The sequence below is a fragment of the Peribacillus simplex genome (assembly GCF_900156045.1).
Lineage (GTDB): Bacteria > Bacillota > Bacilli > Bacillales > DSM-1321 > Peribacillus > Peribacillus simplex_D.
Map to the genome: position 1 here is coordinate 1 of NZ_FTMX01000005.1, position 115343 is coordinate 115343.

The 115343-nt window shown below is 37.7% G+C and carries 98 protein-coding genes, 1 other RNA gene, 2 pseudogenes and 1 riboswitch; of the genes and pseudogenes, 69 read left to right on the forward strand and 32 right to left on the reverse strand.

The window, feature by feature from the left end; all coding sequences use genetic code 11:
* The 4 genes from BW986_RS17050 to BW986_RS17065 form a co-directional block, all read left to right on the forward strand.
* On the forward strand, positions 1-1977 hold a 1977-nt coding region (locus BW986_RS17050), incomplete at its 5' end, for a DNA/RNA non-specific endonuclease (protein ID WP_076369077.1).
* A gap of 2 nt (positions 1978-1979) precedes the next feature.
* Positions 1980-2447: an antitoxin YezG family protein gene (locus BW986_RS17055; RefSeq protein WP_076369078.1), complete on the forward strand. Its 468-nt coding sequence runs from the start codon at positions 1980-1982 to the stop codon at positions 2445-2447.
* A 318-nt stretch (positions 2448-2765) separates the two neighbouring features.
* A complete protein-coding gene (locus tag BW986_RS17060; RefSeq protein ID WP_260320884.1) occupies positions 2766-3467 on the forward strand; it encodes an AHH domain-containing protein in 702 nt (233 codons plus the stop codon).
* A gap of 6 nt (positions 3468-3473) precedes the next feature.
* Positions 3474-3962 carry a hypothetical protein gene (locus BW986_RS17065; protein WP_076369079.1) on the forward strand — a complete coding sequence of 163 codons (489 nt, stop codon included), beginning with the start codon at positions 3474-3476 and terminating at the stop codon, positions 3960-3962.
* Positions 3963-4202: 240 nt separating this feature from the next.
* Here the strand turns inward: BW986_RS17065 and BW986_RS17070 are convergent, their stop codons facing one another.
* Positions 4203-5117, reverse strand: a complete 915-nt coding sequence (locus BW986_RS17070; RefSeq protein WP_076369080.1) for an iron-hydroxamate ABC transporter substrate-binding protein — start codon at positions 5115-5117, stop codon at positions 4203-4205.
* Positions 5118-5482: 365 nt separating this feature from the next.
* Between BW986_RS17070 and BW986_RS30290 the strand changes: the two genes are divergently transcribed.
* Positions 5483-5641: a hypothetical protein gene (locus BW986_RS30290; RefSeq protein ID WP_179086105.1), complete on the forward strand. Its 159-nt coding sequence runs from the start codon at positions 5483-5485 to the stop codon at positions 5639-5641.
* A gap of 1528 nt (positions 5642-7169) precedes the next feature.
* Here the strand turns inward: BW986_RS30290 and BW986_RS17075 are convergent.
* From BW986_RS17075 to BW986_RS17085, 3 genes are read right to left on the reverse strand one after another with little or no spacing between them, the layout of a single operon-like run.
* Complete coding sequence (locus tag BW986_RS17075; protein ID WP_076369081.1) at positions 7170-7451, reverse strand: hypothetical protein; 282 nt, start codon at positions 7449-7451, stop codon at positions 7170-7172.
* A gap of 10 nt (positions 7452-7461) precedes the next feature.
* Positions 7462-7851 carry an SHOCT-like domain-containing protein gene (locus tag BW986_RS17080; RefSeq protein ID WP_076369082.1) on the reverse strand — a complete coding sequence of 130 codons (390 nt, stop codon included), beginning with the start codon at positions 7849-7851 and terminating at the stop codon, positions 7462-7464.
* Positions 7852-7864: 13 nt separating this feature from the next.
* Complete coding sequence (locus tag BW986_RS17085) at positions 7865-8230, reverse strand: DUF2089 domain-containing protein (protein WP_076369083.1); 366 nt, start codon at positions 8228-8230, stop codon at positions 7865-7867.
* A 529-nt stretch (positions 8231-8759) separates the two neighbouring features.
* Here BW986_RS17085 and BW986_RS17090 point away from each other — a divergent pair.
* Together BW986_RS17090 and BW986_RS17095 are read left to right on the forward strand one after the other, a co-directional pair.
* Positions 8760-8975, forward strand: a complete 216-nt coding sequence (locus tag BW986_RS17090; RefSeq protein ID WP_076369084.1) for a hypothetical protein — start codon at positions 8760-8762, stop codon at positions 8973-8975.
* Positions 8976-9140: 165 nt separating this feature from the next.
* Positions 9141-10103, forward strand: a complete 963-nt coding sequence (locus tag BW986_RS17095) for a peptidoglycan-binding protein (protein ID WP_081395674.1) — start codon at positions 9141-9143, stop codon at positions 10101-10103.
* Between the two features lie 110 nt (positions 10104-10213).
* Here the strand turns inward: BW986_RS17095 and BW986_RS17100 are convergent, their stop codons facing one another.
* Positions 10214-10528, reverse strand: a complete 315-nt coding sequence (locus tag BW986_RS17100; RefSeq protein ID WP_076369085.1) for a hypothetical protein — start codon at positions 10526-10528, stop codon at positions 10214-10216.
* A 285-nt stretch (positions 10529-10813) separates the two neighbouring features.
* On the opposite strand from BW986_RS17100, the gene BW986_RS17105 reads away from it, so the two are divergent.
* Positions 10814-12418: a phosphodiester glycosidase family protein gene (locus tag BW986_RS17105; protein ID WP_076369086.1), complete on the forward strand. Its 1605-nt coding sequence runs from the start codon at positions 10814-10816 to the stop codon at positions 12416-12418.
* A gap of 330 nt (positions 12419-12748) precedes the next feature.
* Here the strand turns inward: BW986_RS17105 and BW986_RS17110 are convergent, their stop codons facing one another.
* Both BW986_RS17110 and BW986_RS17115 read right to left on the reverse strand, forming a co-directional pair.
* Positions 12749-13333, reverse strand: a complete 585-nt coding sequence (locus tag BW986_RS17110) for a TetR/AcrR family transcriptional regulator (protein WP_076369087.1) — start codon at positions 13331-13333, stop codon at positions 12749-12751.
* 7 nt (positions 13334-13340) lie between these two features.
* On the reverse strand, positions 13341-14093 hold the full coding sequence (locus tag BW986_RS17115; RefSeq protein WP_076369088.1) for an alpha/beta fold hydrolase: 753 nt from the start codon (positions 14091-14093) through the stop codon (positions 13341-13343).
* Positions 14094-14329: 236 nt separating this feature from the next.
* Between BW986_RS17115 and BW986_RS17120 the strand changes: the two genes are divergently transcribed.
* A complete protein-coding gene (locus tag BW986_RS17120; protein WP_076369089.1) occupies positions 14330-15208 on the forward strand; it encodes an acyltransferase in 879 nt (292 codons plus the stop codon).
* Positions 15209-15624: 416 nt separating this feature from the next.
* On the opposite strand, the gene BW986_RS17125 is transcribed toward BW986_RS17120, so the two are convergent.
* On the reverse strand, positions 15625-15894 hold the full coding sequence (locus tag BW986_RS17125) for a hypothetical protein (protein WP_076369090.1): 270 nt from the start codon (positions 15892-15894) through the stop codon (positions 15625-15627).
* 154 nt (positions 15895-16048) lie between these two features.
* Here BW986_RS17125 and BW986_RS17130 point away from each other — a divergent pair, with 154 nt between their 5' ends.
* A complete protein-coding gene (locus tag BW986_RS17130; RefSeq protein WP_081395675.1) occupies positions 16049-16495 on the forward strand; it encodes a YkvA family protein in 447 nt (148 codons plus the stop codon).
* 1017 nt (positions 16496-17512) lie between these two features.
* On the opposite strand, the gene BW986_RS17135 is transcribed toward BW986_RS17130, so the two are convergent.
* Positions 17513-18052, reverse strand: coding sequence for an ECF transporter S component (locus tag BW986_RS17135; protein ID WP_048681565.1), 540 nt, complete (start codon positions 18050-18052; stop codon positions 17513-17515).
* A 208-nt stretch (positions 18053-18260) separates the two neighbouring features.
* On the opposite strand from BW986_RS17135, the gene BW986_RS17140 reads away from it, so the two are divergent.
* Positions 18261-19109 (forward strand): pyridoxamine kinase, encoded by an 849-nt coding sequence (locus BW986_RS17140; protein WP_076369091.1) that lies wholly within the window; start codon positions 18261-18263, stop codon positions 19107-19109.
* Between the two features lie 304 nt (positions 19110-19413).
* Here the strand turns inward: BW986_RS17140 and BW986_RS17145 are convergent.
* Positions 19414-19941 (reverse strand): annotated as a pseudogene (locus tag BW986_RS17145) (DUF3898 domain-containing protein); the annotation flags it as partial.
* 56 nt (positions 19942-19997) lie between these two features.
* A complete protein-coding gene (locus BW986_RS17150; RefSeq protein WP_076369092.1) occupies positions 19998-21128 on the reverse strand; it encodes a site-specific integrase in 1131 nt (376 codons plus the stop codon).
* 287 nt (positions 21129-21415) lie between these two features.
* Here BW986_RS17150 and BW986_RS17155 point away from each other — a divergent pair, with 287 nt between their 5' ends.
* Entirely contained in the window at positions 21416-22246 is an 831-nt protein-coding gene (locus tag BW986_RS17155) for a hypothetical protein (protein ID WP_076369093.1), read from the forward strand.
* 193 nt (positions 22247-22439) lie between these two features.
* Positions 22440-22841 carry a hypothetical protein gene (locus BW986_RS17160; RefSeq protein ID WP_076369094.1) on the forward strand — a complete coding sequence of 134 codons (402 nt, stop codon included), beginning with the start codon at positions 22440-22442 and terminating at the stop codon, positions 22839-22841.
* 118 nt (positions 22842-22959) lie between these two features.
* Here the strand turns inward: BW986_RS17160 and BW986_RS17165 are convergent, their stop codons facing one another.
* Positions 22960-23775, reverse strand: coding sequence for a hypothetical protein (locus tag BW986_RS17165; RefSeq protein ID WP_076369095.1), 816 nt, complete (start codon positions 23773-23775; stop codon positions 22960-22962).
* 768 nt (positions 23776-24543) lie between these two features.
* On the opposite strand from BW986_RS17165, the gene BW986_RS17170 reads away from it, so the two are divergent.
* From BW986_RS17170 to BW986_RS17185, 4 genes are all read left to right on the forward strand, one after another.
* Positions 24544-26022: a DEAD/DEAH box helicase family protein gene (locus BW986_RS17170; protein ID WP_076369096.1), complete on the forward strand. Its 1479-nt coding sequence runs from the start codon at positions 24544-24546 to the stop codon at positions 26020-26022.
* Positions 26023-26516: 494 nt separating this feature from the next.
* Positions 26517-28043, forward strand: coding sequence for a phage major capsid protein (locus BW986_RS17175; protein ID WP_076369097.1), 1527 nt, complete (start codon positions 26517-26519; stop codon positions 28041-28043).
* An 85-nt stretch (positions 28044-28128) separates the two neighbouring features.
* Positions 28129-28332: a hypothetical protein gene (locus BW986_RS17180; RefSeq protein ID WP_260320885.1), complete on the forward strand. Its 204-nt coding sequence runs from the start codon at positions 28129-28131 to the stop codon at positions 28330-28332.
* 132 nt (positions 28333-28464) lie between these two features.
* The gene (locus tag BW986_RS17185; protein WP_076369098.1) at positions 28465-28827 is read left to right on the forward strand and encodes a P27 family phage terminase small subunit; all 363 of its coding nucleotides are present in this window, start codon (positions 28465-28467) and stop codon (positions 28825-28827) included.
* A gap of 360 nt (positions 28828-29187) precedes the next feature.
* Here BW986_RS17185 and BW986_RS17190 read toward each other — a convergent pair whose 3' ends face one another.
* From BW986_RS17190 to BW986_RS17200, 3 genes are all read right to left on the reverse strand, one after another.
* Complete coding sequence (locus BW986_RS17190; RefSeq protein WP_076369099.1) at positions 29188-31680, reverse strand: SIR2 family protein; 2493 nt, start codon at positions 31678-31680, stop codon at positions 29188-29190.
* 556 nt (positions 31681-32236) lie between these two features.
* A complete protein-coding gene (locus BW986_RS17195) occupies positions 32237-32659 on the reverse strand; it encodes a hypothetical protein (protein WP_076369100.1) in 423 nt (140 codons plus the stop codon).
* Positions 32660-32670: 11 nt separating this feature from the next.
* Positions 32671-33993 (reverse strand): metallophosphoesterase family protein, encoded by a 1323-nt coding sequence (locus BW986_RS17200; RefSeq protein WP_076369101.1) that lies wholly within the window; start codon positions 33991-33993, stop codon positions 32671-32673.
* Positions 33994-34240: 247 nt separating this feature from the next.
* Between BW986_RS17200 and BW986_RS17205 the strand changes: the two genes are divergently transcribed.
* Complete coding sequence (locus BW986_RS17205; protein ID WP_076369102.1) at positions 34241-34639, forward strand: hypothetical protein; 399 nt, start codon at positions 34241-34243, stop codon at positions 34637-34639.
* A gap of 215 nt (positions 34640-34854) precedes the next feature.
* Here BW986_RS17205 and BW986_RS17210 read toward each other — a convergent pair whose 3' ends face one another.
* A complete protein-coding gene (locus BW986_RS17210; RefSeq protein ID WP_076369103.1) occupies positions 34855-35916 on the reverse strand; it encodes a DUF3900 domain-containing protein in 1062 nt (353 codons plus the stop codon).
* A gap of 502 nt (positions 35917-36418) precedes the next feature.
* On the opposite strand from BW986_RS17210, the gene BW986_RS17215 reads away from it, so the two are divergent.
* A complete protein-coding gene (locus BW986_RS17215; RefSeq protein ID WP_076369104.1) occupies positions 36419-37831 on the forward strand; it encodes a branched-chain amino acid transporter BcaP in 1413 nt (470 codons plus the stop codon).
* A gap of 407 nt (positions 37832-38238) precedes the next feature.
* Positions 38239-39537: a globin-coupled sensor protein gene (locus BW986_RS17225; RefSeq protein ID WP_076369106.1), complete on the forward strand. Its 1299-nt coding sequence runs from the start codon at positions 38239-38241 to the stop codon at positions 39535-39537.
* 323 nt (positions 39538-39860) lie between these two features.
* Here BW986_RS17225 and tatA read toward each other — a convergent pair whose 3' ends face one another.
* Positions 39861-40067 (reverse strand): twin-arginine translocase TatA/TatE family subunit, encoded by a 207-nt coding sequence (gene tatA / locus BW986_RS17230; RefSeq protein ID WP_048686086.1) that lies wholly within the window; start codon positions 40065-40067, stop codon positions 39861-39863.
* 366 nt (positions 40068-40433) lie between these two features.
* Between tatA and ssrS the strand changes: the two genes are divergently transcribed.
* The 4 genes from ssrS (at position 40434) to BW986_RS17255 (ending at position 44366) form a co-directional block, all read left to right on the forward strand.
* A non-coding RNA gene (gene ssrS / locus BW986_RS17235) (6S RNA) lies at positions 40434-40621 on the forward strand.
* 290 nt (positions 40622-40911) lie between these two features.
* Positions 40912-42279 (forward strand): MFS transporter, encoded by a 1368-nt coding sequence (locus BW986_RS17240; RefSeq protein ID WP_076369107.1) that lies wholly within the window; start codon positions 40912-40914, stop codon positions 42277-42279.
* A gap of 314 nt (positions 42280-42593) precedes the next feature.
* The gene (locus tag BW986_RS17250) at positions 42594-42782 is read left to right on the forward strand and encodes a hypothetical protein (RefSeq protein WP_063233876.1); all 189 of its coding nucleotides are present in this window, start codon (positions 42594-42596) and stop codon (positions 42780-42782) included.
* A gap of 240 nt (positions 42783-43022) precedes the next feature.
* A complete protein-coding gene (locus BW986_RS17255) occupies positions 43023-44366 on the forward strand; it encodes an MFS transporter (RefSeq protein ID WP_076369109.1) in 1344 nt (447 codons plus the stop codon).
* A 297-nt stretch (positions 44367-44663) separates the two neighbouring features.
* On the opposite strand, the gene BW986_RS17260 is transcribed toward BW986_RS17255, so the two are convergent.
* Positions 44664-44990 carry a YnfA family protein gene (locus BW986_RS17260; protein WP_076369110.1) on the reverse strand — a complete coding sequence of 109 codons (327 nt, stop codon included), beginning with the start codon at positions 44988-44990 and terminating at the stop codon, positions 44664-44666.
* A 531-nt stretch (positions 44991-45521) separates the two neighbouring features.
* Here BW986_RS17260 and BW986_RS17265 point away from each other — a divergent pair.
* From BW986_RS17265 to BW986_RS17280, 4 genes are all read left to right on the forward strand, one after another.
* Positions 45522-47186, forward strand: coding sequence for an amidohydrolase (locus BW986_RS17265; protein ID WP_076369111.1), 1665 nt, complete (start codon positions 45522-45524; stop codon positions 47184-47186).
* Positions 47187-47275: 89 nt separating this feature from the next.
* Positions 47276-47497, forward strand: coding sequence for a DUF3311 domain-containing protein (locus tag BW986_RS17270; protein ID WP_076369112.1), 222 nt, complete (start codon positions 47276-47278; stop codon positions 47495-47497).
* Positions 47498-47514: 17 nt separating this feature from the next.
* Positions 47515-48981: a sodium:solute symporter family protein gene (locus BW986_RS17275; RefSeq protein ID WP_076369113.1), complete on the forward strand. Its 1467-nt coding sequence runs from the start codon at positions 47515-47517 to the stop codon at positions 48979-48981.
* 365 nt (positions 48982-49346) lie between these two features.
* Entirely contained in the window at positions 49347-50294 is a 948-nt protein-coding gene (locus BW986_RS17280) for a DMT family transporter (RefSeq protein ID WP_076369114.1), read from the forward strand.
* A gap of 332 nt (positions 50295-50626) precedes the next feature.
* On the opposite strand, the gene BW986_RS17285 is transcribed toward BW986_RS17280, so the two are convergent.
* Positions 50627-51712, reverse strand: a complete 1086-nt coding sequence (locus tag BW986_RS17285) for an MBL fold metallo-hydrolase (RefSeq protein ID WP_260320886.1) — start codon at positions 51710-51712, stop codon at positions 50627-50629.
* Positions 51713-52033: 321 nt separating this feature from the next.
* On the opposite strand from BW986_RS17285, the gene BW986_RS17290 reads away from it, so the two are divergent.
* Together BW986_RS17290 and BW986_RS17295 are read left to right on the forward strand one after the other, a co-directional pair.
* Complete coding sequence (locus BW986_RS17290) at positions 52034-52777, forward strand: type II toxin-antitoxin system SpoIISA family toxin (protein WP_260320903.1); 744 nt, start codon at positions 52034-52036, stop codon at positions 52775-52777.
* Entirely contained in the window at positions 52778-52957 is a 180-nt protein-coding gene (locus tag BW986_RS17295; protein ID WP_076369116.1) for a hypothetical protein, read from the forward strand.
* Between the two features lie 278 nt (positions 52958-53235).
* On the opposite strand, the gene BW986_RS17305 is transcribed toward BW986_RS17295, so the two are convergent.
* A complete protein-coding gene (locus BW986_RS17305) occupies positions 53236-54195 on the reverse strand; it encodes a sensor domain-containing diguanylate cyclase (RefSeq protein ID WP_076369118.1) in 960 nt (319 codons plus the stop codon).
* A 557-nt stretch (positions 54196-54752) separates the two neighbouring features.
* Here BW986_RS17305 and BW986_RS17310 point away from each other — a divergent pair.
* The gene (locus tag BW986_RS17310) at positions 54753-57323 is read left to right on the forward strand and encodes a helicase-related protein (protein ID WP_076369119.1); all 2571 of its coding nucleotides are present in this window, start codon (positions 54753-54755) and stop codon (positions 57321-57323) included.
* 75 nt (positions 57324-57398) lie between these two features.
* Here the strand turns inward: BW986_RS17310 and BW986_RS17315 are convergent, their stop codons facing one another.
* A complete protein-coding gene (locus tag BW986_RS17315; RefSeq protein WP_076369880.1) occupies positions 57399-57608 on the reverse strand; it encodes a YqaE/Pmp3 family membrane protein in 210 nt (69 codons plus the stop codon).
* Between the two features lie 571 nt (positions 57609-58179).
* Here BW986_RS17315 and BW986_RS17325 point away from each other — a divergent pair.
* Positions 58180-58851 carry a hypothetical protein gene (locus BW986_RS17325; RefSeq protein WP_076369121.1) on the forward strand — a complete coding sequence of 224 codons (672 nt, stop codon included), beginning with the start codon at positions 58180-58182 and terminating at the stop codon, positions 58849-58851.
* A 111-nt stretch (positions 58852-58962) separates the two neighbouring features.
* Here the strand turns inward: BW986_RS17325 and BW986_RS17330 are convergent, their stop codons facing one another.
* Entirely contained in the window at positions 58963-59274 is a 312-nt protein-coding gene (locus tag BW986_RS17330; protein WP_142244672.1) for a hypothetical protein, read from the reverse strand.
* A 232-nt stretch (positions 59275-59506) separates the two neighbouring features.
* The gene (locus BW986_RS17335; protein WP_076369122.1) at positions 59507-59836 is read right to left on the reverse strand and encodes a four-helix bundle copper-binding protein; all 330 of its coding nucleotides are present in this window, start codon (positions 59834-59836) and stop codon (positions 59507-59509) included.
* Between the two features lie 176 nt (positions 59837-60012).
* Between BW986_RS17335 and BW986_RS17340 the strand changes: the two genes are divergently transcribed.
* The gene (locus BW986_RS17340) at positions 60013-60402 is read left to right on the forward strand and encodes a DUF948 domain-containing protein (protein WP_076369123.1); all 390 of its coding nucleotides are present in this window, start codon (positions 60013-60015) and stop codon (positions 60400-60402) included.
* 95 nt (positions 60403-60497) lie between these two features.
* Positions 60498-60863 carry a DUF948 domain-containing protein gene (locus BW986_RS17345; protein WP_076369124.1) on the forward strand — a complete coding sequence of 122 codons (366 nt, stop codon included), beginning with the start codon at positions 60498-60500 and terminating at the stop codon, positions 60861-60863.
* A 206-nt stretch (positions 60864-61069) separates the two neighbouring features.
* Here the strand turns inward: BW986_RS17345 and BW986_RS17350 are convergent, their stop codons facing one another.
* Both BW986_RS17350 and BW986_RS17355 read right to left on the reverse strand, forming a co-directional pair.
* Complete coding sequence (locus BW986_RS17350) at positions 61070-61261, reverse strand: DUF3934 family protein (RefSeq protein WP_076369125.1); 192 nt, start codon at positions 61259-61261, stop codon at positions 61070-61072.
* A gap of 160 nt (positions 61262-61421) precedes the next feature.
* A complete protein-coding gene (locus BW986_RS17355) occupies positions 61422-62753 on the reverse strand; it encodes a polysaccharide biosynthesis protein (protein ID WP_076369126.1) in 1332 nt (443 codons plus the stop codon).
* A 360-nt stretch (positions 62754-63113) separates the two neighbouring features.
* Between BW986_RS17355 and BW986_RS17365 the strand changes: the two genes are divergently transcribed.
* A complete protein-coding gene (locus BW986_RS17365; RefSeq protein WP_142244673.1) occupies positions 63114-63392 on the forward strand; it encodes a hypothetical protein in 279 nt (92 codons plus the stop codon).
* 491 nt (positions 63393-63883) lie between these two features.
* Here BW986_RS17365 and BW986_RS17370 read toward each other — a convergent pair whose 3' ends face one another.
* From BW986_RS17370 to BW986_RS17380, 3 genes are all read right to left on the reverse strand, one after another.
* On the reverse strand, positions 63884-65320 hold the full coding sequence (locus BW986_RS17370) for an amino acid permease (protein WP_076369129.1): 1437 nt from the start codon (positions 65318-65320) through the stop codon (positions 63884-63886).
* A gap of 365 nt (positions 65321-65685) precedes the next feature.
* Positions 65686-66636 (reverse strand): arginase, encoded by a 951-nt coding sequence (gene rocF, locus BW986_RS17375; protein WP_076369130.1) that lies wholly within the window; start codon positions 66634-66636, stop codon positions 65686-65688.
* 617 nt (positions 66637-67253) lie between these two features.
* The gene (locus tag BW986_RS17380; protein ID WP_260320887.1) at positions 67254-67985 is read right to left on the reverse strand and encodes a hypothetical protein; all 732 of its coding nucleotides are present in this window, start codon (positions 67983-67985) and stop codon (positions 67254-67256) included.
* A 191-nt stretch (positions 67986-68176) separates the two neighbouring features.
* Here BW986_RS17380 and BW986_RS17385 point away from each other — a divergent pair, with 191 nt between their 5' ends.
* The 7 genes from BW986_RS17385 to BW986_RS17415 all read left to right on the forward strand — a co-directional run bounded on the left by BW986_RS17385 (position 68177) and on the right by BW986_RS17415 (position 76145).
* Positions 68177-69058, forward strand: coding sequence for a hypothetical protein (locus BW986_RS17385; protein WP_076369131.1), 882 nt, complete (start codon positions 68177-68179; stop codon positions 69056-69058).
* A gap of 325 nt (positions 69059-69383) precedes the next feature.
* Positions 69384-71003 carry an amidohydrolase gene (locus BW986_RS17390; protein WP_076369132.1) on the forward strand — a complete coding sequence of 540 codons (1620 nt, stop codon included), beginning with the start codon at positions 69384-69386 and terminating at the stop codon, positions 71001-71003.
* Between the two features lie 104 nt (positions 71004-71107).
* Complete coding sequence (locus BW986_RS17395; protein ID WP_076369133.1) at positions 71108-72340, forward strand: Zn-dependent hydrolase; 1233 nt, start codon at positions 71108-71110, stop codon at positions 72338-72340.
* A gap of 133 nt (positions 72341-72473) precedes the next feature.
* Positions 72474-72674 (forward strand): DUF3311 domain-containing protein, encoded by a 201-nt coding sequence (locus BW986_RS17400; RefSeq protein ID WP_076369134.1) that lies wholly within the window; start codon positions 72474-72476, stop codon positions 72672-72674.
* Positions 72671-74155: a sodium:solute symporter family protein gene (locus BW986_RS17405; RefSeq protein WP_076369135.1), complete on the forward strand. Its 1485-nt coding sequence runs from the start codon at positions 72671-72673 to the stop codon at positions 74153-74155. The genes BW986_RS17400 and BW986_RS17405 overlap by 4 nt, the downstream gene beginning before the upstream one ends.
* A 51-nt stretch (positions 74156-74206) precedes the next feature.
* Positions 74207-75073 carry a carbon-nitrogen hydrolase family protein gene (locus BW986_RS17410; RefSeq protein WP_076369136.1) on the forward strand — a complete coding sequence of 289 codons (867 nt, stop codon included), beginning with the start codon at positions 74207-74209 and terminating at the stop codon, positions 75071-75073.
* Positions 75074-75140: 67 nt separating this feature from the next.
* Positions 75141-76145 (forward strand): C40 family peptidase, encoded by a 1005-nt coding sequence (locus BW986_RS17415; protein WP_076369137.1) that lies wholly within the window; start codon positions 75141-75143, stop codon positions 76143-76145.
* A 792-nt stretch (positions 76146-76937) separates the two neighbouring features.
* Here the strand turns inward: BW986_RS17415 and BW986_RS17425 are convergent.
* Complete coding sequence (locus BW986_RS17425; protein WP_179086106.1) at positions 76938-77312, reverse strand: Na-translocating system protein MpsC family protein; 375 nt, start codon at positions 77310-77312, stop codon at positions 76938-76940.
* A 241-nt stretch (positions 77313-77553) separates the two neighbouring features.
* A riboswitch (cyclic di-AMP (ydaO/yuaA leader) is annotated at positions 77554-77695 on the forward strand.
* Between the two features lie 720 nt (positions 77696-78415).
* On the opposite strand from BW986_RS17425, the gene kdpA reads away from it, so the two are divergent.
* The 6 genes from kdpA to BW986_RS17460 all read left to right on the forward strand — a co-directional run bounded on the left by kdpA (position 78416) and on the right by BW986_RS17460 (position 88835).
* Positions 78416-80089: a potassium-transporting ATPase subunit KdpA gene (kdpA, locus tag BW986_RS17435; protein ID WP_076369141.1), complete on the forward strand. Its 1674-nt coding sequence runs from the start codon at positions 78416-78418 to the stop codon at positions 80087-80089.
* Between the two features lie 21 nt (positions 80090-80110).
* Complete coding sequence (kdpB, locus tag BW986_RS17440; protein ID WP_076369142.1) at positions 80111-82150, forward strand: potassium-transporting ATPase subunit KdpB; 2040 nt, start codon at positions 80111-80113, stop codon at positions 82148-82150.
* A 25-nt stretch (positions 82151-82175) separates the two neighbouring features.
* The gene (gene kdpC / locus BW986_RS17445) at positions 82176-82733 is read left to right on the forward strand and encodes a potassium-transporting ATPase subunit KdpC (RefSeq protein ID WP_076369143.1); all 558 of its coding nucleotides are present in this window, start codon (positions 82176-82178) and stop codon (positions 82731-82733) included.
* 58 nt (positions 82734-82791) lie between these two features.
* Entirely contained in the window at positions 82792-85107 is a 2316-nt protein-coding gene (locus BW986_RS17450) for a universal stress protein (protein ID WP_076369144.1), read from the forward strand.
* A 139-nt stretch (positions 85108-85246) separates the two neighbouring features.
* On the forward strand, positions 85247-87046 hold the full coding sequence (locus tag BW986_RS17455; protein WP_076369145.1) for a S9 family peptidase: 1800 nt from the start codon (positions 85247-85249) through the stop codon (positions 87044-87046).
* 238 nt (positions 87047-87284) lie between these two features.
* Complete coding sequence (locus BW986_RS17460; protein ID WP_076369146.1) at positions 87285-88835, forward strand: histidine kinase N-terminal 7TM domain-containing diguanylate cyclase; 1551 nt, start codon at positions 87285-87287, stop codon at positions 88833-88835.
* A gap of 85 nt (positions 88836-88920) precedes the next feature.
* On the opposite strand, the gene BW986_RS17465 is transcribed toward BW986_RS17460, so the two are convergent.
* A complete protein-coding gene (locus BW986_RS17465) occupies positions 88921-89652 on the reverse strand; it encodes a class I SAM-dependent methyltransferase (RefSeq protein ID WP_076369147.1) in 732 nt (243 codons plus the stop codon).
* 176 nt (positions 89653-89828) lie between these two features.
* Between BW986_RS17465 and BW986_RS17470 the strand changes: the two genes are divergently transcribed.
* Positions 89829-90089, forward strand: coding sequence for a hypothetical protein (locus tag BW986_RS17470; RefSeq protein ID WP_076369148.1), 261 nt, complete (start codon positions 89829-89831; stop codon positions 90087-90089).
* A 189-nt stretch (positions 90090-90278) separates the two neighbouring features.
* Here BW986_RS17470 and BW986_RS17475 read toward each other — a convergent pair whose 3' ends face one another.
* A complete protein-coding gene (locus tag BW986_RS17475; RefSeq protein ID WP_179086116.1) occupies positions 90279-90917 on the reverse strand; it encodes a formylglycine-generating enzyme family protein in 639 nt (212 codons plus the stop codon).
* Between the two features lie 414 nt (positions 90918-91331).
* On the opposite strand from BW986_RS17475, the gene BW986_RS17480 reads away from it, so the two are divergent.
* From BW986_RS17480 to BW986_RS17550, 15 genes and pseudogenes are all read left to right on the forward strand, one after another.
* Positions 91332-93173 carry a sigma 54-interacting transcriptional regulator gene (locus tag BW986_RS17480; RefSeq protein WP_081395678.1) on the forward strand — a complete coding sequence of 614 codons (1842 nt, stop codon included), beginning with the start codon at positions 91332-91334 and terminating at the stop codon, positions 93171-93173.
* Positions 93174-93350: 177 nt separating this feature from the next.
* Positions 93351-94454 carry a tartrate dehydrogenase gene (locus tag BW986_RS17485; protein ID WP_260320888.1) on the forward strand — a complete coding sequence of 368 codons (1104 nt, stop codon included), beginning with the start codon at positions 93351-93353 and terminating at the stop codon, positions 94452-94454.
* Positions 94451-95872, forward strand: a complete 1422-nt coding sequence (locus BW986_RS17490) for an aldehyde dehydrogenase family protein (protein WP_076369151.1) — start codon at positions 94451-94453, stop codon at positions 95870-95872. Before BW986_RS17485 ends, BW986_RS17490 begins: the two co-directional genes overlap by 4 nt.
* Positions 95869-96639 (forward strand): SDR family NAD(P)-dependent oxidoreductase, encoded by a 771-nt coding sequence (locus BW986_RS17495; RefSeq protein ID WP_076369152.1) that lies wholly within the window; start codon positions 95869-95871, stop codon positions 96637-96639. The genes BW986_RS17490 and BW986_RS17495 overlap by 4 nt, the downstream gene beginning before the upstream one ends.
* 440 nt (positions 96640-97079) lie before the next feature.
* On the forward strand, positions 97080-98402 hold the full coding sequence (locus BW986_RS17500) for an MFS transporter (protein ID WP_076369153.1): 1323 nt from the start codon (positions 97080-97082) through the stop codon (positions 98400-98402).
* A 470-nt stretch (positions 98403-98872) separates the two neighbouring features.
* The gene (locus tag BW986_RS17505; RefSeq protein WP_076369889.1) at positions 98873-100261 is read left to right on the forward strand and encodes an amidohydrolase; all 1389 of its coding nucleotides are present in this window, start codon (positions 98873-98875) and stop codon (positions 100259-100261) included.
* Positions 100262-100311: 50 nt separating this feature from the next.
* Positions 100312-101886 carry an ABC transporter substrate-binding protein gene (locus tag BW986_RS17510; protein WP_076369154.1) on the forward strand — a complete coding sequence of 525 codons (1575 nt, stop codon included), beginning with the start codon at positions 100312-100314 and terminating at the stop codon, positions 101884-101886.
* Between the two features lie 72 nt (positions 101887-101958).
* Positions 101959-102909, forward strand: coding sequence for an ABC transporter permease (locus BW986_RS17515; protein ID WP_076369155.1), 951 nt, complete (start codon positions 101959-101961; stop codon positions 102907-102909).
* Between the two features lie 27 nt (positions 102910-102936).
* Positions 102937-103842, forward strand: a complete 906-nt coding sequence (locus BW986_RS17520) for an ABC transporter permease (protein WP_076369156.1) — start codon at positions 102937-102939, stop codon at positions 103840-103842.
* Positions 103843-103873: 31 nt separating this feature from the next.
* Positions 103874-104893, forward strand: coding sequence for an ABC transporter ATP-binding protein (locus BW986_RS17525; protein ID WP_076369157.1), 1020 nt, complete (start codon positions 103874-103876; stop codon positions 104891-104893).
* Positions 104871-105857 carry an ABC transporter ATP-binding protein gene (locus BW986_RS17530; RefSeq protein ID WP_397222678.1) on the forward strand — a complete coding sequence of 329 codons (987 nt, stop codon included), beginning with the start codon at positions 104871-104873 and terminating at the stop codon, positions 105855-105857. The genes BW986_RS17525 and BW986_RS17530 overlap by 23 nt, the downstream gene beginning before the upstream one ends.
* Before the next feature lie 90 nt (positions 105858-105947).
* Positions 105948-106136, forward strand: coding sequence for a hypothetical protein (locus BW986_RS17535; RefSeq protein ID WP_076369159.1), 189 nt, complete (start codon positions 105948-105950; stop codon positions 106134-106136).
* A gap of 60 nt (positions 106137-106196) precedes the next feature.
* Positions 106197-106658: pseudogene (locus BW986_RS17540) on the forward strand (amidohydrolase family protein); the annotation flags it as partial.
* The gene (locus BW986_RS17545; RefSeq protein WP_076369163.1) at positions 106655-106927 is read left to right on the forward strand and encodes an amidohydrolase family protein; all 273 of its coding nucleotides are present in this window, start codon (positions 106655-106657) and stop codon (positions 106925-106927) included. The pseudogene BW986_RS17540 and the gene BW986_RS17545, both read left to right, overlap by 4 nt.
* A gap of 112 nt (positions 106928-107039) precedes the next feature.
* Entirely contained in the window at positions 107040-108272 is a 1233-nt protein-coding gene (locus BW986_RS17550) for a M20 family metallopeptidase (protein ID WP_076369165.1), read from the forward strand.
* A 316-nt stretch (positions 108273-108588) separates the two neighbouring features.
* Here the strand turns inward: BW986_RS17550 and BW986_RS17555 are convergent, their stop codons facing one another.
* The gene (locus BW986_RS17555; protein ID WP_076369167.1) at positions 108589-109254 is read right to left on the reverse strand and encodes a GntR family transcriptional regulator; all 666 of its coding nucleotides are present in this window, start codon (positions 109252-109254) and stop codon (positions 108589-108591) included.
* Between the two features lie 298 nt (positions 109255-109552).
* On the opposite strand from BW986_RS17555, the gene BW986_RS17560 reads away from it, so the two are divergent.
* The 5 genes from BW986_RS17560 to BW986_RS17580 all read left to right on the forward strand — a co-directional run bounded on the left by BW986_RS17560 (position 109553) and on the right by BW986_RS17580 (position 115334).
* Positions 109553-110791 (forward strand): CaiB/BaiF CoA transferase family protein, encoded by a 1239-nt coding sequence (locus BW986_RS17560; RefSeq protein ID WP_081395679.1) that lies wholly within the window; start codon positions 109553-109555, stop codon positions 110789-110791.
* A 28-nt stretch (positions 110792-110819) separates the two neighbouring features.
* Positions 110820-111749: a hydroxymethylglutaryl-CoA lyase gene (locus BW986_RS17565; protein ID WP_076369171.1), complete on the forward strand. Its 930-nt coding sequence runs from the start codon at positions 110820-110822 to the stop codon at positions 111747-111749.
* 182 nt (positions 111750-111931) lie between these two features.
* Positions 111932-113233, forward strand: coding sequence for a CitMHS family transporter (locus BW986_RS17570; protein WP_076369173.1), 1302 nt, complete (start codon positions 111932-111934; stop codon positions 113231-113233).
* 32 nt (positions 113234-113265) lie between these two features.
* Positions 113266-114426: a CaiB/BaiF CoA transferase family protein gene (locus BW986_RS17575; protein ID WP_076369175.1), complete on the forward strand. Its 1161-nt coding sequence runs from the start codon at positions 113266-113268 to the stop codon at positions 114424-114426.
* A 44-nt stretch (positions 114427-114470) separates the two neighbouring features.
* The gene (locus BW986_RS17580) at positions 114471-115334 is read left to right on the forward strand and encodes an HpcH/HpaI aldolase/citrate lyase family protein (RefSeq protein WP_179086107.1); all 864 of its coding nucleotides are present in this window, start codon (positions 114471-114473) and stop codon (positions 115332-115334) included.
* The last annotated feature ends 9 nt before the right edge of the window (positions 115335-115343 follow it).

A 115343-nucleotide genomic window follows, 5' to 3' on the forward strand; every position in this document is an offset into this window, starting at 1 on the left:
GCGATGAAAATATATGAAGCCAAGACATTGACGGCCGCAACCAAGTCGCGCGCCAAGCAATATGAAGAACTAAAGAAGGAAGTCACAGCCCTGAAAAAGGAATTTCAGGGCATCGTCGGCCTGGATAACGAGTTTCAAGGAGCCGGTGCCACTGCCATCAAAAGCTTCTATGAAGCGCAAATCGAGGTGGCGGATGCCTGGATGGAGCTATTCACGACCCAAATCAGCTTTTTGGAAGGCATTCCAGCCAGTCTGGAAGAGGCGGACCTCTCCGGAAATACGGTGGTCGAGGTTCCCTTTTTAGATGGCGAAGTCTCGAACGGCATCAACCAAGCGAAGTCGCTTGTCGATCAACAAGCAAACGATCTTCAAAGGATCCTCGACAGCATTGACGATATTCTGCCTCTTGATAGGTTCGACCAAAAGGGTTTTAATGAAAAAATCACGCTGGCCGGACAAAGGCTGGATGACACCGTGACAAAGGTCGAGAATGTCGACCGGCAATTGGTCGAGGAATATGATGTATCCGTCGGGCAGGAAAACGTGGCCGTTGGCCTCTTCCGCGCCTTGCTTGATGCCACCAAACAGGACGGCAACGTTTCGCCGGTGACGTTCAACCAATCGGCATTCAAGAACAGTGACGTCTATCAAGTGAAGGATGAAGTCGCCGGTCAGATGAAAGACTATCAGACCTTCAAAAAGCAGCAAGCAGAAGCCCGGAAAATCGAACGGGAAATGGAAGAACTCGAAAACCGCCCATGGTACGAAAAGGCCTGGGATACGACAAAAACCTTTACAGGGGAATTCACGGGATATTATGATTCTATCAGGGCCTCAACCGGAGTCGATCCAGTAACCGGCCGCAAGCTGTCCGATGCCGAACGAATCGCCGCCGGCGCCATGGCAGCCGCTGGATTCATCCCCGTCGTCGGCTGGGCCGGCCGTGCCATCAAAGGCGGCAGCGCCATCTACAAAACCGCCAAAGGACTCAACGCGGCGAACCACGCGCTCGATGCCTATAAAACGACAAAAGGCTTTAGCCTCCTCCAGAAAACCGAGTACGGGATATACGGACTCCTCGCAGCCAATGGCCTCGGCGAAGCGGCCACCGGCAAAGACATGTTCGGCAACCAGCTGACCGAGGAACAGCGCCAGAACGGCCTGTTGATGGCACTCGGAATCGGCGGTGTGGCAGGTGCGGCGAAGGTCGTTGATAAAGTGGCGAGTGGTACAAAGTTCGTCCCTTACAGCAAGGAATTTGCGCAAAGGCAGGTTCAGAAGGCTCAAGCATTCGGCCGGCAAATCGGCAATGTGGAAGTACCTCTTCGTATCAGAGTCGAAGAGTTAGCCACGGCGTATGGAAACAACTACAAGCATGTGACTTTTGATAAAACGGCTATTAAGGATATAGTACAGAAGTTTGCGGTAAAGAGTGATGGTGGTAAGGGTACAGGCAAAGTAGTGCTAGCAAAAGGATCGAATGAAATTACAAAAGTGGCGTATGGAAAGCACTATACAAGAGAACGAATGAAGAAAGTTTTAAAACCGAATATTGAATATACATCCCCTGGAGGTCATGTATATAAAACGGACGAAAAGGGTCGGATAACAAGTGTAGAAGGTTCTCTCGACTTAGGCAGTGGCAAACGAAACAATTATGCACAGCGGATTGCTGGAAGAGAAGACCGCTTGCCAGATGATCAAGGGGGCCACTTAATCGCCAGCATATTTAAAGGGTCTGGTCATTTAGACAACCTTGTTCCTATGAATGCAAACCTGAATATGGGAGAATGGAAAAAACTCGAAATATCTTGGGCAAAAGCTTTAGACAGTAATCCTCCTAAAACAGTTGAAGTGAAAATTACTCCAGTTTATAAAGGAGACTCTAAGCGGCCCGCTAGTTTTAGAATAAATTATAAGATTGATAATAGTCGTTGGGAGAGAAGAATGTTTGAAAATAAATCAGGAGGTAGGTAAGTATGAATGAAATTAAACTTAATAGTATTTATCAACAAATAGCTCAAACTATTAATGAAACTATACCAGAGGAATGGTCAAAGGTATTAATGTACGGTGAAATTGCTGAAGGTACCGGTACTGCATTCTTTTTTTATTATACCTCTAAAAGTGAAGTGCCTATTTATAGTCATGATATACCTGAAATATATAGTTTTAATGAAGAAGAATACGATAAATTATGGTATCAATTATTAGATGAATTAAAACTATTGTCAGATGAATTTAAAAATAATAATCAAGAACAATGGACCAATTTAACTTTCACTTTAGAAAATACAGGGAAATTTAAGGTTGACTATGATTATGAAGATCTATCAGATGCAGATGATCATGAAAGAAGGGTTATTTGGGAATATACTCGTTTGGGCCTTTTACCTGAATCTGAATATGATAAGAGTATTTTAGAAGAATACCTTAAGAAAGAATGATGTAGGGCAAAAAAAGCCTGTTCGAATGACCTTAACGTAAAAGTTAAGGTCTTTTCATTGTATAGAATATGTATCATCTATCGGTTCCTCAAATAATAGGCTGTGAGGACTTAAAATCATATAGAATTACTTCAGGCAAGGTGGCTAAGGGAAATATTAGCAAGTGGTACAAAGTTCGTCCCTTACAGCAAGGAATTTGCGCAAAGGCAGGTTCAGAAGGCTCAAGATACAATAACAGACATAGCGAGATCAGGAAAAACCACGTTAAAAAATATAGGTGAAGCAATCGGTAAAAAAGAAATCCCTAAACGGATAAGTATGGAACAAGTATCCCTCGCAGGAGGACCAACCCTTCGCCAAGTTATGATGGAAAAGCAGACAATTAAGGAAGCCTATCAGAAATTCACGGTGAAGGATAGAAAAGTAGAGGGTGTTTCAGGGGAGAGTGTTCCTAAGGGTACGGGTAAAGTTAAAAGGCTTATTCCTGGTAGTCCTGGAAAGGTGACAGGAGGTAGTTCTACAAAATTAGGGAAAAATATGTTTGAAGAAATGGGTCTACCTAAAACTACAAAAAGAACGCCCTATCAAGCACAACATATTATTCCAAAGGAATTTAGAAGTCATCCTGTATTAATAAAAATAGGAATGGATATGGACGATGCCTCAAATGGATTTTTTCTTCGAGTACCTGATGCTGATATTAGTACTACTTCTAGACATAAAGGATATCACTCAGTTTATAGTAATTTTGTTAGAAAAAAATTAGACGAAATAGATGTTAGTCAAGATATATCTAAAATAGAAATGCAAGTTTTTGAATTGCAACAAAAGTTAAGAACACTTCAAGAAAAGGGATTACCATTATACATGAAAGATGCTTATCTTGAAACTGAGCTTAAGAGGATAAAAGAAATTGGGTTGGAACAGTATAAAATTGAAAGAATGGAAAAGGAGATTGGAACCCCTGTATGGAAAAGAGGAGGGGGGGGCAACAGTCGACCTATGGGAAAGGTGGTATAATAAGTAATGAATTATGGTATATATAATCATTTTGTTGAAGAAGTGATACAGTTTTCGAAAAACTTTCAAGGAAAACTTTCTAATAATATTTCAGATAAAATTGTTTTTATTAATGATATAAAAACAGCAGAGCACTTAGCTTATGATGAAATATTTGGTGAAGACGAATATAATTGGAAAGATATCAGGGAATTAGAAATGAGTGAAGTTTGGGGTAGTTATTATGCAATGCCAGAAGATGAAAAGCCGGAGGGATTGGAAGCATTATTAGAAATAATCTCTAAGAATGTAAGAGAAAGCCCATTTGAATATAATTTATTTTATAACGATGTTGTGGCTGATCTTACTAATTGTGCTATCAATAGAGCAATAAATGGAAAGAATAGTTCCTTTTTTGAAGAATTATTTGACATATATCAATTCGGTGCTTTTCCTTGCGGTTGGAATGGTGATTATCCAGATGGGAAAATTGTTGCGTATAAATTGAAAAAATGAATTGAGTATTTTAGAAGAATACCTTAAGAAAGAATAACGGTGGACAAGAAAAGCTTGTTTTTTTGTATGACCTTAACGCCAAAGGTAAGGTCTTTTCATTGTTGATATGAATATCAGCTAGAGCTAGATTTAACACTGATTGTCTTTTGGCACAGGTGCTTTTTGTTTTTCTAAGAAGAAGTTCAAGTATAAACCACATTAAAGCAGGAATTCTTATTTAAAGAATTCCTGCTTTGCATACTATTTGTTAAGAAATGATTTTTCGAAAAATTCCAGAAGGTGTTCTAGAGTGATTGGGTCACTGTATGTGGATGCTTTACTATTTATTTCAAATATACGATCGTTCTTAACGGCAGGTATATTTTTCCACGTGTCAGTCTCCACAAATGAATTAACCACATCCGGGTTTTTACTAAAGATAATATAATCTCCAGTATACTCAGGAAGCACTTCCGATGAGAGGACATAAATGCCGGATTTAAGTGCTTTTTCTTTTACTTTTTCAGGCATTTTCAAGTCCATTGCTTGATACAATATTTCTGTTCCACGTGCATAATTATTTCCGAATACATAAAACTCTTTGGCATCATTTTCAATCACAGAAACGGTTGCATCTTCACCAATTTTTGCACGTATCTCTTTTCCTGCGGATTCGGCACGCGTTTTGAAATCATTAACCCATTCTTTTGCTTCCTTTTCTTTATTTAATAGTTTTCCGATTTCAATTTGCTGTGATAAATAATCTAATTTCCCCCAAGTGAATACTACAGTTGGAGCAATTTCATTTAGCTTTGCAATATTTTTCATCTCGGATCCCGCTATGATTAGGTCCGGTTCCAGTTCAATGATTTTCTCCAGGTTATCTTCTGATACGACTTCGACACCCTTTAGTCTTTCTTGAAAAAGGGGATTCATATTAGTCCATTGATCGATCCCGACCACATTACCTTCTAAAGCCAATACATTAGGTCCATTAGAGAGAGCAATTATTCTTTTTGGATTTTTAGGAATCTCAACAGGACCAGTTTCTGATTGATACGTAACTGTTGCTTTTTTTGTCTTGGATTCATTATCTTCGTTCGCTGTCTCTTTGTTCCCACAAGCACTGAGAATAAGTACGAACAAGAGCAGGAAGGGTATGTATAGCTTTTTCATTCTGATTTTCTCCTTATTAATTATAGTGTAGGTGAAAAATATACCAAAAAATACCTAATTAATAATGATATTCATTTTCAATGACTACATCAACATATTAATAGGAATGATAATCATTGTCAATAACTTTCGAAAGTTTGCTAAACTCCTTGAATCGAGCTGTCATCCCTACTTGTAGAAACATGTTTAAGGCTGGTTGGAGAAAAGCTATGACACTGCTTGGAGGAATAGGGTACTCATATATTAATGAAGGAAATAAACTATCCGGTAGTTGGTCTTAATGTAGCCAAGGAGAAGAGGCAAGATAAGGTCAGGGATCTTTGATAGATCAGAACCATTTTCAATTGGCATACTAGAAGGAAACGATGGCTACGCTAATTTGGAAATCCCAGCTTATCCAAGCGACAAAGACCGAACAAGCCTTTTTCGAAGAAATGCTAAAAAAATTGGCTTATTATCTCATTCTTTCGTTAGTGCAAACCTTTGTGTCTCATTTACATGATGATATTCTTCACCTTTCTTAAAACGGTTTCTTCACTTTTTAATATAGCGAAATTGTTTATCAAGGATCATCCAACACAACCTTTAAAACTTACTGATGCAGCGAGTCATTTTCATATGTTTGGTAGGCACTTGTCTCGGATATTAGTCTTGGAATCAGGTGTAAGTTACTCAGAGTTTGTTCAAAATGAGAGAATACAGAGAGCTGCGACCTTAATAAAAACAACAGATTTATCCATTAAAGATATTTCGGAAGAGAGCAGTACTTACCGTTTATTATTTTTTGAGCCACTAATGCCTGTATAAGCCTGTATCGAAATGTAATGAACGTCATAAACCAGCTAACAAGATTAAAAATCCTTTTTTTAACTTTTTTCGTATATTGCTACCTTCCTGTATTATAGTTATACTTCCAAATTTGAGTTCAAATAAATATGACCTCTCTTTTAATATCTCATAATATAATTATGTAAACAGATAGGAACTGGAAAATTGGCAAAAGAGTTCAACTATTATAACTCCTGATCCTTCACAGGAATCAATAGCAACACCGTTAACAGTTGGAAATATGAAAATCGAAGCATACCTCCCCGGAGAAACCCAACATGGCTGCCAAAGTATAATTTATTATTTGTTGACATGATTTTCTTGCTGGAACAAAAGAATTCAGGAATCATCGATGAAGCGAACATGGAAGCAGGGACAAATACGATGAAGAAAGAATTTAATATATGTATCTAAAGATGCGAAAAACGCCAACAAATTGGGGAGATTTCAGTTTGCTTTAAATACATTGGAAATCGTCTAGAATCATGGAAATGAATTAATTTGCATTCACTTCTAAACTTTTAGCAACTTGTCCACACATTCCAACAGTCCATGCATATACAATAGTAAGGAGGTTGTTAGGATGGAGATAAATTGTTGTTATGAGGAAAAATGTTATGAGGAAAATGATCCCAGTACAGTATGGTTTCCTGGGAAACATTGTAAATGTAAATGTAAATGCAAATGCAAAAAGGACAAGCGCCGTAACCATTAATCACTAAAAGAATGAAGCAACGTAAAAAGTTGTTCAACAGAGGCAGTCCTTGTGGCTGCCTTTTTTATTTGGACATGCAGTTGTAGATTAGGATGTATTAGTGCAAATATAAAGATGAAAAAACATTCAACCGTGATGACTGAATGTTTATAAGACAGTTTTTCTTAAGGTTGGAGGTTGAAAATACGCAACAATACGAATGAAAAATAATCGAAAGCTGGTTGAGGATTGGCGAAGTGTGCTGGAGGCTGGATGATTTTTGGAACTGACGCTGTGACTTTAGGAGATTATTTGCATCTGTTTTAGTATATGTTGCACGATAAGTAAATTTCATAAGAACAATTTTGTAGCTTTAAAATAAAGATCGGCCAAATGGAAAAACCCCATTTTGGATCGATTCAAAAATGGAGTTATTTTATTTCGCTAAGTATGAGCTTTTTATAAGTTGATTAAATGTCACTCCTCTTTAAATGGAAGGATATTTTAATCAAGGTGTTTCCTACATAAAATTATAGTCTAACCTTAACCTCAGTGCCGTCCTTAGCTTTGACATCTACTAGCACGATCCCTTTATAATTTTTCAGTTCCTTGACGATAGGCTTTAGCGTTTTTTTGTCTATTAGTGGAAAGGTAAAGTCCAGTTTTTTTCTTTCGAACTGCTCTTTTGTCCATTTGTTTGCATTTTGCTGAAAAAATTTTGAAGTCAAAATTGAAATAACGATGTTTAAAATAGCATATGGAATTGGGATGGAAAACCGAACGTCTTTTGCTTTTACTTTTACATGCATCATAAGCAAATCACTAATCAATGATGACCGAAACGGTATCCCCGTTTGCCGATTTAATATCAACAATTTGGCCATCTAATTCGTTTTCGATTGCTTCAATAATAAGGTTTATGTTTATATCTTTAACGTACTTTTCCGATTGAGGAATACTAGCTGCGATGCTGTGTCCAGCCATTAATACAACCTTGACGAGTTTTATAGGCAAATTGACCGTGACGTTATCATTTTCGGCTGATACAACACGAATTTTTAATGTTTTATCCAAATATTTAGTCGGTTTTTCAAAAAGCTTATTCCCTGTTTCTTCTTTCTCTTTTAGTACTTGAATCAGTTCTGATCCCTTATCTGCATCAATCTTCCCTTCTTGAACCATTGTTAACACTCTTGTAATTTCCTCTTTCATGATAAATTCCTCCTTATTCCTCTTTTAAGAGCTTTATAGCTTCTTCTGGTGTGATTTCACCATTTTCCAACATGGTGACAACTTTTTTCTCGTCTACTTCATTTTTCTTCTTCTGTACATATCCAAGGGATGAAATGATGTCTGTTAGCTTGCCTCGAACCGTTGGATACGAAATCCCCAGTTCCTTTTCAACTTCTTTGATATTCCCTCTGCATGTTAAAAATACTTCTACAAAATGAAGCTGATCATTTGATAAGGATGCCAGCTTAGATAATTCAAACTCATTTTCAATCGTAGTATGACAATGAGAGCACTGCAACTTTGTAATTTTCAATGTTTCACTGCAGACAGGACAATTTGTGATTACTTTATAAGCCATAATGAAATTCCTTTCTTTTATTTGATTCGATTATATAACAAAGTATTGAAAATATAAATAATAACATTTAAAATTTTAACAAAATAAATCAATAATATTAATTTGTTGTTTAATATTATTGATTATCTGTTTCCGTTATTCATTCAAGTATTATATTTACCATAGTGTAAATATACATAATGAGGACGATTACTTAGACTAAGAGATGCTGAATAATAATCTCTGGATATTTGATATTAATATTCCACCTGAGGATAATTCAACAGTCGTAGAATTGATGTATTATTTAATGATAGAACTTGAAAATTACTTAGTCTATATTTTAGTTATTCCAGAATAGGGTGCGATTGTTGAATAAAACTTAGATTTTTAAAAGACTTTATTGTTATATTTTTTTAGGACAGTGAAAGATACTATATCGAAAATTAAACGACTATATTTTAACCCCGTCCTAAATTTAGAACGGGGTCTACTTAGCCTGTTTTTCCTGTATAATAATACTATATTTTACATTCAGGAGGGATTATTTATGGACCAAGCCAGCAGTTTAATAGGGCTTCTTGCAATCATACCGATTTTGTTTTATCTAGGACTTATTGTTTTAAGTGTTTATTTCATTATTAAGATAATAAAATTCATCAATGCAAAGACAAGATTAGATCAAGAAAGAAATGAAAAGCTGGATGAATTGATAAAGGTTATTGGCAAAGGTAAAGATAAAGAAAATCAAAATAAGCCTTTATAAAATAAAAGCACAATCCCATTAAGGGTTGTGCTTTTGTTATTTTACCAGAATTGTATGGTGATGAACCCATCCTAAATCCACATAAAAGGACGTTTTTTGTAACGTCAAGGTAGGTGTACAAGCATTTCCTAATAAGTACCATAACATATTTAGGAGGTGATAAAATTGGCAGTTAAATTAGAAACTTTATTGGCTCGTTCGGAAAAGAATATGGGCAGCGGAATTCATCCAGTCGTAAAAGAATCAGCATTGGAAATGGTTAAACGGGCATACGAAGAAGGCATTTTTGTCCAAATCAGCGCAGGTTATCGGTCTATGGAAGATCAAGCAAAGCTATATGGTCAAGGTCGCCTAGGTTATATCTACGATGGTAAAAACTATAGTGATTTATCGAAGCCGAGAGTGACCAATGCGATGCCAGGTCAATCTTACCATAACTATGGACTAGCCATTGATTACTTCATAGTCAGCGATAATGGAAAGAACGCCATATGGACTGTTGATGCAAAATGGAAACGGGTAGCGGCCATTGGTAAAACCTTGGGCTTTGCATGGGGCGGGGATTGGTCAAGCTTGAAAGATTATCCACACTTGGATATGACGGGCGGACTAACTTATTCCCAGCTAAAAGCGGGAACAAAGCCTAGACTGATATCAAAAGTGAATGGAACCACGCCACCAGCTACACAAGTCGAATCGGATGTCATTATAAAAGATACGCCTGCAAAGGACAGCGGCAATCCAGCTATCAAGTCCATCCAAAGTACATTAAATAGCCGGTATAATGCAAAAATAGATGTTGATGGTTATTATGGTCCTAATACTAAAAAAGCGCTGATCAAGGGTTTTCAAACCGAATTAAATAAACAATACGGTGCAAAGATCAATGTTGATGGAATATGGGGACCCCAAACAAAAGCGGCATCACCTAATGTTAGGGAAGGGGCGAAAGGGAATATCACCTATATTCTTCAGGCTGCACTTTATTTGGAAGGGCAAAATCCACATGGCATGGATGGTATCTTTGGAAGCGGAACGGAAATAGCGGTTAAGGCATTTCAAAGGGCCAAGGGAATACCTGCAGACGGTATTGCAGGTGAAAATACCTTTGCAAAACTATTTGAATAATATATGAGAATAAAACTATAATGCTTAAATGCAATTGGCTTAGAAAAAAAGCCCTAAAAATGAGGGCTTTTTTTGTTTGAATAAAAAATGGTTTTATAATAGCAGTTTTTTTAAAAGTAAATATCCCAATCGTTCAAGAAACGTAGTATAAGAAAAGTAAGAATACATACTGGGACAAGAAATGTGACCGCATTTACGATATGGAAGTACTTTAATGTGGAATGCTTTATACCCTTGACTTTAATCACTAAATAAAAGAATGATAAGGTTGCGATAATTGGGCATAGCAAACCAAGATCTGTTAAAATGCTTGAAATTGGATAGTTCAAGGTACTAAGTCCAATAAGGAATGAAGCAAGGCAGATAATATTGATAACCGACAAAACGGTTAGTATTAATAATAAGTTCTTTTTTACTGTCTCCATAAATTTCACCTCCAAAGTGATAATCCCACTCGATATCTTATGATATCCAATGATTAGGAAGCAAGGCAAGGTTAAGGCTTTGTTAAAATTAAAGGTTGATTTACTGAGTACAAAGAAAAAATATCCAAAAGTTGTCCTTTCACAAAAATGAATTGTAATATTTATCGAGTATTTATACTCATTTTCGTTCACTTAAAATTGACTGAAATATAATGGTCTTTTTAATTTTCCAACACATTTAGACAATAAAGTTAAAGGATGACATAACTTTATTGGAGGAAAAAGATGAAAAACATATGGAAAAAGCCAATTTTGCCTATCGCCTCTATTAGTCTAGCGTCAGTGATGATTGTTAATGCGATTCCGGAAACTCCAGTTCAAGCAGAATTGAATGTTCAATCACAAGTGCAAATGAATAATCATGTGCTTCCGCTGGGAACGTCTAATTTGCATGAGCAAAGAACTTCCATGAATCCAGCACCAGGAGTGACGTATACCAAAATCAATCGTGGTGAAACATCTTCTAAAGACTATTTCACAGTGGATGTGGCATTTGTGGAAACACAAAAGCAGGCAAAGATATTGTTGGGAAATTTAAAGAGGGACGGTTTCAAAAATGCTCGCATTATAAAGGAACCGGATCGGGCCTTGGATGACCGAGGAAAAGGTCCACTTGGATACATTGTTCGCATCGGCCAATATCAGCAGGAAGCAGATGCAGCCGAAATGAGAAACAAGTTATCGGAAAAGGGATATTCGGGTCTACGGACTGTGTATACGGGTGAAGACGGAGAGAATACATCAGGACCATGGGTAGTGAACGTACTTGAAGTGGATAGGGATCGATTTCAAGGGCATGTGGTGCCTGAATTAGCAAATGATGCAGTGATAGGAAAAGAAACATTGACCCAAATGGCTGATAGAAATGATGCCATTGCAGGAGTTAATGCTGGATACTTTGTTGTTGGGGCCAAGGATGGAACACCGGGCGATCTTGCCGGTATATTCGCCAGCAAAGGTCAACTTGTCAGTGAAGCGATAAATGGCCGTTCAGCTCTGATCTTATCTTCTGTTGAAGAGAAGGCAAACATTGCATCTGTTTCCACGTCAATTCAGGCTACTTCATCTGATGGTGCGGTTAGGGAAGTGGATGGATTAAATCGTAAGCCGGGATTAATCCGCAATTGTGGCGGTGTTGGAGGAGATACGACAACAGAACGGCCGAAACACGATTTTACTTGTATGGATGAAAGTGAGCTTATCCAATATACATCCGTATTTGGAGAAAAGACAGAATCGGGCGACGGTGTGGAAGTGGTAATAAATCATGCCGGGGAAGTGGCGGAAATTCGTAACCATCGTGGGGGAATAATTCCAAGCAGCGGTTCTGTTCTTGCGGGAACGGGGGAAGCGGCAGAATGGCTTCGTGACCATGCCCAACAAGGGATGAAGATTCAGGTGAAGAGTGAAATCCTCGAGGATGGAAAGCCATTAAAATTAGATCAAACCACTAGCATGATTAACGGAGGTCCTCGTTTATTGGAAAACGGAGAAATTTCCATTAATGCCGTAGAGGAAGGTTTTCACTGGGAAGAAGATCCTGGGTTTTATTATCGTTTTGGGGAACGTCGTAATCCTAGAACGCTTGCAGGAATAAAAGAGAATGGCAACCTATTATTTGTCACCATCGATGGACGCGCACCCGGATGGAGTGTGGGGGCTAATTTTGAAGAAAGTGCAAAAGTCATGAAGTCATTGGGAGCCGTAGATGCCATCAATCTTGACGGCGGCGGATCGACGACCATGACAGTTGGGGCTGATCGAGTCACAAGACCCTCTGACGCAACAGGTGAACGCCCGATTGCCGACGGAATATTGTTAGTGAAATAATAGATGAACATGTAAAGGAGATAAAGCGTAACTTCTTCATTTATTCAGAAGATACCTTTAAGCAGTGATAGTAGTTTTAGTTCAAACCGGCCGTTACGAATAAACTAAAAAATCTCTTCAGATAGGTTTCTGAAGAGATTTTATTTATAATGGATCATCCGACCAAGATCAAAAAGAATTAAGCTATATTGCTGTTTGAACTTGAGGCATAATAAAAGGTTAATCATGGGGATTGTTTTCAATTGAAGAAATCTTTTATTCCATTGTAGCCCCGATTGTTGAAGTTCCTCATTTAATCTTTATTCAAGATATGACCTATTAAATGGTAGACTAGTTACAAAACTCCCTTATAATCTGGTTCTTTATTTCTTCTACCGGAAACCCTTGTTGGTAGCTAGAAATCATCAACATAATCCCTTGTAGCACAGATGAAAAATATAACGATCGTTTCCTTGGTTCCTTTTCCCCCATACTTTCAAATATCTTACATTGAAACTCAAATTGTCTAGCATTTGCTTTAATTATGAGATGACTGTATTTTATCAACTCTTCATCAGCCTCTGGCTGAGTTTGCAGGTGTAGATAGAAGCGGTGGACTTCCGGTTTTTTGTGGATATTATCAATGGCACCATTGACTATATGTTCAAGCTGTTCACGAGGTGTATTTAAGGTGAACGCTTCTTCCATGACTTCAACCACTTCCCGGATTCTGGCCTCGACCATTTCTGAAAGCAGTTCTTCTTTTCCTTTGTAATAGTTATAAAGTAACCCCTTAGAAATACCCGCCTTCTTGGCTATATCGCTTATGGAAGTAGCGTAATATCCTTTTTTCATAAATAACTCCATGGCTGCGGCACGGATTTTTTCTTTGGATGCTTGGCGAATGCGGTCATTCTCTTCGGGTGTACGTGGCATTTTAACTTCAATCCTCCATAAAAGCAGTGAATTCTTGATATAAAACCTCAAAATGGGTGAGGGGCAGCATATGATCGGCATCTTCCAGTTCGATGAAACGGATGTTTGGAACCTTACGGAAACAATCAGCAACCCGAAAATTGTCTGCCAAGTCCTTTTTGCCGATAAAAAACAAAGTTTCAGGGTTTAATTCTTTTAATCGTCCCATTGCTGGCGGCTGAGGCCATATCATGCAGAAATCAGCGGGCCACTTAAGCATGCGCCCGAAATGATGCCTGAGCATTTGAACAGCGAGATCTTTGTACGGACTATCGATAACAACTTGATATGTTTGTGAATGAAGGGCAAGAGCCAACATCTTATCTATATTGGGGGCACTTTTCAATATCTTGTCATGATATTGTTCAAACTCCTTTGAATAGGGAAAACCAGTTAAAGAAGGAGCAATTAATACAAGTTTCGATACTCTTTCAGGGTAATTTAGAGCGAAATCAGTTGCAATCTGTCCGCCCATGGAATGGCCTATAATCGTTGCCTGTTTAAGTTCTAGATAATCCATTAATGCCAATACATCGTCAACATAGTTTGCATGTTTAATAGGGGATGGTGATTTACCGGCACCACGTCCATCAAAAGCAATAACTTTGTAATCCTTAGATAAAAGAGATGCCAAAAATGTCCATTGCCTCAAATCAGCACCACCGCCATGAATAAGAACAACAGGATGACCACTGCCAGTAATCTCAAAATGTAAATCCAATGCAACCCCTCCATTTTTCACTGAATTTTCAGTATTATTTTATTATTGAATGAACATTTAGTCAATATAAAACCTAAGTAATTATTTCTATTCCGCATAATTGCGCTAATCAATAGTAAAATCTGAAGGCTTCAGCTTTACATCTCTTCCGTTTTTCTTAGGCGGTCTTTGTGTTGAGCGAAAAATGATGTATAATGAACACGTTTTCAACACTTTGAAAAAGAGGTACGAATTGCATGGAAATCATTTCAAATATATTACAAAAACCAGAAACGGATAATGAAATCCTCTTTATAGGAAATACCGAAGATGAGATTTCATTTGTGAATAGTAAAATCAAATTGTTTGGTGAAGGAAATCGGTTAATTATTGAACGTGGAGCGGAATTTAAAGATGCGACGCTAAGTTTTAATGGCAGCAACTCGCTCATAATCATTGGTAAATCCAAACGCAATGCAACGATAAGAGTCAATGTTTGGAATGACAATACATTTTTCCTAGGTCGCAACTATTCATTTAATGGAGCTGCGAGATTTATTCTCTCTGAACAAAAGAATCTATTCATCGGTGATGATAATATGTTTTCAACTGGTGTAGTCGTTCGTTTGGCAGATCCACATTTGATCTACGATGGAACAACTAGAAAACGGATTAACCCAACAAAGAGTGTGTACTTAGGTGACCACATATGGATTGGACAGGACGTCATGATTCTAAAAGGAGTGGAAGTTGGTACAGGTTCAATTTTGGGTGCAAAGTCACTCGTCGCAAAATCGCTCCCATCAAATGTAGCAGCTGCAGGAAGTCCTGCACGTGTGGTGCGGAAAAATGTTTTTTGGGCACGTCCGTCTGTCCATGCATATACTGAAAAAGAAACAGCACAATCACAAAAATTCCCGGATGGGCGTTTTGTCTATACCTCAAAAGGCTCAACAGCAAAACATTTCGCGAAAATTGAAGAACAGCTAAGTACCGCAACTTCTGTAGAGGAGAAGACTGACATATTAACCCCTTATCTTGATGTAATAAGTAAGAATCGTTTTTTTCTTCCTGTGCCTCCTGAGAGAAAGAAATCATTTCTCGATAGAATCTTTAGCAAGGGAAGTAAGAAGTAGATGAATGAATTATCTCAGATTAAAACCAGAAAATTCTAAATGGTAGTTAAGGGATGATGAATACAGGAATAATTGTAAGTTTTTTTAAAATGCATTTAAGGGGTTTAGTTCCTTATTGTCTTTTTTAGGGTTATTCCTTTTTCACAAAGGAGAATTAGCAATCGGGACAACGTTGAAGAAGGAACAACTGAATAATTTATTGTTTAGTTATAAACGAAAAGACAGAAGCATTTGAAGAAATTGAAGACTTAAAGGACTTACATAAGTCTGTAAATAAACAAATTTTATTAGATTAATTACATTTAGATAAAGTAGCAATGGGTGGTGCAGCTATAATTAGTGCATTAATTTTTGCAATTGCGAATAAGGACATTCTGACCATGACAATAAAAATTAAATATTAAAAGAAAAAGCACTTAGCCTAAATGGTCGAGTGCTTTTTGTGTCTTATTTAATACTTCTTTATTTTTATTAATGAAAACTTTATTTCTTAATATCATTTCTTTATTATTAAGCTCATCATTTAGTTCGGTAGTATTGTTCAGTTTCTCTAGAAGTGAGACTATTGATGGCATTGCTAATAATTCATGGAAAGCTATGTTTGTTTTAGTAGATAAGATTTTTAGCTCAGTAAGTTGACGAGGTGATAAAAAAGACTCAAATGGTTGCCTTTCATTTATTTCCATGATGTACCCTCCATATGATGATGAATTATTAAATTGTAATTTAATTATAAAATAGATAAGTCCAAAAAAATGTATTAATCATGTAAAGATTTGATGAATTGCAGAAGGTTGGATGAAATTAGGGGAATATTCCTGTTACTATGGTAAAATTTAAATGATGAATAAGGGGAGGATTATAATAGATACAACTAAATACTCAGATAATTTTTCTGAAGATTCATTTTGGAAGAAGATTAAAAAATTCGGCAAAAAGGCAGGGGTTAAAGTTGTTTATGTAGCTTTGCTTTTGTATTACACACTTCAAAAGCCAACTACTCCTGTTTGGGCAAAAACAGTAATTATTGGTGCATTGGGATATTTCATACTTCCGATTGATTTAATTCCTGACCTAGTCCCAGGTGGATATACTGATGATTTTTCAGGGTTATTTGGAGCATTGATTACTGTTTCAATGTTTATCGATGAGGAAGTGAAGCTAAATGCAAAAGAAAGAATTGGGATTTGGTTTGGTGAAAGTGCAATTTCTGATACAGATTCAGTTGATGATAAATTAAATAAGAAAACTGATCAGGATGAGCAAGATAAAGATGAAGATAAATAAATTCAAAAAAAGCACTTTCCCTATATTGGTTAAGTGCTTTTTTAATTTGTGAGAATGAGATAAAATAATGCCCTACTTTTCTGTACGAACACCTTTAAATTTACCACCTGAAGTCTTTTGATCCATAGTACGTCCTGTAGCTGCATCTCGTTTAACATAGTTACCATTTGGAGCTTTGAATTGGGTCCTGTTTTTTACTGCTCCATCACGATGGTTTTTTACCTGAATTACCTGCCTTAATACTCACCTCGCTATTACTAAAATAAAAGCCAATTGAAGCATGGACAAATTGATCCTTATGAGATATTTGAAGGAAGATTAAATGATTCCAATGTTCAATTAATTAACTGGTAAGATTTTTATAATCCTTAGAAGTCTCAGATAAGGTATTTTGTTTGGAGATTATTATGTAGGACAGGAGAGTGATAATTGATTGGATAAAAAGTCAAAAATAAATCTTAATGATGTGGATATGACCGATGTAGAAGTTATTTCAACGGAGAATATCGATATTAATGAATATTAGAAAGAAGCTTCTCGAGTGTATAGCCAAAGAAGAAAGTATGCTGTTTTTGTATAAGGAAAAGAATAAATAGTTTAATTGAAAGGACTATTCTAATGTGAAAAAGAGTAAACCAAGAAAAGAACTGCGAGGAAATGGCTAATTGTAAATGAACCTAACTACGAATTAATGGCTAAGGCGTTTACGGAACTATTACTTTAGTTTTACTAAAGGTGGATCTGGAGATGTAGAATTCGACAAATTAGGCACGATAGCTTTATTTTCTGCATTGGCAAATGATGAAGAAGGGAAACAAAAGGAATTAGATAAAATGAGAGCTCACGTTAAAAGACTTAAGAATGAAAAAAAGAAATAGATAAAGTCTTGTCGTGGCCATCTAGTTTACCCTCTGCATGCAGAGTACCGATAAAAAGGGAAGCAAACAAAACATAGCCCCGAAATACACCATCCATGTAGTATTTGGGGGCTACTTGACGTTTACCTTTATAGCGAATTTACTTAAAATAAGGAACCTTTTTCAAAGCCACACAAACTGGAACGGCAACGATAATTCCTAATATATTTTGAACGAGATCTCCAGGTATCGAAGCTAAAGGTGCAATCCAATTACCGTATAGAATCCCTTCACCAATATAATAAACAGCTATCATAAATGGAATGGAAACGATTGTTGCTATTACATTGAAAGCATTGCTAGTACCGTTGCGACCCTTTGACCAAGCGATTTTACCAACTATGTATCCTTGCAAACCACGCGCCACAATGGTGATAGGTGCCCACAATGTCCACCCTCCAACTATATCAAATAACCCCATTCCTATTGCACCAGCAAGAGCTGCTTTTTTAGGACCAAATAAAATAGATGCAATAAAAAGCATAGCTGTTCCTAGATGAACTAACCCTCCATTTGCGGCAATTGGCAGTTTAATATTCAAAAAGAAAGTAGATAGGAACACAAGTGCAATCAACATTGCGGTAATAATTAAATCCATAGTTTTTTGACTTGACCTTGAATAACTTTGTGTATTTTGCATATCTGTAAACCTTCCTAACTAGAATTTTCCTATGATTTTAGCAAAAGACTGGTGTCTATAAAAGTGTCAATTTATTAAAAAACTATGAGGTCAGTTGATAAAAAATACAGATATTATAGTATTGAAAAGAGAGAGGAGATGACTGTTTTCAGCTGATTTATGATAAGATAAATAAAGTTTAAAGTGGATAGGCCATATGGAGGTTATTATGAAAAAAGTTGCTGTACTACAGGATTTATCATCTTTTGGAAAATGTTCATTAACAGCTGCAATTCCGGTTCTTTCGGTCATGGGCGTGCAGGCATGCCCTTTACCAACGGCCATATTGACTGCGCAAACCGGATATCCAAGTTTTTTTTGTGAAGATTTTACATCCAGAATGAAATACTTCATAGAAGAATGGAGCAAGCTTAATGTAACCTTTGATGGAATCTATACCGGCTTCGTTACTGGTGAAGAGCAAATTGATAACATTTTCCATTTTTTAGATAAATTTTATACAAAAGAAACCATTTTACTTGTTGATCCAGTAATGGGGGATATAGGGGAAGTCTATAAACTTTTTACCGATGAATTACTGGTACTTATGAGAGAACTGGTGAAGCGTGCAGATGTCATTACACCAAATGTTACAGAGTGCTGTTTATTAACCGGATTGTCTTATGAAAAGCTGCATAGCTATTCAAACGAAGAGGACTATATTAAAGCGATAGAAGAAGCAGGGAATATGTTGCAGCAAGAAACGGGAGCTCAGGTTATCATCACTGGAATGAATCCACCGTCAGCAGATTCAGAGAAGCAGTTTATCGGAAATATGTATTTGGACGGAAGTAGAACCTTTTATAGTGCGACGCAGTATAACGGTGAAAGCTATTCAGGTACTGGTGATTTATTTGCATCTGTGATTATGGGAAGCATGATGCGTGGAGAGAACCTAGAAAAATCCGTACAGCTCGCAGTGGCATTCCTGACAGAGGCTATCAATGATTCCTCCTTAGAGCAAATTCCTAAAGTAGAAGGAGTTAACTTCGAAAAATATTTACGAATGTTATTATGAATGCTTTAAAAAATGGAAAAAATAGAGTAACAAAAGCTCGGCTTTTTGACTAACCGAGCTTTTTGTATAAATCAAATTAAGAAAAGAGCCTAAGTAGCAGTATTTACTTAGGCTTTTGATAAGCAATCATTTCTAAAAAATATATTCAACTTCTTAATTGGAAATAGGAATTGGAAAAAATAAACAAACTGGAGTAACTACTAACAAAAGTTAGTAGTTAGATTTAAGAGTATTAATAGTATTCTAAGGTCTAAAATTGATCACATACTGCTCACATTTTTGCTCACAAAACTCGGACTATTTCTTAACTTTTATTTATGATTTTTTCAATTAGAACTTGCAAATCATCTGGCCTATGAAATTCAATCGGCGAAACACCTTTATCGAACTCTATCGTATCGGATTCTATCATCAATACATACTTCCCATTAATCTTTCCTAAATGGATGCTGTCTCCGAAATCGGCTAGCAGTCCTTTGATGGATGTACTGCCTAGCTTCATTCGCAGCTCGGCTTCAGGTGTATGCTCGACAATCTGGGCTGTGGCTTCGACGACCTGGTGGGTTTCAAGACGTTCCTGGATTTCCCGCTTTTCACTCGTTTCCCAGATTTCCAGGTCTTGTTCGAATTTGTGCAGTTCGTCACTGTTATCTTCGAATTGGGCGGATACATGTTCATGGACCATGTGGATGACCTGGTTTTTCATGATTTCCGGCATCGATTCGCCATATTCGACGAATTTCAAGAAGTCCTCGAAGTAGCGGGCATGTGAAGCCTGGTGGATTTTCAGTTCGCCTTCTTCGACCATACCTTCTTCGGGCATGTATGGGAAAGGGTATCAGAGCCTTTGATACAACCAGTATTATGTTGCGATGGTCACAAAATTGGTCACAATTGAAGTATTTTATCAAGTTCAATTGCTACACTTTGCTGCATATTTTGCGAAACGTGACTGTAAATATCAAGTGTCGTAGAAATATCAGCATGACCTAATCTTTCACTAATTAGCTTTACGTTTACATTTTGCTGAATTAGAAGAGAAACATGAGAATGTCTAGATGAGTGAAATTTTATTCGAGGTAATCCAATTTTATCGGTTAAATTGTAAAACTCTTTCCTAAAATTTCGTGGAATCATCGGCGTTCCATGTTGTGTGCAAATTATTAAATCATTATCTTCATACTTCTCACCTAGTAAGAGTTTTTCTTCAATAATCATTTGTCGGTGACATATAAGTTCGGGTATTAATTTTGCAGGAATACTAACTGACCGAACACTAGAATTATTCTTTGCTCCTGCTTTAATTTCAGCCTTTTGAGTTAAAGTTTGACGTATATATATAGTGTTAGTATCGAAGTCTATATCTTTCCATCTAAGTCCCATTATTTCGCCTTCACGGCATCCACATAGGAAACCGATAAGGAAACCTACAAAGCAACGTGTCAATCGTTTAGTCTGTTTAGAGGCTGCTATAAAATAATTTATCTGTTCAAGAGACCATATTTCAATTTCTTTCTTTCTAATTTTAGGTAATGTAATGCCTATAGAAGGATTCGTCTTGATCAGTCTAATAATAGTTGCCTTTTTTAAAGCTGCACTTAAGACACGGAATATAAGGTGAATTGTGTATTCAGAATAATGGTTCTCGTTCACTAAATCATTTACAAATCTTTGAAGAATCATTGGAGTTATTTTTTGTAATTTAAAATGACCTAAGCGAGGCTTTATGACAGTTCTAAAATAAATATATTGAGTTTCATAAGTGCTCGCCTGTAATTGGATTTTACGTCCCTGAAACCATTCAATCATAAACTTTTCTAAGCTTAATGAAGAAAAATCAGTAAATTCATCTTGAAGAATTTCGGATTTAACTAGTGTCATAGCATCTAAAGCTTCTTTTCTAGATAAAAAACCTCTGCGCCGAATCTGCTTTCGTTTACCTGTCAAAGGGTCTATTCCACCATTGAAGACAAAATCCCATTTTCCTGTTTGTTTATTTTTAGTTATACTTCCTTTCACAGTAAGAACAACCTCCTTAAAAGCTGCTCTTATATCCGAAAAGATTCCCTAAGTGTATTTTAACATGAATATTTAGGGGGACGGAGATTGAACAAAAATAAAAATAGGTTAAAAGAAATTAAACTTAATGTACGAATGTGTGTTCGTTATATTAAAATAAATAAAGAGATGGTAATTGAGTTTGGCTGCTCTACCATCTCTTATTAAGAATATCGCAGAAGAAATAAACTTCTACACGAAACATGGTAGCAAATCTACTTCTTCTGTGTCAAGGGAGATAGACTATAATGAAATTAATGTCAATTTTAAGTGGTAAAGGATTTGTAATGTACAACAAAGATTTAGCTCATTCTGTATCAGTAAATGGAGCCATCATATTTGGACAGTTGTGTTCAAGTTATGAAAGTTTCGGCAGCAAAGGCATGTTAACTATAAGAGAGGACAAAGAATACTTCTTTTTAACTAGTGAAACTTTAGAGAAAGAAACTTCCTTGACATACAAACAGCAACTTAAGGCTGCTAAAGAATTAGAAGTCGCCGGTTACATAGCAACAAAAGTAATGGGTGTTCCTTCAAAAAAATATTTTCACATCACAGATAAGATTGTAGAGGAATTACTATTGGAGAGTAATCCTAAGTATGAAAAAAGGGAAGACCTGAACATACCACCAAATCAAGAACTTGAAAGACAAAATGTAAATCCCAGCTATGACAAAAGGGAAAACCTAGCCTTGACTAAAGGGGCCGGCAAACCTTTACAAAAGGGCTCAAGTATTAAAAAGAAAAATAAAAAAGAACAAGATAAAGAAAAAAAAGATTATATTGTTAACAAGGAAACAGTTAACAATGATGATATTATTTATAAATTAACTAACGAATATCGAATCAAGGGACTTAGTATAGAAGTCTGTGTACGAGTAGTTGAAGAAGCAAGACAAAAGAAAGATATAGAAAACTTTGGAGCATATCTTAGAACATGTCTTGAAAACACTTTATATAGAAGTAATGTCAAACATGGAGTGATTGATCCCCATGAAAAATTTAAAGAAAGACTGAAAGATTCAGATGTTCCCCTTTATAACTGGTTAGAAGATGACAATGACGAGTTACCGTATTAGTCATTAATCAGAATAGCGTCCAGGAGCCCATAATCAGCCCTTATAGACATTAAAAAGATTAACCTTTATAAATACTTATCTCGCTTAAAATGAGCCATACAGAAAAAAATTGTTCATTTGCTTTACACTTTTATATTAGACGATATAACAACTCCGTAAGATAAAAACAAACAAAATTACGGAGGTAACAACAATGACAAACAACAAAGACTTTAAAACAACTTTATTAGTATCCACTTATAAATGGAGCCGAAATGAATTCGATGAGATAAAGCAAAAAGAGGTTAAATCTCGAAAAGAATTTATTTATGAAGTTTCAGTCAGGGACATTTCAGATATGGCAGTCGTATTTCATAAATTCGGTAGAAAGGTTAAGTATAAGAAGCCAACAGATAAAAATTGGTACACGTATCGAACAATGGTAAACCGTCTGTTTAAAGAAGAAGTTACTCAAAAGTTTAGTGAAACGGATGGAAGACTCGTAGCCGTTAACACCTTAGTAGAGGCTGAATTAGAGATAGAAAAAAACAGCTATAGTGACACGTATAGTCCCTCCTTGGAATGGACTCCAGACAGGGGTCTTCCAAACTTCTAGAGATAACAGATCGAGCTTAATGCTCGATTTTTTTATGGATAAAATCAATATTTTATTTATCAACACAAAAAGGACTTAAAGCAGTCCTTTTATCAGTTTCTTTAGTTACCAAATATCTTTAGTCTGGGAAAGGTACATTGGCTTGAATATGAACAAACCAGAATCCCTTTTTTGGATCATTAGGATTTGGAGTTCCTGATCCTGATCCATTATTTAACGCATATAAAAGAGGTTGACTTCTTGACGCACCATTAAATATTTTACCATTTACCTTCACGTGATTTCCAGCTGCTTTAATTGCAGTACCCCAATCTCCTAGTAATTCTCTACCATGGGAGAATTCTAATAAACCCACCAGTTCTCTTTCAATGAAATTATCATGCATGTTAGCTCTCAACCCAGGTGTGGGTGTTACAGATGATGCAAATTCATTGTTTTTAGTACTATCATCTAATAACAAATATCTACCTCCCAGATGGGGCTGCGGAGTGGTTACTACATTGAAACGTGAAGCATGAATACTTTGTGTTTGGAACCAAAATGTTGGCCAATCCGTGTATAATTTTAGCTGATGTGCATCTACCTTTTTATCTTCGTACACTTTTGCTTGCATTAAAAGTGCGGTTTCCCTTTTATAATTCTTGTTATCTGTTTCAGTATATAAATAAAGAACATCTCCAAATTCTATACTTGTTTTTTTTATCCCAGTGTATGAAACCTTAGGAGTTTGGTGAATGAAATAAGAGTCCATTGAAATTTTAAGTGCGGTCGGTGTACTTGCTAGAACATTATTCCAGTCAGTACCTAAATCGCTAATATCCCTATGCATAGCGTCAAGCATCTTAACCTCACCACTTAATCCATTAAGTTTATCCCGAAAAAAATGTAATGTCTTTCTTATTAGGTCACTTCTTATTTCTTCTGATAATTTCATTATGTACCACCTTTTTCTATATTTAGCCTAATTCTACCATTATATTGAATATATCTCATCTTTTTTAGTGTTATATTTAACTCATATACTGGTTTGTACCTATCCTCAGAAGCTCTACGTTAACCCCTACTAGACTTTAACTCTCTCCCCAAGGTTAAATATTAATCCACTATAAAAGCTATAAGAATTCATTATTTTTGGCTTTGTAAAGATTAATGTTAATTTTTGAACAAATAAAAGAGACCACCTACATAAGTGGTCTTCTTTAGTGCATCCTGTTGAACTAAAACATCCGTTAGTTCTATAAGACTTATCGCTGAGTTGACACAAATAAAAAAACCTCTTTAATAAGAGGTTCGGCTTGTATACTCACCTGGAAGGCGGTTGCTAGTCCCAGCTAACTTGCTAATAGTAAACGCCCAAGCACTTTCAAAGACAACAGAAGAAACTAGATTTTCCATGGGCATCCCCTCCCCTAAATAAATAATGCTTGTAATTCTTAATCCAACAATGAAGAGGACGATAAATAACATTTGCAAGCTCGAGTTACGATCCCGACAGCTACCGGGTCAATATACAATATAGATACTATACCATATTTAACCAAAAAAGTAAAGATTAACTTTTGTGTTGATTAGAAACTGATAATCCATTAAATAATAATAAAATTCTCATTTTTATAAAGAAAATTTTCCCCGATTGATTTACATTTTTCTTTCTCCAGATACAAATGTATTGAGTGAAAAATACATTATCGGAGGAATAGAAATGAAAAATAAAATTTATGTAAGTAATGTCATTACGACGGATGTTATTAAAAAGTTGGAACCAGGAAAGAATTATCTAATTGGTAGTGAAATGGGTAGTGGTAAGAACTTTTGGGAAAGAAAAGTTCTTTTACCCTATACGTCAATTAATAATCAAAAAGTTTTACTCTTAACTCATCGTACCCAATCATTAAAACAGCAAGAAAACTATCTTGAAGACTATCGACAAGAACGTGAGCGACAATTCCAAGGTGGAATGTTTGATTTAATGTCATATCAAGCTTTTGAAAAGTTTCTTCATCGAAACGATCCGGTGCTTAACACATATCATTATATTGTTCTTGATGAAGCTCATTGTCTTGTCGGTGATAGTGCTTTTAATACAAGAACAGAATTAATTTTTAATTACCTCAATCAAAATGATAAAGCAGTTAAAATCCTTATGACCGGCACTTATGATGGTCTTTACTACTTACCTTGGGAAAATAAGTTAGAAGTTCTTAAAGAAGCAGACTACTATAACAATAATATAAAAGACTTGTTCCGATATGAACAAGATGAAACAGTTTTATCAGTTGTCCAAGATGAAGTTGAAAAAGGAAATAAGGTTCTTGTGTTTCATAAATCAAAGGAAACCATGTCAGATTTCAATATTGGTAACAGCAAAGCCCTGCATTCTGGCAATCGTGAAAATTCATTGGAATTCAAGCAGATTGCTACGACACAGAAATTCGAATGTGATGTATTAAATACAACAAGACTTATGACTGAGGCTACTGAAATTAAAGATGATTCAGTTGAAACAATTGTTATTAATGGAATCAGTGATATTGATACATTCGTTCAAGCCCCTGCTAGAGCCCGAGTGGGAGAAGTTAACGTGTATTACAAACGAATCTCTAAAAGGTCTATTGCAGCCAGACTCCGGAATCTCGAAAAGCAACTTGATTACTATAATAAATTCAAAGAACTTGGAGAGGTTAACTTTGTTGAAGAACATGGAATTGACGTAATTGGTAAACAAATGAAAGCATTCTTTCTTGATACTGTAATTGACCCAATTAGCCACCAAAAGTATACAAGATTACGAGTTCATAATTGTGGGTTAGCATTTTTAAGGTACCAATACGATATGTATGAGTTTATGAATCAATTAGGATTTGAAGCATTCTTTGAGAAGTATTTTCCTAACATTCAATATGTTGATGTAGAGCAACTAAAGAGAGTAGACTTCATTCAGTTGGATATTGTCGAAAATTATGTTGATAAAAAAGTCTTCAAAGACCAGCAGGAAGAGTTAGTTAATATGATTTGTCAGAAGTATGGATTAAGAGGAAAGAACGGCTCAACAAAAATTGGTATGAAAACTATTAATTCATTCTTTGAAGAAAACAACATTCGTTTTATCATTTCAAATAAGAAAGAAAGTAGAGGTGAACATAGAAATAAAATGTATTGGATAATCAACAAAATCAATTGATCCAAATTTGTTACTTTTCTTATTTAAATAGAACAATAACAAATTTGGAACATTCTAAGGCGGAATAGAGATAAGGCCTTCTTACTTTTTTATTTTGAAGTCAGAAAAAAGATAAAATTAATATATTTTTACGGAAAATGTTGATTGTTCGTATAAAAATTCCAAGTTATATATATATATAATAGATAAGGATTGAACAGTCAGTTCCTTTTCAGTTTAGGTTTTTAAATTCATTTACGTTTCCTCCTATTTACGAGAACTGGTCTTCCATATACTGGTTCTCCTTTTTTAAAGCTTACTATCGTACTGCCGTATGGCAGTAACTAAAATAAATGGACTTACAGAATAAGTTCTATTTTTCCAATTTTTCCTTAAAAAGGTGACTGGTGTAACCCTGGTCAATGAGTCATGCCTTTGGGTATGGCTTATTTTATTTTGCATTCAACTGCTTTTGAAAGCAGTTTATTATTTCAAATTGAAGGGACGAAATAAAAATGAAGATGGAACTAAGGGTTCAAAATGCTGAATTACTTGCTAATGAAGATGGAACAATGACCGTTTCTGGTTATGTGAATAAAACCGAATCATTAAGTAATGTTCTTGGAGTCACAAAAAGATTCGTTGAAAAAATTGCAAAAGGAGCCTTTGCTCGTTCAATTCAAAATGCTCAGAGGGACATAGATTTCCTTGCTGAACATAACAACAAATTAATCTTGGCTTCTACTCGTAACCAATCTTTGAACCTTACTGAAGATAATAAAGGTTTGTTCATGGAAGCTATGATTACCCCTACTACATGGGGAAAGGATTATTACGAATTAATCAATTCTGGAATCCTTAGAAATATGTCTTTCGGTTTTCGAACTATTAAAGATAACTGGAAACAACTCGAAGCTGGTCTTTATGAAAGAACCATTGAAGAACTTGAATTATTCGAGGTCTCGGTTGTTCGAAACCCAGCCTATTCACAATCAACTATCGCAGCAAGAGGAATTGATTTAGTGGAAGAAGTCAAAGTTCCTTCTGATGTAATACAAAATGAAAATAAAAAACAAGAGGAGAGTAACAACAATATGAAAACAGAACATCGATATGTAAGAACAAATGAAGAACTTAAAAAGGAAGAACGAAATGCTGATTATGAAGATTTCACATCGTTTATTCGTGAAAAACGTGCTTTACAAGGGACAGTTGAAGGATCTAATTTAGTTCCCCAAAATGTCGCTGATTTAGTTGTGAAAAAGATGGAAGAAACTTCTCCTGTATTTGCTCGTGCAAAGAAATTTCCTTCTGTATATGGTTCTTTGAAAATCGCTAGAGAAGATGACTTTAATTTTGAGGCTGGCTTTGTTGGTGAGGGACAAGATATCATCGAGGGAGCAATAGCACTGCAAGAAGTGAAGCTAGAGCAGAAGAGATACGGAGCTGCTATTCAGTTAACAAACCAGTTGATAAATGACAGCGCAATCAACATCGTAGACTATATTGCTGATTTATTGGCCCGCAGAGTGGCAAAAGTAGCAGAGAGAAGTATCCTAAATGGTAATACAACCGAAGAGTTCCGAGGGATTATTCATGATACTGATGTACAAGCAATTTCAGTGCCTACTTCTGTTAATAACATCACTTATGATTATTTAATGGACCTTTATAATGCAGTTCATCCAGATTATTTGAACGGAGCAATCTATATTGTTGAAAAGTCAGCTTTTAGTGCAATCTCTAAACTGAGAGATGGTGCAGGACATTTTTATATGCAAAATGGTGATGTGAATGGACGTCCAACGCGTACAATCTTCGGAGCCGAAGTATTTGTAAGTGATTCGCTTCCTGGAACTACTCCAATCGTTTTCGGTAACATAGAGCGTGGGTATGGGTTGATGATCAAAAAGGCTCAAGGAATTCAAATGATTCAAGATACACAGACAGCGTTTAAGGGGACCAAAATGTTTCTGTGTGATGTTTATGCTGATGGAGCAGTGTACAACCCCCATGCTTTAGCAAAATTAGTAATAGTCTAATAAACGATGAGCAAAGTGGAAGAGAATACTACAATTCTCTTCCTATTATTCTATTTAGTCTAATTAAATAAAGGAGTGTAAGACATTGAGAGCAGAGTTACAAGTAATGAAAAAGTTTAAAACAGCGTTTCGTGGAGACGAATATCGATTCTTAGTTGCAAAAGTTGCGATATATTATTTGAGAAGTCATGTTAGAAGTAAAACAGATTTATTTAATGAAGTAAACAAGGTGTTATTGTCACAAAAGTTAGCACCAATTAGTTTTGGTTTTATTCGTAATAATATATAAGCAGAAAGGACGCCTACCTTTTTCAAAAAAAAGGTAAAAATGGCTTTAATAACGTGTGAATGTCCGTTCACACTACCTGGATTTTTTACAAAAAGGATTTTTATGTAATTATTTGTAAAAGGAGAGAATGCAATGAAAGCACCAGCACATTTTGATGAAACTAGTACCAAACACTTTAATTTTATCGTAGAGCAACTTCAACGAATCGAAAAATTGGATGAAGCATATCTTCCGATAATTGATGCCCTAGCTTTCAATCTTACAGAAGTTGAATCATGTCAAAAAGTTTTAATGAAAGAAGGATTTATAATGGATGGCCTTCATGGAAAGAAAGAACATCCTGCTGTTTCAATATCCAAGAAAGCCCAATCAAAAGTTTTAGAGAGCTATAAAGTATTAGGATTGGATGCTTCTCAAAGATTCAAAGAAGACCAAGCTAAGCCAGAAGATTTGAATAAAGACCCATTAATTCAATTATTGCGTGCAAAGTTTTGATTTTTAAATTAGTGTAAGAAACCTATGATTAAACTGTAACTATTAACAGAATGGATTCTCTTATTCACGCTATATTAAAGTCAACTAATTAGAAATGAGGTGCCCTATGTCTTTAAGTTTTTTATAAACTTTGAGATAAGAGCTATAGATGTTCTAATTATTATTAGTAAGTAAGCAATAGCGGCAATACTTTTAAGTGTTACTGCCGGAGTTCTAATATTAACTAAAAAAAGACCGAGCATTTATGCTCGATCATTCTTTGGTTTTATTTATCTTATAAATGTTTTTACTAAAATTGAAAAAGGTCTATAATAAAAAGGAATGCCAAATTAACTTAATTTTATAAATTGCTAGAGAAACCTAGTTAGCATAATTAAACATAAATTCTGGAACTTCCCACATTTTTGTTTTTTCTAATCGATCCCTTAGAGATAAACTTTCGGGATCATTTATTAAATTATGTCTAATCAACCAAGCTAGGACTAGATCACCCTCTGCATCTCCTGAAATTGACAAATTATGCCACCAATCTTTTACTTCATTGGTCTTTATCGGACCAATACCTATTTGACTTATTAAAGTATCTGCTTCTTGCCAATTTTCACTATCGTTTTGGATGAGATTCAATGCCTGATTAATTAAAGCGAAGGGATCTTTTTCATCCAATTTAGGCGTTATTAATTCTTCCATATTATAGTGAGAAATACTTGGTAGTATTTCTTTTTTTCTTATAAGATAAAATAAATTAATTCCAGCTAATGTTTCCCCAAGTTCAAAAGCCATCATAAAGTTATCAGCGGCAGTTAGAGAATCGCCTTTTTGGTAATAATAAAAAGCTCTGCTTATGTAGGCATCAGATACACGGGCCTGAACTTTTTCGGATTTACTATTCCTAAATAACCCAATTATTTTATTATTTATTGCTAATAACGCTTGTGGATCAGTATCCTCTGAGTTCTCCGTACACAATTCAATTGCGTCCAGTAAAAGTTCTTGGATAAATTCTTTTTCATTAACACTAAATTTAGATTCAAATGTCTCTAATGTTAAGCAAGCTTCACGTACTTTTCCCTCCTCAATTAAAACCCTCAACCTTCCAAAAAGTCCTAGTGCTTCGGTCTCTTCTCCTAATCTATCTGAGTTAGTAACCAAGTAATCACAAATTCTATGTGCATGATCAAAGTCATTTAAGTTAATGTAAATCGTAATAAGCCTATAAGCAGTTGTTAAGATAATAGGTGTAATATTATCTATCTTATCAAATTTTTCAATTAACTCATTAAAAATTTGTAGAGTATGTTTAACTTCGACATCTTTTAGAGAGATTGCTCTGTTATACATTGCATGCGCTATAGGATACTGTAATTTAGGATCCTTAACATCGTTAGCTAGATCTATTAACTTATCCAGTGTATTAAGATAATTTTCTTCATCATCTAGTTCATTGTAAGTACCTGCTTTTAGGTCATAGGCTAAAACTAGTAATCCAGCTATGTTGAATTTAGCATCTTTTATTTTAACTTTTTGTACTATATCCTCTAAATATGTAAATGCAGATAAAGTAAGTTCATAATTTTCATCTACTTCCTTATCAGTATTGGATATAATAGAAAAGATAACTTGCAGTAATTCGAGTAAAGTTCCATGGTTGAAATTTTCATAATTTAGCTGTTGCAACAGTCTTGCTGCAGTAATATATTGGGATCTTCTCGCAAAACCCCTTATATTTTTAAATAAATTTACGTTTTGATCATCATTTCCATCATTTTCCTTTTCTAACCTTTTTAAATTTTTTAGCCTATCTATGACATGGCCTAAGAAAAAAACGTCCATGCTCTCATTTTTTTCACTTGAACCACCAATAAATTTGATTAGAAAATTAATAGGGTCCTGAGTTATTTCAGGTTCTGGTAAATCAAGAGCATTAACGAGTCTATCAAAAACGATATGGGCACTTAGTGTTGGTTCATTTTGAATTACTAGCTTAGCGGGGGCGTCTACTATTATATGTTCGTTTTTATCTTGGTGGTCGTCATGCTTAGTAATTACACTATTCTTTTCAGGAATTACGAATACAATATCATTGTGTTCTTTCAGCCATTGAGGTAAATTATTTAGTGCATTATATGAATAACAAAACCAATAAAGATTGTAAGGTAATCTTCTAGATTGTAGTCGTTTTCTTAAAGATGTCATGATTACATCATTTTCCCAACCACTATAACCTATGACAAGAGGAGAGATTGATTCTCCTATTCTTTCTAAAAGAGAAGCCATAGTATTTGTGGTTATTTCAGAACCCTTATTCCTAGCTATAATTTCAGGAGTTAGATTACAACAGTCATATGATAAATAAGAACCATGAACATGTACAATTTGGATGTCTTCACTTTCACTATTAACTTTAAAAGCTGTATCAGGATGATCACATGTGATATGTTTAACATTGAAATGATTAAGTGCACGCGCTAAAAAATCGTCAAAATTTGGTGTAACAACAATATTTCCTAGTTTACTATAAGCTAATAAATGCGCTAAGCGAAAATTTGCTGGGGTAATATTTTTATTTTCTATTAAAGTTCGAAAGAATCTTTGTCTAGAAATTGGTTGTGGGTACGCTTTTTCAAGCCAAAAGGAATATTCCTCAGCGCCACTCAGGTTTTCACTTAAATTAAAGGTAGCGTTGCTTTGTTTTATCTTGTTTTTACAGAGTTCTATAATGTCTTTGGCTAAAGGGATTGAGTCATAAGATATACCTGCGCCTACAATAAAGTAAAAAGGATTATTTCTTTCGGAAAGAGCTTCTTTAATCTCATAAATTGCTTGATTTAAATTTAATATCCGTTCAGACATATTATGATCATCCTTTAAGTCTTTGATTAAGATAATTGAAAAAATTAGCTTTTGAACCAATTCTAACATAATGATGTTAAAAAAAGGGTGACGAAGTTAATAAAATATCAATTTTATCACACAGCTTGTAATGGGGTAGGGTGAATGCAAAATCCCTCTTAAAGCAGTATTTTTACAAATTTTATCCAACATCGGACTAGATTGGAGAGGAAGAACTGCCAAATAACAATTTAAAAAGAAGGTAAATTATTTTAAGTTTAATTGAGATGAACCCGTATCATAAAAGTTAGGTATAAAAGGTTAAAAAAACTCTAGATAAGTAATTTTTCTCTAGAGTTTAATCTCAAAATATTTAATTTTACTGAGAAATTTCGTTTCTTTTAACTCATCGTCCTTCAATAAGGTGATATGTAAATTTAAATTATAATAACTTTTTAATGCGTTTCTAAATTTAAGCATATCATTGGAGGATGTTGAATTATTATATTGAATCAATAAGTCTATATCGTTAGGTTTAGGATCATAAAGTATGGAGCCGAAAAGGTATAACTTTAATTTAGAATATGGAACGATTATTTTTCTTGTTTTCCTCACGTTCTGCTGCAGTGATGTAATTAATGAAGAAATGTTTATTATCATAATTTAAAGCCCCCATAAACTCTTTGAAATTAAACAAGCCTATGTTATGTTCTTTTGCTAAATTTTTTGCACTTCCAGTATAATCGTTCCAGTTACTTGAATTAACTATAGCGTCAATATTTTGATATCGAGAAAAAATATCTAAAAATTCAGACTCTGAAAGAATATATATGTTTACTAATAAAACACGTAATTCACTATCGTTTTTTTTTATTAACTTGAATAAGGGTAATCCAATTTGTTTCACAGATTTAACAGATTGGTGTTTTGAAATAACATCGAGGAAAAATTTTATACTCTCTGGTCTAGGGGTATCGTTTACATCAAGTAAATTTTCCATTTTAGTTCCTCCTACAAATTTTCTTCATTAAGAATATTATATACTTCAATAGGAAAAAGTGGTATATCTTGACTTTTGAACTCGCTCAAATGATTATTTTTAAACCCATCGACATGACTTTTATAAGTTTGTAATATATGTTTTTTTGAATCAGCAATTAAATCTTTGTTATTTTCCAATAAGTCTAAAATTCTATCATTATTAGGGATTATAATTGAGACAGCTTTTTGACGCCAGATATATGCTGCTTCTGAAAAAGGTTTTTGTTGGGCTAAAATGGATTTAGGGCCATACTGCTTAAATGTTAGCTCATTTTCACTAAATAGACCTTCTAGTTCACTATTCAGTTCTTTTCTTCTATTTACTAATGGAATAGCGATAGTATTTCCTTTATCTTCATCCTTGAATTTATGGATTAATGTTCCACTTTCCATACGCCTACCTAAAGAATTGTTTTTTGTCCAATACTCATGTTCAGAATTCCACAGGTATTGAGTAATATAAGCATCGGAAGAGTTAATTTTAATATCTACGAACCCTCCAATTGTATAACCGTCAAAATGAACACCAGAACAAACTACAGTTAGTAAATTATTATAATTATTAGCCTCATAGCTGTAACCAGCCTGATGTACATGGCCTGATAAATAGATATTTACACCATAATCATCAAATAAATTTAAAATCGCTTGTTTTTCTGATGATGTAAAACATTCTAAAGTATGATGACCCATAGCTATAACTGGTTTATTATCTTTATTAGAGAGCTCTTCAAAACAATCAAACAATTTATCTTTTGCAATTAATAATTTTCCTTCTTCACCAGATTCATTAGCTAAAAGACATGTGTTAATTAAAATTAAGTAGCAATGATTTAAATCAACTATGGAATGTATTTCCTTTAAAGGGTAATACTCACCTTTTAATTTTGTATAAAATTCATTAAATTTTTCAAAAGAACTCAATAAAATATTTAAATCCTTCTGTTCAAGTAAGGTAAAGTCCAAAAAATCTGATGGAGTAGGAACAGTGCTTGTTAAAACATTATTAATTAATTCAGTCCTGGAAGGATTTCTAGTTAAATCATGGTTTCCAGGGACTATTAATAATTTTTCCGTGCCTATTTTAATTGAATCTAATATTTCTTGTATCATTTCAATATGAGAATCTGTAAAATCTTGTCCTTGATGAGTTATATCACCACTGAGAAGAATATAGTCAAAAGATTGCTCTGTATTTAATTCAGAAATTTTGTCTAAAAGCTTTCTCCTCATACGCTTAGTTTGATAATTATTTATTTGAGCATGGATATCAGAAATATGTAAGATATGCATAAAGTAATCTCCTTAGGGATTTTAATGATATTATAACAAAAAAATCCTTATTTTAGAGACAGACAATGGAGAACCGCCTCACATGGTAGTATAAATCAAATTATAAAATATTAATATTCTGGCTATTGTTTAATAAAATGCTGATAAGATTATGGGATATAGTTTTTCGTCGATGTTAGTTTAAAAATAAAAAAAATTAATTTACACCTCGTGTTTCTTAGATATAAGAATATCGAGGTGATTTTTTATGTTGCCAACAAAAGAGCAACTAATACAACATTTAACTGACAAAATGACAAACCAGGACATTGCCAATATTTATGGAACAACCTTTCAGAAGATAATGCATCTTATTAAGAAGAATGGAATTAATCAAAATGAACTCAGGAAGGTAAACACCCAAATCGTTTATGAGCATTCGCTTAACGGAGTTGTTGTGTATGTTGGAAGTGGAGTTTGGTACCGTTGTAGAAGATATACAAATAGAGGAAACTTGGAACATAAAAAGTTGATGCAAGAAGGGAAGCTCACTTATAAGTTTCTGGCGGAATTTGATTCAGAAAAAGAAGCAAGACAATATGAAGCTAAACTAATAAGAAAATATAAAAAGCAAGGGTTATGTAGATTTAATAAAAGGATGTATTAAATTGAAGTATAAATATAAAAAGAGAATGCTATTTCATAATGCATTCTCTCTTAATGATAGTAATCTTTAGGAAACCTTTTAACAGGAATAAGAGCTTTCTTTTTGTTAATTTAGCGGTCACACTTTCGGTCACTAATATCGCCGAGAAAACCTTTGTATCTCTGTTTTCTGTTAGATTAGTGGTCACACAATGCTCAAAATATCCGTTGAAAACCTCAAACCTTCCTACTAATCCGCTCCACAATCTCCATTAAATCATCCGGCCTGTGAAATTCAATCGGCGAAACGCCTTTATCGAATTCTATTGTATTCGATTCTATCATCAATACATACTTTCCATTAATCTTCCCTAAATGGATGCTATCTCCGAAATCGGCTAACAGTCCTTTGATGGATGTACTGCCAAGCTTCATTCGCAGTTCGGCTTCAGGTGTATGCTCGACAATCTGGGCTGTGGCTTCGACAACTTGGTGGGTTTCAAGGCGTTCCTGGATTTCACGTTTTTCACTCGTTTCCCAGATTTCCAGGTCTTGTTCGAATTTGTGCAGTTCGTCACTGTTATCTTCGAATTGTGCGGATACATGTTCATGGACCATATGGATGACCTGGTTTTTCATGATTTCCGGCATCGATTCACCATATTCAACGAATTTCAAGAAGTCCTCGAAGTAGCGGGCATGAGAGGCCTGATGGATTTTCAGTTCGCCTTCTTCAACCATACCTTCTTCGGGCATGTATGGGTATTGAATGGATTTCATATTTTTAGTGGTGATTGCCATTTCAACGTGCCTAATCAGGGTCCGTTCATCCGAAATGGAAGCAACTTTTGGCTCGAAATCACATTTTAATAAGAAAACGAATGGTTCATCAAGATATTTCGATAATTTAGCCGATGCAATTATGAAGACACCGCCACGGACGGCACTTGTATCGATATAGGACCGCGTGAATTGTTCATTTTCCTCTTGGAATTCCTCTTTCGTTTTGGCATAGCGAACACGGTTAAATACATTGTAATTAGGATTGGAATCAAGTGCATGTCCTTCTTCGACAATAAAAGAACCGATTTTGGTAGGTATTTGTTCAGTTTTTGGATGACGGTCCACTTTTCGCTTGGAAATCTTCATCAATTCCCCATCCAAAAAATCCTTTAGAGGACTTTCCTCGTATTCTTGGCTATCAAGAGTTTGGAAATGTTTAAAACGCTTATCAGCCTGATCGCCTTTTCCTTCAACTTGGATTAGATAAAAAGACAGATAGGTAATCGTAAAATCCATGAATGTCACCTTCTTCAATTAGTAAGCATAATTCCCATACTTTTTTTAAGACTTAATAAGTATAGTGATGTACTTTGATTCCGTCAAACGATTGGTGCACGAATGATCAGAATAATATTGATGAATTATTTCATAATAATACATAGAGAAAAATAAATAATGATTCTTTATTGGATAAAAAATATTAGAACTTTTACAAGAACAAATTAAGGGAAAACATTCTAATAGCTCATTTTCGATATTAATATAACGATTTTTTAAACTTTCATTGTTAATTATGGATAATAATGTTGAATAATAACGTTTATATTCCAAAGAAGATTCAAAAAACAGAATTTTACAATAATAAATCATTGACGAAGGAAAGGGTTATTCGTATAATTTGAAAGTCAGATAATTCAGGAATTGCAGAAATTTGTCGAAATTTCTCCGATATAAATGTAAGTGAATTTATTTGTCTTGAGTTTTCAGAATAGTTTATAAAATTTATGGAGGAGAGAACATGAGCATTTTTAGAAAGAAGTCCATTGAGGACTTGTTGAAAAACGCAGGTTCCGGCGGTAAGGGATTGAAACGGGAACTAGGGGCTTGGGATTTAACGATGCTAGGAATTGGAGCGATTATTGGGACAGGCATTTTTGTATTAACAGGTACTGGTGCAGTGAATGCGGGTCCTGCACTTTCATTATCGTTCGTCATTGCTGGACTTGCCTGTTTATTCGCGGCACTCTCCTATGCAGAATTTGCAGCTTCCGTGCCGGTATCCGGTTCGACTTATACGTATGCTTATGCTACTTTGGGTGAATTCGCCGCTTGGATAATCGGCTGGGACTTAATCCTTGAATACTTATTGGCTGTTAGTGCCGTATCGGCCGGATGGTCAGGCTATTTCCAATCATTTTTAAGCGGATTCGGGATTAACTTTCCGGAGAAATTGACCGCAGCACCGGGTTCGATCGAAGGTGTCACGACTTATATGAACTTGCCAGCCTTTTTAATAGTCATGGCGATTACCTTTTTGATTTCCATAGGTACGAAACAAACGACTAGAATCAATAATATAATGGTAGTTATTAAAGTGTTGGTTGTCTTATTGTTCATCGTTTCTTCTATTTATTATGTGAAACCGGAAAACTGGCAGCCATTCATGCCATTTGGAATAGATGGGGTTTTTTCAACTGCCGCATTAATGTTCTTTGCCTTCATCGGCTTTGATGCAGTGGCATCTGCTGCTGAAGAAACAAGAAATCCAGGAAAAAATTTACCACGCGGAATCCTCGGTTCCTTAGTCGTTTGTGTTGTGCTTTATATGGTCGTAAGTCTAATCATGACAGGTGTGGTACCGTATGCACAATTCAGCAAGGCTCTTGACCACCCGATTTCTTTGGTCTTGCAAAGCGCAGGACAAAATTGGGTTGCAGGGATCATCGATCTAGGTGCCTTCCTCGGAATGACAACGGTGATCTTGGTTATGTTGTATGGGCAAACCCGAATCATGTTTGCGATGTCACGTGATGGACTGATGCCAAAATCCTTATCAAAACTTCATAAAAAATATAAAACACCTTATGCGGCTTCGTGGATATTTGGTTTGATAGCAGCCTTATTGGGAGCATTCATTCCGCTTGGTGAATTGGCTGAGTTAGTCAACATTGGGACATTGACTGCGTTTACGATGATTTCCATAGCGGTCATCGTTTTACGGAAAACAAGGCCTGATATGAAACGCGCTTTTTATTGTCCGGCTGTACCGCTCGTTCCAGGCCTGGCAATCGTTTTTTGCGTATTCTTGATGGTTCAGCTAGGGAGTCATACATGGATAAGGTTCTTGATCTGGATGGCTATCGGAGTCGTCATTTACTTCACTTATTCCCGTAAGCATTCCAATCTTAACCAACAGGAAAATGATCATTGAAACAATCTGGGTGTTGCAGTTTGACAATGAAAGGAGGTTCGGAATATTCTCCCCTGAACCTTGATTTTAAAAGATAACTTGATTATCCTACTTGTTTTTTTACGATAATTCGAACGTTGATTTTCACTCCAGGCATTCGCTTTCCGCAGGCGGTCCGGGAGCCTCCTCGGCGCTTTTTGAGCCTGTAGGGTCTCCTTTGGACGCGCTTTTCCTACAGGAGTCTCGAATACCCGCTCCATTCAAATGGAACTTCTTTTTAGGCACTCCCTGGAGTGTTTTTTTGTTTGGACTTAAATAGTTCATAAGTATTGTGTGAAAGAGGAAAATTTATCAAAGTGAATTAAGATTAACAGACTTTATGTCGAAATAGTATATATGGGTAGAAAAAATTGGAGGGTAATTCAATCATGAAAAGTATATGGAGAAGTAGACAAAAGATAGATTCAATAGACTATATGCAATATAAAGAACAAGTCGGTATCAATATCAGCGAATATCCGAGCGTATTGAAGCAAGTGGACATGATTCATTTGACGATCGGGGATTTGTGCATAATTCGTTCTTTACAGGAAAAAGTGAAAGAACACTTGACCCAAATTGTAGGGAATTTTTATAAAAATCTAGAGAATGAACCTTCTTTAATGAAAATCATTTCGGACAATAGTTCTGTTGAGAGATTGAAAAAAACACTGCATCGCCATATGTTCGAAATGTTTAGCGGTACCATTGATGACGCGTATGTTAAACAGCGTTATATTATCGCACAAGTACATGTGCAAATTGGACTGCAGCCAAAATGGTATATGAGTGCTTTTCAGGATTTATTGCAATCATTAATCATTCATGTGATTTCCGATATAAAAAATATTGAGCAATATCAAGAAAATATTCTGGCTGTCACTAAAATTTTTAATTTAGAGCAGCAAATAGTTTTAGAGGCATATGAACTTGAAAATGAGAAGATTCGCCAAAAAAACTTAGCGGAAAAAGAAACGATTAAACTACAGGTCAATCATAATGCCGAGGAATTGGCAGCAATCAGCGAAGAGACTAGTTCAGCAACTCAATTAATGGCAAATAAGGTAGGCGAAATTCATGATTTCACTCAAAAAGGGTCAGAGATTGCGATACATGCAGAGGGAAAATCAAATGAGGGAGTTGAACTGTTACAAGGATTAGAGAAGAGATTGGTAAAAACGCAGGAGCGAATGACGATCATCTCAAAAGATATGGAACAGCTATCCAATACTTCAAAGGAAATAGAACGAATTGTCACGATCATCACTTCAATTGCAGAGCAAACGAATTTGTTGGCGTTGAACGCAGCGATCGAGGCGGCAAGAGCTGGTGAAAATGGCAAAGGATTTGCGGTCGTGGCTGGTGAGGTAAGGAAGCTTTCAGAAAATACCAAGGAATCAGTTTCGGAAGTAGTGAAACTGGTTAATGGAATTGCTCATTTTACCGATGTCATGAACACGTCAATTTCCATGGTTAGCGGGGAAATTACTAAAGGCACGAAACAAGGGAAAGAAACTGGCATATTTTTTACTGAAATAGCAGACTCCATGCTTTCTGTTAAAGAGCAGAATATTAAGATCACAAAGGAAATGACAGAGCTGCATGATATATTCGATGAAATTAATGAAGCGTTCAATCAAGTGGCCGTTTCCTCGGATCAATTGACTCAATTAACGATAAATTTGTAATGAAGTTTAACGATTTTGTTGCATAGAACACCTTATCGGGGTTCGTACATATTTTAATAAACAACTCGATAGAATATTTATAAAAAAGCCCTGAAGCGGTTTATAGAATAGGAACCTGAAGGAAATATAATCAATTCCAAGATGCCGTTAACAGGCTGCTCAATAAATCACTTGATATAAAATAAGTTTAATGTTATATTAATAAAGCGATGAGCTAATTTGTGTAAGTCGTAGAACATGCTTTTAGCTAAACGTCGGGATGTGGCCTGACGGTTCTGCGCCACAAACGCATCAAAGACGCCTGCTGCGTGCAGGCGTCTTTTTCATTTTATCGATTCTTTTTTTGCAGCTTGTACGTCATCCTTGAATTCCTCTTGTATTTCTTCCGTTATTCCCTTGGTTGCATCCTTAAACTCCCTAAGTGAGGTGCCGACTGCCCTACCGATTTGAGGTAGCTTGTTCGGTCCAAAAACAATTAAAGCTAAAAGAAGGATTAAAATCAAACCGGGAAAACCAATGTTTGAAAGCATAACTAGTCACTCCAATCAAGTCTGTTAGTTAATATTATAGACTCCTTCCATGTATTTGCAAATGATATTTAGGATATATTATAGAGTTCAATATCCGATGATCTTAGCAAGACCAACACTTTCAATTCTGTCCCATTTTTATCTTGCACATTCTATCTAAAAATATTTACTTACCCAAGTATGCTATTTCAAATAAGATGGCAATGAAAGTAGGGGGGACAGTATGAGAAATCAGAGTGCAGCCATTAATTTTGCCGTTTGGGCATGACAAATAGGCTCCGTCTGCTTAATGTGTAACATGAAATTTTTTTGTTGTTTGGGAATGATTAAACTTGCAAGATTGAAGATATTTCGGTATTATAACTATACAAGCTGCGTTGTTCGTAATGATAATTAAGTTTTAACCTTTAAGCTGTAATAGGGAGTTTTACATCGAAACAGGAATGTTATGCCTCGTCACTGACTTGGACAACAGGATTGTTTCTGCAAACACCCACTTTGAGGAGTGGTGGTTTAAAACTTTCTTACTTGAATACGGCAATTGCGGCTTACTACTTTTATAATTAGAAACCAGTTCCGATAAGGGACTGGTTTTTTGTTGTTTTTACTTATTTTTGGAATAACTTTGTATATAACGATAGCATCAGAAAAATTTTTAAGATATTTATGAAAAATATATAAAACTTTTTATTGAAATATCAGATAATTAACATTTATAATAATAATTAGATAACTCGGTTCACTATTTGTATAAAATGATGGTGAGTCGATTTTTTCAAAAGGATTACGTAAGCGCTATCATTTGGATGGTAGTACAGGAGTCGCCTAGAGAGGAGAAAATTTTATGGCTAAAATTAATACGACCGAGGTAATTAGCAACAGTAAGTTCAATCGCTTTCATTTTGGATTGCTGGCATGGTGTTTTATCATTATCCTTTTTGATGGCTATGACCTCGTCGTTTACGGTACGGTCGTCCCGGTATTGACGGAGGAGTGGAACCTTTCTTCCGTGGAAGCGGGGGCCATGGGGAGCTATGGACTATTTGGAATGATGTTCGGGGCCATTTTCTTTGGTACATTAGCAGATCGGATTGGCAGAAAAAATGTAATCGCTGTTTCTCTGATTTTATTTAGTTTATTTACACTATTATGTGGATTTGCGAACACGCCTACCATGTTTTCGACTTTCCGATTTCTAGCCGGATTAGGGCTAGGGGGAATCATGCCGAACGTCATTGCCTTATTGACGGATTATGCACCGAAAACGATGCGGAGCATGGTCGTTTCAATCGTTTTGTGCGGTTACTCATTCGGGGGGATGCTTGCCCCGATACTGGGTATCTTGCTTATGCCTTCACTAGGCTGGGAATCAATATTCTGGTTTGCAGGAATACCATTGTTATTTTTACCCTTCATGATGAAGCGTTTACCAGAGGCATCGACGCATCTGATCAGAATTGGCAGAAAAGAAGAATTGATCAGGATTTTATCCAAGGTCAGTCCGGAGAGTAAATTCGACATCAAGGACGAAATTGAGGAAGTGAAAAAAACAGATACGAATATGCCGATTATTGGATTATTCAAGGATTCCCGTGCACTAAGCACACTGATGTTCTGGATCGCCTTTTTCATGTGCCTATTGATGGTATATGGATTGAATACATGGCTACCAAAGTTAATGATCGAGGCAGGGTATGCGCTGAATTCAAGCTTAGGTTTCTTGATCGTTCTTCAAGGGGGCGCAATCGTTGGCACACTTATTATCGCTAAACTATGTGATCGTTATGGATCCAAGAAAATGCTTGTGCCGATGTATGCGCTTGGGGCAGTCAGTTTGACCCTATTGGGAATGGGCGGAAGCTCCTTTGTGATCTACACTTTGGTAGCGGTTGCAGGAGCCTGTACCATTGGTGCCCAAAATCTTGTACAAGCCTATGTTTCCCAGTACTATCCACCAAATATTAGATCTACGGCATTAGGGGTCGCATCTGGAATCGGAAGGATCGGCGGTATGCTCGGACCAATACTCGGCGGATTCCTATTATCCATCTCGCTGCCCATCCAAATGAATTTCATCGCCTTTGCTATTCCGGGTCTCATTGCCGCCGTTGCTTTATCATTCGTTCCAGCGAAAATGGCTTATTATAAACATGACCATTCGGAACCAACTGAAGAAATGGTGGTAGAGTCCAATAAAATGAACATCTTGTAAAATTAAATGCATGAAATGCATTGCAGGGATACCTCCGCAATCATTTCATGCATATTTGTTTTATTGGCCTTTTTTGACGTAGTAATGGATCTATATGAAAAGGGAAAATTGAAAAGAATTAGCGGAAAGATTTTCCGGGAATTGTTTGGCTTGACCAATTCTTGAGAAAAGTTGCTTAAATGTTCATAATTTCGCAATACGAGTCACTCTTATAGATAAAGAATAAATGTTAGAATGATGGTACGGATAATTAATTCCTCCTTAAATGGAGCGAACTAGAAAAAATAATCTCATCTTTTGTGAGGAGTCTTACTTTGAAAATTTTAAAACATGTAATTTTTTGGTTAAGCATTATAGGGACATTATTCTCTATGATTTATTTCTTTGTAGCGGACATTCCGTTATATGTTAAATTATTAGGCGGAGCCATCATCCTTTATCTTGGTTATGATCTTATAACAGAATCAAGGAAAAGAAAGCGTAAAGAAGCCTTGGACGCATAATCCTATACTCGTTAAAAGCCCTCTTATCAAAGAGGGCTTTTTTTGTTGATTAATATGGCTAAATGACTTTGATTATTGACAATATTCTAAAAATTAAGTTAATATATAGTGAACTTAGTTCTATATATGTATAAATTTCTTTGTAACAACATTATCATGTGTCATGAAATGTAGGTTCAACCAAAAAAAGGAACATTCTTAGGACTATGTCAAAAGGAAAAGCAGAAAGAGGGGAAGGAAATGCGCACGATCCAAGTGCCTGAAATGATTGATGAACAAAAATTTAACCGCTTTCATTTTCAGATTTTATTATGTTGTATCTTTATCATCATCTGTGACGGGTATGATATGTTCATGCTTGGGACGATACTCCCAGCTTTGATGGCGGAGTGGAGGATAACTGCTGTAGAGGCAGGGTTATTCAGCAGCTATGCATTGTTTGGAATGATGATAGGAGCGTTGGTCTTTGGACCGCTGGCTGATAAATTCGGCAGAAAGAAAGTCATTTTGTTTTGTACGGTCATTTTTTCCGTATTTACATTTACATCAGGTTTTGCTGATGAGCCAACTTCTTTTGGATTACAGCGTTTCATTGCAGGACTAGGCCTGGGAGGAGTCATGCCGAACCTAATAGCAATCATTACTGAATATGCTCCTAAAAAACTTAGAAGTACCCTGGTCGCGATCATGTTCAGCGGGCACGCTCTAGGGGGAGTTGTCGCATCAATGGGAGCGATGTATCTGATTCCGAACTTTGGTTGGCGGGCAGTGGTTTGGCTCGGGGCACTCCCATTAATCTTCATGCCCATATTATATAAATTGTTGCCAGAGTCGATAAATTATTTATTGACAAAAAACAAAAAAAGCAAATTGGTGGATGTCCTGAATCAAGTGAATGTAGACGGGCAATACACAATAAATGACGATTATGTCCTGCAGGAGCAACTCAAAAGTGAAATGAAAGGGTTTCCAGTTAAACAGTTGTTCAAAAATGGGAGGACTTTAAGCACCCTCATGTTCTGGATTGCATTTTTCATGTGTTTGTTTGTAATGTATGGTTTGAGTACATGGCTTCCAAAGATCATGGGAGGGGCAGGATACGAATTAGGTTCAAGCCTGACATTCTTAGTCGTATTGAACCTCGGAGCAGTATTTGGAGCAATCATTGGAGGGAAGCTTGCAGACAGATATGGTTCCAAGAGGATTCTGGTAACTTTTTTGGTCATTGGATTCATTACGCTCACGATGCTGAGCTTCAAGCCAAGCATGATCATGCTTTATATACTGATTGCCATTGCAGGAGGTACGACAACAGGTACACAAATCGTAACGAATGCATATGTATCCCAGTATTATCCGAATGAAATCCGTTCTACAGGTGTCGGCTGGGCATTGGGCATCGGCAGAATTGGCGGAATACTCGCTCCTACTTTCTGCGGGATCCTGCTTGATATGAAGTTGTCATTGCAAGTCAATTTTTTAGCCTTTGCCATACCATGCATCATTGCGGCAGCGGCGATTTGGTTCATTCAGGATAATTTCAGCAACATGACTGCAATCAGGCAGGAAAAGAAATTGATATAAAGTACACCAATGCTGAATCATTGCAAGTGGAGAATTTGGTAATAGAAATTGGCTCTTTTCGTAAAGATTGTTGTTTTTAAAAATAAACGATTTACGGTTGATTGGAGCGCAGGTGCGCGACTCCTGCGGGAGCAGCGGGACAGGTGAGACCCCACAGGCGTTTACGCCGAGGAGGCTCACCGCCCGCCCCGCGGAAAGCGAGCATCTGGAGGGGAAATCAACCACACCGCTTACTTGGTAAATAGCAACAAAGTATGCGAAAACAGAACTTAAAGGGCCTTATGCCCTTTAATTTATTTAGTGTCTAGGGCCCCAAATAATGACTGAAACCCCTACCAAACAGATTCCAGCACCAATCCAATCATATAAATCAGGGGTCTTCTTATCGATGCCCCATCCCCATAAAACCGATAAAACAATGAAAACCCCGCCATATGCAGCATAGACACGTCCAAAGGTAGGGAACGTTTGGAAAGTTGCAATGATGCCGTATAGCACCAATCCGAAACCACCGGCTAAACCCAGGTAAATGGATTTACCTTCTCTTAACCAGAGCCAAATTAGGTAACCGCCACCAATTTCCGCTAGGCCAGCCATAATGAAAATTAAAGTAGTAACCAACATCTATATATACCTCGCTTCCTCGTTGAAATTTTATCATATATGTCCTGTAAATGATCATGCTTCAACAAAGTTCTAACATAATGAAAGTTATTATTGGAGCTACATCTTGTTTCTTCATTAAAGACGCATAGTTATGAAGGAGTTTGTGCAGTTCTAGTGACCTTCTATATTTTTTAAGATAGAAGTTAAAAAATTATTGATAAACGTTTAAGTAGGATCTATTAAAATATATATGGCTGAATATTCTGACTTTTCATTGACTTTTTATAACGTTATGTGTATCATTCACTAAGAAGTGGTACTGACGTTATGATGAGTTATTGTCAATGTCGTAAAAATAAATTCAATATAAAAGAAGGAGGAAATGAAATAGCGGAAAGGTTATTACCTATAGTGGAAGGGTGTATTCGCGTGATTACTGATGAGTGGGTTATAAACTATTATCGAAAGAGACAAGAGAAAATTTAACACTTTAATGTTACTTCTTTTATCTCTATTAATTCTAAATAGCTCTTTAAAGGAGGCATTTTTATGGTTCATGTGGATCTCTTGATAACGAACGCAAACGTTTTGACATTAGATAAAAAAAGTCGTATTGGAGGTTCTGTAGCAGTAAGTAATGGAATCATCATCGGAATCTGGACTGAATTGGAACCTTCTCGCGCGTCCATTGAATATTCCAACCGGACACAAGTTATCAATTTAAAAGGCGCAACATTGCTTCCTGGCTTTATCGACACCCACAACCATTTATTGATGTATTCCCAGTTTCGAAAACAAGCAAACTGCAGCTCACCCCTTAATCAAAATATTGAAGATATACAAGCCCGCATTCTTTCTATGGCTAATCAAACTGAAAAAGAGAATTGGATTTTAGGTTTTGGGTATGATGATACTCTTTTAAAAGAACAAAGGCATCCAACCCGGGCTGAATTGGATGCAGTCGTACCAGAACATCCCGTTTTTATCAGGCATGTTTCCGCACACTTCGGTGTGGTAAACTCTGCAGCTCTTAAAATTGCAGGTATTGATGAAACTGTTTTGGACCCTCCTGGTGGACATCTAGGCCGGGATCGTTCAGGGCGACTGAATGGTATTTTATATGAGCTGCCTGCCATGAATTTGGTGGAAACGAAGATCCCGGCACCGTCTTTGGATTTATTGGTTTCACTATTAAGCGAAGGCTCGAAGGATTACTTAGAAAAAGGCATCACTACAAATACTGATGCCGGTGTAGGGTTGAATATGGGCATAGTTGAACTGGAAGCACATCTTCAGGCAATGGCAGAAAGAAAAAATCCATTGCGTATGCAATTAATGGTCATGCACAATCTCCTACGGGAAGGAAATGAATTAGGAAAATATACAGCTAGTGAACTCAATATGGAGATTATTGAAAAATCATATGGTCGTGCCCGTCTGGATAGCGCTAAGTTGTTTCAAGATGGGTCAATTCAAGGATTAACAGCAGCATTACGGCATACATACCATTGTAACCCTAAAGTTTCCGGTGAATTAATACATGATCAAAAAGAATTCAATGAAGAAGTTCTTGATTTAAATAAAAGGGGTTTTCGCATAACGACACATGGAAATGGAGACAGGGCCATTGGCTCCATTTTAGATGCTTATGAATTCGCATTGAAAAAAAATCCACGCGAGGATCACCGCTATCGAATTGAACATTTGCAAACCGTGACTAAATACGATTTAGAACGAATGAAAAAGCTTGGCGTAGCAGGTTCATTTTTCATTAATCACGTTTATTATTGGGGGGATAGGCATAAAAAAATGTTTCTTGGACCTGAAAGAGCCAACGTAATGAACCCCTTAAGAGACGCGCTTCAAAATAACTTACTATTTACTTTGCATTCCGACTGTCCAGTAACACCCATCTCACCATTATTTTCAGTTTGGGCTGCAGTTAATCGCATTACAATGGGAGGGGAAGTATTAGGAGCTGAACAAGGGATAGACGTAGAAAGTGCACTGAGGTCAATGACGATATGGGGTGCCGAACTTAATTTTGATGAAAAGGATACCGGAAGTATTGAAATTGGAAAGAAAGCGGACTTTGTTATTCTTTCAGAAGATCCATTGAAGGTCGACCCATTAGAAATTAAGGATATTCCGGTACTTGCCACCATTGTGGATGGTCAAGTTGTTTACCAAAAGGATTGGAGTTTAATATGTTGAACCTAAGTCGTTAAAAAATACTTCCCACTTAGCAAAGTATGTGATAGGAAATCGCATACTTAAAAATCTAAGGAAAGGTGGAGAGAATTATGCCTCGCCGAAAATTAGCTGGTATATTCATAGGTGTAATAATTCCGTTTATTTCCATTATCGGCATCGTCCCTTTTATTGCGAAACTTGATTTTAGTGTACTGGGAATACCCATCCTTTATTTTTGGGTGTTTATGTGGTTTCCACTAACTACCCTTTGTCTTTGTATATCTTGGCATATTTATGATCGTCATCAATATAAAAATGAAAAGATGGGGTAGATAAGGAGGAATGGATAATGGCGGCGATTGTGTTTGGATCTATTATACTTTTATCAATAGGAATCGCATTGAACAGTCGAGGTGGAAGAGGGAAAATTGGTGTTGAGGAATATTTGGTAGGAGGCAGATCATTCAGTGGAATATTGCTATTCTTCCTCGCAGTAGGTGAAATATATAGTATAGGAACGATGATTGGATTTCCTGGAGGAATATACGCCAAAGGTCCGGGATATGGCATCTGGTTTCTAGGTTATATACTTCTTGCTTACCCCATTGGATATTATATGGCCCCTTTAATGTGGAGAGCTGGGAAAAGGTATGGAGCAATGACTCTTCCGGATATATTCAAAGGGCATTACTCCCATAGAGGGTTGGAACTAGTAGTGGCAATTTCAGCATTGCTCTTCATGATCCCTTGGGGACAGTTGCAATTTGAGGGACTCGTCGTTGCGCTTGATGCCCTAGGTTTTAATTTATCCCCAACACTGTCAGTCATTGTTTCAGGGTGTTTAGCATTTATTTATATATCGATTTCTGGTGTGAAAGCTCCAGCACTCATTTCTATCCTTAAAGATATAATTATGCTTCTAGCGATCATAATCACTGGGTTAGTGGTTATAAAAGAAATTAATGGAGTATCAAACCTATTCAATTTGGCGAAGCAACATGGGGCGATGGTTACGATAGACAAATCAGAAGATGTCGTTTTTAGTATGACCACCATATTTTTTCAATCATTAGCCTTCTATTGCATGCCGATCATCGTTTCTGTCGTATTTACTAGTAAGTCAGAAGGAACGATTAAGCGAACTCAAAGATTCATGCCATTGTACATGTTGATGTATCCTTTTCTCATACTAGCTTCATATTTTGCTCTTGTTTCAATACCTAATTTAGAAAATCCCAACCATGCCTTCATGGCAACGGTTACAAGCATCCTTCCTCCTTGGGCAGTCGGTTTGGTAGCTGCTGGGGCAGCTCTTTCAGGTATTTTAGTACTTGCTGTAACTAGTTTGGCAGTTGGAGGTCTAGTTTCCAGGAATTTATTAAGTAATGTTCCTGAAAAATCTCAGAGAAAATGGGTCCAAATTATTGTTCTTCTCTATCTGTTGTGTTCGATGGGGTTAACATTGTTGGCGCCAAGCTTGATGCTGAATTTGATTAATACAGCATATTATGGATTTGGGCAATTCCTGCCTGGACTATTATCGATTTTCTTTTTCCGATCCATAAGACCTGCAGGTATTGCAGCAGGCCTAATTGCAGGGGATCTGTTCGCCATATGTATGCATTTAGCACAGGTGAATTTCTTGAATATTAATATTGGCTTAATTGCTTTATTGATCAACTTCACAGTTACTTATTCAATTAGTATGTATTTGAAAAGAAAACAGAAAGCTCAGACCACTTTTGAAGAACCGATTGCCTACAAAAGCATTGAAGTAGAAGAAGCCTATTCAAAAAACTCTGTCATTGTCGATTAATAATTATATTTTCTTACGATATGATGCATTCAGATTTAATTCAACCATACATTATTGTAATAGGCTTTTACTTGAATTGCACAAAATGCATCCATATCCCTCAGTATAATTTCAAGCTATATGAAAAATGGGTGTATTGTTAATCATGATAAACGGGTATCCATTTTTCTCCTGTGTACAACAAATGAAACCAACAAAAGAGGCTTTAACATGTAAACACCACCTTGTTGTTTTTTAACATTTCAAATACGTAAAATATCCCAAAAAAGACCTGGATTTTTCAACTCTAACTTGGATTGCAAAACAGATGCAAAGGGTACTATACCTAAATAGGAATATAGTAATCTAGTTGAGGAGTTGCAGCCATGAAATCCCGAACATTTGCATACATGTTAGCGCTATTTCATTCAAGTATTGTCGGCCTATCTTTTTTATTTACGAAAATGGCGATTGCAGAATCGAATCCGCTTGATACTTTGGCTTTCCGATTCACGGTTTCTTTTGTCATCATTTTATTCCTGGTCGCGGTTAAAGTCATTAAGGTGAACTATTCCTGGGGCTCGGTTAAAAACCTGATCCCGCTATCCTTGTTGTTCCCAACTTTTTTCTTTGCCTTTCAAACTTTTGGACTTAAATATTCGCAATCCACCGATGCTGGAATTCTGTCTGCCGTCACCCCAATTCTAACATTGGTGATAGCTGGATATTTCCTGAAAGAGAAAACCTCTTTATATCAAAAGCTTTCGATTGTTTTGTCGGTGATTGGTGTCATTTTTATTTTTGTGATGAAAGGGAGCACGATCGATTTTTCCGACATGCTTGGGATGCTGTTGATTTTGCTATCCTGCATTGCGACTGCCTGTTACACAACGATGACCCGTTCACTTGCCAAGGACCATACACCAGGTGAAATGTCCTTTTTCATGATGGGAACAGGCTTTGTCATATTTAACGTGGCTTCGCTCTTGACACACTTAAAACAAGGATCGATGGCGGAATTCTTTACACCATGGTCGAGCATGGAATTCATCAGTTCCATTTTGTATTTGGGAATATTGGCTTCGTTGGTCACTTCGTTATTATCCAATACGATTTTATCTAAAATCAAAGCGTCCCAAATGAGTGTGTTTGCTAATTTCTCCACAGTTGTCACGATAACGGCAGGAGCTCTCATTCTAAATGAAAAGATGACCATCTACGATATTTTGGGGTCGATACTAATCATTTTAGGTGTAATAGGCACGAATTATTTTAGTGTGAAGAAAGAGCCTTCAATAAAAGTGAATCTGGAATATAATGAAGGGAAAATGTGAATGAAAATGGTCCGTCCCATTAGGGATGGACCATTCAGACTGTAGACAAACTGAAAATCGGGTTGTCTACAGTTTTTTTTATCGCTTGTACAATTTAGTCGTTGATTTCCGCTCCAGGCATTCGCTTTACGCGGGGGCCCTCACTTGGACGCCCTTTTCTATGCAGGAGTCTTGCACACCCGCTCCGATAAAACATAGGTATACCCTTTCTTTAAATAGAAAAGAACTTTAGGTTTTAAAGATAGTGCTTTGGGTCAGTTGGTTCGGGAACATCATTTGATGAAGAAACGTTTACCGACTCCCTTTTTTTATACAAACTGAATGGCGTCTTTTCATATCCACCATCTTGTTTGAGGGAAATCTGTTGAACCAATCTCTACCGGTTCGCCTATTTGAGGTGTGCTGACCTGGACACCAAGATCATTGGCCGCTTTTGTTACCCGTTCTATCGGATCTGTCCAGTCATGAAAAGACAATGTGAAACCAGCCCAATGAATGGGGATCAACCGTTTTCCTTTTACATCGATATGTGCTTGAACAGTTTCTTCTGGAACCATATGGATGGTTGACCAACGTTCATCATATTGGCCGCATTCCATTAAAGTTATATCAAAAGGTCCGTATTTTTCGCCGATTTCTTTAAAATGGCTGCCATATCCACTATCTCCACTGAAAAATACCTTTTCTTGTTTTCCAGTGATTACCCAAGAACTCCAGAGTGTCGTATTGCCATCACGTAAACTTCTACCAGAAAAATGCCTTGCAGGCGTACAAACAAATTGCAAATCCTTGAATGAAACTTCATCCCACCAATTATGTTCCTGAATCAGTTCCTGTTTAACGCCCCATCTTTCAAGATGTCCACCGACACCAAGTGGGACAATGAACTGACTGACCTTATCTTTTAATTTCTTTATTGAGAAATAATCCAAGTGATCATAGTGATCATGTGAGAGGAGGACGGCATCGATAGGAGGCAGCATATCCAAATCGATAGGCAGCTCCCCGCTAAAGCGCTTATTTCCAAACCAAGGAAAGGGAGTGGGTGCTTTTCCAAACATGGGATCCACTAAAATGGTTTTCCCATCTAACTCCAACATGAATGCAGAATGACCAAACCAGGTGATTTTATTGGAATTTACAGATGCAGGTTGTTTTGTTCCAATTACGATCGGGCGGTCGGGCCTTCTTTTTGGATTAGGTTTAATGAAATCACGTAAAATGGAACCAGTATGTTTAAGACTCATCGCTTGACTGGCAGGAATCTGATTTTGGAATTTTCCCTTGACAAAATTCTCTTTTGTAGTGAAACTTCTCACTTTTTCTTTGGTTGTCCGTCTTCCAAGTGGAGGATAGAGGTTTAGGAAAAGTAACAATATTATAAAAGAAGAAATGAGGATCTTAATAATTTTCATCATGATAGCTGCCTCCCATATTAATCTGACCTTTTATTAAAACATATCATAGCACAAAATTTATTAGGTTATTTACTATGATGTCCCACTAGAAAAATGATAAAGATAAACCATTCCGAGACAAGGGCGATGGATGGTGCAACATATGATTCCTTAACTGTAAACCCCACATTGGGAGGAGTGTTTTTTCTCAAGTGAAAAATTCTGACAAGTGTTTAAGTTTCACCCATCTTAGGCAGGGAATAGAGGTATATATAATGAATAGTATAGAGAGCGGTATAAGGAATGTAGCAGCCGAAGGGTAGGGTGATAAATCGATTGTTAATGTTTTTCAGAGTCTTTGTATGGGTAGTATTTATTGCTTTATTAGCCTATGTCATTCTTTCTTGGAAATATAAAGACAAGGTAAGTAAAAGGATTGAAGCGATTCGAAAAACCTGGTATATCATTTTTATACTGGGTGCATTGATTTATTGGAATTTCTATCCGATGAGCATTTTTAATGAGTGGAAAAATTTCTTGATTATGGCAATCGTATTCATCCTGATTGATATGTTTGTGTTCTTGAGCATGTATATATCCAAGATTGGCGATAACGAGCTATCCTATGCAACAAAAGCCGTTGCGGAAAGTGACAAACTTTTAACGGATAATAGGGAAAAAGTCAAGAATATGTTTCATCTCCTAAAAAAAGAAGGAATACCTGAGTATTATCAAACGAATAAGGAATATTTGGCTTATTTGAGCATTCTCCTGCAAGCATATGCAGCAAAGGAAGGGATGAACGTGAAAATCCTTCCTTTCAAGACGGAACAGGACAAGCAATTGGTGATAACTGGGCATCCGAACTTGAATGGCAGTACCATTCGTGCTACATTGGAAAGAGAAGATACGTATTATAATGATGAAGAAAAAATGGCTTTGCAGCCTGTAAGCATATTGATGGAACCTTATATCCTTGACGTTAAATCAGAAAGCTTCGTTTCAGAAGTCGATTGTTTATTAATAGCATTATTAATCATGATGTTCGATATGGTCATAAAACAAAAACCAGGTGGTGAAGGATAAATGAGCATTTATGATAAAGCCGGCAATGACGTGTCAGTTGCCGTAATCAAACCACAGGTGAAAATACCTGATGTAGGTTTAAGTCCCCACACAAAAAAAGTGATGAAACAGAACGAACGCATAATCCTGAAACAAAAGGAAAAAGCTGCACGCTTCAGCCGATTAAAAAATGTTTTATAAGAAGGGAAGGGGTTTTTCCTTTCCTTATGATATTTAATGGAGAACCCGCATATACTATTCAAAATCAAAGAATAGGAAGGGTCTTTCAGAATATGAACAAAAAACCCGAGAGAGTTAACATCCCGGTCCCCTCCGCTTCACCATCCGAGAAACGGATACATAAGGGAAATGCTGATCTGCTCAAGCTTTTGCAAAGGCTGAAAGCTAAACGTTGGATTTTTTTAAGGTAAAAGAAAGCCAGTCTCCAAGGAGAACTGGTTTTTTTATTTTTCAGAGTATCACTGCTGGTGGAAGTATTGAATTTTTTTACGTCCAGACTCTTTAGCCATATACATGGAACGGTCCGCTTTTTTCAAAAGTGATCCCATTTCCGTACCATTATGAGGATAAAAACTTATCCCTATGCTAGCTGATACAAAATGATCATTTCCATTAATGTGAATGGGCATGGTGGATAAATGGTTCAGTAATGATTCAGCGTTTTGCTGAGTGTTTTTCATTAAATCTTCACAATGCGATGGATGTAATAATACAATGAATTCATCACCTCCGATTCGAGCCACATGACTGCCTTCGGGGACGGTTTGCAAAAAACATTCCGCTGCCTTTTTAATAACGTCGTCACCAGCATCATGACCAAAGGAATCATTGAAAAATTTAAAATGATCAAGATCGATGTAAAGAAGGGCCAGTTCATCGTTTGTTTTATCTTTATGATAATCGAAATAATTATCAATGAAGTGCCGATTATATAGACCTGACAAAGGATCCCTGATAATCCCTTTTTCAATAAGTATGGTATGACTAATCAAAGCTGCCAAAGACCTAATGAGTATCAGATCATATTCTTTAAAAACATGAGGTTTAATGTCGAATGCACATAATGTCCCAATGATTTCACCCTCATTTATTAGGGGAGCCCCCATAAAACACCCATTCCCTATAAACTTCGTTGCAGGGTGGCCACTAGTCAATTCATGTTCCCTCAAATTCGGGATAACGAGTGGTTCCAAGCCATTCTCAACAACTAATTTGCAATAAACCATATTATAAGGAAAGATGTCACCTTCACAAATTAACTTTGCATTTCTATTGAAGGATTTAATTGTAAAACTCTGGATGGGATTCAATAAAGAAAGGAAGAATGTATTGACCTCAATGGTTTGAGCTAATAGTGCTAATACCTCTTTAGCGATGGAATCGAAATTTTTATAATAGTTGATATCTTGCTGAATCATTCTCAGGCTCCTCTTTTATCTATAGTCTTTTCAGATTTCCGGATGTTATTTCTCATATTGAACGACAAGACACAAAAGCGGAATCTGAATATCGTGACAGTTGTCCGGATTTCCACTAAACTCAATTAAGGGGTTGGATTCGTTTTATCGATGAAAAATATAAACGGGAAACTTAAAAATTGACCTTTACTTTATTTTCGGCATTTTTTTTATATCATTAAATTTTCAGTCTCCGGATTATCAATTAGCTAAATTTCTGTATCCGTTTCTGGATTTCAGGGAGGGGATCATATCACCCATAAAGTCTAAGTCAATGATCAGTCTATTCATCATGCATTATACTGTAAATGAAACGGGGAGAGTACCTTTGATGTGCATACTTGTTATTTATTTACCCTGGAGCGTTTGAAAGTAAAGCAACTGGGCATTTCTGCACCTTCTCAAGATAACGGAGCACATGAAAGGATAAAACGAATGTATCGCGCTCATTTATAAAAAAAATTTGGGGAGGATAAAAGGAAGCAATTACATATTGGATAATTCAAAAGGGGATCATTATGGGAAAATTAGAAAGTATATATCCTATTGCTATAGAGAATACAAAGGAAAAAATAATCCAGGATATGGATTTTTATTTAGAGAATCAAGAGACGATGCCGTCTTATTCAGCTTATATATCAGATAGGACGACTTTTATTGAGCAAATTTGGATAAATGTTTGGCTAAATAAAGCATCAAACGATGTGCCCAGAAAGGAAAAAAAGGCGTTTTTAAGCGAAAGGGGATTTGTAACGGAAGGTTCAGATCATAAGCTGATCAATAGCATGTTCCGGAACGAATTAAAGAAGTATCGACCGTTTGATGGCTTAACGTGGATTAAAAAAACCTTTGCTGATAATCAAGAAGATTGGGAGAAGAGATATAAAAATGCAAGGGAAAAATTCTTTAGGCGACAAGAAGAACAGCGGCTTGCCAAGCAGCGCTGGAAGATACGCGCAAGACTGCAAGAAGAGGCCAATAGCTTTTTCGAAAGTAACTCACTTCTTATATATTTACATGTCAGGTATTACATTGCTGGAATTTTGACAAAAGATCTTAAGAATAAGCCTAAATTCCAATATGTCGATCCATACTTGCTTGAAGAACAATTGGTTGAAGAGGGGGGCTTTCAAGCTGCCGAATACCTAATGGTCACTGATTTTTTTGAAGAGCTGACAGGCGATATTCACTCATTAATCGGTTGGGGAAGGAACCGTTACGAATATGAAAATTACTTCTACAGGTATGAAAGATTAGTTTCGGATTTCATAATGAAATTAGCCCCTGACAAATACTTGCAACATCTATCTGCTGCACTGCATCATGATTTTTTTGAGTCATATGGGGAAAGGCTGACGGTCGATGCCCTTCAAGGTATACTAAGCGATGAATTGGCTGATTTGTCTCAATCCTGTTTTGATGAACTTCAGGAAGAATACCTTTCTGATTTACTGAAGCTTGAAGGAATTCCTTTTAATGAAACATTACACGAGGAAATATACGAAAAAGACGTGGAGAACAGAGAGAGAAGAAAAGCTGAAGTATTGGCAGAGCAAGCCAAGAAGCGCGCAGAAGAGCAAAGGATGATCGATGACATCATCGGTAAGGCCTATACTCCATCATTAGGAAAAAAAGTAAGATATGTTTTGCATATCGGAGAAACCAATACCGGGAAGACGCATAAGGCCCTGGAGAAAATGAAAGAAGCGGAAAGCGGTTTGTATCTAGCTCCCCTAAGACTGTTGGCTCTTGAGGTATTTGATAAATTAAATGCGGACGGTGTACCTTGTTCATTAAAAACCGGTGAAGAAGAAAAGGCAGTTGAGGGAGCGAAACATGTCTCCAGCACCGTTGAAATGTTTCATGAGAAAGACTACCATGAAGTAATCGTCATAGATGAGGCCCAAATGATTGCCGATAAAGATCGAGGCTTTTCATGGTTCAGGGCAATCACGCAAGCAAATGCGAAAGAAGTACACATAATCGGGAGCAATAATATCAAAATGATGCTTCTGAACCTTCTGAATGAAGCTGATTTAGAACTCCACGAATACAGACGGGAAATACCGCTTGAAGTAGAACAAAGGGAGTTTGGACTGAAGTATACAAAAAAAGGGGATGCCCTCATTTGTTTTTCGAGAAGGCAGGTACTGGAAACCGCGTCCCGGTTAAAAGAGAGTGGACATAATGTCAGCATGATTTACGGCAGTATGCCTCCTGAAAATAGAAAACGGCAAATAGAGTTATTCAATCGTGGTGAAACATCAGTTGTCGTTGCCACCGATGCGATTGGTATGGGATTGAACTTGCCTATACGCCGCATCGTCTTTCTTGAAAATGAAAAATTCGACGGGACACGGAGAAGAAGATTGACTTCTCAAGAAATCAAACAAATCGCAGGCCGAGCGGGTAGAAAAGGAATTTATGACACAGGAAAGGTAGCATTTACAGCAGAGATCAAAATCATGAATAAGTTGCTGGAACAGGTAGATGAACCAGTTCAAACCTTCACTATCGCCCCAACCTCAGCTGTGTTTGAACGTTTTCAAAAATATTACCGGAACCTAGGGACATTTTTCGAAATGTGGGAGAGGTTTGAGCCTCCTAAAGGCACGAAAAAGGCATCTCTATCGGAAGAAAGGGAGCTTTACGAACTGATTCGGGATACTGAAATCGAAGCGCGATTTTCTTTAATGGATTTATATGGTTTCCTGCATATTCCTTTTTCGGCAAAAGAACCTAGTTTGATCAGACAGTGGCTGGAAACGGTCGAAGCGATTGCCGAGAACAGTGACCTTCCTGAACCGATCATCAAGACTAGAAATCTGGAGGAATTGGAGCTATCTTATAAAGCGATAGGTCTTCATCTACTATTTTTATATCGGATGGGTAAGCGGACGGAAGCTGTTTATTGGGAGCGTATCCGTGAAGAAATCAGTGATGGCGTTCACGATCAGTTAAAAGACGAAATGTTGAATTATCAAAAAAAATGCAAGCGATGCGGAAAAAGGCTTCCGGATGACTCACGTTTTCATATATGTGATGCTTGTTATCATAGAGGGCTTAGGAAGACGCACAGATACAATTAACCGAATTATTTTGATAAATAACCCGAATAAAGCGCACAATGGTGTCGGCATTCGGGTTATTAGCGGTTGTATAAATCACTTTGTCGTTTGTTTCGATTTAGCAATGAGTGCTGCTTGCAGCTTCATTCGTTTATCAGCTTTTTTATCATGCACCACTAAGATTGCATGAATTAAACCAGGGACATAAAAAAATAGCGTGAGGATCAGATTAAACACAGCCTGGATGGGTTTACCGGCTAAAAATACGGCTAATGGAGGGAAAAGAATCGTAATTAAATAAAGAATGGTGAACACTCTCCAATATAATGATTTTTATCTGACGATCACGGTTTGTTTTTTTCTTTTGGCTCTTTTCGTAAAGATTGTTGTTTTTAAAACGAAACGATTTAAGGTTGATTGGAGCGGAAGTGCGAGACTCCTGCGGGAGCAGCGGGACATGTGAGACCCCACAGGCGTTTACGCCGAGGAGGCTCACCGCCCGCCCCGCGGAAAGCGAGCATCTGGAGGGGAAATCAACCACACCGCACTACTTGGAAATAGCAACAAAGTATGCGAAAACAGCCTTTCTTTTTGATGATTTTTTTATTCTAAAACAGATGCTTTACTTGAATCGAGAAGTCAATCGATTACTGAAGTTCCATTTTCCTGATGTTATTCCTTGCTATCGCTTGATAAATATATGCTCAAGAGCCGGATTCATACCAACTGAGCATCCTGTCACTACGAAGCAGTCTTTTAACTCCCGATGATGTCAGGAGGACTATGGCTAATCGTCGTTTTTGCCGATGGCGGTCAGTGTAATGCTGCTTTATGTGTTAGAATAATCAGAATAATACCTGTAGAAAGCGGGAGATATATGAAAAAAAAGATAGGCTGCTTGCATGCGCACTATACAAATATACAATACATAGAAAACGCATTCTCGAAATTCGATATTGAATGGCTCCATTTTGTAGATCCGGGATTGATGCAACAGGTTTCAACGGATGAAAATTTTAAGAATTCGGATGCTCAAAAAAGGGTTAAACAACAAGTCGAATGGATTGCCGAATGTAAAGTGGATGCCATTCTGATAACCTGTACAAACTATATCTCCTTTTTAAACGAAGAACAGCTATCCATACCCATGCCTATCATTAAAATCGATGAACCATATTTTGAGCGAATTTTCCAATTGCAGCAACCGCAGATAATATTATTCACGAACCCTGCCACTGTTGAAGGAACAGTCAAACGTTTAAATGCCCATGCTGAAAAATATGGGGCTGTGGATTTTGAAGTTATCATCATCGACAATGCCTTTGAATTCATTATGCAGGGATTGGGAGAGAGGTATAACCAGGAAATTTTGTACTTCCTATACCGGTTTAATAACGAAAATAGACCGCTGTCGGTGGCTCAACTATCAATGGTCGAAGCAGCAAAGAGATATGAACTTCAGACAGGAATGACAGTTTTAAATCCATTGAATGCATTAGTTGATTCCATGATCGACCAACTAGAACTACGTTCATTGAGTGGTCTTTGAATCAAATGATTTCTGGTGCCGCATGAACGGAATGATTTTTCATTGTATACGGAAGAAAATAAAAAAATCCTTGCATCATTTGCTTAAATCCCAGTGCAGGGATTTTTTTTATTATTCCTTTGTGCGGATTTGTTCACGGATGTTTTCAAGTTCTTCAAGGGATAGAGCTGTCAGGGAACTTTTTATTTCTTCTTCGACCCGTTTTCGATCAAGCTCCCTATATTCACTCCACCAATCCCGCAGCCCTTCGGTGTTTTCGAGAAGATACTCTATATCAATTTCTTCTTGCTCATCATCCGATAAATATCGCATGACCGCACCTAATAATCGATTGAGTTTGGCTACTTCACTTTCCTTATCAGGTGAAGAGGGGGTATCTTTCACTTCTAAATCATCTTTAGCCGGAACATTACGAGGTGTCATAACATCCTCCTGTTTTTAATACTAGTGTGCCTAAAATGGCGGTTTTCAATATGTATTTTTCGTATTTTTACAATTTTCATTTTTAAAGTATTTATTAATATTAAAAAATTTTAACATATACCTCGCTAGAATATATAGATTATTTCATCATCCTTAAATATGGTTAACAAAGTGATGGGTAGGTAAGGGGAAAAGTATAAATAAAAGGAATAGCTTAGTGCTATCCCTTACATCAAGCGGCTATATTTCTGCATTCTTCTGCACATCTAAAGCATGCCTCAGCACATTTTTGGCAATGTTCATGATCGTGTTTTTTACATTCGTTTCCGCAGCTTTCACAAATCTTGGCACAAACTGCAGCCAACTCTGAAATAAACGGTGTACCTCTTCCTATCGCCTGTTCTAAGTTAGAGCAAATATCCGCACATTCCCGATCCAAGCGAATGCACTCCACCATCATGTTTACATGATCTTCTTTTAAGCATGCGTCATAACAATGATTACAGGCGGTCATACAATCATTTAATATTTGGATAACAGATGAATAATTCTCATGTGACATGAACAAATCTCCTCCTAAATATGGTCTCCCCCTTACTATTATCCTTTAAACTGCCCCTGTAAACTTCTAATAGGACAAGGTGAATGGGTCTAATATAAAACTGACCGGACAAGTGAAGGACTTAAGGGAATTAATGGAAGTGACAGTGCATAAATTTAAATGAAAGGAGTGGATATATGAAAATGTTTATTAAATTAAGTGTGGCCAGTGTCTCCGGAGCCGTCGTGTATTTGATATATAATGTCAACCAGACGCTGCGTAAAGGAATGGGAACGCTCGAAGAAACAAATAAGACACTGGAAGAGGTAAGAAATGCGGTACATGGATTGACGCAAGAGTCCAAACAATTGATCCACTCTGCCAATCAAATTACAGCGGATGTTAAAGGGAAGATGGAAAATGTCGATCCATTGCTGGAATCAGCTCAAGATGTTGGGGAAATGATTCATAATGTAACCAATTCCATGAAAGAAGCGAGTTTGGAAGGCCGCCCTAAGGATTTATCCACTCCGACAGTTCCTTCGACTCGAACTGAAACGGAGGGGGTTCAAATAATAATCAAATAGTATCATTATTTATCATTAAAATCAGGCACCCCGGGATTCACTAACATATTTAAAACAATCATTTCTACTATTTAATTTAGAGGGGGATCTTAATCTTGATAATTCAATATAGTGTGGCTGCGATAGCTTTAGCCTTCATTTGGTTGGTCGTATTTTTAATCAGTACTCTTCAAAAAGGAATGGTCATGATAGGAGAAGCCAATCAAACATTGGCTGAGGTGAGAAATGCCATCCATGATTTGTCCGGCGAATCGAAACAACTATTGCAAACTGCAAATGAAATCACAGACGATGTAAAAACTAAAATGAAAACAGTTGAACCATTATTGGATTCAGCTCAGGATGTTGGTGAAGCGATACATTCAGTTACAGAATCTGTTAAAAAAGCCACTAACGGTTTCCGTACAGAGTTTACCCCCAAAAAAATCAATGCTATCAAACCCAAAAACCAATTTAGATAAAAAGAAAATATTAAAAAATGAAAGACACTACCGGAATTTGGAGTGTCTTTTTTGATGGTATGTATAATAGCTGTAGTCTTATGCTTTATATGGATTTCGCCCTTGGTTTATATCTATAAGACCCATTTCTCTCATACAGATCTCTTTACACTCTGTATGAGAATATGGAACAAACATAAATTCTGTATGGATTATAGGACAAGCAATTATTTTTCTGTCTTGTCACCTGAAGCATGACTGGATGTTTTTGAGTCATTGGAATGTTTGACGCCTTTACTTACATATGGTTTCGCACTTTTTTTCTTATTGGCACTTGTTTTCCAACGATTCCAGCCCTTCTTGCCCGTTCCAGTGCCCGTACCTTTACCCGTTCCACTCTTAGCCTTAGCTTTACTCATGAAATCACTCCATTATAATTCTATGGTTAGTTTAAACCATTTTACTTGATTATTACCCAAGTATGTTGAAATATACAGTAACGAAGGTGATATGTACAGGGAAAGGCTCAATATTTTTAATCATATTCGTAATAAACCTATAACAGCAGGGGTTTTTGCCTCACTTTATCGATATGGATCTTGACTTCGTCAGTAAGATGCTTATGCCAATTTTTTTGCAAATGGTCAAGTAGTGCATGAAAGTTAATAATACAGCACCGGTATTCATTCCTAAAATGATTCCTCCCATATTAAGAGAAGCCTGAGACCCTAGGATATACATCATTAAAAAGGCAACAATATGGGACCATACGGTATGGATGAAAGCATCCTTCACTAATCCCAGGCCGATGAGATAAGCTTGCATGGGAATGACAAAAAAATGAAAAAGAAAATAAGGACATAATAATTTTAAATAGTATGCGGCAGATGTTGAAGAAAAAAAGAGGGAGGTTAAAGGCTCCGCAAAGAAATAAATGAAAATCACAGCCGGAACTCCATATAATATGGTGAAAGACATCGATTTTTGCAATAAAACCCTCAATTTTTCCTTATCCTGCTTCTTGTAAGCATTCGAAACATTCGGAATGAGCATGATCATTAAGGAATGCGCGATAAAGGCCGGAAAGAAGCCAATCGTCATCGCAACACCAGTCAGCATTCCAAAGTGCTCTGTAGCCACTACCGCACCGAATCCTGCCGAGAGAAGGGCAGTATGGATCAAAAAAGGTTGGATGGCATTCGTTATCGCATGAAAGATCCTTAACCCCATGGTGGGCAGCGAAACGGCCAATAACTTTTGTCGTGCATGTTTACCGGTTGTCCACGAGTTCGTACCGCGCCTCATGATTCGCATTTGAAGAATCAAAAGGTTGATCAAGTATAGAAAAACGAGGAACTCACTGCCGATCAAAACAAAAAAGGCCATCAATAATGACTTTTCCTGGTTAAAATGAAACAAATTAAACATGAGGAAAAGCAAACCGAATTGAATGATATCTTTTAAAAAATTGGATAAGGCAATCTTCCCCATTTGCTGGACACCCATGAAATAACCCCTAGCAATCGATGAAAAGGAAACTATGGGGATCAATGAGATGAGCAGCCATTTAATATAGGGATGGTATCTGTCCATTATGGATGAGAAGTAAAGTATGAAAGGCATGACTATACACATCACCAATACCACGACTGCAGCCATTTTAAGTGCATGAATGATAAGATTATAATGCATTGCCTGCTTATTTTCCGCTACGAATTTTGAAATGGAAATATGTAATTCAAGACTGGCGATCACATATATCAAAAAGAAAATTGGCAATATGGACATATAAAGCCCCATGCCCTCTTCGTGTAATTCCCTGGCCAGGAGCATGTTCACTAAAAATTCGATACATTCACCAAAAAACGCTGCGACAATCAAAATGAGCGTTCCTTTATAAAAAGATTTCATGTTGGCCCACTCCTAACAAGGTGTTTGTATAAAGATATGAGACATGCCATGGAATATTCATGAGGAACTGCAGTTCCCGGCGATACCAAATGCGGTTATGCCTATGGCAATCCTTATTAATCGCTGTTGAAAGATAAAAAATTAAATCAGGGTAAGGGTGGGAAATTGAATGAAATAGAATGGTTACATTCATTTCTAATGGGAAAATCATTAGCCATGCCATCTTCATCAAAAGGATTCATACGGTGATATTCGTTGGTCGAACGTGTCAGATGAGTCATGAACATAAGAATGGGACTTGAATTTCGCTTTGAAATTCATGCTTTATTTTGCTATCCTTTAGCAGAGGGGATGATCAATATGAAATTCACATCTATTAGTCAATTAAATATAGATGAATTGTGCATTGCGTTTGAAAGTTGTCTGGCGAAACATGACATTACATTTAAATATGTAGATATGAAGGAAGATAGCGGAATCATATCGTTTATTTTTTGTAATGACCCGGAAAACGCGAGATCGGTCGACATGGAAAGTGAACGCTTCATTGGATTGGATACCGATTACATAGCCAAGGAAATTTTAGAGCCAATCCTGCCTAGATTAAAGGAATTTGCACAATATAATATCATCGATTAAGATGATTTTTTTTGTTTTCATACTTGTTTTTATTGCCGAGATGGAGCTGGAAATTTAACTTCCTATTATATGCGTATTATTATGGACAGGGTATAGTTAGGGGGACTAAAAAAGCTGGAAAGCGGTTTACCATTGGGTACCTATATTAAATAAAGGCTCTTTTCGTAAAGATTGTTGTTTTTAAAACGAAACGATTTAAGGTTGATTGAAGCGCAAGTGCGAGACTCCTGCGGGAGCAGCGGGACAGGTGAGACCCCACAGGCGTTTACGCCGAGGGAGGCTCACCGCCAGCCCCGCGGAAAGCGAGCATCTGGAGGGGAAATCAACCACACCGCTTTACTTGGTAAATAGCAACAAAGTATGCGAAAACAGCCTAATAAAAGAAATACCCTGGGTGTGTAAACATCCAGGGTATTTCTTCTTTGAACAGCAATCTTGATGGATTGTAAAGATCGCTGTTCACCATTTACTATACTACGAAGCTTTCTAAATTAAATGACCATTTTTTTACCGGCATTTAATTCAACTTCCTGCTTGGGAGTTTCTATGGTCTTGTTTTTCTTCACTCTTAAGTGATAAACCGCATAACATCCAAGGAAGAATGCTCCCCCGCAATAAAGGGCCATTCGCTGCTCAGGAACAAACGCTAAACTGATCATGACGATGCAGTTTGTTAGTAAGGCAAGAATGGGGATGAATGGGTATAGCGGAACTTTGAATTTCAGATTTTCTATCTTTCCACCTTGGCGGGTATAGGATTTTCTAAACGCAAGAAGACTAGCAGATATGGCAATCCAGCCAATTTGTGCACCTAATCCTGCAAGGGAGAGAAGAAAGACAAATATTGTGTCTGCAGCTACTACACTTGAAAGTAAAGACAAACCGGCAATTGCAAGGGTGATAAGCAAGGCATTAAGCGGAATCCCTCTCTTATTCACCAAACCGAGCTTCGGACTTGCCATACCTTCTCTTGAGAGCGAGTAGAGCATACGTGTCGCAGCATAAAGACCTGAGTTCGCCACTGACAATAGTGCTGTGAGAATGATGAAGTTCATGATGTCAGCTGCATACGGAACTCCGATACTATCTAGTACAACAACGAATGGACTTTCTGAGATGCTGGCTTTTTCCCTTGGGATCATCGCTGAAAGTACAGTGACCGAAAGAACAAAGAAGAAAAGGGTTCTCCAAACCGTTTGTTTGATGGATTTTGGTATGACCTTTTCCGGGTTTTCACTTTCTCCAGCGGCAATTCCGATTAATTCTGTGCCCTGGAAGGAAAAGTTCACTGTAATCATTGTGATTAGCAGGGCCGATATCCCATTGGGGAAAAGACCCTCAGCGACAAAGTTGGAGAAAAATGGAGCTTCTTGTCCACCTTTCATATCAATCATTCCAAACATAGCAGCACCGCCAACGATGATGAAAAGAATGATGGCCAATACTTTTATGCTGGAAAAAACAAACTCCGATTCTCCAAATGCCTTTGCTGATAAGGCGTTTAGTGAAAATATGAGAAAAGCGAAGATTGCACACCACATCCAAACGGGTGATTCGGGAAACCATCTTTGCATAAGCTGTCCTGCCGCCAAAAACTCTAAAGCAACTGTTACGGCCCAACCTAACCAGTAAAGCCATCCGATGGCAAAACCGGTTCCAGGACCGATGAACTTAGTCGCATATGTCTGAAACGAACCGGAAACAGGCATGGCAACGGATAGTTCACCTAGACAAAGCATCGTTAAATACATGATGAAGCCGCCGACTATGTAAGAGAGGATAGCACCGAAGGCTCCTGCTTCATGAATGGTATAGCCTGAACCAATGAAAAAGCCCGTACCAATACATCCCCCTATTGAAATCATAAATAAATGTCTTGCTTTCATGCTCCGTTTTAATTCATTTGGTTGATTTTCTGCTGTTTTCATTGAAAAACTCCTTTACCTGATGGGTGCAAACGGTTTCATTTATGTTGGGACGTTATTAGGGAATTTTTGTTTTCACAAGTCTAATAGCTTTAATTCTTAGATGATATCGAATTCCCTCCGAAAAGAGATTACTTCTGCATTAAAGAATCATGAGTCAATGAACATAGGTACCTATGCAGAATTAATTTCGAAAGCGCCGTTTAATAAAGAAAAGGAAGCCAAGCGTCAGGAAACTAGGGATGTAAATGGTTCAAGTCGATCATCCGCCAATGGGGGAAGAAGCACATAAATGAAGTATGGGCTTTTTCCATTGGAGTATCACTTTAACGAACTCTCTATTTTTCTATCAAAAACAAAGAGTCCCATTATTTAACATGAGCCAATAAATCAGGAGTGATATGATCTTCCGCTCCATAAAGTAATTTTTCCCCAAGCAATGAGCCCATTAATGCGACAGCAACTTCAGCCGTTTTGTTATGCTCGTCCAATATTGGGTTTATCTCAACAAACTCTGCTGATGTAATGATATTAGCTTCAGCTAGCATTTCCATGGCTAGATGGCTTTCACGGTAGCTAATGCCTCCCATTACAGGCGTTCCGACCCCTGGTGCATCATCTGGATCAAGACCATCAAGATCAAGTGATAAATGAACAAGATCAGTACGCTCCTTCAGATAGGCAATCGATTCTTCCATCACTTTTGTCATACCCATTCTATCAATCTCATGCATCGTATAGACTTTAATTCCTTTTTCCCTGATTAACTCTTTCTCACCTTGGTCTAAAGAACGGGCACCAATAATGACGATATTTTCTGGTTTGACCTTTGGAGAGTATCCGCCAATGTTAGTCAGTGCAGGGTGGCCAAGACCCAAACTTACTGCTAGGGACATACCATGTATGTTTCCTGATGGGGAAGTTTCGGCAGTGTTTAAATCTCCATGTGCATCATACCATATTACACCTAAGTTTTCAGTATGCTTCGCTAAACCGGCTAATGTCCCGATTGCTATACTGTGATCTCCTCCTAATACTAAAGGAAACCGATTGGATTGGATGATTTCATCCACTTTTTGGCTCAATTTTTCATTACCTTCTGCTACGTCCTGCAGATTCTTTAAATTTGTGTCGATATCACTTTGTGCTCTTTCCTGTATTTCTACTTTAATATCACCTTCATCACGGACAGTATAGCCAATGTTTTCTAGTCTTTCACTCAATCCTGCATATCTTATGGCACTCGGCCCCATATCCACTCCTCTTCTAGTTTGACCAAGATCCATTGGAACACCAATAATTGAAATTTCCTTCTTCATGTGTAATTCCTCCTTCGATTTTTCTACCCTAGTATAAGGGTAAAAGGATAGATGACTCAACTCGACATTTTTTTGAATATTTATACGATTGAAAAAAGGGTAAAAGTCCTGGGTTAATATTCCTATTTTAAATTTTGTGAAAATGCCGAAATTTTTACCGATAGGGTATATTGTATGATTGAAAAATACGTTAAATACAATAAAATCCCCACTCTTATTGAATTTGAAACTTCAATAGGGAGTGGGGGATTCTTTCGTTTAACGTTTATCGTTAACGGTATAAAAGAGCTGGTGGATATATTTTACTAGGTAAATTTGTTCATAAAATAAGGCTGTAACTCAGGTGGAAGGATTAATAATTTTCATAATGAATAATAAGAAAGACTAAAAAAAGATGATTTTACACTTCATTTCACTTTGTTAGCATAATATATTTTTCCGAAATATATATATTATCTGAAATATAATGTACTTTTTACAAAAAGTAAGGATGAAAACAGTGGGAAAAAGGCTTGGAGTCTAAGGAATGAAAGTATTCAGTATTTATCGAACCGCTGGTCTAGCAAAAATTGATAAAAATTTTTGCTGTGTATTTTATTTTAAAAAATCTCAAACCTTTAAAAAGATTTCCTCCATTCATCATCTTCAAGTGGCACACCATTGGTACTAATGTATTCTACAATCATAGTTCCATGTTTAAGGACGCCATCTTTAATTAGGGCATTGATAATTTCGGTAAAGCGGTCTTCATCTGCGTCCTGTTTCTTACGTGAAAGGGTAATCCGAATGGTTGGGGACACATCGTAATCTTTATAGCTGGCTGGTTTATTCGGATCAATCTTCAATTCTTTCCCAATCGCCTCATCAAAGACCAAGAGTAATTGATTACGATCGCCTAATTTTTCCTGAATCTCCTTCCACTCATCACTCTCTGCAATATCTCCCATTTCCTTGGAAATCAATACGTCACCAAGTTCTTTTTCAACATAAGGCCTGATTTCTTTTTCTGCATCATCTTGCCATTTATCAGATATGAATGTATCCTCCATTTCCCCTGTTTCATCATTAAAGAAAACTAGAAATTGAGTATCATATTTTTCATGTTTCACTTTAGCTGCGTATTCAAAATAGCCCCGGTTTCCCATATTATCGTATAGGACATCATATATTTCGGTCCCGCCATCAAAAGTTTTCCCTAAATATCGTTCTGCTTGATCCCGGACCTTCTTTTCTTCAGCGGGATCTGCTTTCATACTCTGTGTGAATGAAAACACAAGTATCATCACTCCGGCGACGATGATTGAAAAAATACTAAGTAAAATAAGTAAAATCTTTTTTGTTTTGCTCAAGGAAAACCCTCCTGTACTCTCAGCTACTTATCAATAATTACCATATTATTCTAACATTATTATCGCTCATTTTACTATGGAAATTAAGCCGATCTTTTCACGGTGCGAAATCTAAATTGCCCGCCCTCCAAAATATCGGGATACTTTGTTACAATAAATAAATGGTTAGTACCCTAAAGGGAGAGATTGACTTGGAAATCTATCAAAGAAAAATGAATCATAATCGGGATGAATACAGGAAGATGCGGTGGCAACAGCATCGTATCCAGGTTACAGGGCTATTCGATGCCGTTTTTTCAAAAAAAGCGTTCGCAGATAAGGTGGCTATCGTTGGTGCAGGCAATTGCGATGATTTGGATTTGGAGTATCTGGCGACTAAATGCAACTCCATATACTTATTTGATATTGATATGGAGAGTATGGAAAAGGGTACGGCTAATTTGCCTGAACGGACCCGGAAGAAAATTCAACTTGTAGAAATCGATGTAACAGGCCTCGATAAAGTGGATTTTGATCACCACCTATCTTCCATGCTGGATCGTGGTGAAACGGCAAAAGGAATCATTCAATATTTAAAGGAAACCGAGAATCGGTTAGGCCAGCTTTCTGAAAGTGTTTTTGCTAATTATAATGATTTTGATATCGTGGCAACCTCCGCCATCTATACCCAACTATTTTATAATTGGGCCAAGGAACTGCTTTCTGATTATGAACACCAATATCAGAAAAAAGACGCAGAAGAGATTAAGAATGGAATTTTAGATTTAAGGGATGAAATCGTACGTAAAATGAATCACTCTATTTCTAAATGTACCAAGCAAAATGGATTCTGCATTACATGGACTGATATCTTAAAAATCGAACCTGAGTATATGGATACAATTAATGAAGGGTTGAATGCCATCTTTGCATTGGCCTCGAACGTGGGTTATGGGGCAGCATTGATTGGAGTCAAAACATTTATTGAAAAAGTGGATAAAAGCGAATTAAGCCTTCGCTACTGGACTTGGGATTTTAATGCAAACAAACAGTATTTGACCATTGGCATTATCGGAAGATTGAATGGATTGTAAAAATATGAAATGTGGGATGGGGAAGCATAGCAGCAGCTATACCTATCCCTTTTTTTATCGGTTATAGACCCCTTAGGAATATTATAAATACTATTGCGTGATAAAAGGGAACTGGATCAACAAATCATAGGAAATAAGACATAATTATATAAAAGGTATAAAAAAACGATGAAATTTTTGACTATTTGTCTAATGAATTCCCAATCTGGTGTGGATATAATGAATTTGTTGAAAACAGAATATTCCGATAAGTGAAGACTGGAGAAAGCAAAGGAAGAGGACGTAGTAATGAGGGTGAAACAATATGGAAGGGGTGTGTTGTTTGATGAAAGCTGATATCGTATTCATAAATGGCGAGGTCATAACAGTAAATCAAAAAAATGAAGTCGCAGAAGCCCTGGCAATTAAAGATAATCGTATCTCGGCAGTCGGTACGAATCATGAAATGAAGGTATTTATCGGAGAAGGAACAAATGTGATTGATTTGCAGGGGAAGTCATTACTTCCCGGGTTTATAGATTCTCATATTCATCTTATATTGTACGGTGTCAATCAATTGGCAGTAAGTTGTAAAGCTGAACATATCAAATCTGTAGAAGATTTATTGATCGATCTGAAGAAGAAAGCTTCGACGATCCCTAAAGGTGAGTGGATCCGCGCCTGGGGCTTCAATGAAACCGCCGTGAAAGAAAAACGTTATCCTACAATAGCGGAGTTGGATGCTATTTCAAAAGACCATCCCATCATGGTAACCCGTACATGCGGCCATATAAGTGTGGTGAATAGCAGGGCGTTAGCGATTGCAAGAATTGATGAGAGCTCAGAGAATCCGACTGGAGGGATCATTGAAAAAGATAGCGCGGGAAGGATTACAGGCAAACTCATTGAAACTGCAAATATGATAATGACCGATAGAGCAAGTTATTCAGAAAGTGAACTGTTGAAAGCAGTTAAAATAGCGTCGGAGCATTTCATCGCAGCAGGCATAACAAGCATTCATGAAGCTGGTGCTCATGGTCCTGAAAGTTTCCGTTTAATGCAGCAGGCCATAAAAAATAAGGATATTCGTGTCCGTATTTATGCGATGGTCGGTTCATTGAATAATTCTCATGAATTTGTAAATAAAATGGTGGATTCAGGAGTCATAACCGGAACTGGGGACGAAAGATTCAAAATCGGACCAGCTAAATTGTTTACGGATGGCAGCAGTACCGGTCCGACAATCGCTACCCGTGAGCCTTATTCGAGTGATCCTGGCAATTTTGGCATTCTTTATTATAAGGAAGAGGAGATCTATCAAGTATTAGGACAGGCGCATAAAAAAGGCTATCAGATCACAGTCCATGCCCAAGGCGACAAAGCGATAGAGATGTATTTGAATTGCGTGGAAAAGGCTTTGAATGAATCGCCCAGAAAAGATCATAGACATAGAATCGAGCATGCTGGAATATCTTCTCCAGATTTACAAATGAGGATGAAAGAACTTGGAGTCATCCCAATCCCCAACCCCCCATTTCCTTATGAATTCGGCGATATATATATTGAACACTACGGCAATAGGGTCAACCACATGTACGCCGCCCGTGATTATATTGATAATGGCATCTTGGCAGCAGGAGGTTCCGATGCTCCCGTAACTGATCACGACCCTTTATTAGGTATACACGTTGCTGTTAATAGAACAAGCAGGTCTGGTACGAAAATAGGTCCGGTTCAATCTATTAGCGTATTGGAAGCCATAAAACTATACACATGGAATGGCGCGTTCGCGAGTTTCGATGAAGATGTCAAAGGCAGCCTGGAGGCAGGCAAGCTGGCCGATCTAGTAGTATTGAATGATAGTATATTGAAAGTGGATTCCCAAAATATCAAGGATTTGAAAGTTGAATCAACGATTTTGAATGGGGAGATTCTTTATCATAGGGGAACATTAGTAGAAATATAAATCTAGCGTATCCATTCTAAAACAACAAATACCTTCACTTTCATTTTTGGCTTAAGCGAACGCATGTAGAATTTAGCAGGTTATCTAAAAGGGGGATATTCGCTATGAAAAAGCAAAAATTATTAATTAATGGTGAGAGGCTGAGTCGTACGCTCGAGAAATTTGCTGATTTTGGAAGGACAGAAAACAATGGAGTCACACGGCTTTCCCTTTCCGAAGAAGACCGATTGGTCCGTGATTACTTTTGCGCTTGCTGTAAAGAATTGGGTATGACCATTAAGGTTGATGATATGGGGAATATTTACGCTACATTAGCGGGACTTGAAAACAAACCCCCTATTGTGATGGGATCACATATGGATACCGTAAAAAAGGGAGGGCGGTTTGATGGTATCTTGGGAGTAGCTGCAGGCTTGGAAGTCGTGCGGACTCTGGTGGAAAATAATATCCAACCGAAAATTCCGGTAATGATCGTCAATTTTACGAACGAAGAAGGAGCCAGATTCGAACCTTCCATGATGTCTTCGGGAGTTCTTTCAGGTAAATTCGAAAAATCCATCATGCTGCAAAAGACGGATAGTGACGGAACGACTTTCGAAAGTGCTTTGAATGCCATTGGATATGCAGGGGATATAGAGAATCGTTTAAAAGAAGCGACTGCATTTCTAGAATTGCATATTGAACAAGGTCCGATTCTTGAACGTGAATCACTAACGATCGGTGTCGTTGAATGTGTCCTGGGCATGGTGTGCTATGAGATAGAAGTTACTGGAGAATCGGATCATGCCGGTACCACCCCGATGAATATGAGAAAAGATGCTTTTTTCACTGCGAATACCTTGATTATGGAGGCTCGTCAGAAGCTAGGCATGCTTGAAGACGATTTGGTTTTTACGATGGGAAGGGTAAATGTGTTTCCCAATATCCATACGGTTATACCTAATAAAGTGATATTTTCGCTAGAAGCGAGACATAAGGATTCAAATGTCATCGAAAAGGTGGAGGAAATCATTAAAAGCCTTACAACTGCAGGTTCAGAAGGCGGATGCGACATCCAAGTGAAAAAATTATGGGACAGGGATACCGTTTGGTTCGACAAGTCCATTTGTAATTTGCTAGAGCAATCGAGCAATACATTAGGTCTACCCTATAAGAGAATGGTAAGCGGTGCAGGACATGATGCGCAGTTTATAGCCAGTTATATACCGACTGCCATGGTTTTCGTACCAAGCATCAACGGTAAAAGTCATTGTGAAGAGGAACTTACTACTTGGGAAGATTGTGAAAAAGGAGTCAATGTTATATTGGAAACGGTCCTTGCCATCCAGTCTCCTTAAGACGCATATACAATTCGTTGTAAGCAGTTAATGACAGTTAGCCACGGATGCTATTAAACCATCAGTTCAGTTTGAACCCAGGCTTGACTGATGGTGATCCATTTTCGGAAACCTAATTAGGGGAGGCTATAATTTGAATGCTATTAAGCTATTGCTTTTTATTCCATTTATAGGGTTCTTAGGTTTATTGTCCTATGCAAATAAAATAGAACCGTACATATTGGGGATGCCTTTTTTGTTATTTTGGGTCGCATTTTGGATGGTCATGGCATCGATCATCTTAATGATTGTGTATAAGTTCGATCCTGATAATAAAGGGAGTGATTCTGAATGAATATATCATTACTCATCATTTCCATCTTCTTGGTTCTGGCACTTTATTTAGGGATAAAAGCAAGAAATGGGAAGGATATGGACATGGAGCAATTTGCCGTAGGGGGCAGGGGCTTCGGAACATTCTTCATTTTTCTCTTGATAGCAGGTGAAATTTATACAACTTTTACATTCCTGGGCGGAAGTGGGTGGGCTTACTCAAAAGGTGCTGCTGCTTATTATGTTCCAGCCTATATTTTCTTAGCCTACGTCCTATCATATTGGCTCGTCCCTAAAATATGGAGATATTCAAAACGCCATTCCATCATCTCTCAGCCAGAGTATTTTGCATCTAAATATAAAAGCAGGTCAATGGGGATGATCGTGGCAGTATTGGGAAGCTTAGCCCTAGTGCCGTACATAGTCATACAGCTCAAAGGATTAGGTATCATAGTTTCCGAAGCATCTTATGGAGCAATTTCTCCAGTTGCTGCAAGTGTGATCGGTGCTGTTGTCGTAACTACCTATGTAATGATTTCAGGCATTCATGGATCAGCATGGACAGCCATACTGAAAGATTTCATGATATTGGTAGTCGTTATCTTTTTAGGCATTTACATTCCAGTTCATTACTTCGGAGGCATACAGCCTATGTTCGAGACCGTGCAAGCTGCTAAACCGGAAATGTTGGTTTTGGCAGATCAGGGATTGAGTCAGTCATGGTTTGTGTCCACCGTTTTGCTGAATGCACTAGGTTTTTATTTGCTGCCACAAACATTCATGGTCGTTTTATCGTCCAATGGGGAAAGGACCCTTCGCAAAAATGCGATTGCGTTACCCTTATACACATTGTTACTGCTATTCGTTTTTTTCATCGGATTTACAGCCATCATGGAAATCCCGGGTTTGCAAGGAGCTGATGGGGATCTCTCACTTTTAAGGCTGGCGATTCAAACATTCGATCCATGGGTGATAGGGGTTATCGGAGCTGCAGGTTTATTGACGGCCCTAGTACCGGCTTCAGTCATGCTAATGGCTGCATCGGTAGGTCTGACAAATAGCTTTTACAAAGTTCTGGTCCCTGCTGCTACTGAAACACATCAGTTGATTGTCTCCAGGATCATCATCATCGGTATCTCAATCATTGCTTTAATTGTAACGGTAACAGGCGGCGAGGCTTTGGCCATCTTGAATATCATGTCATACAGTTTGATTACACAACTGGCACCATCCTTGTTTTGCAGTTTACCAAAAACCAATATAATCAATAAGTATGGTGCAATGGCAGGGATATTGGCAGGCGTCCTGATTGTTTTATATGCGACAATTGCAGATGTGAAGGTTGCTACATTCCTGCCGGATACCCCACATGTAATTAATGATATCAGTACAGGCGTCATAGCTTTGTTGTTTAATATTCTAGTAACATTCATTGTAAGTGCACTGACTAAACATATCTCTATGCAACAGACCGAAATGAATGATCTGGACAAGATATCCTAATTTCTTTTAACCAGGCTAATGGAATAAGAAGCATGATTTGGGAGGGGTTTTGTGAAAATTAAAATAACGGCTTGTCAATTTCGAGTGGAAAAAGTGTCAAACTTCAATGAATTTCAGGAACAAGTAGAAGACTTGATCACCCAAGTTCCTGAAAACTCCGATTATATCATTTTTCCTGAACTATTAACCATCGGATTATCAGCGGCCTTTGGAGAACAAGATGCTTCGTCCGTAATCAGGATTGATGAATATACCAATCAATACAAAGATTTTTTCAGCTCACTTTCCAAAAAAAGAAAGCAGGTCATCATTGCGGGCACCCATCTGGAACGCCGCGAAAATGAATACTTCAATATTGCATACATTTTTGATAAAGACGGAACGGTCTATGAGCATAAAAAAACTCATATCTTTCCTGCTGAAGCGAATTGGCATACCTCTGAAGGTGATGATTTGGAAGTTTACTCCGTAGGTCCGGTTAAGATAGGAATAGCGGTATGTTATGAAGCCGAGATACCTGAAATTTCAAGGATATTATCAGTGAATGGGGCCGACATCATTTTTTGCCCATCATACACATTTACAGAGGCTGGTTTTTGGCGGGTTCGCCATTGCGCACATGCGCGTGCAATCGAGAATCAGGTATATTTTGTTCATTGCCCAACTGTTGGTGAACCTGGGTCACCCCTTCCGAACGGATACGGCCGTGCCAGTATACTTAGTCCCTGTGACAGCGCTTGGCCAGCAAATGGAATAGTAGCAGAGGCGGTAATGAATGAACATACAATCATTACCGGTACGGTCGATATGGATGAGCTTTATGAGAATCGAAAAAGTGGTGCAGCGACCACTTTCAAAGATCGTAATCGCCGAAAAGATATGTATGCGAAATATGAGCCTTATGAAGGGCAGAAATAATTTTTTGGAAAAGGCACTATTAATACAATAGTGTCTTTTACTCAATAAAAACTATTTCGAAAGGGTGATGATTTTGAAAAGGTTAACCGTTGTAGTACTATCTTTATTTGCTTTTGGCATTTTTACATTCAGTCCCAATGAAGCTAGTTCAAGAGAGAAGGAGAGAATTGCCTATGTAGATGTAGCCGTGGCAACCCTTTGGACGGGTCCGGGATTATTAAGGGAAATCGATGCTCCTTCTGCATCGAATCCCGTTGATTTGAATGCCTGGATCGGCTCGATGAATTATGAAGACAAGCTGTGGCTTGTGGGTAACTTGGAAACACAAGCTTTATATGGTTCAAAAGTGACGATTTTAGAAGAACGGGGTGAATGGGTGAAAGTAGCCGTGGCCAATCAACCGACGCCCAGAAATGATATAGGTTATCCAGGATGGATGCCAAAAGCACAATTAAAAGATGGAAATTCTTTTGAGAAGCAATTTAAACGAGGATTTGCCCTTGTAAATGCCCCGAAGGCTTGGCTTTATTCGGATTCTAAAATTCGTTCCAAATTCATGGAGGTCAGCTTCGATACCCGCCTACCGCTATTGCAGGCTAAAAAGGATAAAGTGAAGGTGATGACACCGAGTGGAGCAAAGTGGATAGAAACGCAGGATGTTTCCGTCTATCAAAATGAAAAGCAAATACCAGCTCCAACCGGTAAGGACATCGTTGAATCAGGAAAAGGGTTTTTAGGACTTCCTTACCTCTGGGCTGGAATGTCCGGTTTTGGATTTGACTGTTCTGGATTTACCTATACAATGTACCATGCTAATGGAATAACGATCCCAAGGGACTCTTCCATTCAGGCGCAACATGGAGAAAAGGTGGAGCAAGAAAACCTTCAACCAGGTGATTTACTATTTTTTGCCTATGATAAAGGGAAGGGAAGGGTGCATCATGTCGGAATGTATATAGGTGACGGCAAAATGATCCATTCGCCTAACAGCTCTACACATGTAAGGATAGATGAAATAAAAACATCGGGATACGGAGAGGAATATGCCGGAGCAAGAAGATATATCGATTGAATATTAAAAACCCGAGAGCACGGTGCTCTCAGGTTTTTTTTATATGTAAACAAGATTTCAAATCTCTCCAACGGATGACAAAACTTAGGACTGACCAAACCCCTTATCTTCCTGCATACATTGAATAACCATTTCTTCATGTCTCCTCATACAAGCTATTTCCTCAAAAGTTATATTTTGATAGATTTTTTATTGTTGTTAAGTTTATAGTTCATTCTATTTTTGTGTGTGTGACGAATTCATATGGGTTTTCAAGAAGATGAATGGAATCAAGTTTCAGGAAAATCATCATCCGCCATTCAAAGCGAACATCGTGTATCTCATATTGAAGATAGGAATAGGATATAAGAACCTGGAGATCCGAATACTTTTATAGTGTATTAAGCTGGGACAACCAATCTGTTTTTTCATGATTGGGGATTTTCTCATTTTATTTAAAGGCTGTTTTCGCTTACTTTGTTGCTATTTACCAAGTAAAGCGGTGTGGTTGATTTCCCCTCCAGATGCTCGCTTTCCGCGGGGCGGGCGGTGAGCCTCCTCGGCGTAAACGCCTGTGGGGTCTCACCTGTCCCGCTGCTCCCGCAGGAGTCTCGCACTTGCGCTCCAATCAACCTTAAATCGTTTCGTTTTAAAAACAACAATCTTTACGAAAAGAGCCTATTTAAAAGAACAATAAACATCAGTGAAGGGGCATTAATCTTTGTCGTCCCACTGATGTTTTCTTCATATAAAGTTCTTTTGAAATAATTTACTGTAATATTTGTTTGGAAGAATCGTAACTTTATAGCCTTTCTACTTGATCGTTTCAAAAAGACGTTCTAAATCCTTATCCATAATGAAAACTTCAATTCTTTCACCTGTTTTGGTGCTTATATCACTGTGAGAAGAAAGAACCTTACATCCTGTATGATCTTCAACAATTTTTTCGTAATCCTTCGTGTACATTTCACGAAGCAGCGAACGCATTTTCTTTACAAGCTTTTTGCCAGAATTGTGACTTACAAGGTGCTTTTCCTCAACAGTTAGAACACCCTTGAAACGCGTTATCAACATATCATTGATAATATACGTTTTAGTTTCTTGAGGTCCTCTTCCAATCAATTCGCGCTGGAACTTAATGAATGCTTCACTTATTTCAGCTTCTAGCCTTTTTTTTGTATTTATCATAATGCCTCCAATTATCTGACCAATTTATGGGGTTTATAATAATGCCATTTTTGAGTTCTTGTCAATAACAGTTTGTAAAACTTTAGAAAAATGTGAAATAGTTAGTATTTTAAAGAAAGAAAGTACTTTTGTATTTTAAATGGTTAAATACGGCCTATAATGAACGAATATGGAGTTTTTTAAAGATTTATATGAGTTTACAAACCTTCGGTGAGGAGCGTACAATAACCTCAGAAATACAATTTGATATCGGCCAAATCTCAAGTGATTGAGAACGGAGGACCCACTATTTTTGGGGTTAATTCTGCATTTGCAGAAGGGATGAGATACTCTTTCGCCATCCTACCCGTCAGCTAACTTCGTCGGCTAAAGCGAAGGAGGTCATAAGACCACCTTGATTCAGGAGGCTTTTTTGTTATGCTATAGCAAAATGGCAATCTGACATTTCCGTAGGTCTTTTTATTATGCCTATAATTGAAAAGGTTTCTTGGAAGACGGATCGTGGAGTAAGCGCTATCGCTTGCTGGGCGTTAAGTAGACCAATGATTACTTTTTCTCCATCTATATGTTTGCTTCTGCATATCTTTTCTTTTTCTGATGCGTCAAAGTTAGTGACGCTGTAAGGAAAGGGATTTATTTGAGCAGGGCATGTGTAATGGGGGAAAGTAAGCATTGGTCTATTTTTTTATGCCTTAACTGACGTTTTCCCCTGCCTGGGAAAAGTCAAAGTGGTTAAAAAACGAAAGAGATTGTCCAATTTCATTCAAAGAAATGGGATGTAAACGATTGAAACCATGGTTTTAGGTTTTTAGCAACCGGTCTTCTAGATTAAGTTACTTACCTTTTAAGGAGGTGGATCGGAACAAAAGTTTTTAAGAGCTGTGTGGGAGGAGTAATAAAAATGGATGTGTTAGCAATTTTACTAATGGTTAAACCGTTTATTCTCTTTTTAGGGTTTCTTCATTTTTGTAATAAAGTCATAGCAAATGAGGGTGAGTAGCGAGATGTTTTTAATGGTCATCGTCGGAGCGGTTTCGCTGTATTTAATACATGCCTTAATATATCCGGAAAAATACTAATGGTTACTATCGGAGGAATTGCAAATGGATTTTTTACAAATCGTTGTGGTACTGGCAATTGCGGTAATATTAGCCGTGCCGTTGGCTAAGTATTTAACGAGTGTTTATTCTCTTGAAATAACGAAACAAGATCGCATTTTTGGAAGGATGGAACGGTATATCTTTAAACTGTCCGGAATTAAGACGCATGATATGAAATGGCAGCAGTACGCCAAGGCCTTGTTATTGAGCAATTTAGTGATGTTCTTTATCTCTTATATGATCCTTCGTTTCCAAGGGGAGTTACCGGGCAATCCCAGTGATGTAGACGGCATGGAGTCATTGCTGGCATTCAATACCGCTGCAAGTTTTCTTACGAATACCAATTTACAGCATTATAGCGGGGAATCGGGCCTGTCATATTTATCTCAAATGGCAGTGATCATATTCTTGATGTTCACGACACCCGCTACAGGCCTTTCTTTGTGTATGGCTTTCTTTAGAGGGTTAACTGGTCAGAGGAGTCTAGGAAACTTCTATGTGGATTTAATCCGTACGATTACCCGATTGCTGCTTCCCTTATCTATTTTGATTGGTTTAATCCTTGTGTCCCAAGGGGTTCCGCAAACATTCAGCACTACTGCAGTTGCTACAACATTAGAAGGAGCGACCCAATATATAGCAAGGGGGCCTGTAGCGGCACTGGAATCGATTAAGCATATAGGTACAAACGGAGGAGGGTTCTTTGGGGGTAACTCAGCCCATCCATTTGAAAATCCTAATGGTTTTACTAATGTGTTGGAAATCTTATCCATGCTCCTTATACCTTCTGCCCTTCCGTTGACGTTTGGATATATGGCGAAAAATAAGAAGCAAGGCTGGATCCTATTTTCAGCGATGGGACTCATGCTACTTCTCTTCATGGGCATGACTTATTTCAATGAAAAAAATGGTAATCCAGCTTTAGAGCAAGTAGGCCTTTCACAAGAGAGTGGGAGTATGGAAGGGAAGGAGGTTCGTTTTGGGGTGGCTCAGAGTGCATTATTCACGAGCATCACTACAGCTGCCACTACAGGGTCGGTAAATAATATGCATGATACCCTAACGCCTCTGGGAAGTATAGCTCCACTAGCAATGATGATGTTGAATTGTGTATTTGGCGGAGAAGGTGTAGGGACAATCAATATTCTCATGTATTCAATAATGGCTGTATTTCTTGCTGGACTTATGGTGGGACGTACACCTGAGTTTTTGGGTAAGAAGATTGAAGGGCAGGAGATGAAATTAATAGCTTTAGCAATTCTTCTCCACCCATTGATCATATTAGTTCCCTCTGCCATCGCTTTAGCGACACAAATGGGATCAGCAGCTATTTCAAATCCTGGTTTTCACGGTATTTCTCAAGTAGTTTATGAGTTTACCTCTTCTGCTGCCAATAATGGTTCCGGTTTTGAAGGCTTAGGCGACAATACACCTTTTTGGAATATTTCCACCGGTTTAGTCATGTTGTTCGGCCGTTACTTTTCGATGTTCGCAATGATTGCTGTCGCAGGATCATTATTGGTAAAGAAACGTGTTCCTGAGACAATTGGAACATTCAAAACGGATAATAGTACCTTCCTTGTTATTCTTTTAGCTACGGTTTTAATTATAGGAGCTTTGACTTTCTTTCCCATAATAGCACTTGGACCAATCGCTGAATGGCTTACGATTAGATAAATGTTGAAAGGAGCATTCCAAATGAGTACAGAGCGAATAGCAAATATAAATAAGGACATTGCTTATGAGGCAGGTAAAGATGCACTCAAAAAATTGAATCCAAAAGTAATGGCTCGCAATCCAGTCATGTTTGTTGTTGAAGTGGGGTTTGTCATTACCTTAATTCTGTCTATATTCCCTGAAATTTTTGATGGAATAGCTGACAGGGGGTATAACGTTGCAGTAACCATCATTTTATTTGTAACGATCATTTTCGCTAATTTTGCGGAAGCACTTGCAGAGGGACGCGGAAAGGCACAAGCCAATAGCCTCAAAAAGACAAAGCAGGATACTAAAGCAAGGTTGATCCAGAAAGATGGTTCCGTAAAAGTAGTTGATGCCTTGCAATTACGTAAAGGCGATATGGTTTTAGTGAAGGCAAACGATTTAATACCGACGGATGGAGAAATCATTGAAGGAGTGGCCGCTATAGATGAATCGGCGATTACGGGTGAATCAGCTCCCGTAATAAAAGAACCTGGTGGGGATTTCAGTTCTGTAACAGGAGGTACAAAAGTCATTAGTGATTTTATCAAAGTTAAAGTCAGTGCAGACCCTGGTGAATCCTTCCTTGATCGGATGATTAATTTGGTCGAAGGAGCTAAAAGGCAAAAAACACCGAATGAAATTGCACTAGGTACACTCCTGGTTAGCTTAACCATCATCTTTTTACTTGTATGTACCACGCTAGTTCCGATTGCGTCATATATTCATGTTACCCTTCCGATCGCTACCCTGGTAGCTTTGCTGGTTTGCCTGATCCCCACAACAATCGGGGGATTACTCTCAGCCATAGGAATAGCAGGTATGGATAGGGTAACCCAATTCAATGTAATTGCGAAGTCTGGAAAATCGGTGGAAGCCGCAGGTGATATCAATACGATCATCCTTGATAAAACAGGAACCATAACACATGGCAACAGAATGGCCTCTGCCTTAATACCAGCTAGCGGTATAAGTCAGGAAGAGCTTTACCAATATGCTGTATACGCATCTTTACATGATGAAACCCCTGAGGGCCGGTCTGTTTTGGAATTCGCCAAAAAAAATGGATTACCTGAAAAATTGCTGAATAAAAACGGTACGGAAGGAATCGAATTTACCGCAGAAACCAGAATGAGCGGAACGGACTTTCCTGATGGGAAAAGGGTCAGAAAGGGTGCAGTTGATACGATAATGAAATATATCTTGCATCAGGGAGGGAATGTGCCTATCGGTTTAAAAGACACTTGTGATGAAGTGGCAAAGAAAGGCGGTACCCCATTGGTTGTCACAGAGGGAAGCCGTATACTTGGCACTATATATTTGAAAGATACAGTGAAACCAGGCATGAAGGAACGTTTTGAAGAATTAAGGAAAATGGGTATTAAAACCATAATGTGCACCGGGGATAATCCCTTAACAGCAGAAACAATCGCGAAAGAAGCAGGGGTCGATGATTTTATCGCCGAGGCTAAGCCAGAAGATAAAATCTCAGTCATCAAGCGGGAACAAGCGGATGGCAAGCTTGTTGCTATGACTGGAGATGGCACAAACGATGCCCCTGCATTGGCACAGGCAGATGTAGGGTTGGCGATGAATACAGGAACAAACGCGGCGAAGGAAGCCGCTAATATGGTGGATTTAGATTCAGATCCCACAAAAATCATTGAAGTGGTATCCATTGGGAAACAGTTGCTCATGACCCGGGGGGCATTGACAACCTTTAGCATCGCTAATGATGTAGCTAAATATTTTGCTATAATCCCAGCCATGTTCATGTTGGCGATACCTCAAATGAAAGCCCTGAACATTATGGGTTTAGCAACACCACAAAGCGCCATATTATCAGCTTTAATATTTAACGCCATTATCATTCCATTGCTAATACCCTTGGCAATAAAAGGGGTTAAATATGTTCCTATGAGCGCTACAAGATTGTTGAAAAGGAATTTGTCCCTTTATGGAGTAGGGGGAGTGTTAGTTCCCTTCATTGGAATTAAGGTAATTGATTTAATTCTTGTCGTATTAAGAGTGGTTTAAAAATATAAATTAAGGGTGGAAATCCATGTTAAAAAACTTACGTTTGGTTTTTGTGCTTCTTATCATATGTGGAGTGGCCTATCCGGTGTTGATGACAGGCCTAGCACAGTTGACGATGCCCGCAAATGCAGAGGGCAGTTTAATTAAGAGTGAATCGGGTGAAATTATAGGTTCCGAAATGATCGGCCAATCCTTTAAAGATCCTCGGTACTTTCAAGGTCGTGTTTCATCTATTGAATATGATGCAGCTAATTCAGGTACGTTAAACTATTCTCCTTCAAATGAGGAGCTCATTGATCGGACAAAAAAGGATATTTCAATATTTTTAAAAGAAAACCCTACTGTCGATAAAGCAGACATACCATCTGATTTAATGACAAATTCGGGGTCAGGGCTTGATCCCAATATTTCTCCTGATGGCGCCAAGGTACAGGTTCCCCGTATTGCTCATGAAAGGGAATTGTCTGAAAAAAAGGTATATCTTCTTGTGGAAAAATATACGAGCAGTAAATCATTTGGACTTTTTGGTGAACCTCGAATTAATGTTTTGGAGTTAAATATGGCATTGGACAAATTAAAATAAATTTGTTGTAGAGAGAGAGAGTTTCTGATTGCAATAGAACTTATAAGGAGGTGGTAATATTTCGGAACAATTCCGTAGGAAAACATCAGATGAAATTCTAGAGTCGATTTCTAATATCAAAAGGGGAAGGTTGAAAATCATACTTGGAGCTGTAAGCGGTTCGGGGAAGACCTACCATTTGCTTCTTGAAGGAAATGAATTGAAAAAACGAGGGATTGACGTTGTTGTCGGAATAGTCAGCAAGCCCTGTAGTCCTAAGACACATAAACAATTAGGCAAGCTTGAACTTATACCTGCTATAGAATGGGAACAAAACGGACACACAGGGCAAGATCTTGATTTGGAGGGTATTTACAAGCGGAATCCTGAGGTGGTTTTAGTTGATCGATTAGCACATAAAAATCATCGGAATGCAAAAAATCCAACCAGATTGGACGACGTTAAAGAATTAATTAAAAATGAAATCAGTGTTATAACGACCATAAATATTTATGAGTTGAAAGGGGTGAAAAAAGTTGCTGAACAATTACTTAAACTTCCATTTCACGTACAAGTTACAGTGCCCGAAGATACTCTGACAAATGCTGATGAAGTACGTCTTTTGGATGTTACCCCTGAAGCCATTTTAAAACGTCTGCAAAAAGGGGAAATCGAGAAAAAAGACGAAGGGTTGTTACAGTTTTACAATAATGGTAATCTAGCCACTCTTAGGGAATTGTCACTTCGGTATTTAGCTGAAGAAGTTGAAGAGAATCTGACTGAACAAAGGGAACTAGAAGGTTTATTGGGTCCGTCAGGTGCAACGGAGCGAATCTTGGTCTGTGTGCAATATCATTTGAATGGCTCCATATTAATTAGGCGAGGAGATCAAATTGCCAAGCGTTTGGGCGGTGAGTTCATAATAGCTACCTTTATCTCAAAAACAAGAAAACTCTCAAAAGAGGAAGAAATATTTAAAAGATCCATGCAAAAACTAATCACTAAATTAAAGGGAAAGTTTATTGAGATAATAATGAAGGAAGACGAAATAGCAGATGAAATTGTCGGATTTTCCATGCAGTATCGAATAACACGAATTATCCTTGGCCAATCCAAAAAGTCAGCGTTGGAGGAGATGATCAACGGTTCCATAGTCAATAACATATTGAGAAAATCGAAGGACATTGATGTATTTATTGTAGCAGACAGGGTTAAAGCATTTGGTGAGAGAATCATCCCCGCAATAAAGACGGAAAAAAGGAGTGGAGATCCCTTTCACAGACTCACACCTGAGGAATTGCACGAAAAAGTCGAAGGGGTGAATAGAGGGACATTTAAGATTTATATTGGGGCTGCTCCTGGTGTTGGAAAAACATTTACCATGCTAAGGGAGGCAAATCACTTAAAAGAAAATGGACTTGATGTGGTGATTGGATTACTTGAGACACATGGGCGAAAAGATACTGCCTCCCAAGTGGGGAATTTAGAAATCGTGCCTAGAAAGCTAATTCCATATAAAAACGTATTATTGGAGGAAATGGATCTTGATGCCGTTATGATACGAAATCCTGAGGTGGTCCTGATAGATGAATTAGCACATACGAATGTACCAGGAATAAAAAATCGAAAAAGATATCAAGATGTAATGACCATTTTGGACTCCGGAATTTCGGTAATTTCCACAATGAATATTCAACATATAGAAAGTTTGAAAGATAGTGTAAAGCAAATAACAGGTGTTTCTGTTAGAGAGACAGTACCTGACAGCATTCTACAACTAGCGGATGAACTTGAGTTGATCGATATCTCCCCAAAGGCGCTCCGGCAAAGGATGTTAGAGGGGGATATATACGCTTTGGATAAAGTGGAACAGTCACTTAGCCATTTCTTCAAGACACAAAACCTTATAGCTTTGAGAGAACTTGCACTCCGTGAATTGGCAGATGAAGTGGATGACAGATTAGAGTCATTGAAACGTAAGGAAGGAGTAAGGGGACCATGGAGAGAAGATGAAGTGATTTTTGTCAGCGTCAATCTAAGAGCGGATTCTGAGCGTCTAATTAGAAGAGGGTTCCGCATAGCTTATCGTCTTAAAGCAAATTGGTATGTTATTTTCGTAAAACATCAAAAAGAGCTGCGGACTGATGAAGAGATGATACTTAATAAACTCGTAAGCCTTACACATCGATTGGGAGGCCACTTTGTATTGCATACAACCAGGAATAAACGTTCAGTGGTCAATGAAATTAAGAAACAACTACATGACAAAAAAGCTACACAAATTATTTTAGGGCAATCAGCAAGAACGAGATGGCAAGAAATTAAGGGAGGGTCAATTGTTGTTCGTCTTTTAAGGGAAGCTAGACACCTTGATGTTTTGATTGTAGCTGATTAATTCTTATATCAAGAAGTATATTTTTATAAATGGTGACAGAGAATTTCTAGAGTTCATTTTACCTGCAGTTACGAGGAAAAATATGGTATAGTTAATTACAGATTTTTCTTTATATTATAAATGTGAGGGGCTGCCAATGATGATCACTTTTCCCAAACCTGATGTTGAGCAATTTTTACGAACCTTTTCCATTGCTGATTTTGCTGTAAGTCCAGATGAAAAACATCTGGTTTTCAGTACCAATTTGAGCGGCAAGTATAATTTATGGGGAATGGATTTGCCAAACTCTTTTCCTTATCCGCTTACATCCATTGATCAGAGCTGCCAAGAGCTGATATATGATAAGAAGAGCCGGTTTATAATTGCTGGTTTCGATCAAGACGGTAATGAAAATACCCAGTTTTACGGGGTTCCTTTGAATGGCGGGACAATGAAGGAAATCGTCCATCATGAAAATACACGTAATTTCATGCCAAAATTATCGAATGACAGTAAAAAGCTCTATTACACGACATCCAGAGGAAATCCTACCTTTCTAAATTCCTATTGTTTAGATTTAGAATCAGGACAGGAAAGGCTGGTACTGGAGGGGAAAGACACAGCTACCTATTTATTTGGCTTCAGCCCAGATGAAGAAACCTTACTTTACTATAAACACTTTGCTAATACATATACCCTTCTCTATGCAAAAAAAGGGAACGAAGATATCCTGCTCACTCCGCCCTCCGAGAAACAACACACAGTGAATGATGGTGTTTTTATTTCGGATTCGATGATATATTTATTGATTGATTATGATTCGGACTTTACTTATTTGGCTTCATACAACCTTGAAACAAATAAATTCAGTAAAGTTAAAGAATTGGAGAATGAGAGTTTTACTGCCATTAAATATAGTAAAGAGAATCAACTATTATATATAACCAGTCAAAAGGGTGTAGAGGATCAATTATATGAATTCAATCTGCAAAATGAAGATTGGAGAAATATCCCCGTACCGTGCAGCGTCATTAATAAACTTGAGGTTGCTGCATCTGGCACGCTATACTTATTTGGCATGAGCGCAACAAGGCCTCATAATATCTATAAAAAAACAGGTGATGAGTGGGTATCATTAACTAAATATACTGTTCCTGGCGTAGATTCCGATGAATTGGTTGAACCGGACATCATTACATACCCTTCCTTTGATGGCCTGGAGATCGAATCGTTATTTTTTAGGGCAAAAAGGGAAAATGACAATGGTGAAGTCATTTTTTGGCCACATGGAGGTCCTCAAGCGGCAGAACGGAAGTCCTTTAGGGCATCATTTCAATTTTTCCTGAATCACGGTTACAGTATTTTTGCGCCAAACTTCCGCGGTTCTACTGGTTATGGTTTGGAATTCACGAAAATGGTGGAAGGAGATTGGGGAAATGGACCAAGACTTGATAATGTAGCCGGCCTTGATTGGCTCATTAACCAAGGGCATGCACAAAAAGGTAACATTCTATTGATGGGCGGAAGCTTCGGAGGGTATATGGCACTTCTGCTACACGGACGACATGCGGATTATTTTAAAGCGGTTGTCGATATTTTCGGACCATCCAACCTCTTCTCATTTATCAATTCCGTTCCAGAAGAATGGAAGCCAGTCATGGATCAGTGGGTAGGAAATCCGGAAAATGATAAAGAAAAACTAATCGAGTATTCGCCAATCACCTATCTAGAATCCATGATAAAGCCAATGCTTGTCATTCAAGGAGCAAACGATCCCCGTGTCGTCCAATCAGAATCAGATCAAATCGTTCGGGCGTTGAAGGATAAAGGAAGAGATGTCGATTATATGCTTCTGGAAGATGAAGGACATGGATTTTCCAAAAAAGAAAATGAAATTGCCGTCTATCAAAAAATACTCACATTCTTAAAGCGATTCACAGCAGTAACAGAAAAGGTATAACCCGCATCAAAATATTTCATTTATTTACACTTTAATCGGAAACCCTGCCACTCACGTTCAAAGTGATGAAGCAGGGTTTTTATTTGAAAACCGGATGTCATTTTAGCCTCCCAATAGGGCGTGTATATAAAATCCTGACATTTAAAATTCAGAATTCCGTGAATAAACTCTAGTAATCTAGTCATAAAGTGCAATATAATAAACGGAAAAAGTTTTTTGATAAACGGAGTTGATCGCATTGCCACGGGAATTATTGTTATACATACTCGTAGTTATAATGGCAGGTGTTTTAAGCTTGTTCCTATGTTTATTTGCACAGTTAAGGATCAAGGAGGCACCTGGAGCAAAACCCTATATTGTCGTGACATTATTGTCTTCCATTTTCACTTTTTCCTATGCTTTCGAACTTTCCAGTACATCTTTGAAACAAATCATATTTTGGTTAAGGGTCGAGTACTTGGCCTTACCATTCATACCAGTATTCCTTTTGTTGATGTGCCTTGAATATGTCGGACAGAGAATTAAGAAGATCTGGCAATATGCACTCTTCATCATTCCGTTCATCACCATTTTCATGCATTATACAAATGACCTTCATCACTTGTATTACAAATCAATGGAATTGAGAAGCGATAGTCCTTTTCCAATTATTAAACTGGTGGGGGGCCCTTGGTTTTACGTCCACTCCCTTTTCCTTTTTTTATGTGTGATGTTAAGTATAATCATATTGCTAAAGCAGGTGAAAAAATCCTCATTCAGATTCAGGATGCAAATATCAATGATGGTGGCAGGTCTTATTATTCCTATAATGGCAAATTACTATTATATAAATGGATTAAGCTCATATGGTATCGATCTTGGTCCTGTATCCATGAGTATCACGTTTATCTTTCATGGTGCGGCACTTTTGACTTTTCAAATGTTCAATGTAGCCCCGATCGCTCGGGAAACTGTCTTTGAAAGTATGAAAGAGGGCGTCATCGTTTTAAATCAACAGGGTTTGATTGTTGACTATAATCATGGAATGCGCAAAGTCATCCCCATGTTGAATGAACATTCCATAGGAAAATCGATTACAAGTCTGCTAAATGGGAATCATCGTCTTAGGGAAATAATCGACCTTAAGCAAGACAGTGATTTTAATTGCAGCCTAAATGGTAATATGGTACATTACCATATTGGTTTTTCACCTGTGCTCAACAAAAGTAACCTTCCTATCGGACAGATCATCACTTTCGCCAACGTAACTGAAAGAGTTCTAATGCTGGAAAAGTTGAAACAACTGGCCAGCTTGGACGGATTAACCCAAATATTGAATAGAACATTTTTCATTAATAAATCGGAAATGTTATTCGATGCTCTAAACATGGAAGGCGGCAGTGTTTCTGTCATCATGTTCGATATCGATCATTTTAAAGATGTAAATGATACATTTGGACATGAAGCAGGGGATGCGGTCATAACGCTTGTTGCAAATACTGCAAAGGAACACATTCGGGAGGGAGATCTATTGGGGCGTTATGGTGGTGAAGAATTTATCATATGTTTGCCGGATACCGCTTTAGCTACTGCATATGAGTTGGCCGAAATTATAAGGAAAAACGTTTCGGAAAGCATTACAGTGGTTTATGATGAGAAGATTTCCGTTACCTGCAGTTTCGGGGTGACTCATGCCTTAATTGAAGCTGGTGACCGAAGCCAATCCATCAAAACATTGATGCCACTGGCCGACCAAGCCTTGTATGCCGCAAAGAAGAATGGCCGAAATTGTGTAAAGATCATCGCCTAAGATAAGAGAACCATCCATTTAAACCTTGAACTTGTTCTAGGTTTTTTTTATTGTGTTCAAGATTCCACACACATCTTTAGCCGCGTTATTCATGATGAATGCCCTTTTTTTTACTTGCTCTGTATACTCTATAACCGAGGCTGTTTCCGTAAGATAAAATGAGGCGGTAATGTTCGTCCATGACTCGCTCCAAGGATTCATTCAATGGCTGAACGAAGCTATTTGATGCTGAAGAATTCATTAATTCCTCCAAGACGGTACTAGATCTCAAGATTTTTAAATCTGTAAATCCGTTTTCTTGGAAGGCCTTTAACCATTCGGATTGCGTCAATAATTCTCTTAAATTATAAAAGTCCATGATTTCTTTTTTTGAGGTAGAATCAAGGTTGGTTTCTGCTGTCATATCAATGGATAACAAAGTTCCTTCTTGTTTAAGGACCCTGAAAAATTCACGGAGCGATTTTTGTATATCCGTGAATGCAGTCGTTGATTCGGCTATGATAAAATCAAAAGAATTATTGTCAAAAGGCAGTTCTTCTATTGAAGACTTATATAGGTCAATGCTTAAGTTAGCTTGTTGGAATCTTTTTGTTGCATGTTTCACCATCTCTGGGTGATTATCAAGCGCAGATACTTGGCAAAGAAACGTTTTTGCCAAGTAAGATGAGGTTTGCCCAGTCCCGCATCCGGCATCAAGGATCATTGATGTATGGTCGATTTCTTCATTTTTCAAGAGCTGCTTAGTCAGTTCAAATCCACCAGGGTGTGCCCCTTCAATTCCAATTATGGCTAGTGCGTCTTGGTATGAGTGGTTCATGGCATAATCTCCTTTGGTACATGTATAAATGTATTTTATGCTTTGGTTTCGAAGAGTGCTTTTACTATTGACAAGGAATATGGGAGAGACTTTTAAAGATTTGGTGGGTATTAAATCCATGCAGGCTAGTCCCCGAATGCATACGATGTAGAATCGACTGAAAAGGGGAGAGCAAAATGGGATATCATAATTATTATCATAAATGCAGGCAAGGTGTTGGAAGACCGGTTGAAATTCGTACAAATAGAGGAACCGTACATCGGGGAATCATACACCGGGTTACGCCGAACCGTGTATATATTCGACCATTTGAAGGTGGCGGAAACCTTGGGGGGTTTGGTTATGGAGGTTTTAATGCAGGATATGATTGGGGTGCCGCAAATGGATTTGCCTTTGGGGCAATTGCATCTTTAGTTTTTCTCGCATTTCTCTGGTAATCGAATGATGAAAATATTAAAAAACCTGAAAAATTATCAGGTTTTTTATTTTGTTCGGAATCCAGCCAAAAAAAACAGGAAAGAATTATGATAGCAGTAAGGCTTTGATTCATGTAAGGCGGTTCTTTTTTCTGGATTTAATATCAGTCAGTAAAACTGTAAGTCTTGAATGAAGTTGGCTTGCTGAAGTTAAAAAGACCGGGCAAGACGGAATCCTAGGTCGTCAATGCAAAATGTCGGATGGCTGCGCCGACGACATGAAGCTCCACAACCCCTGGCATCCTCAGCCCAGCTACCTCCTCGAAAAATACGGTAGGTGCCGTACACTTGTTCATCATATAAATCCCAGCACCATTCCCAAACATTCCCTAACATATCATGCAGCCCCCATGGATTCGGTTCCTTTGTTCCTATTTCATGAATTTTGCCCCCTGAATTTTCGTTATACCAGGCAATGTTATTCAGCTCTCCATATCTATAACCAGCAGTCCCAGCTTTACATGCATATTGCCACTCTGCTTCTGTAGGAAGTCGAAAACCGTTTGATTCCCAATCACAAACATTGTTTTCACCATTAATAGTATAAGACTCTCCCAGTCCAGCTTTCTGTGAAAGTAGATTACAAAAAGAAATGGCATCATACCAAGAAATATTTACAACAGGTTTTAAATCTCGATCAAAAGAATTAGGTGATTTATTTGTAATAGCATAGTAGAAATCCGTAGTAACAGGATAACGGGCAAGAAGGAATGGCCTTATTTCAGTTTTCCATTTGCTTTTAATTCTATCATCCCTTAATTCTATTTCTCCCCCAGGAATTTTCACCATTTGACAGTCAATGTAACTCTGTATTTCCTTTGACAATCTACTCCCTCCAAATAATCGGAATTTTACAAATTTTACTACAATCAGAACTGTTAAATCAATACAAATATTATGTTTGTATTTGCAGATAAAGGCCAGGAGTTAAATAAATACGACCGTTTTTGGTTTTAAACAGAGTAGATTAGACTCAAACACTACTTAAAAACCAAAATGTCATTTGCCTTAAGCTTTATTCTTAATAGAAGTCATATTTTTTCATTTCAAGCTACTTTATGGTGGGGAGAAAAGCAAACATAAAAACCTTTGAAATATATAGTTGGACATGAAGATGGCGTGCCATATATTGTATGTAAAGTGTATAATTGTAATGAAAATGATAGATTTGATTCCCAAATCTGTTTAACAAGGAGAAGTGAAATGATTGCTTTATATAAAATGAGTGACTCATTGGAAAATCAAATTGGAAAGCTGTTTCAAGGAGTAGGTTACAAAACGGCCCGTTTTTATTCTGTGAATGCTTTGTTAGAACAGATTATGAACCCGATGGTCATTATAACACCGGCTATTCACCAAAAAGAATTAGAAGTTCTTCAAGTTCCAATACTTCCGCTTTCCATTCGTCTGGATGATATTGAGAGAACGAGAGAAAAAAAAGGTCTAATGAATGATTCTAGCAACAAATGTTGTGTTGTTGCATCAGAAGAAGAAATTGAATGGCTAAAAAAAGAATTTGATGAGGATCCACGATTCCCATTACATTTTGTAAGTAAAGAAGAGTTTTTTTTAGCTGGTATGCAACCGGATTCGGTGTATGTAGCTCCAGTTTGGATGAAAGATTTACTCACTCATTCACATACAGGAACCATACATTTTATCAAACCCTCCCTATCTTCTTTGATTTCTACTATACAAATGGCAATTTCTATAGACAAATTAACTGCAAGTATAGCCATGGAAAGGTATCAGGTAGAAGCTATCGTTAAATCTGCTCACGATGGAGTTGTTGCAGTAGACCATGAGGGAAGAATTACAGTAGCTAACGAACATGCGAAAAAATTGCTAGGTCTACAAGATGGAGTTAAAGGACATAAGATTACGGAATTTATCCCTCATTCCGATTTGATGCGCATTCTTGCAACTGGAAAAATTGAAATGGGGGATATTGCAACAGTCATGGGGAGGCAAATTGTCATCAATCGATTCCCAGTGATTGTAAAAGGTAAAATAGTCGGGGTAGTTTCAAGTTTTAAAGAAATCACTAATATTCAAAAGATGGAGCTTAAACTTAGAAAGATGTTACATCAAAGTGGACTCGAAGCAAAACATAGACTTAGTGATATAGTTGGCAGATCCTCGGAACTATTAAAGGCTAAAGATTTAGCCCAACGATTTGCTCAAACTGATGCAACTGTATTAATTACAGGTGAATCTGGAACTGGCAAAGAATTATTCGCACAAGGTATTCATTTGGCAAGCCCACGTGTACTGGGCCCTTTTGTTGCTGTAAACTGTTCTGCATTACCAGAAAGCCTTTTGGAAAGTGAATTATTCGGCTATGAAGAGGGTGCATTTACAGGGGCGAATAAGGGAGGAAAAGCAGGTCTATTTGAACTTGCCCACGGTGGTACTTTATTTTTAGATGAAATCGGTGAAATGCCTCTTCATATCCAAGCTCTATTATTGCGCGTTCTTCAAGAAAGAACAGTACGAAGGGTAGGGGGCGAACGTGTTGTGCCAGTTGATGTTCGAATCATTGCTGCAACAAATCGAAAATTAGAGGAAGAAATTTTAGAAAAAAAGTTTAGAACCGACTTATATTACCGAATTAATGTTTTGAATGTTGAGTTACCACCTTTGCGGGATCGATTAATAGATATTCCAGACCTATTGGAGGCAACTGTCAATCAATTCAACGAAAAACGCGAGACGAAAATCGTTAGTATTGACAATGAGGTATATACATTATTTAAGGCATATAACTGGCCAGGAAATATAAGGGAACTCAGAAATATAGTTGAACGAATGGTACTGCTTGAGGAGGGAACGACCTTAACGGTGCAAAGCGGCGAATTCCTTCTACAAAAGCTTAATAGGAACAAAAGCCAGAAAGATCATTCTGACTTAAGCATTAAAGTGAATGAACGAGAACTGATTGAGGCAGCATTAAAAAAATACTTCAATAACAAAACTAAGACTGCACAAGCTCTTGGGGTAGACCGGTCTACTTTATGGAGAAAACTAAAAGAATATAATCTATAGTGTTTTAAATTTCAACATATCGTTGTGATTTAAAACACTTATCTAACGGTTAATGAAATAAAAAACCCCTTTATTGTTTAATATATCTGAATTTTCAGTGTTTTTATCTTGTTGGCACGGTTTTTGCAAGTTATGAAATTGTAGCACATTATTATGAAACATAATGAGGTGAAGAAATTGCAAAAACACTTTTCCATCGCAATTATTCCTGGGGACGGAATTGGTCCAGAGGTAGTTAATGAAGGGTTGAAAGTTTTAAAAGTGCTTGAGGAAGTACATTCAGATGTAAGATTTTTTTACGATTTCTATGATTGGAATTGTGAGTATTATCTAAAACATGGAAGGATGATGCCAATAAATGGATTGAGTTTATTGGAGGATTACGACACGATTTTATTTGGTGCCGTTGGAGCTCCTTCTGTTCCAGATCATGTTTCGGTATGGGAACTTATTCTTCCAATTCGCAGGAATTTTCAGCAATATGTTAACTTGAGGCCGGTCAAACTGCTTAAAGGATTGGAAAGCCCTTTGAGATATAAATCACATGATGATTTGGACTTTGTCGTAATTAGAGAAAATACAGAAGGGGAGTATTCGAATATCGGTGGTCGGATTCACGAAGGTACTCCTTATGAAGCGGCGATACAAAACAATGTATTTACGCGCTATGGTAGCGAAAGGATTCTCAAATATGCATATTCAGTGGCTGAAAGTAGGGCGAAGAAAAGGCTAACGGTTGCAACAAAGTCCAATGCGATTAATCATACCATGCCATTTTGGGATGAAATCGTTAAGGAAATTGGAAATGAGTACCCTCATGTAGATGTTCAACTCTATCATATAGATGCCCTTGCTGCTTATTTTATCTCAAAGCCTGAAAGTTTTGATGTCGTAGCGGGAAGCAATCTGTTTGGAGATATCTTAACAGATTTAGGAGCCGCTATAGTTGGGGGACTTGGATTGGCCCCTTCTGGAAACATCAATCCTGAAAGGAAATATCCTTCGATGTTCGAACCAATACACGGCTCAGCACCGGATATTGCAGGAAAAGGTATTGCCAATCCAATTGCACAAATTTGGAGCATTAGTCTCATGATGGATCACCTTAGACTTCCTGAATTAGGAAAATTGGTGTTAAACGCCATAGAAGAAGTGTTATTCGATGGTAAAATCAGAACTCCTGATCTCGGAGGAACGGCTAATACCATGGAAATGGGAGATGCTATTGTTTCAAAAATACGGGAAATGAGTTTAAAAACCAATATGGGGGAGAAAAAATGATTATTAAAGGCTATCATTTATCTATTGGTGGACAGCAAGTACCTACAGAAGAAACGATCCCTGTATACAATAAATTTACAGGTGAAGTATTAACTCGTGTTGCTAAGGCAGAAAAGCAACATGTTTATAACGCTATAACAGAGGCACAAAAATGTTTTAAACAAGATAAATTAACTGCATTTCAAAGGTATCAAATTTTATTGAAAGCTTCCGAGTTGTTCCAAGAACGTAGAGAAGAATTTGAGATCACCTTGGTGAGAGAAGTAGGTAAAACCATTAAAGATGCAAAAGGAGAACTGGATCGCACAATTGAAACTTTGCGTTTGTCCGCGGAAGAAGCAAAAAGAATTACTGGTGAAATGATTCCGTTACAGGCCGTCGAAGGAGCGGATAATCGATTGGGGTTCACAATCCGTGTCCCTAAAGGAGTCATTGGTGCCATCACTCCGTTTAATTACCCATTATTGTTAGCGATACATAAAATCGCCCCAGCAATAGCATCAGGAAATACAGTAGTAGTCAAACCAGCACCAAACACACCTGTGACCACGTTTCAATTAGTAGAACTGTTTGAAGAGGCTGGACTGCCAAAAGGATATGTAAATGTGGTAAATGGTGGCGCTGAAGTTGGTGAATGGCTTTTACAGGATGAAAGGATTGCCATGTATTCTTTCACTGGATCAGCAGGAGTTGGACAATATATTAAAGAGAAAAGTGGAATGCGCCCTGTAGCGTTGGAGCTAGGGAACAATTCACCCAACATTATTCATTTTGATGCTGATTTGGACCAAGCGACCAAGCTTACGGCCTCTCGTAGCTTTCACAATGCAGGGCAAGCATGTATATCTGTTCAGCGTTTATATGTGCATAATTCTGTATTGGTTGAGTTTACAGAAAAGTATCTTTCATATGTTCAGCAACTAAAAGTTGGGAATCCGGAAGAACCGGACACGGATATAGGTCCAATGATTAATGAAAAAGAGGCGATTCGCGTAGAACAGTGGGTCAATGAAGCTATCTCAGAAGGTGCTGTTTCGCTTACGCGGATTCGTAGAGAAGGTTCCCTGTTTTATCCAGCAGTTTTAACTCAAACAACGCCGAAAATGAAAGTGGTTTGCCAGGAAGTGTTCGCACCTGTAGTGGCGATAATCCCTTACGAGGATATTTCGGAAGCATTTGAGTCGGCCAATCAATCGGAATATGGTCTTCAAGCAGGCATTTTTACACGAGATCTGGCTTTAGCTTTAAAGGCAGTTAAGGTTCTGGAATATGGTGGAGTAATCGTAAATGACGCATCAACTTACCGCAACGATATGATGCCATATGGTGGAGTTAAGAATAGTGGAATTGGCAAGGAAGGACCCAGATATACGATTGAAGAAATGACAGATGAAAAAATGGTGGTGATTAACTTATGATTGAGAAATTATTACAAGGGAAAACAGCCATTGTAACGGGAGCAGGCTCAGGTATGGGGAAAGCCATTGCACAATTATTTGTTGAACAAAAAGCAAATGTAATCTTCGCAGACTTGAATATAGAGGCAGCTAAAGCAGTTAGCGATTCATTTCCTAGCGAAAATGTAAAGGCCGTTCAGGTCGATGTTTCTAATAACGAGGACGTGGCTTCACTATTCCAGCAAGTGGAGGAGGATTTTGGAAGATTAGACATTGTAGTAAATTGTGCTGGTGTACCTCAGGTCTTCACAGAGGTGGAAGATTTAAGTATTGAACAATGGGATCGGATTATGGACGTGAATACGAAATCTATCTTTTTAACTACCAAGTATGCAGCACCAATCATGAAAAAACAGCAAAGCGGTTCGATAATAAATATTGCTTCGATTGCAGGGGTTCGAGCTCGTCCTGGTTTAAATGCATACTGCGCCTCAAAAGGAGCTGCAATTATGCTTACCAAGGCATTGGCATTGGAGTTCGCCCCGTATAAAATTCGTGTGAATGCCATTAACCCAGGACCTGCTGATACACCGATGATCGATCAATTTTTGAACGGGGATGGGACACTGATGGAAGAAGATAAGAAAAAAATCTTTTTGGATAGTGTTCCATTAGGTTCCCTTATACAACCAGAGGATATTGCGCAAGCTTCCCTTTATCTCGCTTCCGACTTGGCGAAAATTGTAACTGGAGAGATACTCAATGTTGATGGAGGACGGGGAATTTAATCGGTGAGCAGGACGAAAACATAGATAACAAGACTCATTTATTTAAGTGAGCTTTGAAAGCATACGATTAGTGCAAGTACTTTAAGTAATGTCGTATGCTTTCAAAAAAATATAAATGTTCGTTAGTGACCTTTAATGTTGAAACTTATGATTTTGCCATAATACTTAAAAAGAACAACTACAATCGTATTTTTTTATTGCACCAGTATTTATAGCCTATGATGCCCTCGTTAGAGCAGTCCCAGTCTAACTTTTCATCAGAGCGAATCTATTTGACACACTAATTGCAGTTTTGCGACAGAATCCCTGTTTACTTTGACTAAACCATTAACTGGTTATTGCCGTGAGTTTATTAAATAAAATCGGAGGAAATAAAAAAGATTGAACCATTCTTTTATTCTCCAAAGTTCACAAAATTTTTCCAATGAGGGGTTAGTAAAATGCATAAATCTGGATTAGAAGCTCGTACGTTAAAAAAGGTATCCAGAAGAATTATTCCATATATTTTTGTGTTATATATCATTGCTTTTTTAGATAGAGTAAACATTGGCTATGCTGCTCTGGAAATGAATAAAGATCTTGGGTTAACAGCATCTACTTTGGGGTTAATTTCTGGTATTTTCTTTATTGGATACTTTCTATTTGAAGTACCCAGTAATATGCTAATGCATCGTATAGGAGCAAGAAAATGGATTGGGCGAATCATGATAACATGGGGTATTGTTGTAGTTTTAACAGCCTGGGTCCAAAATGCGAATCATTTGTATATTTTACGTTTTTTACTAGGAGTTGCCGAAGCAGGATTTTTCCCAGGCGTTTTACTTTATATTACGTATTGGTTCCGAGGAAAAGAAAGGGCTCGTGCAGTAGCCCTTTTTATGACAGCCTTGACAGTGTCCAATATAATTGGAGCACCGGTAACCACGTGGATAATCGATAATATTAATTGGGGTGGAATGGCTGGATGGCGCTGGATATTTGTACTGGAAGGAATTCCTGCTGTCATTTTAGGTATTACGACAATTTTTTATTTAACAGATCGTCCAGAACAAGCAAAGTGGCTTACAAAGGAAGAGAAGGAGTGGCTCATTTCCGAAATTGAAAAAGATAATCAAGGAAAGGAAATAGGCAAACACACTAGTCTGAAAAATATATTTGGGAGTACTAGAATTTGGAGATTGTCGTTTATTTATCTTACGTTAGTCACTGGTTTGTACGGAATAGGGTTTTGGATGCCAACTATTATCAAATCCTTTTCGAATATTTTAACAAATACTCAAGTCGGTTTGATTACCATGATTCCTTATATTTTTGGAGGAATAGCGATGGTTTGGTGGGCACGACGATCTGATCGCACCGGTGAAAGAAAAATGCATGCCGCTATTCCACCGCTTGTTGGTGCTATTGGCCTTATGGGGTGTGGATTAACTACGGATCCTATCCTATCTATTATTATGATGTCTGTTGCAACTGTTGGTATCTATAGTATTTTCGGACCTTTTTGGGCTATTCCTTCATTATTCCTTACTGAATTAGAAGCTGCAGTAGGAATAGCACTCATTAGTTCCATTGGGAATTTAGGTGGATTTATCGGCCCATATGTAATTGGTTATGTACAGGATACTTCAGGTAGCGTAGAGACGGGATTATATTTTATTAGTATAGTCTTATTCATCTGCTTTCTACTCGTCTTTACAATTAAGAAAGAACTTGTTACTTCTGCTTCAGTTCAGCCCCAATCAAATAAACTTGATATTAGATAAAGAGAAACGATATTGAAGAAAACAATCGAATTAAAAATAAATATATACGGATTAATATGAGGGAGTCCATAAAGTGATTCCCTAATTTCATATAATTATAAGTAAGGTTATGAAATTAGAACGATATCATTAATTTTTTTTAATAAATCTATTTTTTTGACTGCGAAATATGCTGCTTCCTTCACTTAAAAGCGACATTGCATACGCGTCTTTGCCTATCGTCAAATCCTGCACGATTAGGCAAAGGAGAAATTCCTAGTGTAGAAAGTGGACGAGGTAGTTAAAAATGAACGAGGCAAGAATTTTTTATTTTTCTTATTCTTAAGCTTTTTCTAAAGAATATCAAACAAACGTTAACACTTACACGAAAAGAAAAAACTCTTACCTCTTTTGAGTGTACATAGAAATTTCAATAAAGGAGGAAATTCATGAGTAGAAACCTCGACTTGAAGAAAAGCGAGAATTTAGTAATGGATTCGATCAATCAAATGGGCCCTGAATTGATTGAAGCTTCCAAGAAAATTTGGGATTTCGCTGAACTAGGTCTTAAAGAATACCGGTCTTCGAGATTATTAGCAGAGATACTTGAAAAGCAGGGTTTTTCTATTGAAATGGGTGTTGCTGGTATGCCTACCGCATTTGTCGCAACATGGGGTTGCGGAAAACCCGTTATTGGTATTTTAGGAGAATATGATGCACTTCCTGGCCTTTCTCAAAAAGTATCGGGTGTAAAAAATCCCGTTGAAAAAGGAGGTAATGGACATGGGTGCGGGCACAACATATTCGGTGTCGCTGGTGTAGGCGCTGCTGTTGCTGCTAAAAAAGCAATGGAAGTTGATGGTATAAAAGGCACGATTAAATTCTTTGGTTGTCCTGCGGAAGAAATCTTAGTTGGCAAGGTGTACATGGTTCGTGCAGGTATATTTAAAGATGCAGATGCATGTTTAACCTGGCATCCCGGTTCATTTAATACTCTTTGGAGCAGTAGTTCTTTAGCCATGAATTCTGTGAAGTTTACTTTTCACGGTAAAGCTTCGCATGCAGCTACTAATCCTGAGTCTGGAAGGAGTGCTTTGAAAGCTGTTCAATTAATGGATACGGGCGTTCAATTTCTAAGAGAACATCTCATTGATGGGGCAAGAATTCACTCTACCATTACTGATGGTGGTCATGAACCCAATGTTATACCTGACAGAGCACAAATTTGGTACTACATCCGCGCACCATATAGGCAGGATGTGGATAATATGTATGATCGCATTGTAAATATTGCAAAGGGTGCCGCTCTAATGACGGAAACCGATTATGAGATTCAGTTCCTGACTGGTTGCTATAACATGCTTCCTAATAAAGTGTTAGGTCAAGTTTTACTGCAAAATATGAAAAAAGTCGGTCCCCCGCCATTTGATGAAAAAGATTGGGCTTTAGCTAAGGAGTTAACCCTTTCTTCTGCACCAGGAACAAAAGAGACTGTTGTAAGAGTATCCGGTGCACCCCTTGAGTTAGTAGAGTTTAACCTAAATGACACGATACTTGAACCTTACGATGAAGGTGATATTTTAGCCGGTTCAACAGATGTGGCGGATGTTTCATGGAATGTTCCGACTGCTCAATTCAATACAGCTTGTGCTCCTATTGGTACGCCATTCCATTCTTGGCAATTTACCGCTTCAGTAGGTTCTGGAATCGGACATAAAGGTATGATAATGGCTTCTAAAATATTAGGATTAAGCGTCGTTGATTTATTGAAAAATGAGAATCTATTGGAAGTTGCAAAAGCAGAATTTGAAAAACAAATAGAAGCCAAAGGTAATTACAGAACCCCTCTTCCAGAAGGAACAAACCCTCCACTGAATTAGTAATAAATCTATCCATATAAATGACTGAATGATAAAAAGGGGGAAAGAAAATGTTTGTAAAGAAAAAACTTTTCATTTCGATAGTCATGTTGATTTGTGCCCTTGCCCTTGTAGGATGCAGTGAAAAGTCAGATAATTCTAATAATAATGATTCTTCTTCATCCAAGCCAGGTGGTTCACTAAATGTGGCCTATCCAGCACAGCCTACATCACTGGATCCACACCTGACGACAGCAAATGCAACACGCGACCCAGCAAGGCATATCTTTGAGACACTCGTCACTTTAAATTCTAAATTTGAAGTAACTCCAATGCTTGCTGAATCCTATGAGGTTAGTAAAGATAGAAAAAAAGTTACATTTATATTGAGAAAAGGCGTTAAATTCCATAATGGAAAAGAAATGAAGGCGGAGGATGTCATTGCTTCCATGACAAAATGGCAAGAAGGGGCCGTTGCAAAGGCAAACCTAGGAAATTCTAAATGGGAGGCTAAAGATGAATATACGGTTATCCTGCATGTCGAAACACCATCCATCGTACTATTACCTGTACTGGCAGAAGTGGGACAATTCGCGGCCATCATGCCAAAAGAGGTGATAGAATCGGCAGATACGAGTGGTATCACAGAATACATCGGAACAGGTCCTTTTAAGTTTGTAGAGTGGAAACAAAATCAATACGTTCATTTAAAGAAATTTGATGATTATCAGGCTTCATCCCAACCGGCAGACGGTTTAGCTGGTAAAAAGGAAGCTCTTGTAGATGACATATATTTTCACTTCGTCACTGATAACTCGACTCGAGTAGCAGGGATGATTAGTGGAGAATATGACTTGAGCGTAATGATGCCATGGGACGCAGCACCACAATTTAAAAATGTACCAAGTCTCGAAACCATACAAGCGCCTTTGGGAATTCACACTCTAATTTTTAATAAACAAAATGGATTCCTGAAAAATGTTAAAGCTCGCCAAGCTGTGAATTTAGCAATTGATAAAAAAGAAGTCTTAACAGCTGCAGTTACTGATGGCTATTTTAGATTGGACCCTGGATATATGCTTAAAGAGCAGGGCTTATGGTACACGGATGCAGGGAAAGATATTTATGAAGCTAAAGATACTGAAAAGGCCAAACAATTGTTGAAGGAAGCTGGGTATAATGGTGAAGAATTAAGAATCCTGACCAGCCGTGACTATTCACAACATTATAATTCGGCAGTGGCAGTTCAGCAACAACTTCAGAAAATCGGGTTGAACGTAAAGCTAGACGTGGTGGATTGGTCTACTCTATTAGATCGCAGAAATAAGCCTGACCAATGGGAAATGTTTTTTACTAGCTGGCCTGTTAGCTCAACCCCTCTCCAATATCCATTCCTGGATTCTAGAGCAAAGTTTGCAGGCTGGACGAATAACCCTGAAATAGACAAACTATTGGATCAAATTAAAGCTCAGTCTTCCCAGGATAAAGCTAAAGAGACCTTTAATGAATTGCAAAAAGTGATTTGGGAAGATATGCCTGTTGTTAATATTGGTGTTTATGATTCCATATCCGTAAAAGCGGATAAAGTCAAAGGATATCAAGAATTCCTTGGACCAGTTTTATGGAATACGACTGCTAAAGAATAAAATTAATTGTTTAGAATCCCCCTTCATACGTTTTACATTGTGAAGGGGTTAATTGTAGAAAGGAGATTTTTGATGAAAGCCTATATTCTACAGCGAGTCTTATCTCTCATTCCAGTTCTATTAACTGTAGCTATTGTAGTATTTTTCATTATGCATTTAATTCCAGGAGATCCGGCATCAGTAATGCTTGGGGCAGATGCAACTGAAGATGACATTGAAAGATTACGAGAAGAACTCGGTTTTAATCTACCTATTTACGAACAATTTTTCAATTGGATCTTTGGCCTACTTCAAGGCGATTTGGGAATGTCCCTTTATATGAAAGAACCAGTATTACAGGTATTTATGAATCACTTAGGTCCCACACTTTCATTAGCGATATTTGCACAGGGGATTTCTATAATTATAGCTATTCCTATGGGAATTATTGCGGCAAAAAAACGGGGAACGAGCACAGACCAAATTTTCATGGTGGGTTCTTTGTTGGGAATTTCCTTGCCAAGCTTTCTCCTTGCATTATTATTATCTTTATTTTTCGCAGTGAAACTCCAATGGTTTCCGGTAGCTGGATATAAACCACTTGATGATGGGCTATTGGCTCACCTAGAATATCTAATATTGCCTGCTTTGTCTCTTGGGGCCATACAAGCGGCTTTAATTGCGCGGATGACAAGGGCCTCTATGTTAGAGGTACTAAGCATGAATTACATTAAAACCGCAAAATCAAAAGGTGTAAAGGAAAAATTAATCATTTATAAACATGCATTGAGAAATGCTTTTATCCCTATACTGACTGTCGTTGGACAAACCTTTGGGACATTGGTAGCGGGAGCTGTAATAACAGAAACGGTTTTTAATATACCAGGACTCGGTCAACTTATCATGAACTCAATAGTGCAGCGAGATTACGAGGTACTCCAAGGAACTGTTCTGCTGGTTTCCGCCGCTTATGTATTCATTAATTTAATAGTAGATTTACTGTACGGTGTGGTTGACCCAAGGGTACGGTTAAGTCGGAAATAAAGAAATGAATTGAAGGGGAAATGATTTATGGAAGCAAAAACAATAATACAAAAAACAGACCCATTGTATTCAAAAAATCATATGAAGAAAGAACGTCAATCTTTACTTCTGCGCAGGTATTTTTCAAACCGGCTTGTAGTTACAGGAAGTGTGATTATCTTAATTCTCAGTTTAATCTCTATTTTTGCACCTTTGATCACCGTATATACACCTTATGACATGATAGTAACAGATCGTCTAAGCCCACCAAGTGCTAAGCATTTTTTTGGAACAGATAACTTTGGCAGGGATTTATTTAGCCGGGTAGTTTATGGCACTCGGGTATCCATGACCGTCGGACTTACAGTAGCTGCTATAACGCTTGTAATTGGAGCAGTAATTGGTTTGTACTCAGCTTATTATAGGACCTTGGATCATATCCTGATGAGGGTTTGTGATGGCTTAATGGCATTTCCTGCAATTCTATTGGCCATTGCACTCATGGCTGCATTAGGGCCGAATATAATTAATGTCATTCTTTCGTTATCTATTGTAAATACACCTTCTGTCGCACGTGTCGTTCGTTCTGCAGCCATTGTAGTCAAAGAACAAACGTTTATAGAAGCTTTGAGATCACAAGGGGCCAGTTCATGGCGAATTATCTGGCTTCATATTGCTCCAAACACTATGTCTCCTCTGATTGTTCAAATCACCTACGTATTTGGGGTTTCTGTCATAATTGAAGCATCACTTAGCTTTTTGGGAGCTGGCATTCCTGCGCCATCACCAAGTCTAGGAAACATTTTATTTGATGGTAAAATCGTAATTTTTAATGCTTGGTGGATGACAGTTTTCCCAGGTGCATTCATTATTCTATCCGTTTTGGGTTTGAATCTCTTCGGTGATGGACTTCGTGATTTACTTGATCCGCACACCAATAAAGTAAAGAAATAATATTAACACGGTAATAATGAGGAGGACGGTTATGGGGAAAGAGTGTTTATTAGAGGTCAAAAACCTAAAAACGACATTCATGACAGAAAAGGGACCTGTTACCGCAGTTAATGGGGTTTCATTCGATATATATTCAGGAGAGACCCTAGGGATTGTTGGAGAGTCGGGATGCGGAAAAAGTGTAACCTCGGAATCTATTTTACGATTGTTAAATGAAAACACGACTAAATATGATGGAGAGCTGATCTATAAGGGCAGAAACTTGCTATCCTTGAGGGAAGATCAAATGAGACATATTCGTGGAAACGAAATATCTATGATTTTTCAAGATCCGATGACTTCTCTTAATCCAGTATATACAATTGGCTATCAAATTGCAGAATCTTATGTCATTCATCAAAAGCTTGGAAAAGAAGAAGCTTATACCCGAGCTATAGAAATGCTCAAATTAACAGGAATTCCTTCACCAGAAAAAAGGGTGAATGAGTATCCGCATGAATTATCAGGAGGAATGAGACAGAGGGTGATGATTGCAATGGCATTGGCGTGTAACCCTAATCTACTAATCGCTGATGAGCCCACGACCGCTTTAGACGTCACTATACAAGCACAAATATTGGACTTGATTCAAGGTTTGAAGAAGGAACTAAACATGGGAGTCATGTTGATAACACACGATCTTGGAGTAGTTGCTGAGGTCTGTACACGTGTAGTCGTTATGTATTTAGGCCAAATAATCGAAGAGGCTGAAGTAGGATCTTTATTTTCAGAACCTTTACATCCCTATACCAAAGGCTTGCTAAAATCCGTTCCACGTTTGGATGGGGACCGTACTAAAAAGATGCATGTGATTGAAGGGATGGTCCCTTCTCTTAATAATATTCCCAAAGGGTGTCGATTTGCTCCAAGATGTACGTATTCTACAAGCCTTTGTGAAGAAAAACCACCTGAATTAAAAGATATTGAAGACGGACATAAAGTGCGCTGTTGGCATTATGAAACAGTATTACAAGAGGGGAGGCGAAAAGATATTGCAGACGCTGTCAGATGAAAGAGCTCCGATTTTACAGGTCAAGAACTTAAAGAAGTATTTCCCTATATATACTCCTCTTGGCCGAGTGAAAGGGCATGTTAAGGCGGTAAATAATGTAGAGTTTACCTTAAATGAACGAGAAACGCTTGGGCTTGTAGGTGAATCGGGTTGTGGAAAAAGTACAACAGGAAGAACTATCATGCGTTTAATGGAACCTACGGATGGTCAAGCCATTTATAAGGAAAGCGACCTATTTAAGTTAAAAGGGAAGGAAATCGAGCAAATTAGGCAAGAAATACAAATGGTGTTTCAAGATCCTCATTCTTCTTTAGACCCAAAGCAAACCATAGGGCATGCAATTGAAGAGCCTATGAAGATTCATAAAATAGGGTCAAAGAAAGAGCGTATGGAAAGAACCTTGGACTTACTTCATAAAGTCGGGCTTAGAGAAGACCAATATTTTCGTTACCCTCATGAATTTTCAGGAGGGCAAAGACAAAGGATTGGGATTGCTAGAGCACTAGCGGTAAGCCCTAAAATAGTAATATGTGATGAACCAGTATCCGCTCTCGATGTATCCATTCAATCGCAGGTCATAAACTTGTTGCAGGAATTGCAAGTTAACTTGAATCTTTCTTACCTCTTTATTGCCCATGATTTAAGTGTAGTTCGACATATAGCTGATAACATTGGAGTTATGTATTTGGGAAATATGGTTGAGCGGGCTGCAACAGATGAACTATTTTCTCATCCATTGCATCCTTATACTAAAGCATTATTATCCGCAGTTCCAATTCCCGATCCTAAATTAAAAAAGGAACGGATTATTTTAAAAGGGGATGTACCGTCTCCTCTTAATCCCCCTTCGGGATGCATTTTTCATACGAGATGTCCTCATGTTATGGATCGTTGCAAAGTTCTATCGCCGTCACTTACAAAAAAGGGGGCAAATCACTTTGTAGCCTGTCATTTATATGAATAATTTATTTGCATTATTGTGATTCACTACTATTAGCACATTCTAACCTTTCTTATTAAATAAGAAGAATCTAATTGATAACGAGGTGAATTGATGTTTACAAATTTAGTGCTTGTTACTGGTCAAGTTATTACATCAAACATGGAATATGACGTAAATGAATCTGTTGCAGTTTCCGATAAACGATTGATTGGATCTCAAACGGAGGTAGTGGATTTAGCAGGTAGAAGTTTAGTGCCAGGTTTTATTGACTCTCACCTTTATATGGTACAAATAAATTAGGGGTAAGCTCCAAGGAGCCCCTTTCGAATCTTTACATGATGTTTTAAAAGGAATAGAAAAAAAGTGAATGATACACCAATTGGAAAGTGGGTACGTGCATGGGGATTCCATGAAACCAAAATATCAGAAAATGGATATCCTTCTAGAAAAGAATTGGAGCTCATTTCTAGCAATCACCCGATCATTCTTCGGCGTGCCTGTGGTCACATTTCCGTGGTAAATAGCAATGCGTTGGAGATAGCAGGAATTGATGTGCATACCCAAGATTCCGAAGGTGGATTATTAGTCCGAGATGAAGCAGGAGTTCCTACAGGCGTATTAATAGAAAATGCTCAAATCCCTTTTTACGAATTCGCTTATTATACACATGATGAGCTTTTGCAAGGATTAATGATGGCATCTAATGATTTTATCGCTTCTGGCATTACGAGCATTCACGATGCAGGTGTCTCTAGCCCGGAAAACTTTAGTGTGATGCAGAAGGCGGTTCGTAACGGAAAGGTTCAGGTTAGGACATATTGATTGTCTCGACAATCAATAAGTCAGAAGAATTTGTTGACAAGATGATTTCAACAGGTCTGGGAGATGAGAAATTTAAAATTGGCCCAGCTAAGGTATTTACCGATGGAAGTAGTAGCGGACCAACTGCTGCAATGAGGGAACCTTACGCTGATAATTCAGAAAGTTCCGGTATATTGTACTTTAGCCAGTATGAACTTAACCGGATTCTCGGGGAGGCTCATGAAAAAGGGATTAGATCACAGCTCATGCTCAAGGAGACAGGGCTATAGAAATGATGCTTAACTGTATTGAGGTAAAATTCCGAGTATACGAACGATTTTCATTTGAGGTGAATCACCGCTAATCATGAAAAAATTTCTAATAGAAAGGGAGTATTTACGAATGAGTGTACAGCAAATGCAGGCTAGGAGAATAAGAGATAAAGAGGAAGTAATCCGACTTACTCAGTCGCTTGTCAAAATTGAAAGTGTCTTTCGCCCCGGAGTTGAAGGGGGAAACGAAGAAAAAGTCGCGAACTATGTAGCAAACTATCTAAGAAATATTGGTATTGAGGTATATATTGAAGAAGTAGAGGCTGGACGTCCAAATGTTATCGGCATTGTTGATTCCGGCAGACCTGGAAAAACGTTACTTTTCGAAGGACATACAGATGTGGTAACGGAAGGAGAACGGGAAGCTTGGAAGTACGATCCTTTTGGAGCGGAAATAGTAAATGGAAAAATGTATGGCCGAGGGACAAATGATACAAAAGGAAATCTGTCGTGTATGATTACTGCTGTCCATTCCTTATTAAGAGATAAGGAATACTGGTCTGGGAAAATTATTTTATGCATTCCTTGTGATGAAGAGGGAATGATGATTGGCATAAAGCATTTTATCAAACAGGGATGGGCAAAAGATGTAACAGGAGCTATCATTTGTGAGCCTGAAGAAAATGAAGTCTGTATTACACAAAAGGGGGCCATGCGGATTGCGATTAATGTTTACGGAAAAATGGCTCATGGTGCTATGCCTTTAAGCGGAATCAATCCGAATACACGTATGGCTAAAATAATCTGCGAAATTGATAAGTTAGAAACTCTTGAGAAAGAACGTCTTGGAAAGCATGATCTGTTGGGGTGGCCCTCTATAACACCTACAATCTTAATGGGACCTGTTCACGGGGAAGCACAAATTAATGTTGTTCCAGATCAATGCATGACCACATTGGATATTCGAACTATACCTGGACAAGAACATAAGGTTATAAAATCTCAATTGCAAAACATAATAGACAGACTCGCTAAAGATGATCATGATTTTAAAGCAGAAATGGAAGTGATTGAGGAACGGCCATGGACCATAACCGATCGTGAAAACCCAGTAGTCAAAGCTGTTGCAAAAGCTGCTCAAATCGTTACGGGAAAAGAAGCGGTGTATAACGGTGTCCCAGGAGCAACAGATGGGACATTCCTTCATATGGCTGGTATTCCTATTGTCACGATTGGAGCGGGGGAAAGGGAAGTACCACATCAAATCAATGAATATGTAGATGTTGAAGAGCTTGCGGAGACAACAGAAATCTATCGGACTGCCGCCCTTATTTTTTTAAATGAAGAATCATCATTTAAATGAAGGGATATAAAATTACTGTTGAAATTAGGTCATATATCAGATTAATGCAATTCAGTAAACGACATTAACAGTTAAAAAAAAATTGTACATCACTATAGGTCATTCTAGCTCCAAGTAATTTGATTAATATGATAAATAATACCTGAGTAGCATCATATGTTATTTTGATATTTTTTTGAACTTTATTTAATACTTATTTTTACACGTAAGATCATACATATTAGTCCTTACTAATATGTATGATCTTTTATTATCTTTTAAACTAAATAAGGAAAGAACTGCTTTTTTTTCTCTATTAAAAAAATAGAATAATCCTTTATTGATCAATGATGGACTTAAAAGTTGCTTTTATTGTGTTGAAGCTTTTTTCGATATGAGAATGCATTTCCTGTTCGGCTTGTACCGGATCTTTATTCTGAATGGCTAGAAGGATCCGTTCATGATCATCTACAAAATTAGAAAAGTTTTTAAAATGCACTTTTAAAATACTAGTTCTTATATATAGTATTTTAGTCTTAATAACATCGCATAATTGGATTAATTGGTGGTTGTGGGAAGCAAGGTCAATGATATCGTGAAATTCCTGATTTAGTTGTGTAAGCTTTTTTGTATCATTCATATTCACGGCTATTTTAGAGTCATTTATAACTTCGACCAATTTGCTTAATTCCTCATCTGTGATATTCTGAGTTGCTAATTTAACAGCTAAAGATTCAAGGCTAATTCGGCATTGATATACATCAATAATGTCTTGTACGCTAGGGTTATAAACAGATATGACCTTACCATTACGAACGAGTAGGTAGTCTTTCAATAACATCTGGAAGGCTTCTCTAATTGTACCCCGGCTAACCCCGATTCTTTCAGCAACCCTGGTTTCGACCAAACGCTCTCCAGGTTGATATTCACCGTCTATTATCATACCTTTCAGGATGTGATATACCTGATTATGAAGCAGTTCAGTTTTTTGTATTTCTTTCATAATATTGCCCCCCCTATGTAACAAATTTATATCTATATATAAAATAGTCTATTTATTTGGATTTTTCAGTTCATAGATATATTTCAATAATAATAGCTTAAATCCTACTTTAATAGCTCAAATTATAACATAAAAAAATGTTGACGGTTAACCGTTGACATTATAATAATTGTCAATTACTATAAGAATTATCAAAAAATTAGGAAAGTTTTTGTTTTAACGGAATTGATTTTTATAGAAAACAAGTGTTTACAACGTAATTTATCTAGGAAGAAAAAATAAAAAGAGGTGAATGTACATGGGTGAAGATATAAAACAGGGTGCCTTGAAGGGATTAAAGGTATTGGAATTAGGTAGTTTGATAGCTGGTCCTTTTGCCGGAAGATTAATGGCTGACTTTGGGGCCGAGGTAATAAAAGTAGAACCTCCAGGAAAGGGGGACCCTATCAGAAATTGGAGATTACTATACGAGGGCACATCCTTATGGTGGTTTGTTCAATCCAGGAACAAAAAAAGTATTTCATTGGACTTACGCAAAACGGAAGCTCAAGAGATCATTCGGGAATTAGCAAAAGAAGTGGATATTATTATTGAAAACTTCAAACCCGGGACTATGGAGAAGTGGGGACTTGGCTATGACGATTTAAAAAAAATTAATCCTAAGATTATTATGGTCAGGGTATCAGGATATGGCCAAGATGGACCGTACCGAAATAAGCCAGGGTTTGGAAGCATTGGAGAAGCAATGGGGGGGATCCGTTATTTAACAGGTTATCCTGATAGGCCACCAACAAGGGTCGGGGTTAGCTTGGGAGATTCTGTAACTGCATTATATGCTGTTATGGGGGCATTAATGGCTGTATATCATAGAGACCAACCTGGTGGAGAAGGACAATGTGTTGATGTTGCTCTATATGAATCAATCTTCAGTTTAATGGAAAGTGCAGTTCCAGAGTACGACCATTACGGAGTGGTTCGTGAAAGAACCGGAAGCACCCTACCAGGAATAGCACCTTCGAATACATATCCTTGCAGGGATGGTAAATACATTGTAATCGGGGCAAATGGAGATGGCATCTTCAAAAGGCTTATGGAGGTTATCGAAAGACCAGATTTAAGGGATGACCTTAAATTCTCATCTAATGACGGACGTGTACAGAATGCTGAGTATCTAGATGAAGTAATTGGTGGGTGGACGTTACAACATAATTTAGCTGATGCCTTGGTATTACTTGATGATTCAGACATACCTGCAGGATCAATATATAGTGTTGAGGACATGGTGCATGATCCACATTTCCTTGCTAGGGAAATGATCCATAATATGGATGTTGAAGGCCTTGGAAAACTTAAAGTTCCAGGCATTGTACCCAAGTTGAGTAAAACTCCCGGAAGTATTAATTGGGCTGGTCCAAAACTAGGAGAGCACACAGAACAGGTTTTAAAGGGGGAATTAGAATTAGCGGAGGATAAATATGATGAGTGGCTCGCTTCCGGGGTAATTTCAGATCATGAAACTATTAAGCTGAAAAAATAGCAGTACAAAATGAGGAGATGAAATAAAAATGAACTTACCAAAACGTGTTGATATTATAGAATCTGGACCAAGGGACGGAATTCAAAATGAAAAAATCTTTATTCCAACTGATGTGAAATTGCAATTGATACATGCGCTGAGTGAGACGGGAATTAAAAGAATGGAGGCTACTTCATTCGTTTCACCTAAACATGTACCACAAATGGCAGATGGAGCCGAAGTTTTTAGAAATATCAACAAACGAGAAGATGTGCAATACATGACCTTGATTCCAAATAAGAGGGGATTTGATTGGGCTAAAGATGTAGGGGCAACCAGTCTGGCCTTGTTTGTTGCGGCAAGTGAGACGTTTAATAAAAAAAATGTAAGGATGTCCATTGAAGAGTCCTTATTCCAGTTATCCTCTGTTGTAGAGGAGGCTAAGAATAAAAATATGTTCATACGGTTTCATATCTCAACTGCTTTTTATTGCCCATATGAAGGTCCCGTTCAGGAGGAAACAACCCTTAGTCTTGTTCATACGTTAGAAAAATTAAATGTGGACGAAATTGTGCTTTGCGATACAATAGGCCGGGCTAATCCTAAGCAAGTATATCAATTGTTCGGTAAAACCTTGGACCTCTCACCCTCAGCGAAAATAACAGCCCATTTCCATGATACTTATGGTTTATCAAAAGCGAACTCATTAGCAGCATTGCAAGCGGGTATCACTTCTTTTGATACTTCCATAGGAGGATTAGGTGGTTGCCCCTTTGCGCCGGGAGCAGCAGGAAACGATGCAACTGAAGACTTTGTATTCATGCTACATGAAATGGGAATAGAGACTGGTATTGATTTTAATAAACTAATGCAATGTGTAACTCTGATAAAGAAAATGACGAATCGTACATTGACTGGCCACCTCCATAAAATAGCAAATCCATACTCCTCAGATAATAACACCAAAATTAAATTGTAAAACAGTTTATTCATAAATATATATCACTCCCTCCATAGAGCAACTTGTAATTTCTCTTCATGACAAGGAATGTAACCGTTTTCTCAGAGAGTTTGAAAGGATTTTTAGGTATTTTCTTCAATTCCTTTCGTTTGAAATGGATATAAGGGCTACAAATAAATCATTTACAAGGGGATATGTGAATGGCTATTTTAGGGTTTCTGATGATTGGTACATTTCTTTATTTAGTAATGTCAAAACGTGTTTCTGTTTTAATCGCTTTTGCACTTGTGCCGATTATATTTGCACTTATCGGCGGATTTGGTTTGGAAATAGGAAAAATGATGTTGGATGGAATTGCAAAAGTTACACCGACAGGGATTATGATTGGTTTCTCCATTTTGTACTTTGGTTTGATGATCGATAGGGGCTTATTTGACCCAATGATATCCCGCCTAATTCGATTTGCAAATGGAGATCCTCTCAAAATAGTTATGGCCACGGCTATCATAACTTTAGTAGTTGCTTTGGATGGGGACGGATCAGCAACTTTCATGATAACAGTCACGGCTTTGTTGCCAATTTATAAAAGGCTCGGCATGAGCTCACTTACTTTAGCTGGAGTAGTAGCGTTGGGTGCGGGTGTCATGAATATCATTCCATGGGGAGGGCCGCTGGCTAGGGCAATGGTTTCCCTTGGGGCGGAATCCACTGAATTGTTTAATCCCATTATTCCAGCCATGTTAGCTGGGGCTGTTTGGGTAGTATTTGTATCGTATATATTTGGTATGAGAGAACGTAAAAGAATAGGCATAATTAAGGTTAACAAAGGCGATTCAATGGAATCGGGAGAAATCGCGGCAACACTAGAAATGTCATCCAGTCTACCGAAATTATATTGGTTCAACTTAATCTTAACTATTTCTTTGATTGTTGCTCTAATAATGGAAATAATTCCAGTGCCCGTCTTATTCATTGTTGCGTTCGCCATTGCTTTGTTAGTGAACTTTCCCGACGTGAAAAAACAGCAAGAACAAATTGCTTCTCACGCCCAAAGCATGGTTATGGTATGTACTACCATATTCGCGGCTGGTATTTTTACAGGAATACTTTCTGGAACTAAGATGATTGACGCAATGGCCGTTTCTATGGTTTCAGCTATACCGGATTGGCTGGGAGGACATCTACCAATCCTAGTAGCCGTGGTCAGTATGCCTTTAAGTTTAATATTTTCTCCTGATGCCTTTTATTATGGGCTACTTCCGGTCCTAAGTGAGGCCGGGACAGCCTTTGGAGTTGATCCAATAGAAATTGGCAGGGCTGCTTTATTAGGGAACGGGACAACGGGTTTTCCCTTGAGTCCATTAAATCCGTCTGTATTTGTCCTAATTGGATTATGTAAGGTCGATTTAGGAGATCTTCAGAAAAAGATTTTTTTCTGGGCTTTTGGGAGTACTATCGTGATGACAATCGTGGCATTGCTTACAGGGGCAATACCTCTTTAACAGGTTGAAAAATTAAATTAGGGAGTGGTTCAATGTTACCTCTTGAGGGAATTACAGTTGTGTCATTAGAACAGGCAGTGGCAGCTCCCTTTGCTTCTCGCCAATTGGCAGACTTGGGAGCGCGTGTGATAAAGGTAGAGAGGCCTGGATCTGGAGACTTCGCACGAAACTATGATTCAACCGTTCACGGAATGTCGAGCCACTTTGTCTGGCTCAATCGATCGAAAGAATCCTTGGCGCTTGATCTAAAACAGGATGGAGCAAAGCTGGTTCTGGATAAACTGCTCTCGGAGGCGGACGTATTCATTCAAAACTTGGCACCCGGCGCTGTTGATCGACTTGGTTTTAGTTCCACTGTCCTCAAAGAAAAATATCCTCAACTTGTGATTTGCGGAATTTCAGGTTACGGTACGTTTGGTCCTTATATGGATAAAAAGGCATACGATTTACTCATTCAATGTGAGGCGGGAGTCGTTTCCATTACTGGAACAAGAGACAATCCATCGAAAGCAGGCATTTCGATTGCGGATATTGCAGCAGGCATGTATGCGTACTCTGGTATATTGACTGCACTTATTTCTCGTTTTAGGACAGGTAAGGGAAAGGTAATGGAGGTCTCAATGCTTGAGGCATTGGGAGAATGGATGGGATATCCACTTTACTATTCTGGGTATGGTGGGACGGATCTGAAGCGAACTGGGGCAAATCACGCAACGATTTATCCTTATGGTCCGTTCCTTGCAGGGGATGGAAAATTAGTCTTCATGGGCATTCAAAATGAACGAGAGTGGGAAAGCTTTTGCACACAGGTGTTAGAAAAATCTGAATTAATTACTGATAGAAGGTTTCATAGTAACGCATTCCGAGTTACTAATAGCAGTATTCTGAAAGAAATGATTGACGCTGTTTTTCAAAAAATGAACTCGAGTGAGATAATTGAAAAACTTGAAAAAGCAAAAATTGCGAATGCCCATTTAAATACGGTAACAGAATTCATAAACCATCCACAATTGAAAATCCGGAAACGTTGGCAAGAAGTCGATTCTCCCGCTGGAAAATTAAACGCACTCATACCTCCTGTGACTTTCGAAGATGTTGACCCAGTTATGAATCCTATACCGGATGTTGGCGAGCATACAGAGTCGATACTAAAGGAGTTTGGATTTGAAAACCAAATCATCGGAAAAATATAAGGTATTAACTTCCTAATGATGGAAAAATGAAAAGGGGTGAAGTTATGATTCCTCGGACATGGATGTTCATTCCTGGATCTGATGAAAAGAAATTAAAGAAAGTCCAGCAATTATGCGCCGATGTATTCATTTATGATTTAGAAGATGCTGTTTCTCCAGAAGGAAAAAAAGATGCAAGAGCTTTAGTAAGGAAATATATCAAAGCGAATCAGGAAAAGGAAAATTTCATCAGAATAAATGGATTCCACACACCATATTTTTACGATGATTTACTTGATCTAATCGATTCCGGCTTGACAGGAATTGTATTACCGAAAGCTGAGACAAAAGAAGAAATTATGTCTTTAGATCATATATTAGTTGAAAGGGAGTCTAAAAGGAATCTAAATAAAGGCCAGATAAAAATTGTTCCTTTAATAGAGTCGGCTCTAGGACTATATAATTCTTATGAAATCGCATCTGCTAGTCAGAGAGTTCAGCAGCTTGCATTCGGTTCCATGGACTATGCATTCGATATAAAAGCAATAATAACGAAGGATGCCCATGAATTGCTTTATGCAAGATCCCATTTGGTTGTTACTTCCAGGGCTGCGGGAGTTGGACCTCCTATTGACACGGTTTATGTTGATATTAAAAATCATAAAGGCTTCCTAGCCGAAACCCAGCTTGTTAAGGAGCTTGGATTTCAAGGGAAATTAATCATTCACCCTGATCAGGTCGATCTTGTAAACCAGGTCTTTGCACCTAACCCTGAAGAAATTGAGGAAGCAGAAAGAATTGTAAGAGCGTTCGAACAGGCATTAGCCAAAGGGGAAGGCGTTTTGCAGCTTGAAGGGAAAATGATTGACCTTCCTATTGTAGAACGTGCTAAGCGTACCCTTCAATCAGTTAATTTATATCAATTGTGAAATTGAAAC

Excerpts from the sequence above, each read along its gene's own strand:
- BW986_RS17265 (WP_076369111.1), top strand. The coding sequence starts at position 45,522 with ATGGTTCATGTGGATCTCTTGATAACGAACGCAAACGTTTTGACATTA.
- BW986_RS17240 (WP_076369107.1), top strand. The coding sequence starts at position 40,912 with ATGGCTAAAATTAATACGACCGAGGTAATTAGCAACAGTAAGTTCAAT.
- BW986_RS17210 (WP_076369103.1), bottom strand. The coding sequence starts at position 35,916 with ATGGATTTTACGATTACCTATCTGTCTTTTTATCTAATCCAAGTTGAA.
- BW986_RS17550 (WP_076369165.1), top strand. The coding sequence starts at position 107,040 with ATGAGTGTACAGCAAATGCAGGCTAGGAGAATAAGAGATAAAGAGGAA.
- BW986_RS17390 (WP_076369132.1), top strand. The coding sequence starts at position 69,384 with ATGAAAGCTGATATCGTATTCATAAATGGCGAGGTCATAACAGTAAAT.
- BW986_RS17225 (WP_076369106.1), top strand. The coding sequence starts at position 38,239 with ATGAAAAGTATATGGAGAAGTAGACAAAAGATAGATTCAATAGACTAT.
- BW986_RS17110 (WP_076369087.1), bottom strand. The coding sequence starts at position 13,333 with ATGCCACGTACACCCGAAGAGAATGACCGCATTCGCCAAGCATCCAAA.
- kdpC (WP_076369143.1), top strand. The coding sequence starts at position 82,176 with ATGTTAAAAAACTTACGTTTGGTTTTTGTGCTTCTTATCATATGTGGA.
- BW986_RS17100 (WP_076369085.1), bottom strand. The coding sequence starts at position 10,528 with ATGGAGACAGTAAAAAAGAACTTATTATTAATACTAACCGTTTTGTCG.
- BW986_RS17270 (WP_076369112.1), top strand. The coding sequence starts at position 47,276 with ATGCCTCGCCGAAAATTAGCTGGTATATTCATAGGTGTAATAATTCCG.
- BW986_RS17160 (WP_076369094.1), top strand. The coding sequence starts at position 22,440 with ATGACAAACAACAAAGACTTTAAAACAACTTTATTAGTATCCACTTAT.
- BW986_RS17405 (WP_076369135.1), top strand. The coding sequence starts at position 72,671 with ATGAATATATCATTACTCATCATTTCCATCTTCTTGGTTCTGGCACTT.
- BW986_RS17170 (WP_076369096.1), top strand. The coding sequence starts at position 24,544 with ATGAAAAATAAAATTTATGTAAGTAATGTCATTACGACGGATGTTATT.
- BW986_RS17510 (WP_076369154.1), top strand. The coding sequence starts at position 100,312 with ATGTTTGTAAAGAAAAAACTTTTCATTTCGATAGTCATGTTGATTTGT.
- BW986_RS17370 (WP_076369129.1), bottom strand. The coding sequence starts at position 65,320 with ATGAAAACAGCAGAAAATCAACCAAATGAATTAAAACGGAGCATGAAA.
- BW986_RS17290 (WP_260320903.1), top strand. The coding sequence starts at position 52,034 with ATGTTTTTCAGAGTCTTTGTATGGGTAGTATTTATTGCTTTATTAGCC.
- BW986_RS17130 (WP_081395675.1), top strand. The coding sequence starts at position 16,049 with ATGATGAATAAGGGGAGGATTATAATAGATACAACTAAATACTCAGAT.
- BW986_RS17305 (WP_076369118.1), bottom strand. The coding sequence starts at position 54,195 with ATGATTCAGCAAGATATCAACTATTATAAAAATTTCGATTCCATCGCT.
- BW986_RS17520 (WP_076369156.1), top strand. The coding sequence starts at position 102,937 with ATGGAAGCAAAAACAATAATACAAAAAACAGACCCATTGTATTCAAAA.
- BW986_RS17215 (WP_076369104.1), top strand. The coding sequence starts at position 36,419 with ATGAGCATTTTTAGAAAGAAGTCCATTGAGGACTTGTTGAAAAACGCA.
- BW986_RS17325 (WP_076369121.1), top strand. The coding sequence starts at position 58,180 with ATGAAAAAAAAGATAGGCTGCTTGCATGCGCACTATACAAATATACAA.
- BW986_RS17065 (WP_076369079.1), top strand. The coding sequence starts at position 3,474 with ATGAATTATGGTATATATAATCATTTTGTTGAAGAAGTGATACAGTTT.
- BW986_RS17535 (WP_076369159.1), top strand. The coding sequence starts at position 105,948 with ATGTTTACAAATTTAGTGCTTGTTACTGGTCAAGTTATTACATCAAAC.
- BW986_RS17190 (WP_076369099.1), bottom strand. The coding sequence starts at position 31,680 with ATGTCTGAACGGATATTAAATTTAAATCAAGCAATTTATGAGATTAAA.
- BW986_RS17165 (WP_076369095.1), bottom strand. The coding sequence starts at position 23,775 with ATGAAATTATCAGAAGAAATAAGAAGTGACCTAATAAGAAAGACATTA.
- BW986_RS17295 (WP_076369116.1), top strand. The coding sequence starts at position 52,778 with ATGAGCATTTATGATAAAGCCGGCAATGACGTGTCAGTTGCCGTAATC.
- BW986_RS17195 (WP_076369100.1), bottom strand. The coding sequence starts at position 32,659 with ATGGAAAATTTACTTGATGTAAACGATACCCCTAGACCAGAGAGTATA.
- BW986_RS17155 (WP_076369093.1), top strand. The coding sequence starts at position 21,416 with ATGAAATTAATGTCAATTTTAAGTGGTAAAGGATTTGTAATGTACAAC.
- BW986_RS17575 (WP_076369175.1), top strand. The coding sequence starts at position 113,266 with ATGTTACCTCTTGAGGGAATTACAGTTGTGTCATTAGAACAGGCAGTG.
- kdpB (WP_076369142.1), top strand. The coding sequence starts at position 80,111 with ATGAGTACAGAGCGAATAGCAAATATAAATAAGGACATTGCTTATGAG.
- BW986_RS17425 (WP_179086106.1), bottom strand. The coding sequence starts at position 77,312 with ATGATAAATACAAAAAAAAGGCTAGAAGCTGAAATAAGTGAAGCATTC.
- BW986_RS17060 (WP_260320884.1), top strand. The coding sequence starts at position 2,766 with ATGGAACAAGTATCCCTCGCAGGAGGACCAACCCTTCGCCAAGTTATG.
- BW986_RS17135 (WP_048681565.1), bottom strand. The coding sequence starts at position 18,052 with ATGCAAAATACACAAAGTTATTCAAGGTCAAGTCAAAAAACTATGGAT.
- BW986_RS17185 (WP_076369098.1), top strand. The coding sequence starts at position 28,465 with ATGAAAGCACCAGCACATTTTGATGAAACTAGTACCAAACACTTTAAT.
- BW986_RS17090 (WP_076369084.1), top strand. The coding sequence starts at position 8,760 with ATGGACCAAGCCAGCAGTTTAATAGGGCTTCTTGCAATCATACCGATT.
- BW986_RS17260 (WP_076369110.1), bottom strand. The coding sequence starts at position 44,990 with ATGTTGGTTACTACTTTAATTTTCATTATGGCTGGCCTAGCGGAAATT.
- BW986_RS17515 (WP_076369155.1), top strand. The coding sequence starts at position 101,959 with ATGAAAGCCTATATTCTACAGCGAGTCTTATCTCTCATTCCAGTTCTA.
- BW986_RS17565 (WP_076369171.1), top strand. The coding sequence starts at position 110,820 with ATGAACTTACCAAAACGTGTTGATATTATAGAATCTGGACCAAGGGAC.
- BW986_RS17205 (WP_076369102.1), top strand. The coding sequence starts at position 34,241 with ATGTTGCCAACAAAAGAGCAACTAATACAACATTTAACTGACAAAATG.
- BW986_RS17070 (WP_076369080.1), bottom strand. The coding sequence starts at position 5,117 with ATGAAAAAGCTATACATACCCTTCCTGCTCTTGTTCGTACTTATTCTC.
- BW986_RS17275 (WP_076369113.1), top strand. The coding sequence starts at position 47,515 with ATGGCGGCGATTGTGTTTGGATCTATTATACTTTTATCAATAGGAATC.
- BW986_RS17285 (WP_260320886.1), bottom strand. The coding sequence starts at position 51,712 with ATGATGAAAATTATTAAGATCCTCATTTCTTCTTTTATAATATTGTTA.
- BW986_RS17055 (WP_076369078.1), top strand. The coding sequence starts at position 1,980 with ATGAATGAAATTAAACTTAATAGTATTTATCAACAAATAGCTCAAACT.
- BW986_RS17505 (WP_076369889.1), top strand. The coding sequence starts at position 98,873 with ATGGATTCGATCAATCAAATGGGCCCTGAATTGATTGAAGCTTCCAAG.
- BW986_RS17280 (WP_076369114.1), top strand. The coding sequence starts at position 49,347 with ATGAAATCCCGAACATTTGCATACATGTTAGCGCTATTTCATTCAAGT.
- BW986_RS17075 (WP_076369081.1), bottom strand. The coding sequence starts at position 7,451 with ATGATGCATGTAAAAGTAAAAGCAAAAGACGTTCGGTTTTCCATCCCA.
- tatA (WP_048686086.1), bottom strand. The coding sequence starts at position 40,067 with ATGCTTTCAAACATTGGTTTTCCCGGTTTGATTTTAATCCTTCTTTTA.
- BW986_RS17085 (WP_076369083.1), bottom strand. The coding sequence starts at position 8,230 with ATGGCTTATAAAGTAATCACAAATTGTCCTGTCTGCAGTGAAACATTG.
- BW986_RS17395 (WP_076369133.1), top strand. The coding sequence starts at position 71,108 with ATGAAAAAGCAAAAATTATTAATTAATGGTGAGAGGCTGAGTCGTACG.
- BW986_RS17200 (WP_076369101.1), bottom strand. The coding sequence starts at position 33,993 with ATGCATATCTTACATATTTCTGATATCCATGCTCAAATAAATAATTAT.
- kdpA (WP_076369141.1), top strand. The coding sequence starts at position 78,416 with ATGGATTTTTTACAAATCGTTGTGGTACTGGCAATTGCGGTAATATTA.
- BW986_RS17470 (WP_076369148.1), top strand. The coding sequence starts at position 89,829 with ATGGGATATCATAATTATTATCATAAATGCAGGCAAGGTGTTGGAAGA.
- BW986_RS17350 (WP_076369125.1), bottom strand. The coding sequence starts at position 61,261 with ATGAGTAAAGCTAAGGCTAAGAGTGGAACGGGTAAAGGTACGGGCACT.
- BW986_RS17475 (WP_179086116.1), bottom strand. The coding sequence starts at position 90,917 with ATGGTGAAAATTCCTGGGGGAGAAATAGAATTAAGGGATGATAGAATT.
- BW986_RS17340 (WP_076369123.1), top strand. The coding sequence starts at position 60,013 with ATGAAAATGTTTATTAAATTAAGTGTGGCCAGTGTCTCCGGAGCCGTC.
- BW986_RS17335 (WP_076369122.1), bottom strand. The coding sequence starts at position 59,836 with ATGTCACATGAGAATTATTCATCTGTTATCCAAATATTAAATGATTGT.
- BW986_RS17175 (WP_076369097.1), top strand. The coding sequence starts at position 26,517 with ATGAAGATGGAACTAAGGGTTCAAAATGCTGAATTACTTGCTAATGAA.
- BW986_RS17570 (WP_076369173.1), top strand. The coding sequence starts at position 111,932 with ATGGCTATTTTAGGGTTTCTGATGATTGGTACATTTCTTTATTTAGTA.
- BW986_RS17525 (WP_076369157.1), top strand. The coding sequence starts at position 103,874 with ATGGGGAAAGAGTGTTTATTAGAGGTCAAAAACCTAAAAACGACATTC.
- rocF (WP_076369130.1), bottom strand. The coding sequence starts at position 66,636 with ATGAAGAAGGAAATTTCAATTATTGGTGTTCCAATGGATCTTGGTCAA.
- BW986_RS17105 (WP_076369086.1), top strand. The coding sequence starts at position 10,814 with ATGAAAAACATATGGAAAAAGCCAATTTTGCCTATCGCCTCTATTAGT.
- BW986_RS17365 (WP_142244673.1), top strand. The coding sequence starts at position 63,114 with ATGAAATTCACATCTATTAGTCAATTAAATATAGATGAATTGTGCATT.
- BW986_RS17580 (WP_179086107.1), top strand. The coding sequence starts at position 114,471 with ATGATTCCTCGGACATGGATGTTCATTCCTGGATCTGATGAAAAGAAA.
- BW986_RS30290 (WP_179086105.1), top strand. The coding sequence starts at position 5,483 with ATGGCTACGCTAATTTGGAAATCCCAGCTTATCCAAGCGACAAAGACC.
- BW986_RS17125 (WP_076369090.1), bottom strand. The coding sequence starts at position 15,894 with ATGGAAATAAATGAAAGGCAACCATTTGAGTCTTTTTTATCACCTCGT.
- BW986_RS17255 (WP_076369109.1), top strand. The coding sequence starts at position 43,023 with ATGCGCACGATCCAAGTGCCTGAAATGATTGATGAACAAAAATTTAAC.
- BW986_RS17310 (WP_076369119.1), top strand. The coding sequence starts at position 54,753 with ATGGGAAAATTAGAAAGTATATATCCTATTGCTATAGAGAATACAAAG.
- BW986_RS17455 (WP_076369145.1), top strand. The coding sequence starts at position 85,247 with ATGATCACTTTTCCCAAACCTGATGTTGAGCAATTTTTACGAACCTTT.
- BW986_RS17560 (WP_081395679.1), top strand. The coding sequence starts at position 109,553 with ATGGGTGAAGATATAAAACAGGGTGCCTTGAAGGGATTAAAGGTATTG.
- BW986_RS17490 (WP_076369151.1), top strand. The coding sequence starts at position 94,451 with ATGATTATTAAAGGCTATCATTTATCTATTGGTGGACAGCAAGTACCT.
- BW986_RS17330 (WP_142244672.1), bottom strand. The coding sequence starts at position 59,274 with ATGACACCTCGTAATGTTCCGGCTAAAGATGATTTAGAAGTGAAAGAT.
- BW986_RS17355 (WP_076369126.1), bottom strand. The coding sequence starts at position 62,753 with ATGAAATCTTTTTATAAAGGAACGCTCATTTTGATTGTCGCAGCGTTT.
- BW986_RS17495 (WP_076369152.1), top strand. The coding sequence starts at position 95,869 with ATGATTGAGAAATTATTACAAGGGAAAACAGCCATTGTAACGGGAGCA.
- BW986_RS17080 (WP_076369082.1), bottom strand. The coding sequence starts at position 7,851 with ATGAAAGAGGAAATTACAAGAGTGTTAACAATGGTTCAAGAAGGGAAG.
- BW986_RS17415 (WP_076369137.1), top strand. The coding sequence starts at position 75,141 with ATGATTTTGAAAAGGTTAACCGTTGTAGTACTATCTTTATTTGCTTTT.
- BW986_RS17140 (WP_076369091.1), top strand. The coding sequence starts at position 18,261 with ATGAAAAAAGTTGCTGTACTACAGGATTTATCATCTTTTGGAAAATGT.
- BW986_RS17555 (WP_076369167.1), bottom strand. The coding sequence starts at position 109,254 with ATGAAAGAAATACAAAAAACTGAACTGCTTCATAATCAGGTATATCAC.
- BW986_RS17120 (WP_076369089.1), top strand. The coding sequence starts at position 14,330 with ATGGAAATCATTTCAAATATATTACAAAAACCAGAAACGGATAATGAA.
- BW986_RS17500 (WP_076369153.1), top strand. The coding sequence starts at position 97,080 with ATGCATAAATCTGGATTAGAAGCTCGTACGTTAAAAAAGGTATCCAGA.
- BW986_RS17480 (WP_081395678.1), top strand. The coding sequence starts at position 91,332 with ATGATTGCTTTATATAAAATGAGTGACTCATTGGAAAATCAAATTGGA.
- BW986_RS17465 (WP_076369147.1), bottom strand. The coding sequence starts at position 89,652 with ATGAACCACTCATACCAAGACGCACTAGCCATAATTGGAATTGAAGGG.